This window comes from Pseudoruegeria sp. SK021 (genome assembly GCF_002119405.1).
GTDB lineage: Bacteria > Pseudomonadota > Alphaproteobacteria > Rhodobacterales > Rhodobacteraceae > Meridianimarinicoccus.
Window position 1 is genome coordinate 1 of the sequence record NZ_MTBG01000003.1, and the last position, 113584, is coordinate 113584.

General features: G+C 61.1%; 115 protein-coding genes and 4 tRNA genes (1 of these 119 cut by a window edge). 68 read left to right on the forward strand and 51 right to left on the reverse strand.

Annotated features, from left to right (window positions below; translation table 11 throughout):
* Both BV911_RS19740 and BV911_RS03605 read left to right on the forward strand, forming a co-directional pair.
* Positions 1-184: hypothetical protein (locus tag BV911_RS19740; protein WP_205963790.1), on the forward strand; the 184-nt coding region annotated here is incomplete at its 5' end.
* A 132-nt stretch (positions 185-316) separates the two neighbouring features.
* Positions 317-835 (forward strand): hypothetical protein, encoded by a 519-nt coding sequence (locus BV911_RS03605; RefSeq protein WP_086052229.1) that lies wholly within the window; start codon positions 317-319, stop codon positions 833-835.
* 99 nt (positions 836-934) lie between these two features.
* Here BV911_RS03605 and dnaE read toward each other — a convergent pair whose 3' ends face one another.
* Positions 935-4447, reverse strand: a complete 3513-nt coding sequence (dnaE, locus tag BV911_RS03610; protein WP_086052230.1) for a DNA polymerase III subunit alpha — start codon at positions 4445-4447, stop codon at positions 935-937.
* A 217-nt stretch (positions 4448-4664) separates the two neighbouring features.
* Here dnaE and xdhA point away from each other — a divergent pair, with 217 nt between their 5' ends.
* From xdhA to BV911_RS03650, 8 genes are all read left to right on the forward strand, one after another.
* Positions 4665-6074 carry a xanthine dehydrogenase small subunit gene (gene xdhA, locus BV911_RS03615; RefSeq protein WP_086052231.1) on the forward strand — a complete coding sequence of 470 codons (1410 nt, stop codon included), beginning with the start codon at positions 4665-4667 and terminating at the stop codon, positions 6072-6074.
* A complete protein-coding gene (gene xdhB / locus BV911_RS03620) occupies positions 6071-8482 on the forward strand; it encodes a xanthine dehydrogenase molybdopterin binding subunit (RefSeq protein WP_086052232.1) in 2412 nt (803 codons plus the stop codon). Before xdhA ends, xdhB begins: the two co-directional genes overlap by 4 nt.
* A complete protein-coding gene (xdhC, locus tag BV911_RS03625) occupies positions 8479-9432 on the forward strand; it encodes a xanthine dehydrogenase accessory protein XdhC (protein ID WP_086052233.1) in 954 nt (317 codons plus the stop codon). Before xdhB ends, xdhC begins: the two co-directional genes overlap by 4 nt.
* The gene (locus BV911_RS03630; RefSeq protein WP_086052234.1) at positions 9429-10946 is read left to right on the forward strand and encodes an ABC transporter ATP-binding protein; all 1518 of its coding nucleotides are present in this window, start codon (positions 9429-9431) and stop codon (positions 10944-10946) included. The genes xdhC and BV911_RS03630 overlap by 4 nt, the downstream gene beginning before the upstream one ends.
* Positions 10947-11033: 87 nt before the next feature.
* Entirely contained in the window at positions 11034-12119 is a 1086-nt protein-coding gene (locus tag BV911_RS03635) for an ABC transporter permease (RefSeq protein WP_086052235.1), read from the forward strand.
* Positions 12116-13042: an ABC transporter permease gene (locus tag BV911_RS03640; protein ID WP_086052236.1), complete on the forward strand. Its 927-nt coding sequence runs from the start codon at positions 12116-12118 to the stop codon at positions 13040-13042. The genes BV911_RS03635 and BV911_RS03640 overlap by 4 nt, the downstream gene beginning before the upstream one ends.
* A gap of 33 nt (positions 13043-13075) precedes the next feature.
* On the forward strand, positions 13076-13870 hold the full coding sequence (locus BV911_RS03645; RefSeq protein ID WP_086052237.1) for an ion transporter: 795 nt from the start codon (positions 13076-13078) through the stop codon (positions 13868-13870).
* A gap of 1 nt (position 13871) precedes the next feature.
* Positions 13872-14948: a BMP family ABC transporter substrate-binding protein gene (locus BV911_RS03650; RefSeq protein ID WP_086052238.1), complete on the forward strand. Its 1077-nt coding sequence runs from the start codon at positions 13872-13874 to the stop codon at positions 14946-14948.
* Positions 14949-15267: 319 nt separating this feature from the next.
* Here BV911_RS03650 and BV911_RS03655 read toward each other — a convergent pair whose 3' ends face one another.
* Positions 15268-15564 (reverse strand): hypothetical protein, encoded by a 297-nt coding sequence (locus tag BV911_RS03655; RefSeq protein ID WP_086052239.1) that lies wholly within the window; start codon positions 15562-15564, stop codon positions 15268-15270.
* A 330-nt stretch (positions 15565-15894) separates the two neighbouring features.
* On the opposite strand from BV911_RS03655, the gene BV911_RS03660 reads away from it, so the two are divergent.
* The 4 genes from BV911_RS03660 to BV911_RS03675 all read left to right on the forward strand — a co-directional run bounded on the left by BV911_RS03660 (position 15895) and on the right by BV911_RS03675 (position 18759).
* Positions 15895-16305, forward strand: a complete 411-nt coding sequence (locus BV911_RS03660; RefSeq protein WP_139840023.1) for a hypothetical protein — start codon at positions 15895-15897, stop codon at positions 16303-16305.
* A 92-nt stretch (positions 16306-16397) separates the two neighbouring features.
* Positions 16398-17246: a pantoate--beta-alanine ligase gene (gene panC, locus BV911_RS03665; RefSeq protein ID WP_086052241.1), complete on the forward strand. Its 849-nt coding sequence runs from the start codon at positions 16398-16400 to the stop codon at positions 17244-17246.
* Between the two features lie 52 nt (positions 17247-17298).
* Positions 17299-18132 (forward strand): 3-methyl-2-oxobutanoate hydroxymethyltransferase, encoded by an 834-nt coding sequence (gene panB, locus BV911_RS03670; RefSeq protein ID WP_086052242.1) that lies wholly within the window; start codon positions 17299-17301, stop codon positions 18130-18132.
* A 123-nt stretch (positions 18133-18255) separates the two neighbouring features.
* Positions 18256-18759 carry a hypothetical protein gene (locus BV911_RS03675; RefSeq protein WP_086052243.1) on the forward strand — a complete coding sequence of 168 codons (504 nt, stop codon included), beginning with the start codon at positions 18256-18258 and terminating at the stop codon, positions 18757-18759.
* A 59-nt stretch (positions 18760-18818) separates the two neighbouring features.
* Here BV911_RS03675 and msrB read toward each other — a convergent pair whose 3' ends face one another.
* From msrB to BV911_RS03695, 4 genes are all read right to left on the reverse strand, one after another.
* The gene (msrB, locus tag BV911_RS03680; RefSeq protein WP_086052244.1) at positions 18819-19307 is read right to left on the reverse strand and encodes a peptide-methionine (R)-S-oxide reductase MsrB; all 489 of its coding nucleotides are present in this window, start codon (positions 19305-19307) and stop codon (positions 18819-18821) included.
* Between the two features lie 176 nt (positions 19308-19483).
* Positions 19484-19789, reverse strand: a complete 306-nt coding sequence (locus BV911_RS03685; protein ID WP_086052245.1) for a hypothetical protein — start codon at positions 19787-19789, stop codon at positions 19484-19486.
* Between the two features lie 134 nt (positions 19790-19923).
* On the reverse strand, positions 19924-20232 hold the full coding sequence (locus BV911_RS03690; RefSeq protein WP_086052246.1) for a hypothetical protein: 309 nt from the start codon (positions 20230-20232) through the stop codon (positions 19924-19926).
* A gap of 77 nt (positions 20233-20309) precedes the next feature.
* Positions 20310-21296: a D-glycerate dehydrogenase gene (locus BV911_RS03695; protein ID WP_086052247.1), complete on the reverse strand. Its 987-nt coding sequence runs from the start codon at positions 21294-21296 to the stop codon at positions 20310-20312.
* A 133-nt stretch (positions 21297-21429) separates the two neighbouring features.
* On the opposite strand from BV911_RS03695, the gene BV911_RS03700 reads away from it, so the two are divergent.
* Positions 21430-22095, forward strand: coding sequence for an SH3 domain-containing protein (locus BV911_RS03700; RefSeq protein WP_086052248.1), 666 nt, complete (start codon positions 21430-21432; stop codon positions 22093-22095).
* Between the two features lie 13 nt (positions 22096-22108).
* Positions 22109-23008, forward strand: a complete 900-nt coding sequence (locus BV911_RS03705; protein WP_086052249.1) for a cation diffusion facilitator family transporter — start codon at positions 22109-22111, stop codon at positions 23006-23008.
* A 43-nt stretch (positions 23009-23051) separates the two neighbouring features.
* On the opposite strand, the gene BV911_RS03710 is transcribed toward BV911_RS03705, so the two are convergent.
* The 8 genes from BV911_RS03710 to BV911_RS03745 all read right to left on the reverse strand — a co-directional run bounded on the left by BV911_RS03710 (position 23052) and on the right by BV911_RS03745 (position 31347).
* Complete coding sequence (locus BV911_RS03710) at positions 23052-25079, reverse strand: M3 family metallopeptidase (protein ID WP_086052250.1); 2028 nt, start codon at positions 25077-25079, stop codon at positions 23052-23054.
* Positions 25080-25133: 54 nt separating this feature from the next.
* Positions 25134-25934 carry an amino acid ABC transporter permease gene (locus BV911_RS03715; RefSeq protein WP_086052251.1) on the reverse strand — a complete coding sequence of 267 codons (801 nt, stop codon included), beginning with the start codon at positions 25932-25934 and terminating at the stop codon, positions 25134-25136.
* 6 nt (positions 25935-25940) lie between these two features.
* Entirely contained in the window at positions 25941-26747 is an 807-nt protein-coding gene (locus BV911_RS03720) for a transporter substrate-binding domain-containing protein (protein WP_371587818.1), read from the reverse strand.
* A 64-nt stretch (positions 26748-26811) separates the two neighbouring features.
* A complete protein-coding gene (locus tag BV911_RS03725; RefSeq protein WP_086052252.1) occupies positions 26812-27918 on the reverse strand; it encodes a molybdopterin-synthase adenylyltransferase MoeB in 1107 nt (368 codons plus the stop codon).
* The gene (gene dut, locus BV911_RS03730; RefSeq protein WP_086052253.1) at positions 27915-28388 is read right to left on the reverse strand and encodes a dUTP diphosphatase; all 474 of its coding nucleotides are present in this window, start codon (positions 28386-28388) and stop codon (positions 27915-27917) included. The genes BV911_RS03725 and dut overlap by 4 nt, the downstream gene beginning before the upstream one ends.
* A complete protein-coding gene (gene coaBC / locus BV911_RS03735; RefSeq protein WP_086052254.1) occupies positions 28385-29581 on the reverse strand; it encodes a bifunctional phosphopantothenoylcysteine decarboxylase/phosphopantothenate--cysteine ligase CoaBC in 1197 nt (398 codons plus the stop codon). Before coaBC ends, dut begins: the two co-directional genes overlap by 4 nt.
* 49 nt (positions 29582-29630) lie before the next feature.
* A complete protein-coding gene (locus BV911_RS03740) occupies positions 29631-30440 on the reverse strand; it encodes a ChaN family lipoprotein (RefSeq protein ID WP_240512135.1) in 810 nt (269 codons plus the stop codon).
* A gap of 28 nt (positions 30441-30468) precedes the next feature.
* Positions 30469-31347, reverse strand: a complete 879-nt coding sequence (locus tag BV911_RS03745; RefSeq protein WP_086052255.1) for an RNA polymerase factor sigma-32 — start codon at positions 31345-31347, stop codon at positions 30469-30471.
* Positions 31348-31438: 91 nt separating this feature from the next.
* Here BV911_RS03745 and cobU point away from each other — a divergent pair, with 91 nt between their 5' ends.
* From cobU to BV911_RS03765, 4 genes are read left to right on the forward strand one after another with little or no spacing between them, the layout of a single operon-like run.
* Entirely contained in the window at positions 31439-31993 is a 555-nt protein-coding gene (gene cobU, locus BV911_RS03750) for a bifunctional adenosylcobinamide kinase/adenosylcobinamide-phosphate guanylyltransferase (RefSeq protein ID WP_086052256.1), read from the forward strand.
* Positions 31990-32571, forward strand: coding sequence for a histidine phosphatase family protein (locus BV911_RS03755; protein WP_086052257.1), 582 nt, complete (start codon positions 31990-31992; stop codon positions 32569-32571). Before cobU ends, BV911_RS03755 begins: the two co-directional genes overlap by 4 nt.
* 58 nt (positions 32572-32629) lie before the next feature.
* Positions 32630-33325: a glutathione S-transferase gene (locus tag BV911_RS03760; protein ID WP_086052258.1), complete on the forward strand. Its 696-nt coding sequence runs from the start codon at positions 32630-32632 to the stop codon at positions 33323-33325.
* 55 nt (positions 33326-33380) lie between these two features.
* Positions 33381-34892, forward strand: a complete 1512-nt coding sequence (locus BV911_RS03765) for a YifB family Mg chelatase-like AAA ATPase (protein WP_086052259.1) — start codon at positions 33381-33383, stop codon at positions 34890-34892.
* A 4-nt stretch (positions 34893-34896) separates the two neighbouring features.
* On the opposite strand, the gene gshB is transcribed toward BV911_RS03765, so the two are convergent.
* The 3 genes from gshB to rsmI all read right to left on the reverse strand — a co-directional run bounded on the left by gshB (position 34897) and on the right by rsmI (position 37169).
* The gene (gene gshB, locus BV911_RS03770) at positions 34897-35844 is read right to left on the reverse strand and encodes a glutathione synthase (protein ID WP_086052260.1); all 948 of its coding nucleotides are present in this window, start codon (positions 35842-35844) and stop codon (positions 34897-34899) included.
* A gap of 96 nt (positions 35845-35940) precedes the next feature.
* Positions 35941-36291, reverse strand: a complete 351-nt coding sequence (locus BV911_RS03775; RefSeq protein WP_168183969.1) for a YraN family protein — start codon at positions 36289-36291, stop codon at positions 35941-35943.
* Positions 36288-37169: a 16S rRNA (cytidine(1402)-2'-O)-methyltransferase gene (rsmI, locus tag BV911_RS03780; protein ID WP_086052261.1), complete on the reverse strand. Its 882-nt coding sequence runs from the start codon at positions 37167-37169 to the stop codon at positions 36288-36290. Before rsmI ends, BV911_RS03775 begins: the two co-directional genes overlap by 4 nt.
* A 109-nt stretch (positions 37170-37278) precedes the next feature.
* Here rsmI and BV911_RS03785 point away from each other — a divergent pair, with 109 nt between their 5' ends.
* From BV911_RS03785 to murJ, 3 genes are read left to right on the forward strand one after another with little or no spacing between them, the layout of a single operon-like run.
* Entirely contained in the window at positions 37279-38448 is a 1170-nt protein-coding gene (locus BV911_RS03785; RefSeq protein ID WP_086052262.1) for a penicillin-binding protein activator, read from the forward strand.
* Between the two features lie 52 nt (positions 38449-38500).
* Positions 38501-41269: a [protein-PII] uridylyltransferase gene (locus BV911_RS03790; protein WP_086052263.1), complete on the forward strand. Its 2769-nt coding sequence runs from the start codon at positions 38501-38503 to the stop codon at positions 41267-41269.
* A complete protein-coding gene (gene murJ / locus BV911_RS03795) occupies positions 41269-42825 on the forward strand; it encodes a murein biosynthesis integral membrane protein MurJ (protein ID WP_086052264.1) in 1557 nt (518 codons plus the stop codon). Before BV911_RS03790 ends, murJ begins: the two co-directional genes overlap by 1 nt.
* A gap of 56 nt (positions 42826-42881) precedes the next feature.
* Here murJ and BV911_RS03800 read toward each other — a convergent pair whose 3' ends face one another.
* Positions 42882-43559, reverse strand: a complete 678-nt coding sequence (locus BV911_RS03800) for a rhomboid family intramembrane serine protease (RefSeq protein WP_086052265.1) — start codon at positions 43557-43559, stop codon at positions 42882-42884.
* An 82-nt stretch (positions 43560-43641) separates the two neighbouring features.
* Between BV911_RS03800 and trpS the strand changes: the two genes are divergently transcribed.
* From trpS to BV911_RS03860, 12 genes are all read left to right on the forward strand, one after another.
* A complete protein-coding gene (gene trpS, locus BV911_RS03805) occupies positions 43642-44709 on the forward strand; it encodes a tryptophan--tRNA ligase (protein WP_086052266.1) in 1068 nt (355 codons plus the stop codon).
* A gap of 453 nt (positions 44710-45162) precedes the next feature.
* Complete coding sequence (locus BV911_RS03810) at positions 45163-45618, forward strand: universal stress protein (RefSeq protein ID WP_086052267.1); 456 nt, start codon at positions 45163-45165, stop codon at positions 45616-45618.
* 128 nt (positions 45619-45746) lie between these two features.
* On the forward strand, positions 45747-46307 hold the full coding sequence (locus BV911_RS03815; RefSeq protein ID WP_086052268.1) for a NifU family protein: 561 nt from the start codon (positions 45747-45749) through the stop codon (positions 46305-46307).
* A 158-nt stretch (positions 46308-46465) separates the two neighbouring features.
* Positions 46466-47125, forward strand: a complete 660-nt coding sequence (gene tsaB, locus BV911_RS03820) for a tRNA (adenosine(37)-N6)-threonylcarbamoyltransferase complex dimerization subunit type 1 TsaB (protein ID WP_086052269.1) — start codon at positions 46466-46468, stop codon at positions 47123-47125.
* Entirely contained in the window at positions 47122-47532 is a 411-nt protein-coding gene (locus BV911_RS03825) for an N-acetyltransferase (RefSeq protein WP_240512136.1), read from the forward strand. Before tsaB ends, BV911_RS03825 begins: the two co-directional genes overlap by 4 nt.
* Positions 47533-47714: 182 nt before the next feature.
* Positions 47715-48710 (forward strand): BMP family protein, encoded by a 996-nt coding sequence (locus tag BV911_RS03830; RefSeq protein WP_086052271.1) that lies wholly within the window; start codon positions 47715-47717, stop codon positions 48708-48710.
* Between the two features lie 4 nt (positions 48711-48714).
* Positions 48715-50280, forward strand: coding sequence for an ABC transporter ATP-binding protein (locus tag BV911_RS03835; RefSeq protein WP_086052272.1), 1566 nt, complete (start codon positions 48715-48717; stop codon positions 50278-50280).
* Between the two features lies 1 nt (position 50281).
* Positions 50282-50794 (forward strand): hypothetical protein, encoded by a 513-nt coding sequence (locus BV911_RS19100; RefSeq protein ID WP_139840024.1) that lies wholly within the window; start codon positions 50282-50284, stop codon positions 50792-50794.
* Positions 50794-51885, forward strand: a complete 1092-nt coding sequence (locus BV911_RS03845) for an ABC transporter permease (RefSeq protein ID WP_086052274.1) — start codon at positions 50794-50796, stop codon at positions 51883-51885. Before BV911_RS19100 ends, BV911_RS03845 begins: the two co-directional genes overlap by 1 nt.
* Positions 51885-52850 carry an ABC transporter permease gene (locus BV911_RS03850; RefSeq protein WP_086052275.1) on the forward strand — a complete coding sequence of 322 codons (966 nt, stop codon included), beginning with the start codon at positions 51885-51887 and terminating at the stop codon, positions 52848-52850. Before BV911_RS03845 ends, BV911_RS03850 begins: the two co-directional genes overlap by 1 nt.
* 133 nt (positions 52851-52983) lie before the next feature.
* The gene (locus BV911_RS03855) at positions 52984-53904 is read left to right on the forward strand and encodes a sulfite exporter TauE/SafE family protein (protein WP_086052276.1); all 921 of its coding nucleotides are present in this window, start codon (positions 52984-52986) and stop codon (positions 53902-53904) included.
* Positions 53904-54659 carry a TIGR02186 family protein gene (locus tag BV911_RS03860; RefSeq protein WP_086052277.1) on the forward strand — a complete coding sequence of 252 codons (756 nt, stop codon included), beginning with the start codon at positions 53904-53906 and terminating at the stop codon, positions 54657-54659. Before BV911_RS03855 ends, BV911_RS03860 begins: the two co-directional genes overlap by 1 nt.
* Here the strand turns inward: BV911_RS03860 and BV911_RS03865 are convergent.
* The 5 genes from BV911_RS03865 to ccrA form a co-directional block, all read right to left on the reverse strand.
* Positions 54630-56189 (reverse strand): ATP-dependent RecD-like DNA helicase, encoded by a 1560-nt coding sequence (locus BV911_RS03865; RefSeq protein ID WP_086052278.1) that lies wholly within the window; start codon positions 56187-56189, stop codon positions 54630-54632. The genes BV911_RS03860 and BV911_RS03865 overlap by 30 nt on opposite strands.
* 41 nt (positions 56190-56230) lie before the next feature.
* Complete coding sequence (locus BV911_RS03870; RefSeq protein WP_086052279.1) at positions 56231-56866, reverse strand: acyl-homoserine-lactone synthase; 636 nt, start codon at positions 56864-56866, stop codon at positions 56231-56233.
* Between the two features lie 93 nt (positions 56867-56959).
* Positions 56960-57673: an autoinducer binding domain-containing protein gene (locus BV911_RS03875; RefSeq protein ID WP_086052280.1), complete on the reverse strand. Its 714-nt coding sequence runs from the start codon at positions 57671-57673 to the stop codon at positions 56960-56962.
* Entirely contained in the window at positions 57615-57833 is a 219-nt protein-coding gene (locus BV911_RS19105) for a hypothetical protein (RefSeq protein ID WP_139840025.1), read from the reverse strand. Before BV911_RS19105 ends, BV911_RS03875 begins: the two co-directional genes overlap by 59 nt.
* A 223-nt stretch (positions 57834-58056) precedes the next feature.
* Positions 58057-59349 (reverse strand): crotonyl-CoA carboxylase/reductase, encoded by a 1293-nt coding sequence (gene ccrA / locus BV911_RS03880; protein ID WP_086052281.1) that lies wholly within the window; start codon positions 59347-59349, stop codon positions 58057-58059.
* Positions 59350-59787: 438 nt separating this feature from the next.
* Between ccrA and BV911_RS03885 the strand changes: the two genes are divergently transcribed.
* From BV911_RS03885 to BV911_RS03900, 4 genes are all read left to right on the forward strand, one after another.
* Entirely contained in the window at positions 59788-61773 is a 1986-nt protein-coding gene (locus BV911_RS03885; RefSeq protein WP_086052282.1) for a protein meaA, read from the forward strand.
* 94 nt (positions 61774-61867) lie between these two features.
* Positions 61868-62350, forward strand: coding sequence for a hypothetical protein (locus BV911_RS03890; protein WP_086052283.1), 483 nt, complete (start codon positions 61868-61870; stop codon positions 62348-62350).
* Between the two features lie 60 nt (positions 62351-62410).
* Positions 62411-63115: a purine-nucleoside phosphorylase gene (deoD, locus tag BV911_RS03895; RefSeq protein WP_086052284.1), complete on the forward strand. Its 705-nt coding sequence runs from the start codon at positions 62411-62413 to the stop codon at positions 63113-63115.
* A 14-nt stretch (positions 63116-63129) separates the two neighbouring features.
* Positions 63130-64113, forward strand: coding sequence for an aldo/keto reductase (locus BV911_RS03900; protein ID WP_086052285.1), 984 nt, complete (start codon positions 63130-63132; stop codon positions 64111-64113).
* A gap of 22 nt (positions 64114-64135) precedes the next feature.
* Here the strand turns inward: BV911_RS03900 and BV911_RS03905 are convergent, their stop codons facing one another.
* The 10 genes from BV911_RS03905 to BV911_RS03950 all read right to left on the reverse strand — a co-directional run bounded on the left by BV911_RS03905 (position 64136) and on the right by BV911_RS03950 (position 71147).
* Positions 64136-64360: a hypothetical protein gene (locus BV911_RS03905; protein WP_139840026.1), complete on the reverse strand. Its 225-nt coding sequence runs from the start codon at positions 64358-64360 to the stop codon at positions 64136-64138.
* 212 nt (positions 64361-64572) lie between these two features.
* A complete protein-coding gene (locus BV911_RS03910; RefSeq protein ID WP_086052287.1) occupies positions 64573-65352 on the reverse strand; it encodes a succinate dehydrogenase iron-sulfur subunit in 780 nt (259 codons plus the stop codon).
* Positions 65353-65362: 10 nt separating this feature from the next.
* The gene (locus BV911_RS03915) at positions 65363-65716 is read right to left on the reverse strand and encodes a hypothetical protein (RefSeq protein ID WP_086052288.1); all 354 of its coding nucleotides are present in this window, start codon (positions 65714-65716) and stop codon (positions 65363-65365) included.
* Positions 65716-67521 carry a succinate dehydrogenase flavoprotein subunit gene (sdhA, locus tag BV911_RS03920; protein WP_086052289.1) on the reverse strand — a complete coding sequence of 602 codons (1806 nt, stop codon included), beginning with the start codon at positions 67519-67521 and terminating at the stop codon, positions 65716-65718. The genes BV911_RS03915 and sdhA overlap by 1 nt, the downstream gene beginning before the upstream one ends.
* Before the next feature lie 20 nt (positions 67522-67541).
* The gene (sdhD, locus tag BV911_RS03925; protein ID WP_086052290.1) at positions 67542-67913 is read right to left on the reverse strand and encodes a succinate dehydrogenase, hydrophobic membrane anchor protein; all 372 of its coding nucleotides are present in this window, start codon (positions 67911-67913) and stop codon (positions 67542-67544) included.
* Between the two features lie 7 nt (positions 67914-67920).
* Complete coding sequence (sdhC, locus tag BV911_RS03930; RefSeq protein ID WP_086052291.1) at positions 67921-68304, reverse strand: succinate dehydrogenase, cytochrome b556 subunit; 384 nt, start codon at positions 68302-68304, stop codon at positions 67921-67923.
* Positions 68305-68484: 180 nt separating this feature from the next.
* Complete coding sequence (locus BV911_RS03935; RefSeq protein ID WP_086052292.1) at positions 68485-69519, reverse strand: MaoC family dehydratase; 1035 nt, start codon at positions 69517-69519, stop codon at positions 68485-68487.
* Positions 69519-69722 carry a DUF1737 domain-containing protein gene (locus BV911_RS03940; protein ID WP_086052293.1) on the reverse strand — a complete coding sequence of 68 codons (204 nt, stop codon included), beginning with the start codon at positions 69720-69722 and terminating at the stop codon, positions 69519-69521. The genes BV911_RS03935 and BV911_RS03940 overlap by 1 nt, the downstream gene beginning before the upstream one ends.
* Positions 69723-69732: 10 nt before the next feature.
* Positions 69733-70272, reverse strand: coding sequence for an NnrU family protein (locus tag BV911_RS03945; RefSeq protein WP_086052294.1), 540 nt, complete (start codon positions 70270-70272; stop codon positions 69733-69735).
* On the reverse strand, positions 70272-71147 hold the full coding sequence (locus BV911_RS03950) for a CoA ester lyase (protein ID WP_086052295.1): 876 nt from the start codon (positions 71145-71147) through the stop codon (positions 70272-70274). The genes BV911_RS03945 and BV911_RS03950 overlap by 1 nt, the downstream gene beginning before the upstream one ends.
* Positions 71148-71465: 318 nt before the next feature.
* Between BV911_RS03950 and BV911_RS03955 the strand changes: the two genes are divergently transcribed.
* The 3 genes from BV911_RS03955 to BV911_RS03965 all read left to right on the forward strand — a co-directional run bounded on the left by BV911_RS03955 (position 71466) and on the right by BV911_RS03965 (position 73889).
* Complete coding sequence (locus BV911_RS03955) at positions 71466-71783, forward strand: hypothetical protein (protein ID WP_371587832.1); 318 nt, start codon at positions 71466-71468, stop codon at positions 71781-71783.
* Between the two features lie 314 nt (positions 71784-72097).
* A complete protein-coding gene (mdh, locus tag BV911_RS03960) occupies positions 72098-73060 on the forward strand; it encodes a malate dehydrogenase (RefSeq protein WP_086052296.1) in 963 nt (320 codons plus the stop codon).
* Positions 73044-73889 carry a putative nucleotide-diphospho-sugar transferase gene (locus tag BV911_RS03965; RefSeq protein WP_086052297.1) on the forward strand — a complete coding sequence of 282 codons (846 nt, stop codon included), beginning with the start codon at positions 73044-73046 and terminating at the stop codon, positions 73887-73889. Before mdh ends, BV911_RS03965 begins: the two co-directional genes overlap by 17 nt.
* A 118-nt stretch (positions 73890-74007) precedes the next feature.
* On the opposite strand, the gene BV911_RS03970 is transcribed toward BV911_RS03965, so the two are convergent.
* Positions 74008-74628 (reverse strand): VPLPA-CTERM sorting domain-containing protein, encoded by a 621-nt coding sequence (locus BV911_RS03970; protein WP_086052298.1) that lies wholly within the window; start codon positions 74626-74628, stop codon positions 74008-74010.
* A 510-nt stretch (positions 74629-75138) separates the two neighbouring features.
* Here BV911_RS03970 and sucC point away from each other — a divergent pair.
* The 10 genes from sucC (at position 75139) to BV911_RS19530 (ending at position 85243) form a co-directional block, all read left to right on the forward strand.
* Positions 75139-76332 carry an ADP-forming succinate--CoA ligase subunit beta gene (gene sucC, locus BV911_RS03975; protein WP_086052299.1) on the forward strand — a complete coding sequence of 398 codons (1194 nt, stop codon included), beginning with the start codon at positions 75139-75141 and terminating at the stop codon, positions 76330-76332.
* 82 nt (positions 76333-76414) lie between these two features.
* Entirely contained in the window at positions 76415-76954 is a 540-nt protein-coding gene (locus BV911_RS03980) for a hypothetical protein (RefSeq protein WP_086052300.1), read from the forward strand.
* Between the two features lie 5 nt (positions 76955-76959).
* The gene (locus BV911_RS20205; protein WP_256388238.1) at positions 76960-77094 is read left to right on the forward strand and encodes a hypothetical protein; all 135 of its coding nucleotides are present in this window, start codon (positions 76960-76962) and stop codon (positions 77092-77094) included.
* Between the two features lie 23 nt (positions 77095-77117).
* Positions 77118-77999: a succinate--CoA ligase subunit alpha gene (gene sucD, locus BV911_RS03985; protein ID WP_086052301.1), complete on the forward strand. Its 882-nt coding sequence runs from the start codon at positions 77118-77120 to the stop codon at positions 77997-77999.
* 136 nt (positions 78000-78135) lie between these two features.
* Positions 78136-81099 carry a 2-oxoglutarate dehydrogenase E1 component gene (locus BV911_RS03990; RefSeq protein ID WP_086052302.1) on the forward strand — a complete coding sequence of 988 codons (2964 nt, stop codon included), beginning with the start codon at positions 78136-78138 and terminating at the stop codon, positions 81097-81099.
* A gap of 4 nt (positions 81100-81103) precedes the next feature.
* The gene (gene odhB, locus BV911_RS03995) at positions 81104-82624 is read left to right on the forward strand and encodes a 2-oxoglutarate dehydrogenase complex dihydrolipoyllysine-residue succinyltransferase (protein WP_086052303.1); all 1521 of its coding nucleotides are present in this window, start codon (positions 81104-81106) and stop codon (positions 82622-82624) included.
* 10 nt (positions 82625-82634) lie between these two features.
* Positions 82635-83123 carry a hypothetical protein gene (locus tag BV911_RS04000; RefSeq protein ID WP_086052304.1) on the forward strand — a complete coding sequence of 163 codons (489 nt, stop codon included), beginning with the start codon at positions 82635-82637 and terminating at the stop codon, positions 83121-83123.
* Between the two features lie 7 nt (positions 83124-83130).
* Positions 83131-83532, forward strand: a complete 402-nt coding sequence (locus BV911_RS04005) for an MAPEG family protein (protein ID WP_086052305.1) — start codon at positions 83131-83133, stop codon at positions 83530-83532.
* Positions 83533-83601: 69 nt separating this feature from the next.
* A complete protein-coding gene (gene lpdA, locus BV911_RS04010) occupies positions 83602-84990 on the forward strand; it encodes a dihydrolipoyl dehydrogenase (protein WP_086052306.1) in 1389 nt (462 codons plus the stop codon).
* Positions 84991-85090: 100 nt separating this feature from the next.
* A complete protein-coding gene (locus tag BV911_RS19530) occupies positions 85091-85243 on the forward strand; it encodes a hypothetical protein (RefSeq protein ID WP_168183970.1) in 153 nt (50 codons plus the stop codon).
* A 66-nt stretch (positions 85244-85309) separates the two neighbouring features.
* Here the strand turns inward: BV911_RS19530 and BV911_RS04015 are convergent, their stop codons facing one another.
* Together BV911_RS04015 and BV911_RS04020 are read right to left on the reverse strand one after the other, a co-directional pair.
* The gene (locus BV911_RS04015; protein ID WP_086052307.1) at positions 85310-85993 is read right to left on the reverse strand and encodes a GntR family transcriptional regulator; all 684 of its coding nucleotides are present in this window, start codon (positions 85991-85993) and stop codon (positions 85310-85312) included.
* Positions 85990-86694, reverse strand: a complete 705-nt coding sequence (locus BV911_RS04020; protein WP_086052308.1) for a M48 family metallopeptidase — start codon at positions 86692-86694, stop codon at positions 85990-85992. The genes BV911_RS04015 and BV911_RS04020 overlap by 4 nt, the downstream gene beginning before the upstream one ends.
* Before the next feature lie 173 nt (positions 86695-86867).
* On the opposite strand from BV911_RS04020, the gene BV911_RS04025 reads away from it, so the two are divergent.
* From BV911_RS04025 to rplI, 5 genes are all read left to right on the forward strand, one after another.
* A complete protein-coding gene (locus BV911_RS04025) occupies positions 86868-87182 on the forward strand; it encodes a TIGR02300 family protein (protein ID WP_086052309.1) in 315 nt (104 codons plus the stop codon).
* Between the two features lie 79 nt (positions 87183-87261).
* Positions 87262-87337: transfer RNA gene (locus BV911_RS04030), tRNA-Ala, on the forward strand.
* A gap of 366 nt (positions 87338-87703) precedes the next feature.
* The gene (gene rpsF, locus BV911_RS04035; RefSeq protein WP_086052310.1) at positions 87704-88063 is read left to right on the forward strand and encodes a 30S ribosomal protein S6; all 360 of its coding nucleotides are present in this window, start codon (positions 87704-87706) and stop codon (positions 88061-88063) included.
* 26 nt (positions 88064-88089) lie between these two features.
* A complete protein-coding gene (gene rpsR / locus BV911_RS04040; protein WP_086052311.1) occupies positions 88090-88317 on the forward strand; it encodes a 30S ribosomal protein S18 in 228 nt (75 codons plus the stop codon).
* An 11-nt stretch (positions 88318-88328) separates the two neighbouring features.
* Complete coding sequence (rplI, locus tag BV911_RS04045; RefSeq protein ID WP_086052312.1) at positions 88329-88946, forward strand: 50S ribosomal protein L9; 618 nt, start codon at positions 88329-88331, stop codon at positions 88944-88946.
* Positions 88947-89058: 112 nt separating this feature from the next.
* Here the strand turns inward: rplI and BV911_RS04050 are convergent, their stop codons facing one another.
* Positions 89059-90834: an SLC13 family permease gene (locus tag BV911_RS04050; RefSeq protein ID WP_086052313.1), complete on the reverse strand. Its 1776-nt coding sequence runs from the start codon at positions 90832-90834 to the stop codon at positions 89059-89061.
* A gap of 251 nt (positions 90835-91085) precedes the next feature.
* Here BV911_RS04050 and BV911_RS04055 point away from each other — a divergent pair, with 251 nt between their 5' ends.
* Genes BV911_RS04055 through modC form a run of 4 tightly spaced genes read left to right on the forward strand, consistent with a single transcriptional unit; the run spans position 91086 to position 94180 of the window.
* Positions 91086-91478, forward strand: a complete 393-nt coding sequence (locus BV911_RS04055; protein ID WP_086052314.1) for a winged helix-turn-helix domain-containing protein — start codon at positions 91086-91088, stop codon at positions 91476-91478.
* 3 nt (positions 91479-91481) lie between these two features.
* A complete protein-coding gene (modA, locus tag BV911_RS04060; RefSeq protein ID WP_240512137.1) occupies positions 91482-92375 on the forward strand; it encodes a molybdate ABC transporter substrate-binding protein in 894 nt (297 codons plus the stop codon).
* A gap of 3 nt (positions 92376-92378) precedes the next feature.
* A complete protein-coding gene (gene modB / locus BV911_RS04065; protein WP_086052315.1) occupies positions 92379-93101 on the forward strand; it encodes a molybdate ABC transporter permease subunit in 723 nt (240 codons plus the stop codon).
* Positions 93098-94180, forward strand: coding sequence for a molybdenum ABC transporter ATP-binding protein (gene modC / locus BV911_RS04070; RefSeq protein WP_086052316.1), 1083 nt, complete (start codon positions 93098-93100; stop codon positions 94178-94180). The genes modB and modC overlap by 4 nt, the downstream gene beginning before the upstream one ends.
* A gap of 15 nt (positions 94181-94195) precedes the next feature.
* Here modC and BV911_RS04075 read toward each other — a convergent pair whose 3' ends face one another.
* From BV911_RS04075 to BV911_RS04090, 4 genes are all read right to left on the reverse strand, one after another.
* Entirely contained in the window at positions 94196-94636 is a 441-nt protein-coding gene (locus BV911_RS04075) for a hypothetical protein (protein ID WP_086052317.1), read from the reverse strand.
* Between the two features lie 12 nt (positions 94637-94648).
* Complete coding sequence (locus BV911_RS04080; protein WP_086052318.1) at positions 94649-94987, reverse strand: YqjD family protein; 339 nt, start codon at positions 94985-94987, stop codon at positions 94649-94651.
* 126 nt (positions 94988-95113) lie between these two features.
* Positions 95114-95446, reverse strand: coding sequence for a chaperone modulator CbpM (locus BV911_RS04085; RefSeq protein ID WP_086052319.1), 333 nt, complete (start codon positions 95444-95446; stop codon positions 95114-95116).
* Complete coding sequence (locus BV911_RS04090) at positions 95446-96438, reverse strand: DnaJ C-terminal domain-containing protein (protein WP_086052320.1); 993 nt, start codon at positions 96436-96438, stop codon at positions 95446-95448. Before BV911_RS04090 ends, BV911_RS04085 begins: the two co-directional genes overlap by 1 nt.
* 241 nt (positions 96439-96679) lie before the next feature.
* Between BV911_RS04090 and BV911_RS04095 the strand changes: the two genes are divergently transcribed.
* Entirely contained in the window at positions 96680-98110 is a 1431-nt protein-coding gene (locus BV911_RS04095) for an NAD-dependent succinate-semialdehyde dehydrogenase (RefSeq protein WP_086052321.1), read from the forward strand.
* 111 nt (positions 98111-98221) lie between these two features.
* Here BV911_RS04095 and BV911_RS04100 read toward each other — a convergent pair whose 3' ends face one another.
* Positions 98222-99838, reverse strand: coding sequence for a rhodanese-like domain-containing protein (locus BV911_RS04100; RefSeq protein ID WP_168183971.1), 1617 nt, complete (start codon positions 99836-99838; stop codon positions 98222-98224).
* Between the two features lie 324 nt (positions 99839-100162).
* Between BV911_RS04100 and BV911_RS04105 the strand changes: the two genes are divergently transcribed.
* Entirely contained in the window at positions 100163-100849 is a 687-nt protein-coding gene (locus BV911_RS04105; RefSeq protein WP_086052386.1) for a fumarylacetoacetate hydrolase family protein, read from the forward strand.
* Positions 100850-100872: 23 nt separating this feature from the next.
* On the opposite strand, the gene BV911_RS04110 is transcribed toward BV911_RS04105, so the two are convergent.
* Positions 100873-104013: an efflux RND transporter permease subunit gene (locus BV911_RS04110; protein WP_086052323.1), complete on the reverse strand. Its 3141-nt coding sequence runs from the start codon at positions 104011-104013 to the stop codon at positions 100873-100875.
* Positions 104010-105185, reverse strand: a complete 1176-nt coding sequence (locus BV911_RS04115) for an efflux RND transporter periplasmic adaptor subunit (RefSeq protein WP_086052324.1) — start codon at positions 105183-105185, stop codon at positions 104010-104012. The genes BV911_RS04110 and BV911_RS04115 overlap by 4 nt, the downstream gene beginning before the upstream one ends.
* Positions 105186-105488: 303 nt before the next feature.
* Between BV911_RS04115 and BV911_RS04120 the strand changes: the two genes are divergently transcribed.
* The 5 genes from BV911_RS04120 to minE all read left to right on the forward strand — a co-directional run bounded on the left by BV911_RS04120 (position 105489) and on the right by minE (position 109417).
* Positions 105489-107132 carry an iron ABC transporter permease gene (locus BV911_RS04120; RefSeq protein WP_086052325.1) on the forward strand — a complete coding sequence of 548 codons (1644 nt, stop codon included), beginning with the start codon at positions 105489-105491 and terminating at the stop codon, positions 107130-107132.
* Between the two features lie 100 nt (positions 107133-107232).
* A tRNA-Thr gene (locus BV911_RS04125) sits at positions 107233-107308 on the forward strand.
* 231 nt (positions 107309-107539) lie between these two features.
* Positions 107540-108301, forward strand: a complete 762-nt coding sequence (minC, locus tag BV911_RS04130) for a septum site-determining protein MinC (protein WP_086052326.1) — start codon at positions 107540-107542, stop codon at positions 108299-108301.
* Positions 108302-108326: 25 nt separating this feature from the next.
* Positions 108327-109145: a septum site-determining protein MinD gene (minD, locus tag BV911_RS04135; protein WP_086052327.1), complete on the forward strand. Its 819-nt coding sequence runs from the start codon at positions 108327-108329 to the stop codon at positions 109143-109145.
* Between the two features lie 2 nt (positions 109146-109147).
* Entirely contained in the window at positions 109148-109417 is a 270-nt protein-coding gene (gene minE / locus BV911_RS04140) for a cell division topological specificity factor MinE (RefSeq protein ID WP_086052328.1), read from the forward strand.
* A gap of 89 nt (positions 109418-109506) precedes the next feature.
* Here minE and BV911_RS04145 read toward each other — a convergent pair whose 3' ends face one another.
* The 7 genes from BV911_RS04145 to lon all read right to left on the reverse strand — a co-directional run.
* Positions 109507-110103 carry an SCO family protein gene (locus BV911_RS04145; protein WP_086052329.1) on the reverse strand — a complete coding sequence of 199 codons (597 nt, stop codon included), beginning with the start codon at positions 110101-110103 and terminating at the stop codon, positions 109507-109509.
* Between the two features lie 8 nt (positions 110104-110111).
* Positions 110112-111140 carry a DUF1775 domain-containing protein gene (locus BV911_RS04150; protein WP_086052330.1) on the reverse strand — a complete coding sequence of 343 codons (1029 nt, stop codon included), beginning with the start codon at positions 111138-111140 and terminating at the stop codon, positions 110112-110114.
* A gap of 111 nt (positions 111141-111251) precedes the next feature.
* Positions 111252-111605, reverse strand: a complete 354-nt coding sequence (locus BV911_RS04155; RefSeq protein WP_086052331.1) for a hypothetical protein — start codon at positions 111603-111605, stop codon at positions 111252-111254.
* Positions 111606-112083: 478 nt separating this feature from the next.
* Positions 112084-112159 (reverse strand) — tRNA-Val (locus BV911_RS04160).
* A 71-nt stretch (positions 112160-112230) separates the two neighbouring features.
* On the reverse strand, positions 112231-112836 hold the full coding sequence (locus tag BV911_RS04165; RefSeq protein WP_086052332.1) for a histidine phosphatase family protein: 606 nt from the start codon (positions 112834-112836) through the stop codon (positions 112231-112233).
* Positions 112837-112895: 59 nt separating this feature from the next.
* Positions 112896-112970, reverse strand: a tRNA-Val gene (locus tag BV911_RS04170).
* 322 nt (positions 112971-113292) lie between these two features.
* Positions 113293-113584, reverse strand: partial view of an endopeptidase La gene (lon, locus tag BV911_RS04175; RefSeq protein ID WP_086052333.1) — the end only. 2117 nt of this gene lie beyond the right edge of the window; the window shows 292 of its 2409 coding nt (coding positions 2118-2409); the start codon falls outside the window, past its right edge — the gene reads right to left on this strand; the stop codon is at positions 113293-113295.

The window sequence follows — 113584 nt, forward strand, 5'->3', positions numbered from 1 at the left end:
GCCTTCTCTTGCGCCCTATTCTTTCCACCAATGTCATCTGGGATTGGTCAAGATGGCGACGCGCCCATCAACTCGACGCCGCAAGAGCTCATCGGAAAACCGGGCTCAAAATGCAACTGTAGTATTAAGCGCCCTCTTTGGCGTCACCGTCGCTAGGGCGATCCGCAGCAAGGGCAACGCGTGATCACACAGATGTGTAAAAAGATAGTCGGGACCCAAACCTGCCCAGCGGACGTTCACTGTTCAAGCGGCCCAACGAGGGGTCGCAGCTATTCGCCGGATCGATCTTGGCGGAGACCATTTGAAAGGACCTATGATGAATACGACTGCAAAAGCCCTTCTGATCTCCACTGCGCTGGCCTTGCCGATGGGCATGTCGGCCACGGCTCAAACCACGAACCCGTCGCAGCTGACAGAGGTGCTGTCCTCCAATCTAAGTCAGCTCAATATCTCGACCGACGGTCTTGAGATGCTGAGCACCGAGCAGATGCTGGAACTGGAAGGCATCATCAGTGGCGGCAACCAGTCGGATGCTGACAAAAAGCAGCAAGCCGAAACCTATCTGTCCGAGACCCTGCCGGGATACACCGCTGCTGGCGCAACCACGGCAACCGGCGCGACCGCAATGACCACTGCCGATGCGTCGGCGATGGATAAGTCGCAGCTGGAAGAGAACCTGACCACCGAGCTGTCCAAGCTGGGCGTAGAGACCGATGGTGTCTCCAGCCTGTCGACGGAGCAGATGCTGGAACTTGACGGCATTCTGGGCACGGCCGGGAAATCCGACGCTGATCGCAAGCAAGGGGCAGAAGCCTTCCTTGCGGACGCGATGTAACAGTCGGCATGCGCTGATTTGGAAATTATCAAAGGGGCCTTCGGGCCCCTTTGGCTTGTGCGCGGATGGAACGGGAACTTGGGCTGCGCCCCGTTGGCGTTACAGATCCTCGACCAGCGCCACCCCACCCAGCGATTTGATGGCGGCTTTGACCTGCGGGGTGACCGCGTAATCCTGCGGTAGCAAGATCGGCACTTCGCCTGCGCCGGAGTCCAGCAAGTCGGCAGCGTGGATCAAAATCTCGACCGGGGCTCGGGTGCGGGTTTTGGCCTCGGCGTTGACCTTGGCCAGAAGGTCCGCCACCGTCGCTGCCGCTTCGGCGGCGTCCAGATGAATGCGCAGCCCTGTCGCGCCCGCCGCGGCCACGGCCCCATCAATGGGCTGAACCGAGCGGCACAGCAGCTTGAGCTGGTCGGCCTCGCAAGTGGCTTCGACCGACAGCACGACATTGCTGCCCGGCTCTAGCAGATCGCGCGAGGCTTCCAGCGTGTCCGAGAACATCGTCACCTCATAGAGGCCACTGGGGTCGGACAGTTGCACAAAGGCAAAGCGATTGCCGCGCGCCGATTTCAGCTCGCGCCGCGACGAGACAGACCCGGCCAGCTTGGCAGCAAGCGGGCCGCTGCGCGACGCCTCGGCCACATCGGCCAAGGTGCGTACGCCCGAGCGTTTCAGCGGGGCCATGTAATCATCCAGCGGATGGCCCGACAGGTAGAACCCGATGGCCATATGCTCTTCGCCCAGCCGTTCGGTGGGCAACCAGTCGTCCATCTGCGGCAGACGCGGTTCAGGCAGGTCATCCCCGGCCTCGCCAAAGAGCGATACCTGTTTCGAGGCTCGCTGATCATGGATCGCCGCCGAATAGGACACCAGCGCATCCAAGCCGCTAAACACCCGCCGCCGGTTCGGATCCAACTGGTCAAACGCCCCGGCCCGGGCCAGCATTTCCATCGGCCGCTTGCCGATGCGTTTCAGGTCCACCCGGCGGGCCACGTCGAACAGGGTGGCGAAGGGGGTATCGCCCCGGCCCGCCTCGATCATCTTCATCGCCTCGACGCCCACGTTTTTCAACGCGCCAAGACCATAGACCAATGCGCCATTGGCCACACTGAACCGGGCGCAGCTGCGGTTGACGCAAGGTGGCACGATGGTCAGGCCAAGGCCGCGACGCACCTCTTCGGCATAGATCGCCAGCTTGTCGGTCAGATGGATATCGCAGTTCATCACCCCGGCCATAAATTCGACCGGGTGATTGGCCTTAAGCCAAGCCGTTTGATAGCTGACCACGGCATAGGCTGCCGCGTGGGATTTGTTGAAGCCGTAATTGGCAAACTTATCCAGCAGGTTCCAGACCTCGGTGGCCTTGGCCCCATCCACCCCGTTCTCGGACGCGCCTTTCAGGAACTTGGGCTTCTCGGCGTCCATCGCCTCTTGAATCTTTTTACCCATGGCCCGGCGCAACAGGTCCGCGCCGCCAAGGCTGTAACCGGCCATTTCCTGAGCGATCTGCATCACCTGTTCCTGATAAACGATGATGCCTTGGGTCTCATTCAGGATATGGTCGATGGACGGGTGCAGGGTGTCCCGTTCGCTGAGGCCATTCTTGACCTCACAGAACTTGGGGATATTTTCCATCGGGCCGGGACGATAGAGGGCCACCAGCGCGATGATATCCTCGATGCAGTCGGGCTTCATCCGGCGCAGGGCATCCATCATGCCGCTGCTTTCCACCTGAAACACCGCAACCGTCTTGGCATCGGCATAGAGCTTATAGGATTTGGCATCATCCAGCGGGATCGCGGCGATGTCGTTTTCAGTGCCGGGGGCCGGATCGTACAGCACGGTTCCATCTGCCGCCTGATGCAGGGGCCGACCGGTGGCGTTGATCTGTTCCACCGCGTTCTGAATCACGGTCAGGGTTTTCAGGCCGAGGAAGTCGAACTTCACCAGTCCGGCCTGCTCCACCCATTTCATGTTGAACTGCGTCGCGGGCATATCCGAGCGCGGGTCTTGATAGAGCGGCACCAGCTCATCCAGAGGCCGGTCCCCGATCACCACACCAGCGGCGTGGGTCGACGCATTCCGCAGCAATCCCTCAACCTGCTGGCCGTATTCCAACAGCCGCGCGACGACCTCTTCGTTGCGGGCCTCTTCGCGCAGGCGCGGCTCGTCGATCAGGGCTTGGGCGATGCTGACCGGCTTGACGCCTTCAACCGGGATCATCTTCGACAGGCGATCCACCTGTCCGTAGGGCATTTGCAGCACCCGGCCCACGTCGCGCACCGCCGCCTTGGACAACAGCGCACCGAAGGTGATGATCTGCCCGACGCGGTCGCGACCATATTTGCCCTGAACGTAGGTGATGACCTCTTCGCGGCGGTCCATGCAGAAGTCGATGTCGAAGTCGGGCATGGAGACCCGTTCGGGGTTCAAGAACCGCTCGAACAGCAGCGAATAGCGCAGCGGGTCAAGGTCGGTTATGGTCAGCGCATAGGCGACCAAGCTGCCTGCACCAGACCCCCGGCCCGGCCCCACCGGGATACCTTGGTCCTTGGCCCATTTGATAAAGTCGGCCACGATCAGAAAGTAGCCGGGAAAGCCCATGCCTTCGATGATCTTCAGCTCAAACTCCAGCCGGGCCTCGTAGTCCGCGACCTCGGTGGCGTGCGGGATCACCTCAAGCCGTGCGGCCAGACCTGCGCGGGCTTGGCGGCGCAGCTCGTCCACCTCGTCATCGGCAAAGCGCGGCAGGATCGGGTCGTGCAGGTTGGCCTTGAAGGCGCAGCGCCGGGCAATCTCGACCGTGTTCTCGATTGCCTCGGGCAGATCGGCAAACAGGGTCACCATTTCTTCGGGCGTTTTCAGGTAATGCTGCGGTGTCAGGCGGCGGCGCGGTTCCTGTTGATCGACATAGGCCCCTTCGGCGATGCAGATCAGCGCATCATGAGCCTGATACATGTCGGTCTTGGGGAAATAAACGTCATTGGTGGCGACCAGCGGCAGGTCCATGGCATAGGCCATCTCAATATGGCCGCGTTCGCTTTGGGTTTCGGCCAAGGGCTGGCCGTCTTCGCCGGGATGGCGTTGCAATTCAACATAGAGCCGGTCTGGAAAAGCCCGCGCCAAGGCAGACAGCAGCGCCTCGGCTTTGGCCCGCTGGTTGTTGCGCAACAGACGCCCCACCGGCCCATCCGGCCCACCGCTGAGGCAGATCAAGCCCTCCGCATGCTGGGCCAGTTCGTCCAGCGTCACTTGCGGCAACTGCCCGCCCTTGCCGACATAGAGCGCGGTGTTCAGCTTCAGCAGGTTGAGATAGCCGGTCTGGTTCTGCACCAACAGCACCACCGGGGCGGGATCCGCGGCACGGCCGTTCTGCGCCGCCGCCTCGAAGGCCAAATCCACCTGACAGCCCAATATTGGCTGCACCCCGGCTTTGGCGGCCGAGACGGAAAATTCCAGCGCCGCGAACATGTTGTTGGTATCGGTGACGGCCACGGCCGGCATTCCCATGCCCGCAATCAGTCCGGGCAGGGATTTCAGGCGCACTGCCCCTTCCAGAAGGGAATATTCACTGTGCAGGCGGAGGTGGATGAATCGGGGTTCTTTGCTCATCATCCGATCATAGCGGGGCAAACCGCTGGCTCCCAGAGGCCGCGCGCGACTGCATAAAAATTAATCTCTGCCCGTTGTCTCAGCACAAAACTGCATCCCTGCCCTTGCCAACGTGCGGCAATACACGTCTTGTTCAAGTCACAACTTCGGCATTTGCTTTACGCCGCATCGGGCAATTGTACGACGGGACGGATGGCAGACAGCGGTGGGTAACGACATGGACACTTCGTTTCTTCTCAACGGAGAGACCGTGCGCATCGAGGGCGAACCCCCCACGCGTACACTTCTGGACTGGCTGCGCGAACGGCGCGGGCTGACCGGCACCAAAGAAGGCTGCAATGAGGGCGATTGCGGGGCCTGCACGGTGATGGTCACAGACAGTCACGGCGCGCGGGCCTTGAACGCCTGTATCCTGTTCCTGCCCCAGCTTGACGGCAAGGCCATCCGCACCGTCGAAGGCATGTCCGGTCCCGATGGCGCGTTGCACCCGGTGCAAGCGGCGATGGTCGATCTACACGGCTCGCAATGCGGCTTCTGCACCCCGGGCTTTGTCGTCTCGATGGTCACGGCCCATACCAATGGCGCCACCGACCATGACACTCAACTGGCCGGGAACCTGTGCCGCTGTACCGGCTATGCACCGATCATCCGCGCCGCAAAGGCGGCTGAGGCCGCGACAATCCCGCAGTGGATCGCAGCCGACCGCGCCACATTCCTGACCGACGCGCTGACCGACGGGGCCGAGGCCCCGGCGCAGCCCGTGACCGGCACCGTCGTCGCGCCGCAGACCACCGATGCGCTGGCCGAGTGGTATATGGCCCATCCTGACGCCACCCTGATCGCCGGAGCGACAGATGTGGGGCTGTGGGTCACCAAGCAGTTGCGCGATCTTGATCCGGTCTGTTTTCTGGGCGGGATCAGCGATCTGAAAGGTGTCACCATCGGGGCGGACGCGATCCATGTCGGGGCGATGACCAGTCTGACTGACCTGCGGCTGGCGCTGCAAGACCGGCACCCGTCCTTTGCTGAGATGATCCGGCGCTATGGCTCGACCCAAGTGCGCAACGCGGCGACGGTGGGCGGCAACATCGCCAACGGCTCGCCCATTGGCGACAGCCCTCCGGCCCTGATCGCGCTGGGGGCGACCTTGCATCTGCGCCGGGGGGGCGAGCGGCGCAGCCTGCCGCTGGACGAGTACTTTATTGCCTATGGCAAACAGGATCGCGCCCCCGGCGAATTTGTCGAGGCGGTCAGCATCCCGCTGCAACCGGATCATCTGCGCTGTTATAAAATCTCGAAACGCTTTGATCAGGACATTTCCGCCCTGTGCGGCTGTTTCAACATCGCGGTCGAGGATGGCACGGTGCGCAGCGCCCGGATCGCCTTTGGCGGCATGGCGGCCACCCCCAAACGCGCCGCCCATGTAGAAGCGGCGCTGATCGGCCAACCCTGGACCGAAGCCACGATCGCCGCGGCGGCCGCGCTGTTTGCCACTGATTACGCCCCGATGTCGGATATGCGCGCCTCGGCGGAATATCGGTTGCACAGCGCCGAGAACCTGTTGCACCGGTATTATCTCGACAGTCTGGGCGACACCCCGACCAACGTTCTGGAGGTCACACCATGAGCGTCGGCACCGCCCACCCGCATGACGCCGCCCGCCTGCATGTGACGGGGCAGGCCCGCTATGTCGACGATCAACCCCTGCCCGCCAACTGCCTGCATCTGGCCTTCGGTCTGAGCCCGGTTGCCGCCGGCCGCCTGATCGCGATGGATCTGTCAGCGGTGCGCCGCGCCCCCGGCGTTGTCGCGGTCTATACCCCCGCCGATCTGGGCTGCAATCCCGACTGCTCGCCGTCCAACCATGACGAGCCGTTGCTGTGCGACGGCACCATCCACTATCTGGGGCAACAGTTGTTTCTGGTCGCCGCCACCAGCCATCTGGCGGCGCGGCGCGCGGCGCGGCTGGCACAGGTCGAGGTCGAAGAAACCCCGGCGCTGCTGACCATCGATCAGGCGCTGGCCGCCAACAGCCGGTTCGAAGACGGCCCGCGCATTTACTGCAAGGGCGAGGCTGACCGCGCCCTTGCCGCAGCCGCGCACCGCCTGCAAGACAGCGTCACCATGGGCGGACAGGAACATTTCTATCTTGAGGGTCAGGCCGCCCTCGCGCTGCCGCAAGAAGGCGGCGATATGGTGGTGTCCAGTTCCACCCAGCACCCGACCGAGATTCAGCACAAAGTGGCCGAAGCCCTGTCGGTGCCGATGCATGCGGTGCGGGTCGAGACCCGGCGCATGGGCGGCGGCTTTGGTGGCAAGGAAAGTCAGGGCAACGCGCTGGCGATTGCCTGTGCACTGGTGGCGGCGCGGACCGGACGGCCCGCCAAGATGCGCTATGACCGCGACGATGACATGATGATCACCGGCAAGCGCCATGATTTCCGGATCGGCTATGACGTGGGCTTCGATGCGGATGGCCGGATCAGCGGCATCACCTTCGATCATTACGCCCGATGTGGCTGGAGCATGGACCTGTCGCTGCCAGTGGCGGACCGGGCGATGCTGCATGCCGACAACGCCTATCACCTGACCGACATCACCATCACCTCGCATCGGTTGAAGACCAACACCCAAAGCGCCACCGCCTATCGCGGCTTTGGCGGACCGCAGGGTATGCTGGGCATCGAAGTGGTGATGGACCGGATCGCGCATCATCTGGGGCTTGATCCGCTGGCGGTGCGCCGGGTCAATTACTATGACGAGGCTGCGCCTGGGACCGCGCCACACAGTGCCGAAGACCCCGCCCCCGTAGTCGCGCCGGTTGACGCAAATACTGACCTGACCTCGCGCGGGGCGACCGCAACCGAAGATGGCCGCCCAACCTCGGTGACGGCGGGCGCGGCCCAAACCACGCCCTATCACATGCCGGTCACTGATTTTATCCTCAACAGCCTGACCGACGCGCTGGCCACGCGCTGCGATTACGCCGCCCGGCGCAAAGCAGTGGCGGATTGGAACGCCGCCCATCCGGTGCTGAAAAAGGGCATTGCCCTGACCCCGGTGAAATTCGGCATTTCGTTCACCCTGACCCACCTCAATCAGGCTGGCGCGCTGGTGCATGTCTATCAGGACGGGTCGATCCACATGAACCACGGCGGCACCGAAATGGGGCAAGGCCTGTTCCAGAAGGTGGCGCAAGTGGCGGCGGCGCGGTTCGGTGTGCCGCTGAGCATGATCAAGATCACGGCGACGGATACCGCCAAAGTGCCCAACACCTCGGCCACGGCGGCCTCGTCGGGATCGGACCTGAACGGCATGGCGGTAAAAGCCGCCTGTGACACCATCCGCGACCGGATCGCCACCCTGCTGGCTGACTTGAACCAGATCGCGGCGGCAGAGGTGCGGTTCGAGGATGGCGCGGTCCACGCGGGCGGCAAGACCTACAGCTTCGCCGAAGCCGCAGAATTGGCCTATATGAACCGGATCAGCCTGAGCGCCACCGGCTATTACCGCACCCCCAAGGTCGAATGGGACCGGATCAAGGGACGGGGACGGCCGTTCTTTTACTTCGCCTATGGCGCGGCCTGTACCGAGGTGGTGATCGACACCCTAACCGGTGAGAACCGCATCCTGCGCACCGATATTCTGCACGACGCGGGCGAGTCGTTGAACCCGGCGCTGGATATCGGCCAGATCGAAGGCGGCTATGTCCAAGGCGCGGGCTGGCTCACCACCGAGGAATTGGTCTGGGACGACAAGGGCCGTCTGCGCACCCACGCGCCCTCGACCTATAAAATCCCCGCCTGTTCGGATCGTCCGGCAGTGTTCAACGTCGATCTTTGGGATGGGCGCAACACCGAAGACACGATCTATCGCTCGAAAGCGGTGGGTGAGCCGCCGTTCATGTTGGGAATTTCCGCCCTGTCGGCCCTGACCGACGCGGTGGCCGCCTGCGGCACGGTCTGGCCCAGCCTTGATGCCCCCGCCACGCCAGAAGCGGTGCTGGCAGCGGTCCGCCGTGTGCAAGCCGCATGAGCTTTGATCTGGAAGCGCTGCAGCGCGCGGTCGCGGCGCATGGCCGGGTCGCACGGGTGCTGGTCGCCGAAGTGCGCGGCTCGTCCCCGCGCGAGGTTGGCGCGGCCATGCTGGTCTGGGCGGGCGGACAATCGGGCACCATCGGCGGCGGCGCATTGGAACATCAGGCGGCGCTGGCGGCCCTCGGCACGCAGGCAGACAGGGTCAGCCGCCATCCGTTGGGGCCAAGCCTCGGGCAATGCTGCGGCGGCACAGTCACCCTGATCACCGAAGTTTATGACCCGGCCCGGATCGCGGCACTGACGGACGCCTTGCCCCCAGAGACGCCGATCCTGCGCCGGATCGAAGGCAATGCCGAAACGCCCTTGGCCCTGCGCCGCGCCCTGCGGCAGGCCCGGCAGGAAGGCATCGCGCCGCCGCCGCACTTCAGCCACGGCTGGATGATCGAACCGGTGGCGCATCCCGACCGGCCCCTGTGGATTTGGGGGGCGGGCCATGTGGGCCGCGCCATGATCGACGTGATGGCGCCGCTGCCCGGTTTGGCCCTGACATGGATCGATACCGGCCCAGAGCGGTTTCCGGACACTGTGCCAAACGGGGTAACGGTGCTGCCCGCGGCCGATCCTGTGGCCTTGGTGCGCCATGCGCCGCCCGACGCGGATCACCTGATCCTGACCTATTCGCACGCCTTGGATCTGGATCTGTGCCACGCCTTGCTGGCGCATGGGTTCGGGCGCACCGGCTTGATCGGATCAACCAGCAAATGGGCGCGGTTCCAAAGCCGCCTGCGGTCGCTCGGCCATGTTCAGACCAGCATCGACCGGATCAACTGTCCGATCGGCGACCCCAGCCTTGGCAAGACACCCCATGCCATCGCCATCAGCACCGCCGCCGCCTTGCTGCGCCCTGCTAGCGCCGCCGCCGCGCCCGCGAAGGAGACCCGCGCATGACCGACAGCCTTTTGACCCTCGACAATTTGACCAAGGCGTATCCCGGCGTCGTTGCCAATGATAAGGTCAGCCTGTCCATCGGACCGGGCGAAATCCATTCCCTGCTCGGCGAAAACGGCGCCGGAAAATCTACGCTGGTCAAGATGATCTACGGGCTGGTCAAGCCCGACAGTGGCCGCATGACCCTGCACGGCGCCCCCTATGCCCCCGCCGAACCAAAAGCAGCCCGGGCGTCCGGCGTGGCGATGGTGTTCCAACATTTCTCATTGTTCGAGGCGCTGGACGTGGCCGAGAATATCGCGCTTGGCATGGAAAAGCCGCCGCCGCGCCGCGATTTATCCGAGCAGATCCGCACCGTCAGCCACGCCTACGGACTGCCACTGGATCCGGGCCGCCGGGTTGGCGAATTGTCGGCGGGCGAACGGCAGCGGGTCGAGATCGTGCGCTGCCTGTTGCAGAACCCGCGCTTGTTGATCATGGACGAGCCGACCTCGGTGCTGACGCCGCAGGAGGTGGACATTCTGTTCACCACCCTGCGCAAACTGTCCGCCGAGGGCACCGCGATCTTGTACATCTCACACAAGCTGGATGAAATCCGCAGCCTATGCGACAGCGCCACGGTGCTGCGCCTTGGCAAGGTCGTCGGCAGTTGCATCCCCGCACAATCGACGGCGCGCGAGATGGCTGAAATGATGATCGGCACCAGCCTGAAGACGCCGACACGTCCGGCGGGCGAACCGGGCGAGGTGCTGCTGAACATCACCGCGCTTGACCTGCCATCGACCAGTCAGTTTGGCACCTCGCTTCGGGGGGTCGACTTGCAGGTTCGGGCCGGTCAGGTCGTCGGCATTGGCGGGGTTGCCGGCAACGGGCAGGAAGAATTGCTGTCGGTGATTTCAGGCGAGGCCTGTGTGCCCACCGGCCACATCACCTTCAAAGGCCAAGACATTGGCGGGCTTGGCCCGAACCAGCGCCGCGCGTTGGGGATCCTGTCGGCCCCCGAGGAACGGCTGGGTCACGCCGCCGCCCCGGATATGAGCTTGGTGGAAAATGCTCTGTTGACCGGAACCTTACGCAAAGGGCTCAGCCGGAACGGGTTTCTGGACTGGACCGCCACCCGCGCCTTCGCCGCCGACATCATCGACACCTTTGACGTGCGCACCCCCAATGCCGATGTCGCCGCCCGGGCGCTGTCGGGGGGCAACTTGCAGAAATTTGTGATCGGACGCGAAGTGCTGCAAGCCCCCACCTGTCTGGTGGTGAACCAACCGACATGGGGCGTCGATGCCTCGGCCGCGGCCGCCATCCGACAAGCCCTGCTGGATCTGGCCCAACAGGGCGCGGCAGTGGTGGTGATCAGTCAGGATCTGGACGAACTGTTGGAAATCTCTGACCTGTTCGCAGCCTTGAATGGCGGACGGCTGAGTGCGCCCCGCCCGGCCTATGGCCTGACCTTGGACGAAATTGGCCTGATGATGGGCGGCGCCCATGACATGGAGGTGGCCCATGTGTGAATCGCCGCGTGAATTGCCGCGCGATCTGCTATGCGCGCGGCCCGCGCCCTGTTGTCAGACCCCGATCACCATCAAAGGACCCCGCCAATGATCCGCCTTGAACGACGCCCATCGCCGTCCCGGATGTGGACCGCGCTGACGCCTGTGATGGCGGTTCTGGCCACGATGATTGCAGGCGGCATCATGTTCGCAGCGCTTGGCAAAGACCCGGTCGAGGCCATCCGCACGATCTTTTGGGATCCGCTGTTCAACGAGCAGTTCGCGGCCTATTCGCGCCCCCAGCTGCTGGTCAAAGCCGGGCCGCTGATCTTGATTGCCATTGGCCTCAGTCTGGGTTTTCGGGCCGGGGTCTGGAACATCGGCGCCGAGGGCCAGTACATCATCGGCGCCATTTGCGGCGCGGCAGTGGGGTTGGCGCTGTATCCGCTGGACAGCCCCATTGTGTTTCCGCTGATGGTGCTGGCGGGCGCGCTCGGCGGCTGGGCTTGGGCGATGATTCCCGCCATTCTGAAGACCCGCTTCAACACCAATGAAATTCTGGTTTCGCTGCTGCTGGTCTATGTGGCCGAGCAACTTCTGGCTTCTATGGCGCTGGGGTTGCTCCGCAATCCCGAAGGCGGCGGCTTTCCCGGCAGCCGGAACCTTCAGCAATACGACGCGGCCGCCAACCTAGAACTGTTCGCGGGCACCGGCGTTCACTGGGGCGTTGTCACCGCCTTTATCGCCGTGATCTTCGCCTATGTGCTGCTGTCGCGGCATTTGTTGGGCTTTCAAATCCGGGTGGCCGGATCGGCACCGCGGGCGGCACGGTTCGCAGGCGTGAACCCGGCCGCTTTGGTGGTGATCTGCCTCGGCATTTCCGGGGCACTGGCCGGATTGGCGGGGATGTTCGAAGTGGCGGGGCCAGCCGGGCAAATCACCATTGATTTCAATTCCAACTATGGCTTTACCGCGATCATCGTCGCCTTTTTGGGCCGGCTCAATCCCATTGGCATTCTGCTGGCCGGGATCCTGATGGCCCTGACCTATATCGGCGGCGAGTTGGCACAGTTCATGCTGGGGGTGCCCGCCGCCGCCATTCAGGCGTTTCAAGGCATGCTGTTGTTTTTCCTGCTGGCGGTGGACGTGCTGTCCAACTTCCGCCTGCGTCTTGGCAAGCCGGAGGCTGCATGATGCTGAACATTTCCCTCGAACTGCTGCTGGCCTCGTTGATGGTGGCCGCCACCCCGATCCTGCTGGCCGCCCTTGGCGAATTGGTCACCGAGAAATCCGGCGTCCTCAATCTGGGCGTCGAGGGGATGATGATCATCGGCGCGATCTGTGGCTTTGCCGTGGCGGTCGAGACCGGCAGCACGATTTTGGGCTTTATCGCCGCCGCCCTTGGCGGTGCCGTCCTGTCCCTGATCTTTGCCGTCCTGACCCAAGTTCTGATGTCCAATCAGGTGGCCACCGGCCTTGCGCTGACCCTGTTCGGGCTCGGCTTCTCGGCCCTGATCGGCCAAAGCTATGCCGGATTGAAACCGCCCCCGGTGCCGGAGCTGGATTTTGGCCCGCTGTCGAATTTGCCGTTTGTTGGCCCGGTGCTGTTTCAGCATGATGCCATGGTCTATGTCAGTATCGCGCTGGTGGCTGCGATCTGGGCGGTCCTGCGCTTTTCCCGGGTCGGCCTGATCCTGCGGGCCGTGGGGGAAAACCATGACGCCGCCCACGCGCTTGGCTACAAGGTCGTGCGCATCCGCATCCTTGCCATCCTGTTCGGCGGGGCCTGTGCGGGCCTGGGCGGGGCCTATCTCAGCCTCGTGCGGGTGCCGCAATGGACCGAAGGCATGACGGCTGGGGCCGGTTGGATCGCCCTCGCGCTGGTGGTATTTGGCGCATGGAAGCCGTGGCGCGTGCTGCTTGGGGCCTATCTGTTCGGCGGCATCACTGTGCTACAGCTGAACCTGCAAGCAGCGGGCCTTGCCGTGCCGGTCGAGATCCTCTCCATGTCGCCCTATGTGATCACTATTTTGGTGTTGGTGGTCATGTCGGCGGATCGGCGGGCTTCTCTGAACGCGCCCGCTACGTTAGGCCGGGTGTTCCATGCGTCAAACTGATCGTCGCAAACCAAGGACCGGATCGACGCCCCGATGATGACCCGCGCTGAAATTCTTCACATGCTGGACGGCACCCACCCGACCAGAACCATGGCTGTTAGCTATGCGCTTCAGGCGGTCATCATGCTATCGGCACTGGCGATTTCGCTGCAAACCATGCCGAACTTGCCGCATTCCATTCACGAAGCCCTGTCGATCCTCGAGATCTTCGCCCTGATCGTCTTTACGGTGGAATATATCACGCGGCTGATCTGCGCCCCGAAACCGCTGGGCTATGCGTTCAGTTTCTGGGGCATCATTGATCTGCTGTCCTGTGCGCCGATCTTGCTGTTTTTGAACCCGAATGTTGCCGCGATCCGCGCCTTGCGCCTGATGCGGCTGTTGCGGTTGCTGAAGCTGCTGCACACCAACCGCGCCCTGCACCGACTGGAACGCGCCCTCGAGGCCAGTAAGGGCGAACTGGCGATCTTTGGCGTGCTGGCCTTGATCATTCTTTATATCGCGGCTGTCGGCATCTATATCTTCGAACACGATGCCCAACCCGAACAGTTTTCGTCGATTCCGGTCAGCATCTGGTGGGCCGTGGTCAGCTTTACCACGGTGGGCTACGGCGATATCTACCCGATCACCATGGCGGGCCGAGCCTTCACCTCGATTGTACTGTTCATCGGCCTCGGCGTAATCGCCGTGCCGACAGCCATCATTACCACAGCCCTGATCAACACCGACCTGCACGACAAGATTGTCGAGGACGTCGGTCAGGATGTCCGGCAGGATCTGAAGAAGGATCTCAAGAAAATGACCAACAAACCCAAAAGGAGATTTTAATATGCGTTCACTCACAACTTGGCTGTCCGGTGTTGCCATGGCCACCGTTCTGGCCATTCCGGCCTATGCCGCCGACCCGCTGAAAGTCGGCTTCATCTACGTCGGATCGATCAAGGACGGCGGCTGGAGCCAGCATCACCACGAATCCGCCATGAAGATGAAAGAGCATTTCGGTGACTCGGTCGAACTGATCGAACAGGAAAGTGTGCCCGAAGGCGCCGATGCTGAACGCGTCCTGACCCAGATGTCACTCAGCGGTGCCGACCTGATCTTCACCACATCTTTCGGGTTCATGGACCCGACCCTCAATGTCGCGAAGAAATTCCCGAATGTGAAATTCGAACATGCCACCGGTTATAAAACCGCGGAAAACGTGTCGAACTATTCCGCCCGGTTCTATGAGGGGCGTGCAATCGAAGGTCTGATTGCCGGCAACATGACCTCGTCCAACAAGATCGGTTATATCGCGTCGTTCCCGATCCCCGAAGTGATCCGCGGCATCAACGCCTCATATATCCACGCGGCCAAGGTCAACCCGGAAGTTGAAATGCGCGTTGTCTGGATCTCGACTTGGTTCGACCCGGCGAAAGAAGCCGACGCCGCCACGGCGTTGATTGAGCAAGGCGCGGATGTCATCTTGCAGCACACCGACTCGACCGCGCCTCTGGCCGTGGCCGAAAAGGCTGGCAACGTCATTGGCTTCGGTCAGGCCGCCGACATGATCGAATACGCCCCCTCGCCGCGCGTTACCTCGATCATCGACAACTGGGCACCCTATTACATTGCCCGGGTACAGGACGTGATCGACGGCACGTGGGAAGCCGAATCGACTTGGGATGGTATCGGGGCCGGTATGGTCCAGATGGGCGAAATCACCGACGCCGTGCCTGAGCAGGTGGCCATGGAAGCGCGCGCCATGATCGACAGCATCGCCTCTGGCACCTATCACCCGTTCACCGGCCCGCTGAACAAGCAAGACGGCAGCGTCTGGCTTGCCGAAGGCGAAGTGGCTGATGACGCCACCTTGGGCGGGATGAATTTCTACGTCGAAGGACTGACCGGCGACATCCCGAACTGATCCTCGGACGGCTGCGGGGCCGGTGATCCGGTCCCGCAGTGCGCCATAAGATCGGCACCCACCGGACGTTGGACATATTCCAAAAACCGGTGCAGCATTTGCCCGTAATCGGCAGGTCCGACATCACCAGCCATCACTCGCAGCGCTGCTGTCTTTGGTGGCGGCGCAGCCTCCACCATTGCGACCGGGACCGATCGGAGATCCAATCGTGGGACCAGTGAGGTCCTAAAGGCGGGCTGGGTCATCTCAAATCTCCGTTGATAGCGCAGTCCCGGGCAGACGATGCCGGGACCAAGCCGAAAAATCATGCCGGACCCGCTTAGCGCCATCTGGGATTGGGGGCGCGACCGGCGGGGGTGACAACATCATCCATGACGAAATCAAACAGACTCGCCCCGTCCAGACCGGGCGTGGTCACGATGGGCGCAACCGCCCAGCGCGGACCAACACCTGCGGTGCTGTTAGGGTGCCCCGACGGATCAGAGGCCGGGTCGTCCGTCGACGCGCCGCCCCCTGCGGACAGGTCAGCTTGCCCCAAAATCCATCCAGCCATATCGACAGAGCCTGAGTGCAACGGCCCGGCAACGCCAAGGACGATCAAGGGAACCAAACACATAGACAGTCTCGGCAAAGCGGCCTCCAGAGTTCAACGTGGCAACGACCCTTTCTGGCCTAGCAGCCACCGACCGTTCCCCGAACTGTTATTTGCCCGGGTGCTGAACAGACCGTTAATGGCCAACGACCGCCCCGGCCCGTTAACCTTCTTGAAACTCTGAGATCAGGAAAACGTTGCCAGGCGGGCCGGTTGTTGCGATGGTTGATCTGCGGATCGACGGTCCAGACCATGCAAAAGTCCACCGTTTTGGTCCAATGCACCCGGGTCCACCCCGTTGATTTAGGCCTGCTCTTTTCCTGTAACCATGTTCCCGATTGTCCCGGAGCCACCATGTCCAAATCTCACCTCTCGCCAGTTCCCCACGCACCAGACACGGACGATCAGGACGGCCTGTCACCGGTGGCCATCGTGGGCCTGTGCGCCGTCGCAGATGCCCTTGTCTTGATCGGGGCGCGCGGCGCCGGAATTGGCTGGGGCAGCAGTTTGCTGATGGCTTGGGCCGGGGGGGCCGCGCTGGCCGTAACCGGGTTGCTCACCGCGGCCCAGATCAGCCTGGCCAAAGAAAATCGCGGGTTGCGCCGTGCCGATCCAGCCATCGACGCCGCACAGTCCAGCTTCCGAACCCGGCGCCAGTTGCGCGATACATTGGCCCAATGGGACGCGGATCGCCAACAGGACCGGGCCACCGCCCCCGACACCGAGATCAGCGTCCTGCCGGACCGGGCGGCGCGCCGCAGATAAGCCGCGGATAAGAAGACACATCCAGCCCTTGCCCCCGTGCCCCCAGCGCATTACTCAGGGGCCATCTGACCGCATTGGGGGGCGCGGACGTGATGCAAATCTGTCCTACCAAGACCGAATTTCGCGATGCCGTGGCCAATCTGCGCCGGGATGGCGGCAGTGTCGGGCTGGTGCCCACTATGGGGTACTTGCACGAAGGGCATCTGACCCTGATCCGCACCTCGTCCGAGGCGTGCACCCATACGGTGGTGTCCCTGTTCGTCAATCCGACACAATTTGGCGACCCGGCCGATCTGGAAAATTATCCGCGCGATACGCCCCGCGATCTGGCCCTGCTCGAAGCGGCTGGCGTTGCTGCGGTGTTCCTGCCCAGCCCCGAAGAAATGTACCACCCCGAGGCCCAAACCATCGTCGAAACGGTCGATCTGGCCGATGTCTTGATGGGCGCGCTGCGGCCCGGGCATTTTCGCGGCGTGGCCACCGTGGTTACCAAGCTGTTGAACATCGCCCAACCGGACCGGGCCTTCTTTGGGCGGAAGGATTATCAGCAACTGGCGGTCATCCGCACTTTGGTGCGCGACCTCGACATTCCGGTCGAGGTTATCGGCGTTCCCACCGTGCGCGAACCTGACGGCCTGGCCATGTCCTCGCGCAATGTCCGCCTGACACCGGCGCATCGCGCCAGTGCCCCTGCCCTGAATGCCGCCCTTGACTGGGCCGAACTCGAAGCCAGCCATACCGCAATCAGCGCCGAAGAACTGTCCGCGGCGATCTTGGCCCGCATCGCCGTTGCCGACGGCGCCGAGGTGCAGAGCGTCGATATTCGCGATGCCGACACGCTGGCACCGCTCACCGGCCCCGTGACCCGTCCGTCCGTCATTCTTCTGGCGGTGCGGTTCGGGACGGTTCTGCTGATCGATCAGCGCGTGGTCACGCCCTGACCGTCCACCGCCTGCCTCACCGTTCCTCTCCTCGTTCCAGAAAGGCGCTTTCATGAGCACCCAGCCCCAGCCCGCACCGGCGGCCGCCACGCCCGTTCGCCGCATCACGGCCCCCCAAATCGGCGCGCGCAAGGGTGGCGAGCCCATCGTTTCGCTGACCTCCTACCACAGCCATACCGCTGCGATCGTTGACAAGTTTGCCGATTTCATTCTGGTGGGCGACAGTCTGGGCATGGTGATGCATGGCATGGACAGCACCGTTGGCGTGCCGCTGGACCTGATGATCATGCATGGCAAGGCGGTTGTCCGGGGCACCAAGCGCGCCCTGATCGTGGTCGACATGCCGTTTGGCAGCTACGAAGAAAGCCCCAATGTCGCCTTTCGCAACGCCGCCAAGATCATGAAGGAAACCGGCTGCGGCGCGGTCAAACTGGAAGGGGGATCGCGCATGGCCGAGACCATCCACTTCCTGACCCAACGGGGCATCCCGGTCATGGCCCATACTGGCCTGACGCCGCAATCCAGCCATGTGTTGGGCGGGTTCAAGACCCAAGGCCGCAATGAAGACAGCTGGCCCGCCCATGAAGAGGACGCCCGCGCCGTCGACGAAGCCGGGGCCTTCGCCGTGGTGCTGGAAGGCATGGTTGAGCCGTTGGCCGCCAAGATCACCAAGCAGATCGCCATTCCCACCATTGGCATCGGCGCCAGCGTCGATTGCGACGGCCAGATTCTGGTGCTGGAAGACATGCTGGGTCTGAACCCGTGGACGCCGAAATTCGTCAAGGTCTATGGCCAGCTTGGTCCGATGATCGAACAGGCGGTCAGCGACTATGCCGCCGAGGTGAAATCGCGCACCTTCCCGGGGCCCGAGCAAACCTACCGCTGATCCCCCCGGCAGGACCTTAGCACTTGGGCGCAACGGTCCTGCCATCCGGCCCGCGATTAAGACAACTTTAAGCAAAGTTTTTCAATCTGCTGGAGTAGTCGAATCTTCAAGCGGAGCCCCCTGATGCTGGCCCTCATTCTGGATGATGCAAACGAATTTCGGGCCGAGAAAGCCAAGGCCCTTGTCGATGCCGGGTTCGAAGTCACCTGCACCCTCAGCTTTCAACGGGCCACCGACTGCCTGCGCGGCCAGACGGTCGATCTGTTGATCATTTCCGAACGGGTTGGCGGACAGGTGTCGCATTCGCTGGCGCTGTTGGCCGAGCATCGCAACCCTTCCGTCGCCACGATCCTGTTGACCGAGCGGACGGATGCGGATGTGAATGAATTGTTTCTGCTACTCCCGGCGCTGCACTGCCTGATCGCCCCTGACGCCCCGGCACATCTGTTCAAGAAGATCGCGCTGGCCTCGGTCGTGGGCGCGGCACCCGCGCCATCACCGATGCTGTTATTGCCGGCTCAGCGCATTGGCCCGGCGGGACGCGGCAGCCCGATCTTCGCATCTCGGCGCAAGCGGGAACCTGCACCGCGCCCCCAGCTGTCACCGACAATTTTCGAGCTAGCCTGACACCAGCGCGCGCTAAGACCAAGATCGCGCTTTCGGGCGCGGACAGGTCCGGCGATGGTTCAGGCCGTCGGCACGAAGATCAGGCTGGCACCGTTCAGGCAGTGGCGTTTGCCGGTGGGTTTGGGGCCATCATCGAAAATATGGCCCAAATGACTGCCACAGCGGCGGCAATGGACCTCGGTGCGCACGGAGAACAGCTTGCGGTCCGCCTTGGTTCCCACCGCTTCCGGCAAGGATTGGTAAAAGCTGGGCCAGCCGGTGCCGCTGTCATATTTGGTCTCGGACGGATAAAGCGGCAACTCGCATCCCCGGCAGATGAACACGCCCGCACGAGCCTCATCGTTCAGCGGGCTGGTCCCGGCCCGTTCGGTGGCTTCCTCGCGCATGACCGCATATTGCAGATCGGTCAGCATCGCTTGCCATTCTGCGGTGGTCCGGGTCACCTCGAAGGTGCCCGTCGCGGCGGACCATCCCGGTACAGCCCACATCCCGGCCCCGGCACTCAGTGCGGCGCAGGCCGTTCGGGTCATCATCTGGCGGCGGTTCATGGCACTCTCCTGAGCAATGGGCGGATCGCCCGGCCCGCCCCTGCGCCAAAAGTCAGCAAACAGAGGGGCGGGACCGGCGATCCATCATTGCCTCAAGACTAGCGGAAATCCGCCGTCGGCAGAAGCACACGCCTAGTCACATGACCGGCACCGGCTCCTGTCGCAACGCGCAGGCCTTACCGCCCGGTGCCGGATGGCGGCGACAGAACCTCTTGCACGGTGCCGTCCGACCCGGTGATGCAGGTCCACAGGCCCGAACTGCCCACGTCGATATTGTAGACTTGCGTCCCACTCGCCGACATCGACGAATTGGTCACGGTCAGACCGCTGGTGCCGGTGCGGGCTTCGACCTGTGCCAAGCAGGACGCTTGCGCCGATCCATCACCCGCAGGAGCGGGTGGCGGCGTCATGTCGGATGCGCAGGCCGCCAATATAGGCAAAACGCCCAGAACAACGACCGGAAAGGGAATGCGAAGCGCCATGGATGTATCCTTAAGTCTGAAATGGGATCAAAGGGTCAGCGGGTCCATGCCGCCACCCCGGGGATCGTCGCACAGCTTGCCCCCTCCGGCAATCACTTCAACGCCCAACACCCAACGCCCCACACCGCGCGGACCTAGCGGTGGCCCGCCGAATTGCGCGACAGGAACGACACTGACCCATCGGCATGGGCGATACAGGTCCACATGCTGTTGCCCACCCCTTTCAGCGAAATGGTTGCCAGCCCCTCATCCGAGACACTGTGGGTTATGGCGCGCACACCGACGCCGCCGCCGCGCTGCTGCACCCGTGCGATGCAGCCAGCTTCGGCTTGGCTGATGTCGGCCTCCACCGCCCGCACCGGCGACCAGACGGCGCCAAGACTAAGCGCCCCCCCGATGACCGTGATCGCGGCAAGCAGCCGAAGAAGTCGGCCTGTGGTCATGATGCACCCTCCTGTGGTTGGCGACGGACGCCTGTGATCGGTCCGGTTGACACGGCGTCGAGACGGACGCCGCCAGATTACAAAACCCCGGGCACCACCTGATCCGGCGGCCGATGCCCATCGGCAAAGGTCTTGATGTTGATGAGGACTTTCTCACCCATTTCCAGCCGGCCCTCTTCCGTGGCCGAGGACATATGCGGCAGCAGCACCACATTGGGCAGGTCGCGCAGCGCCGGTGTGACCTCAATCCCGTGTTCAAACACATCCAGACCGGCCCCGGACAGCGCGCCCGCCCGCAAGGCCCGAGCCAGCGCCTTTTCATCCACCACTTCGCCGCGCGAGGTGTTGATCAGGATCGCGCTGGGTTTCAGCAGCGACAAGCGCCGTGCGTTCATCAAATGGAACGTGGACGGAGATGACGGGCAGTTGATCGACAAGATGTCGATCCGCTTGACCATCTCATCCAGGTCTTCCCAATAGGTCGCGCCCAGCTCGGTCTCCAGATCGGCCCGGATGCGGCGGCGATTGTGGTAATGAATTTGCATCCCGAACGCTTTGGCCCGCCGTGCCACCGCCTGCCCGATCCGGCCCATGCCCAAAATGCCCAAGCGCCGCCCGCCGACCCGGCCGCCCAGCAAGGCCGTGGGGGCCCAGCCGGTCCATTTGCCCGCCTGCATCAGGGCCAGCCCTTCGGGAATGCGCCGGGTCACCGACAGCATCAATGCCATGGTCATGTCGGCAGTGTCTTCGGTGACGACGCCGGGAGTGTTCGACACCAGAATGCCGCGCTGCCGGGCCGAGGCCACGTCGATATGATCCACACCTGCCCCGTAATTGGCGATCAGCCGCATGTCGGGTCCGGCATGGGCCAACAGCCCGGCATCGATCTGATCGGTTACGGTCGGCACCAGCACATTGCACCCTGCTACCGCCGCCCGCAGTTCGGCCCGGGTCATCGGCGTGTCATCGTCCCGCAGGGTGACGTCAAACAAATCCTTCAGGCGGGTCTCGACGGGCTCTGGCAACCGTCGCGTAACCACCACACTCAGGGTTTTTGCGGTCATCCCGAAGGGCCTCCTCTTCTAAAGCGTTCCACTAAGTGGCAAACTGACCGATACACAAACGAGTCACAAGCGCTGCAACGCGCCAGCGGAAAATAACCGCGCTGGCCGGGCATAAATCGGGACCAGGCAGATCATGACGGCAAAGCAATGGGGTCTTTCGGGCCTGTTGGCCTTGACACTGGGCACAAGCATATCCTTCGCCACCGGTCTGACCGCACAATCGGCAGGTCCGGTCATCCCAACAGTCCCCGCCGCTGAACCACCTTCTGCCGCCAACAGCCCTACGCCGGGCGCCGCGCCGGAACAGACCTTTGGCCCCGAAACCAACCAACCGATGCCGCGTTTTGTGTCCCTGAAGGCGAACGAGGCCAACATCCGGCGCGGGCCATCCATGACCCACCGGGTCGATTGGGTCTTCAATCACCCCGGACAGCCGCTGATCGTCACCGCCGAATACGGGCACTGGCGCCGGGTGATGGATCGTGACGGCTTTGGCGGCTGGGTGCATTACGCGCTGTTGTCGGGAACCCGAACTGTCACCGTCGATGTCGACATGATCGACCTGCGGGCCCAGCCCAGCCTGACGGCAACGGTCAAGGCCAAGGCCCAACGGGGCGTCATTGCCAAGCTCGGGGACTGCGCCGATGGCTGGTGCCAGATTCGGGCGGGCGGCCAACGTGGCTGGGTCGAAGCCAAGGATCTTTGGGGGTTGGAATTGCCGATACACGCCGCCGGGTCATCGGTTGACCCCGGTACAACTTCCGTGGCAAACGCGCAGGCCGCCCCGCGCCCTCAATAATCTTGGATTTCCCATGACCGAGCAGACCCACGCCCGACTGAACCTGTCGGCGACCCTGGCCTCGGTCGGTGTGGCTATTGTCCTCAGTTTGGCCAAGCTATGGGCACTTGGGGAAACCGGGTCGCTTGCGGTGGCGGCCTCGCTGGCCGATAGCGGCCTTGATCTGATGATGTCGCTGGCCGGTTTGGCCGCCGTGATCTATGCAGCCCGCCCCCCGGATGAAGACCACGCCTTCGGCCATACCTCGGCCGAAGATCTTGCGGCACTGGGACAAAGTCTGTTCATCCTGATCTCGGCCACAGTAATCGCCGTCGCTGCCGTGCTGCGCCTGCTGTCGGGCAACACGACACACATCGCCGCCGAAGGCCGCGGCATCGCCGTCATGGTCTTGTCCATCGTGCTGACCCTTGGGCTGGTGATCTGGCAACGGCGGGTCATGATCCGCACCGGTTCCCGCGTCGTCGAAGCCGACCGGCTGCATTACTTGGGCGATCTGGTGCCGGCCATCGGGGCGATTTTCTCGCTCTGGGCTGCCGCAAAGTTCGGACTGACCCAGATCGACGCCATCGTGGCGCTGGCCGCAGCCGGGATGCTGGCCTTCGGGGCGTTGCGGATTGGCAGTGCGGCATGGGATGCGCTGATGGACCGTGCCGCCGACCCTGCTTTGATCGCAGAGATCTCGGACATGGTCCGGACATGGCCCGGCGTCGATGGCTTTCACGATCTGAAAACCCGCCGCGCCGGATCGCGGGTGTTCGTCACCCTGCATGTGGAATTGAACGGCGATCTGCCGCTCTATGATGCCCATGCCATCGGTGCCGCCCTGCGTCAGCGCATCATGGACACCTATCCCAGCACCGATGTGATGATTCACAAAGACCCCACCGGCGACCCCGGGCCCGACATTCGTTAGGCCAGATCCGCGCAGCCCTAAGCCGCGCGGACCGGCTGGCGCGTCAAGCGGCAGTGTCCAGCCCCCGGCCCTTCAACAGCGCCTCGACGTCCGGCATCTGACCCCGGAACGCGATATACAGATCCTTGGCATCGCCAGACCCACCCTTCGACAGGATGAACTCTTCCAGCTTCCTCGCCACCTCCGGATCAAAGGCGCTGCCTGTGTCCAGAAACGCCGCGAACGCGTCCGCATCCATGACTTCCGACCACATGTAGCTGTAATAGCCGCTGGAATAGCCGTCGCCCGAGAACACATGCGCGAATTGCGGGCTGGCATGGCGCATCCCGATGGCATGGGGCATCCCCAACCCTGCCAGAATTTCGGCCTGCCGCGCCATCAGATCGCTGGGCGGCGGCCCGTCGTGAAACTCCAGATCGACCAGCGCCGAGGCGACATATTCCACCGAGGCAAAGCCCTGATCATAGGTCGAGGCCGCCAGCAACCGCTCCAGCATCGCTTCCGGCATCGGTGCGCCGGTCTCCACATGGGTGGCGAATTCCTGCAACACTTCCGGCACTTCCAGCCAATGCTCATACAACTGGCTCGGCAGTTCGACAAAGTCCCGCGCCACCGAGGTGCCCGAGATCGACTCGTAAGTCACATCCGACAGCATCTGGTGCAGTGCATGGCCAAACTCGTGGAACAGCGTCCGCGCATCGTCATAAGACAGCAGCGCCGGTTTGCCCTTCGACGGTTTGGCGAAGTTGCACACGTTGACCACGATCGGGCGGGTTTCGCCGCCCAGCTTGCGCTGACTGCGGATCGCCGAGCACCACGCCCCCGACCGCTTGCTGCCGCGTGCGAAATAATCGCCCAAGAACACCGCCAAATGTTCGCCGTTGCGCCGCACCTCCCAGGCCCGCACATCCGGATGGTAGAGCGGCACGTCAACCGGCACAAATTCCAATCCGAACAGCCGGGTCGAACAGGCAAACGCCGCTTCGATCATCCGGTCCAGTTGCAGATAGGGCTTCAACGCCGCCTCATCCAGATCATGTTCGGCCAGACGCCGCTGCTCGGAATAATAGCGCCAGTCCCACGGCTCCAGATCGCCATTGATCCCGTCATCATGCATTCGCGCGGCCAAAATATCGGCGTCTTCCAACGCCTTGGCCTTGGCCGGGGTCCAGACCGCCATCAACAGATCGCGCACCGCGGCCGGGGTCTCGGCCATTTCGGTTTCCAGCTTGAAGGCTGCAAAACTGTCATAGCCCAGCAATTTGGCCCGCTCATCCCGCAGCGCCAAAATCTCGGTCGCCACCACGCGGTTGTCGGTCTCGCCACCGCCCGCGCCCCGCGCCACCCACGCCGCATAGGCCGCCTGCCGCAGGTCCCGGCGCGGTGAAAATTGCAAGAACGGCACGATCAAGGACCGCGACAAGGTCAGCACCGGCCCCTCGGCGCCGCGTTCTTCGCCCGCGGCCCGCGCATTGGCGATCACGAAATCCGGCAGCCCGTCCAGATCGGCCTCGGCCAGCGGCATTTGCCAGCTGCGTTCATCCGCCAGCAGATTTTGCCCGAATTGCGTGCCCAGCACCGCCAGCCGCTGGCTGATCTCGCCCAGCCGGTCGCGGTCCGCGCCATCCAACTCCGCCCCTGAGCGCACAAACCCGCGCCGGGTCAACATCAGCACCCGGGCCTGCTCGGCGCTCAGACCAAGGCTGTCCTTGGCCTGCCACAGCGCATCGATCCGGGCAAACAAGGCCCGGTTCATTGAAACTTCCGTGCCAAACGCGGCCAAGCGCGGCGAAAATTCCCGCATTAGCGCCTCGCGCGCCGGGGTCGCATCGGCCCCCGACAGCGCATAGAACGTCGACAGCACCTTGTCCAAAGCGCCATAGGCCTGCTCCAGCGTGTCGATGGTGTTGGCGAAACTCGGTGCCGCACTCTGAGCGGTGATCTCAGCGATATTGGCCCGCGCCGCGCTCAGAGCGACCGTAAAGGCCGGCTCGAAATCGCTATCTTGTACCGCACCAAACGGCGGCACCTGATACGGCGTGGTCCAATCGGACAGAAGCGGGTTGGTCATGCATATCTCCTTCATCGGATCTCACCTAAGGCCGCGCATCGTCAAGTTCCAGCCTCACTGCGCCCGATCACGCAAGGATCGCTCAAGCCGGCGCAGGATCAGGGACAAGCTGATGGTCAGGGTCAGGTAAATCAGCGCCACAATATTATAGGTTTCAAAATAGCGGAAATTGGCCGCGGCCGTGACCTTGCCCAATTGCGTCACATCCCCAACGCCCAGTACCGACACCAACGAGCTGTCTTTGACGATGGCAACGAAATCATTGCCCAAGGGCGGCAGGATGGTCCGAAAGGCTTGCGGAAAGATCACCAGCCGCATCCGTTGCCAGCCCGACAGCCCCAGTGCCTTGGCCGCCTCAATCTGCCCTGCATCGACGGCCTGAAGCCCGGCCCGAAACACCTCGGCCAGAAACGCGGAATAGCCCAAGGTCAGGGCAAAAATGGCGCGCCAGACCAGCGGAAAGTCCCGAACGCCCATCTCAGGCAGGCCCAGACCACCCCGCACCCAATTCATCGCCCCCACCAGGCCCGGCGCGGCGACAAAGGCCACGTAAAGCAGTAGAACCAGCACCGGAACCCCGCGCAGGATCTCGACATAGAACCGCGCCAGCTGCCGCAGCACCCGCCAGCGCGACACCAGCGCCAGCGCCAGCAGAAAGCCCAGCACAGCCGCCATGGCAAAGCCCAGCACCGAGACCATCAAGGTCACCTGAATGCCCCGGCTGACGGTCACCAATACCTGCGCCGCAAGATCGTCGGTTACGATCCGATATAGAAAATAAGCGCCCAATCCCGCCGCAGCCACCAGCCACCACGGGAATTCGGCCTCGGACCCGGACCGTTTTTTCACAGGCATCGCCGCTCAGTTGCCAAGCTTGTAATCCACGAACCATTTCTGGGTCAGCGCATCCAAGGTGCCATCCGCCTTCAGGGCCGCAATCGCAGCATTGAACGGCAGCACCAGGTCGGACCGGTCCGGAAAGATAAAGCCGAAATCTTCGGTGCCCATGGGCCCGCCGACGATTTTGACGGCGCCGCCAGATGCCTCGACATAACCGTAAGCGGCGGTGCCATCGCTGAGAACCAGATCGACATCACCGGTGCGCAGGGCCTGCACCCCAGCGCCAAAGGTTTCGACCTTGATGATCCGGGGATTGGCTTCGTCGCCATCCAACAGATCATAAACCCCGACATAAAACGGCGTCGTCCCCGGTTGCGCCGCCAACAGCAGCGCCGGGTTATCCGCAAAGCCCTCGGCATCTTTGAACCGGCTTTCATCCGATCGCACCAACATGCGCATTTCCGAACGCATATAGGGGTCCGAGAAATCCACCACATCGTCCCGATCTTCGCGGATGGTGATCCCGTTCATCGCCATATCATATTGCCCCGCAATCACTGCGGGGATCATCGCGTCCCAACTGGTGGTTTCATAGACCGGGGTAAAATTCAGCCGCTGACCAATTTCGGTCATCACGTCATATTCCCAGCCCACCGGTTTGCCGCTGGCCGGGTCAATAAATTGCAGCGGCGGATAGGCATTTTCGGTCACCACCACCACCTCGCGCCCGCCCAGATCCGGCAACTCAGCATCCTGCGCCATCGCGGCACCAGACGTCGTCAGCGCCCCGGCTAAAGCCATAGACACACTCAAATACCAGTTCCGCATAACGCCTCTCCTTCAATCACTTGGCGGCAGAGTATCGGCGCGGTGGCGGAAGGCAAGGCCGGGCTCAGACCTTGGGTGAGGTCCGACGAAAGTCCGATGAAAGTCCGACGGTGGTCCGATCCACCAGATCGCCGCAAATCGGGCAGTCGGCGCGCCGCGCCACGTCGATCTTACGGGACTCGCCATAAAGGCCGTCATAGACGATCATCGCGCCCTTCAGCGGGGTACCCGCACCGGTGATCACCTTCAGCGCCTCCAGCGCCATCATTGACCCGATCACCCCCGGCAAAGGTCCGACGACCCCGGCCTCGGCACAGCTTGGCGCCAGACCAGCGGCAGGTTCATGAGGAAAAATGCAGTGATAACAAGGTGTTTCACCGCGACCTTCAAACACACTCACTTGGCCTTCCCATTGGCTAATCGCCCCAGACACCAACGGCACCCCGGCCGCGACGCAGGCTTGGTTGACCAATTGCCGGGTCTCGAAGTTGTCGCAGCCATCCAGCACCAGATCGTATTCCGCCACCAGTGATGCCGCGATCTCTGCGGTGAACCGTCGATGATAAGGCCGCACCACCAGATGCGGATTGATCGCCGTCATCGCCTGCTCCGCTGAAAACACCTTTGCCATCCCAACGGTTTTTTCTTGATGAATAACCTGACGTTGCAGGTTTGTCGCCTCGACGGAATCGTCGTCAATCAGCCCGATTGTCCCGACACCCGCCGCCGCCAGATACTGCAAAACCGGCGATCCAAGGCCGCCCGCGCCGATCACCAAGACCCGGGCCTGCTTTAATCGCCGTTGCCCGGTGCCGCCCACCTCGCGCAGCATGATATGCCGCGCGTAGCGGTCCAGTTCGCTATCGCTCAGCGTCGCGCCGTCGACCGGCGTCACCGCATCGGCGCGGTTTTCTGGCCGCACCCGCGTTCGCAGATACCGAAGCCCACGCCCATAGGCGGCCGCCAGCAGCCCAAGCCCGCCCAACGCCAGCCATTCGGATGCCGTACCGCCCAAAGAGGCACGCAATCCAGCCTCTTCAGGAAAAACAAACAACGACACAACAACAATGACATACAGCGCGAAGATCATCCACCACCGGGCCCGGGCCGGGACTTTCAACGCCCAACCCAGCCCCCAAATGCCTGCCGCCAGCGTCAGAAACAAACTCATCCGTGACCGCCGGTCGAGCCGAAGCCACCGGTTCCGCGTGCGGTGTCATCCAGCGTCTCAACCACGACGAAGCGGGCCATTACTACCGGGGCGACCACCATCTGCGCGATCCGGTCGCCATGTGAAATCTGCACCGCAGCATCCCCGGAGTTCAACAAAATAACCCCCAAAGCGCCGCGATAGTCGCTGTCGATCGTCCCCGGCGCATTGGCCAGAGTCACGCCGTGTTTTAGGGCAAGACCGGATCGGGGCCGGATTTGAACCTCATAGCCCGCCGGAATAGCCAGACGCAGACCAGTCGGCACCAAAACGCGCGCGCCGGGAAATAAAGAAAGGCCTGCATCCCGCTGATCTTTCGGGAAATTCGCCCGTATATCTGCCCCAGCCGCACCAGCCGTCTCATAGGACGGAAGCGGCACTGTGCGGTCGGCATCCACAGTATAGGCGATGTTGATGATGGGGCCGGTCATGACAGGGCCTCGGAAATTCGTTGGGCAAGACGCGCCGCCACCGCCGTTTTTGCCATGCGCGGCCAATCCTCGGTGCCATCCGCGGTAATCAGCGTCACAGCGTTGTCCACACCGCCCATGATCCCCGTCGCCGCCGAAACATCATTGGCCACAATCCAGTCGCAGCCCTTACGCAGCCGTTTTGCCGTAGCGTTCTCAAGCACATTCTGCGTCTCTGCCGCGAATCCGATCACCAGTTTTGGCCGCCCCGATGTCCGTTGCGACACGGTTGCCAGAATGTCGGGGTTTTCGACAAACCGCAGCTCAGGCAGCGCCCCGTCCGGCGTCTTCTTGATCTTCTGATCTGGTTCCGTCGCGACCCGCCAATCGGCCACCGCCGCCGCAAACACCGCCGCATCAACCGTGCCTGCGGCGATCACCGCCTCGAGCATCGCGCGGGCCGTTTCGACCCGGACCAGACGCACGCCTTCAGGGGGGGCAACGCTGGCGGGTCCGGTGACAAAGGTCACATCCGCGCCCAGATCAACCAACGCCCGGGCAATGGCAGTGCCCTGCGCCCCCGACGACCGGTTGGCAATGTACCGCACCGGATCAATCGGTTCATGGGTCGGGCCTGATGTGACCAGCACGCGCTTTCCCGTTAACGGCTTCGGGCCAAATGCGGCAACCGTCGCCGTCACGATCTCGACAGGCTCGGCCATGCGGCCGGGGCCGAACTCGCCACACGCCATGGCGCCGTCATTTGGCCCCACAACCTGCACCCCATCGCTGCGCAGAGTCGCCAGATTGCGCTGGGTCGCCGGATGCTGCCACATGCGCACATTCATGGCTGGCGCGATCAGCACTGCCTTGTCCGTTGCCATCAACAGGGTCGACGCCAGATCATTGGCCAGACCGGCCGCCATCTTGGCCATCAAATCCGCCGTCGCCGGTGCAACAACCACCAGATCGGCAGCGCGCGACAGTTGGATATGGCCCATCTCGGCCTCGTCGGTCAGATCGAACAGATCCCGATAAGCCTTTTGTCCGGCCAGCGCGGCCACTGACAGCGGCGTCACGAATTGCTCGGCCGCACCAGTCAGGACCGGCGTGACTGTGGCCCCGGCATCCTGATAGCGGCGGATCAACTCCAGCGCCTTATAGGCCGCGATCCCGCCCCCGATAATCAGAAGAATACGTTTGCCTGCCAGCATCAATTCCGCCTCCGGTTCCAGATCGGTCTAGTGATTGGCGAGCGGGAACTCAACCGTCCTTCGCGGGCCGGTCAAACACGGCACAGGGATCGTCGCGCGGGGCTGGCGGCGTGACCAGCCACAAATCATAGGGTGGATCGCCCTCTGGCAGGGATTCCAGGTGCCCAACCGACAGAACCCGCAACCCCGGCTCGGCCTGCCGCAATGCCCGCGCCATGCCATGATCCGTGCGGGCATGGCCGTTGCCGGTGATCACCGCCACCGGGCCGCCCGTCTCTTGCAGAGCCACAAGCGTTATTTGCGCAAAAGCCGCATCACGCAGCCGTTGGGCTTCGACCATGCCCGGCAGCATCTCGTCAGGCAGTGCATTACAATGGGCGGCCTGTTGATCGGCTTGTCGCTGGGCGGCCTCGCTAGCGTCCAGAGACTGGTCCAAGCCGAACCGGCCCGCATCGCCGGGAAACACCGCCGCCGCCCCCTCGGTGATGGCCGCACGCACCGTCGCACGCGGCAGTGCCATACCATAGACGTCCGCATCGCCCAGCGCCCCAAAGACCGGCGCATATAAGGGCCAGTCTGGCCAACCCGAGTTCGCCCAGCCCAACGCATCGGGCAGCCCCTCAGCCCCCGCCCCCAACCGGTTGACGATTTCGGCCTGCGCCGAGGTTAACATCTCGAACACCACGGCAGAGGGGCGCAATGCCGCCAGCGACAGCGCCTGATTGGCGTGATGCCCCGCGTTGTCGTGTATCTCGCCAAGTAAGACGATGTCGGCCTGCGGAAGGCGGCTTAGATGGGGAGCTGTGATTTGCTCGGCTGAAACCGGCGGGCCTGACAGGCCCAATGCGGTCAGCGCCACCAGAGCCGCCCCCGCCAAGAGGCGCAATTCAGGACATATATCCGCGCACTTCGCTGCTCTGTTCGTCAAGACTTTTCCGCAGTTTCCCAAAGGCCACAACTTCCAATTGCCGGATGCGTTCTTTTGACAGGCCCATTTCCGCACCAAGGCTCTCCAAGGTTCGCGGCGCCTCGCGCAGCTTACGCTCGCTGATGATAAACCGTTCCCGTTCGGTGAGGCAATGCATCGCCGCTGCCAGCCATTGCCGCAACTGCGCCGTATCATGGGCATCGCTGACGATTTCATCCGCCTGACTGGACGGGTCTTCCAGTGAGTCGATCCAGCTGCGGCCCTCGTCTTCGGCTGATTGAGTGGCATCCAGCGAATAATCCGACCCCGACAGCCGCCCTTCCATCATTTCCACATCTTGCAGCGGCACGCCAACCTCTGCGGCGATCATCTGGCGCAACTGATAGCCCTGCAAGGCATCGCCGCGCGCCAACGCGTCCCGCTCTAGCTTGGATTGAACCCGCTTCAAGTTAAAAAACAGCGACTTCTGCGAGGACGTGGACCCGGTTCTGACCATCGACCAGTTGCGCATCACGTATTCTTGGATCGAGGCTTTGATCCACCAGACCGCATAGGTTGAAAAGCGCACACCGCGATCCGGGTCAAACTTATCCGCCGCTTTCATCAGGCCCAGACTGGCCTCTTGGATCAGGTCATTCATCGGCGCGCCATAGCGCCGGAACTTGGCGGCCATCGAAATGGCAAGGCGCATATACGCCGTAATCAGCCGGTGCAGCGCGGCCTCGTCGCGCTGGTCGCGCCACGCATAGGCCAAGCGCAGTTCCGTGTCCGCGTCGAGCATCTCAGCCCGCATCGCCCGCCGTGAATAGGTCTGGTCGCCATATCCGTCGAAAGCCATCTGAATGCGCTCCGTCTGTTAGCTGTTGAAACCCGCCGCTTGGGTTGTCATGCAAGGGATACGCAGCAGCCTCGGGGGCGGATTAAAAAAAATGAAATTTTTTGACCTGCCGCGCACAACATTGGTGCTTGGGGGGGCCGCTTCGGGAAAATCTCTGTTCGCCGAACAGCTGATCCAAGGCACCGGCAGGCCGCGCCGGTACATCGCCACTGCCGAGGCTTGGGACGCAGAAATGCGGGCCAAGATCGTCCACCACAGGGCGCAGCGCGGCCCGGATTGGGACACGGTCGAAGCCCCGCTTGATCTGAGCACTGCCCTGCGCCGCACGCCAACAGGCCACGCGGTTCTGGTTGATTGCCTAACCCTGTGGCTGACCAACCATCTGCTGGCCGAGGCGGATCTCGATCTCTGCCGCACAGACCTATGCGCGACCCTCGCCGACCTTACCGGGCCGATCGTTCTGGTCAGCAATGAGGTCGGTCAGGGCATCGTGCCGGACACCGCCCTGTCGCGGCGGTTCCGCGACGCCCAAGGCCAGTTGAACCGGGTTATCGCGGCACAGGCCGACCTTGTCGTCGCCGTCATCGCCGGATTGCCCCTCGCCCTGAAGGGCCGCTTACCTGAACAGACAGGAGACCACCAATGAGCCCGCTCAAGACCTTTTGGTGGGTGCGTCACGGCCCCACCCACGCCAAAACCATGACTGGCTGGACTGACCGGTCGGCTGATCTGTCCGACCACGCCCGGCTCGACCGTCTGCACCAAAGCTTGCCCGCCACTGCGCCGGTCGTGTCCTCCGACCTGATCCGGGCGCAACGCACCGCCGACGCGCTTGGCGATGGACGCCAGCGCCTGCCGGACCTACCGGATCTGCGCGAGATGCATTTCGGTGACTGGGAAGACAAAAGCTTCGCCGACATCAATGCCGCCGACCCGGATCGTTGCTTTGCCTTCTTTGACAGCCCCGGCGCATTGCGCGCACCGGGTGGGGAAAGCTGGGATGACCTGTCAAATCGGGTGGATCGCGCCGTTGCGGGGTTGCTTGCCCTGCCCGGCCCTGATGTGATCATCGTCGCCCATATGGGCGTGATCCTGACCCGCATCGCGCAGGCGCTGTCCGTGCCGGCCACCACCGCCATCGGCCACCAGATCGCACCGCTTTCAGTGACGCGGACCGAATGGTCAACGGCGTGGACGGTTCCGCTGATCAATCACAGCCCGTGATGTCTCGGATCAAAACCTGTCGTTTTGCAGGTCCCATGCCCCATGCTAATGGTATGAAATGAGCCAGCCAATCCAATCCTATGACCTCGCCCTTGGCGACCGTTCCTACTCCAGCTGGTCGATGCGGATCGGCCTTTTGGTGGATCGGTTCGATCTGCCCGTCCCCTGCCAGTTCGCCCGGCTTTACACCGACGCGTTCCCGGCCATGTTGGCGCAGTTTCAACCGGCCCGCACCGTGCCAGCCCTGCGCATGCCCGAGGGTGGTGTGATCTCAGAAAGTCTGGCGATTGCCGAAGAATTGGCCAGCCGCTTTCCCGATCGCGGTCTGTGGCCCGACGCGCCGGGGGCACGGGCGACGGCGCGGGCATTGGCATCCGAAATGCACGCGGGTTTCTTTGATTTGCGCGGCGAATGCCCAATGAATTTGCGCGTGGCCTATGCCGCAGCGCCGGTCTCGGACAAGGTCGGCACCGATCTGCGCCGCCTAGAGCGGATCTGGGCCGCTGCCCGCACAGCGACCGCATCGCCCGGGCCTTGGCTCTGCGGCGACTATTGCATCGCTGATGCGTTTTTCGCACCCGTGGCCGCCCGGATCGCGGGTTATGGCCTGTCGGTCTCACCGGACGCGGCCCGCTACGTCCAAGCCCATCTGGCCGATCCGGCGTTTCAACGCTGGCGGGAACAGGGACTGACCGAAGGACCGGATCAGCCCTTTTATCGCCGCGACTACGCCACCACCGACTGGCCCGGTTAACCTTTCTGAAACCATCGCTGTCCAATCCTGACCCGACCTGACGGGAGCAGCGGGGATGGTGACGCGAACCTACACGGTGGCGTTTGAAGGAATTGAGGCGCGGTTGGTGGAAGTGCAATGCGCCGTCACCCCCGGATTGCCGGCATTTTCCATTGTCGGCCTGCCGGATAAGGCAGTGACCGAAGCCCGTGACCGGGTGCGGGCCTCGCTCACCGCGATGTCGATCGCGCTTCCGTCCAAGCGGGTCACCATCAACCTGTCGCCCGCCGATCTGCCCAAAGAAGGCGCGCATTTCGACTTGCCGATTGCGCTGGCGCTTCTTGCCGCCCTCGACATTCTGCCGCGCGACGACATTTCAGAAGTTGTGTCGCTGGGGGAGATGTCGCTGGATGGGGCATTGCACAAAGTGTCCGGCGCGCTTCCCGCCGCCCTGACCGCCGCCGCAGAAGCCAAGAGCCTGCTCTGCCCTCTGGCCTGCGGTGCCGAAGCGGCTTGGGTGGGCGACGCCCGCGTCTTGGCTGCGGCCACCCTTGCGGATGTGGTGCGCCATTTCACCGGTCAATCGCCCCTTCCCGACGCCAAGCCCGGCGAGATCACCGCCGAGGGCAGCTTCGGCGATCTGCACGATGTCAAAGGACAGGAACGGGCCAAGCGCGCGCTGGAAATCGCCGCTGCCGGACGGCACCACCTGCTGATGACCGGCCCGCCGGGGTCGGGTAAATCCATGCTAGCGGCCCGCCTGCCCGGCCTACTGCCGCCGCTCAGTGCCGCCGAGGCGTTGGAAACCTCTATGGTGCATTCGCTTTACGGGCTTCTGGATGCGGGCGGCATATCGCGGACCCGGCCTTTTCGGCGTCCGCATCACACTGCCTCGGTGGCCGCGATCACCGGCGGCGGCAAAGGCGCCAAACCCGGCGAGATCAGTTTGGCCCATAACGGGGTGCTGTTTCTGGATGAGTTGCCCGAATTTCCCCGGCAGGTTCTGGAAACCCTGCGCCAGCCGATTGAGACCGGCGATATCGTCGTCAGCCGGGCCAACGCCCATGTCCGTTATCCCAGCCGCTTTTTGCTGATCGCTGCCGCAAACCCTTGCAAATGCGGCTATATGGCCGATCCGACCCGGGCCTGCGCCCGGGTTCCCGGCTGCGGGGCGGATTACCTTGGCCGCATCTCAGGGCCGCTGATGGATCGGTTCGACCTGCGCATCGACGTGCCACCGGTGGCGTTTCAGGATCTTGATTTGCCGGCCTCGGGCGACAGTTCCGCCATCGTAGCCGGGCGCGTGGCCAAAGCCCGCGCCCGGCAATCCGACCGGTTCAAAGGCATCGACGGGGTCCGGGTTAATGCTGATGCCGAGGGCGAATTACTCGAACGGGTGGCCTGCCCCAGCCCTGACGGTCGCGCGCTGCTCAGCCGCGCCGCAGACAGGTTCGGCCTGACAGCGCGGGGCTATCACCGGGTGCTGCGGGTGGCGCGTACATTGGCCGATCTGGCCGGGGACGACGCGATCAGCCGCGATCACGTCGCCGAGGCGTTGGGTTACCGCCTGCCCGGCACAGCGCAATAGCGCCTTAAATGGCCAGCGCCGCGTGCTTGTCCTCAATCACCTTCCAGATGCCAGCAGTGACGTTGGTTCCGTCGAACCGCTCCAATTCCTGCAAGCCGGTTGGTGAGGTCACGTTGATTTCCGTCAGGTAATCACCGATCACGTCGATGCCGACAAATATCTGGCCGCGATCGCGCAACGTCGGGCCAATGGCGGCACAAATTTCAAGATCGCGCGCCGTCAGCCCAACTTTTTCGGCCCGCCCGCCAACATGCATATTCGACCGGGTCTCGCCGCTGGCGGGCACCCGATTGATCGCGCCGACCGGTTCGCCATTGACCAGAATGATCCGCTTGTCACCCTTGGTCACGTCGGGCAGGTATTTCTGCGCGATCAGCGGCTCACGGTTGATTGACGCAAACGTTTCAAACAGAGAGTTCAGGTTGCGATCGTCCGGCCCAAGCCGAAACACACCCGCCCCACCATTGCCGTACAACGGCTTGACGATGATATCGCCATGGGTGTCCTTAAAACGGCGCAGCGCCGCCAGATCCCGCGAGATCGTGGTGGGCGGGATCAAATCGGGAAAGTTCAGCACCAGCAGCTTTTCTGGATAGTTCCGCACCCAGAACGGGTCATTCACCACCAAGGTTCGCGGACCGGCCCGGTCCAGCAGATGTGTGTTGGTGATATAGCCCATATCAAACGGCGGATCCTGACGCAGCCAGACCACATCAAAGCTGTCCAGATCGACGGTTTCCGGCGCTTGCAGGGTGACATGATCGCCATGGACCCGCTGCACCGTGAAGGCCTGACCGGTGACTTGCATCCGGCGGTCGGCATAGGCCAGTTGATCTGGACTATAGTAGAACAGCGTATGACCGCGCGCCTGCGCCTCTTCGGCCAGCCGAAACGTGCTGTCCGCATCGATATTAACCGCCGTAATCGGATCCATCTGGAATGCAACGCGCATGGCATCCTGCCCCTTTTATCGTCATCTCCTGCGTCAATGCCGGAATGCGCGTGGGGGTTCAATGGCCCTCAGACCAATGCACAGCGGAGGACCGGGTCACAAAAAAGCATTCTCACGGATTTCGATCCGTCCCATGCTATCGACCAGCGCCACATCGACGCGACATGGCGTGTCCAGACCAGAGGGCATGCAAGCCAGATATTCCTGCGCCGCAGCCATGATCCGTTGCTGCTGTGCCGGGCTGATCCGCGCTGCCGCCGCAGCGAAACTCCGGCTTTTCTTGACTTCGACAAACACCAGCTCATCGGCCTGTTGCAGGATCAGGTCGATCTCGCCCGCGGCGCCCCGCCAACGTTCCGCCCGCAACTCGTAGCCACGCGCGGCAAAGTCGGCGGCAACCTGGGCCTCCGCGCTTTGTCCGGCACAATAGGACATCAGCCCGCTCACGCTGCGCCTTCACCGTCTTTCAACGCGGCCTGCATCTTCAACGCCAGTTGATAGGCCTGCTTGCGGGGAACGTCGAACTGGGCCGCAACCGCAGCCGCCGCATCCCGAACCGTCCCGGTCGCCAGTTCTTGTTGCAACGCCATCATCATGTCCTCTTCCGTCACTTCCACCGGAAGCGGCGGTCCAATCACCAGTACACATTCGCCCTTCAAGGTTCGCTCGGCCAGTTGATCGCGTAAATCGCCTAAACTGCCGCGCACTACTTCCTCGAAGCGTTTCGTCAACTCCCGACACAGCGCCGCGGGCCGCGCCTCGCCCAACTCTGCGCACAGATCTCCTAACAGAGCCTGAATCCGCTTTGGCGATTCATACAGCACCAACGTCGCAGGCACCCGGCCCACCTCTTGCACGGCGCTGCGCCGGGCTTGGGATTTGGGTGAAAGAAAGCCTAGAAACAGAAACCGGTCGGTGGGTTGCCCCGCCAGCGTCAACGCCGCAATCGCCGCCGACGGCCCCGGCGCCGTCGTCACCAAGCCCTCGGCCGCCGTCACCGCCCGCGCCAGATCGAAACCGGGGTCGGACACCATTGGCGTCCCCGCCTCCGACGCATAGGCAACGCTGCGCCCGGCAGCGATTTCCGCAAGGATTCCCGCCCGGGAGGCCTCGCCGCTATGGTCGTGATAACTCCAGACTTGCCGCTCACCCAACGGCACCCCATGAATGGCCATAAGATGTTTCAGGCTGCGGGTATCTTCGGCCACCAACAAATCGGCAGAGGCCAGAATATCCAGCGCGCGCAGGGTGATGTCCCGCGCGGTTCCGATGGGTGTGGCAACGAGGTAGAGACCCGCCGCAAGTGCAACTTTCTGATGATTCACGGTTGGCCCCGGCACAAGACACGCGTAGATATTGCCTAAAGCAGCCTGAACCGCGCGGCAACCCCATCACCGGGGGTCCGGCGGCAACCGATACCGGAGGATGACGACCATGGCAAACCCCGCAGCGTTCGGACGGCGTGGAGCATTAAAATCGCTTGTAGCCGGACTAGGCCTTCTTGCCTTGGCGGCCTGTGATCCCGTCAGCACGGGCACGACCCGCGGCACGTCCGGTACGGTCCAGGTGGCCCTTCTGGTGCCGTCCAGCGATCCTGACGCCAATGTTGGGCGCACCGCGCAAAGCATCGTGAACGCGGCCCGCCTCGCCGCCTCGGAATTGCAAGGTGCCACGGTCGAGATCAAAGTCTATGATACGGCGGGCTCTCCGGCGACAGCGGCGCAGGTCGCCACACAAGCGGTCAATGACGGCGCCGATGTCATCCTCGGCCCGCTTTATGCCGCCGAAGCGAATGCTGTCGGCAATGCCGTGGCCAGCCGCGGCGTCAACGTGCTGGCATTTTCCAACAATCCGGCCATTGCTGGCGGCAATGTCTTTGTGATGGGCGCGACATTTGACAACACGGCGCGGCGTATGGTCGGCTATGCCAAGGATCAGGGCGTTCAAAGTATTCTGGTCGTGAACGGGCGCAGCGAAGCCGAAATCGTAGGACGCGATGCCATCGTTCGGGCCATTCAAGCCTATGGTGTTCGTCTGGCCGGGACGCAGGATTTTGAATTGTCCCAGCAGGGCGTGACCGCCGCCATGCCCCGGATCGCAGCCAGCGCCGAAGCCAATGGTGCGCAGGCGATCTTCCTGACCTCGGACACCGCTACGGCCCTGCCCTTTGTCGTGGAAGCTTTGGGCGACAACAATCTGTCCCCAGCCGAATACCGCTATATGGGTCTGACCCGTTGGGACATTCCAACCTCTGCCATGGCCTTGCCGGGTCTACAGGGCGGTTGGTTTGCACTGCCGGACACCACCGCCGTCAACCAGTTCGTCAGCCGCTATTCCGCGACTTACGGAACCCAGCCGTTCAACACTGCCATCGCTGGGTTGGGCTATGACGGGATCGCCGCAATCGGGGCCTTGGCCAAGGCCGGAAAAGGCGTCTCGCATGCCAGCCTGACCCAGAGCAGCGGCTTCGCCGGGTCCTCTGGGGCGTTCCGGTTCCTGTCCGATGGCACCAACCAACGCGCCCTCGCGGTCGCCACCCTTCAGAACCAGTCCGTCCGAATCCTCGAAGCGGCGCCAACGCGCTTTGGCAGTGCCGGTTTCTGATCGCCGCAGGGCGAAGCGAACGGTCGCACCGGGGGATCCGGGCCCCGTTCCGATGACGCTGCGCCTAGAGCCGCGGCCCACAGAACTGATCTGCGATCCATCCGCGATCTGCGACGAGGCGGCACTGCTGGCCGCGCTCGCGCAGATCGCGGCGGACGAGCCGGATACCACCAAGCAGCGGCCCGCCGTGATCCAGACGCTGCAACAGGCGCGGACCCAAGGGGCGGCCCGCATCGCCGATGGCATCCAGCAGCGTCCACTTGATGCGCGCGCCGCGGTTCGCTCCTATGCGTACCTTACGGATTGTCTGGTTAAATCAACCTACTGGATGGCGACGACCCACATCCACCCGACGCCCTCTGCCAAGACGTCGGAAGGATTGGCCGTGGTCGCGGTGGGCGGCTATGGCCGGGCCGAGATGTCGCCCTATTCCGATGTCGACCTGCTGTTTCTGACCCCCTACAAGATCACCGGCTGGGCGGAAAGCGTGATCGAAACCATGCTGTACATCCTGTGGGATCTACATCTGAAGGTGGGTCATGCCAGTCGCACCGTGTCCGATTGCCTGCGTCTGGGTCGCGACGATTACACCATTCGGACCGCCCTGCTGGAATGCCGCTTTATCGAAGGCAATGCACCGCTGGCTTCAGACCTTCGGGATCGGTTGCGCCGGGAATTGTTCCGCGACACCGCCCCCGATTTCATCGAGGCGAAGTTGGAAGAGCGGTCCCAGCGCCACCAAAAGAACGGCGGGCGTCGCTATGTAGTGGAGCCGAACGTCAAAGAGGGCAAAGGCGGGCTGCGGGATCTGCAAACCCTGTTTTGGATCGCAAAATATGTTCACGGCGTCGATGACCCCCAAGATCTGGTCGACCTCGGCGTGTTCACCCCAGAGGAATTTGGCTATTTTGACAAGGCCGAGAACTTTCTCTGGGCGATCCGCAACCAACTGCATCTGATCTCGTCCCGGGCGATGGACCTGCTCAGCTTCGACCTGCAGGTCGAGGTCGCGGATCATTTGGGCTATATAGACCGCGCGGGCCGGCGCGGGGTCGAACATTTCATGCAGGATTATTTCCGCCACGCCACCCGCGTCGGTGATCTGACCCGCATCTTCCTGACCGCGATGGAAGCGCAGCACATCAAGCGCTTGCCGACCATGGCCAGCCTGTTCAAGCGGCGGATCAAGCTGAAACCCGGCTTCAAGCTGGTGCAGAACCGCTTGACCGTTGCCGATGAGGCCGAGTTCCTTGAGGATCGCCGCAACCTGCTGCGCGCCTTTGATGAAACCATCCGCACCGGCCTGCCAGCCCACCCGGATCTGGCCCGCTTGATTGTGGCCAATCTGGATCTGATCGACGATCAGATGCGCCGGGATCCCGAAGCCGCCCGCATCTTCCTCAATCTGCTGCTCAAACGGGGCGACCCGGCCCGCGCCCTGCACAGGATGAACGAAACCGGGGTGTTGGGGGCGTTCCTGCCGGAATTTCAGCCCGTCGTCGCGATGATGCAGTTCAACATGTATCACCATTACACGGTGGACGAGCACACCATCCAATGTATCGGCACCCTCGCCAAGATCGAACGCGGCGAGATGACCGAAGACCTGCCCATCTCGACCTCGATCATGCACGGCGACGTCAACCGCCGGGTGCTGTATCTTGCCCTTCTGCTGCACGACATCGGCAAAGGCCGCCCCGAGGACCATGCGGTTCTGGGCGCGCGCATCGCCCGGCGCGTGGCCCCGCGCCTCGGCCTTAAGCCGCAGGAATCCGCCACCGTTGAATGGCTGGTGCGCTATCATCTGCTGATGTCCGACATGGCGCAAAAGCGCGACGTGTCCGATCCCCGAACCGTGCGCGATTTCGCCAAAGCGGTGAAAACCCAAAAACGGCTCGATATGCTGATGGTCCTGACCACCTGCGACATCATCGGGGTCGGTCCGGGGGTCTGGAACAACTGGAAGGCGATGCTGCTGCGGAATCTTTATCGTTTGACCAGCGAAGCGCTGGCCACCGGTCTGGAAGACGTCAATCGCGAATCCCGCGAGAGCGAGGCCAAGTCGGCCCTGCGCGCGGCCCTGCCCGACTGGGACAAAGCCGCGCTGCGCCGGGAAACCAGCCGCCATTACGGCCCCTACTGGCAAGGATTGCAGACCGAAACCCAAGTGGTCTTTGCCAAATTGCTGGACGGGATCGGCAATGGCGAGATCCGCATCGACCTAAAACAAGACGAAGACCGCGATGCCACCCGGGTCAGCTTTGCCATGGCCGACCATCCCGGGATTTTCGCGCGGTTGGCAGGGTCGCTGGCCCTGTCCGGTGCCAACGTGGTCGATGCCCGCACCTATACTTCGAAGGATGGCTATGCGACACCGGTTTTCTGGATTCAGGATGCCGATGGCGCGCCCTATTCCCCCGACCGCCAAGACCGGCTGCGGGCGATGATCCACAAGATTCTGAACGGCGAAGTGGTCACATCGGAAGCGATGGTCGCCCGCGACCGGATCAAAAAGCGCGAACGGGCCTTCCGGCATCCGACCTCCATCGCCTTCGACAACGAAGGCTCGGACATCTACACCATCATCGAAGTCGACACCCGCGACCGGGCGGGCCTGCTGTATGATCTGGCGCGCACGCTGGCGGGGGCCAATATCTATATTGCCTCGGCTCAGATCGCGACATATGGGGCGCAAGCGGTGGATACCTTTTATGTCAAGGACATGTTCGGCTTGAAAATCATGAGTAACAGCAAGATCGCCGGACTAGAGAAGAAACTTCTCGCCGCAATCGAACAGGGCGCGAACAAGGCTGCCCGTTGATGAAACCCGTTCGGATGCTGAGCGGGATGCTCACTGTAGGCGGCTGGACCATGGGCAGCCGCCTTCTAGGCTTCGTTCGCGATGCCATGATCGTCGCCCTGCTGGGCACTGGGCCCGCCTATCAGGCGTTCATCATCGCCTTTTCACTGCCCAATATGTTCCGCCGGTTCTTTGCCGAGGGCGCGTTCAATATGGCCTTTGTGCCGATGTTCGCCCGCCGGGTCGAGACCGGCGATGACCCGCACGGCTTCGCGCAAGAGGCCTTCTCGGCCCTGACCTCGATCCTGATCCTGCTGTTGATCGTGGCGCAGATCGCCATGCCGGGGTTGGTCTATGCCATGGCCAGCGGCTTTGCCGGCGACGAAACCTTCGATATTGCCGTGGCCTTCGGGCGCATCAGCTTTCCCTATATCGTGTTCATTTCACTGGCGGCCCTGTTGTCCGGCGTCCTGAACGCAACCGGCCGCTTTGCCGCCGCTGCGGCCGCCCCGATCCTGTTGAACCTGATCTTTATCGGCTTCATGACCACGGCGCTATGGATGGGCGGCGACGTTGCCAAAGCCTTGATCTGGGCCGTGCCGGTGGCCGGGGTCGCCCAGTTTGCATTGGTCTGGTGGGCGGCACGGCGAGCCGGTTTCACCCTGCTGCCCCGGATGCCGCGCCTGACGCCCGGGGTGCGGAAGCTGGCCATCGTGGCCGCGCCCGCGGCGCTGGCATCGGGGGTGGTTCAGCTGAACCTGTTGATCGGACGGCAGGTGGCCAGTTATTTCGACCGGGCCATCGACTGGATGTACACCGCCGACCGCCTGTACCAGCTGCCCTTGGGCGTGGTCGGCATCGCCGTTGGCATCGTGCTGATGCCGGAACTATCCCGCCGCATCGCCGCCACCGATGACAAAGGCGCGCGCGACGCCCTAAGCCGCGGCGCCGAGATTTCGCTGGCCTTGACCATCCCCGCCGCCGTAGCCCTTGCCGTCATTCCCGAGACCCTAGTGTCGGTCCTGTTCGAGCGCGGCCGGTTTACCGCCACCGACGTGGCCGGCACCGCCATCGCCGTGGCAATTTACGGCCTCGGCCTGCCCGCCTTCGTGCTGCAAAAGGTCCAGCAACCGCTGTTCTTTGCCCGCTCCGACACCAAGACCCCGTTCCGCTATGCGGTCTATTCGATGCTGATCAACGCCGCTCTTGCATTGGGGCTGGCCCCGGTCATCGGCTGGCCCGCCGCCGCATGGGGCACGACGCTGGCTGCGTGGGCCATGGTTGGCTTCTTGTGGTGGGGCGCACGCAGCCTTGGCGAAAGCGCCCAAGTCGATGCCCGGTTCTGCCGCCGCGTGCCCCGGCAGGTTCTGGCCGCAGCCCTGATGGGGGCGGTCCTGTGGCTGGGTGAGCATGTGATGGCCGATGCCCTGACCACCGCGGGCATCCGCTACGCCGCCCTCGCCCTGCTGATCGTGCTGGGGGCAGTCACCTACTTTACCAGCGCCCATCTGCTGGGCGGGCTGTTATTGTCCGACCTAAAGGGATCGCTGCGGCGCAAAGGCAAGACCGGCAACTGACCGCTCGGTGCTGGCCCGTCTCCCTTAGTGGACACGGGCCAGCACCTCTTGCAGGCTTACCGCCCGCGCAGCGCTGCGCGCAAGCGACCCCAGCCGCCCGGAACCAACAGAAACGACAACCCGAACCCGCAGACGAACCCGGCCATATCCGCGACCCAATCCCGGCCCGAGCCAAATACCAGCCCGAACAGCAATTGCACCGCCAGCAGTAGCCCGATCAGACGGAACGCCATCAGCTGGTTCTGCTGTAAGGCCCGCGCCCGCACCCACATCAGGAAAGTGTAGCCACCGATCAGGCCATAGACGCCGGGGAACGCGCCAATCAGCGGATAAGGATCATTCAGCGCCAAACCATAGGCAAATGCCCCGCCAATCGCCCCACCAAAGAACAGCACCAGCACCGCCAGATTTCCCAAGGCCTCGCCCACCATCTTGCCCATGGCCAGCACGAAGACGGCGCCGAACAGGGCGTGGCTAAAGCTCAGGTGCAGCAGCGGATACGTCACGAACCGGACCAACAGGTCAGGCGGGAAGCGACCATTGACCAGCATCCAGTCCAACCCCTGCCCGTAGAACGCGTAGTCTTGGATGGCTTGATTGCGCCAACCGATCCCGGCCGCGCCGCCCAGCAGGCCCCGCTCGGCCAGATTGAACATCACTTCGATGCCGAAGATAACAACGGCCAGCCCAAGGGCGGCAGGTGGCAGCGGATTGACCGCTTTCGGTGTGGACATCGGCCAAAACCCTTCCATTGACGACAGGCGCAGGCCCGCAGATAAGCGACCCGGCAGAAAACTTCCAGACGGAGATACTCTCATGACGGATGCGGTCCACACGCAATCCAATCCGGCCACCGCCGACCTTACCGCCGATGCGCCCAGCTTTCCCAAGCGGGTTTTTTCCGGGGTGCAACCGACCAATCGCTTGCAGCTTGGCAATTACCTTGGCGCGGTGAAGCGCTTTGTCGACATGCAAAACAGCGGCGCCGAGACGCTGTATTGCATCGTAGATTTGCATGCGCTGTCCGTCTGGCAAGACCCCGCCGACCTGACCCGGGCCACGCGTGAGTTGACCGCGGGCTACATCGCGTCGGGCCTCGATCCGGAAAAGTCGATCCTGTTCAATCAGGCCCGCGTGCCCGAGCACACCCAGTTGGCGTGGATTTTCAACTGCGTCGCGCGGATGGGCTGGATGAGCCGGATGACCCAGTTCAAGGATAAAGCTGGCAAGAACCGCGAAAACGCCAGCGTCGGGCTGTTCACCTACCCGGCCCTGATGGCCGCCGACATTCTGGTCTATCACGCCACCCATGTTCCGGTGGGCGACGACCAGAAACAGCATATCGAACTGACCCGCGATGTCGCCGCCAAGTTCAACAATGACTTCAAGACACCGTTCTTTCCAATGACCGAACCGGTTATCGAAGGCGCGGCCACCCGGGTGATGAGCCTACGGGACGGCACCAAGAAAATGTCAAAGTCCGACCCGTCGGACATGAGCCGGATCAACCTGACCGACGATGCCGACACCATCGCCCAGAAGTTTCGCAAAGCCCGGACCGATCCCGATCCGTTGCCCGAAACCTTCGCGGAATTGGCCGAACGGCCCGAGGCGCGGAACCTAATCAACATCTACGCCGGGCTGGCCGATATCAGCGTCGATGCGGTGATGGCCGAGGTCAGCGGACAGGCGTTCTCGGAATTCAAACCCCGGCTGGCCGATCTGGCCGTTGCAAAACTGTCCCCAATCTCGACCGAGATGGAACGGCTGATGCGCGATCCGGCCGAGATTGACCGGATCCTTGCCAACGGGGCCGAACGGGCCCGGGCCATCGCGGCCCCGATCCTAAAGCGGACCTATGAAATCACCGGGCTCGTCGTCTAAACAATCAAACCAATGCGCCTGACCCAGACGGGTGTACCCGTGGTCAGGCGCACCCCCACCACTGGCCATGGTTTGGCGCCGGTGGACAAGCTGCTGTGGCTGCGACCTCCCCAAGCGCCCGCGTCTTACCAGCGTCATAATTCTGTCATCGATACGTTACGACATGACCTTAGGTTAGGGGCTGAGACGCGCGTCGGACAGACAGTTCCTAGTTTTACCATTCCTCACTATGTCCGCTGCACCGGTTGCGTATCTCCCGCGCTGCAAACGGGTTCCCCCCACCCCTGCGCGAACGGCTTGGCCTCCGCGTATCCCCTCCGCGGAGGCCGTCCTGTCCGCCCACCGCATCGGTGCTGCTAGCCACATCATATTCAAGCACAATCTGGCCGACTTCGCTCTTGCAAGCCACGCCCGCAAGAGGGCATGATCACCCGTCTATAGACGGAGAGCGACATGCGGAAATTTCTGGTGATCTTGGACGACAGCAGCGAATGCCTAAATGCGATCCGGTTTGCCGCAATGCGCGCGGCGAAATCCGGTGGCGGCGTTGAGATCTTGTCGGTCATTCCCCCCGAGGAATTCAATCACTGGATCGGCGTCGGCGATATCATGCGCGAAGAAGCGCGCGATCGCATCAAAGCCCATTTCGAAGTCTTCGCGAAATGGATGCGTGACAAACAGGGGGTCGAGCCGACCCTAACCATCCGGGAGGGCGAGTTGTTCAACGAAGTTCTCGGTCAGATCGCGGATGACCGGGAAATCGGATTGCTGGTCTTGGGCGCAGGCACCGACAAAAAAGGCCCCGGCCCATTGGTGTCGCAGATGATCAAATCCGCAGCATCTGTGCCGATCCCGTTCACTGTCGTGCCCGGAAACCTGTCAAAAGAACAGCTTGAGGCCGTTTGTTAAAGTAAACAATGCGGTACATGTGACCGCCGCACCCCCAACGGCCTACCGGCCCCGCCAGTTTAGAATAGTTCCAAATCTTGACAGTTCGGCTTCGGAGTCGCATATCTTCTGCAAAAGGAAAGCCCGCCATGTTCATTCAGACAGAATCCACTCCGAACCCCGCGACCCTGAAATTCCTGCCCGGCCAAACCGTGCTGGAAACTGGGACCGCCGATTTCCCCAGCGTTGAAACCGCCGGCACGTCGCCATTGGCGACACGGATTTTTCGCGTCGAGGGGGTTTCGGCCGTCTTTTTCGGCACCGACTTTGTAACCGTCACTAAATCTGAAGATGCGCTTTGGGATCATGTGAAACCCGCCGTTCTGGGTGCGGTGATGGAACATTTCCAATCCGGCGACTCGGTGGTGACCGATCAAGCCACCGGCGATGGCCACGCCGCCCATGACGGACCCGATTCCGACATTGTCGGCCAGATCAAGGAACTGCTCGACACCCGCGTGCGTCCGGCTGTGGCTCAAGACGGCGGCGACATCACCTTTCACGGTTTTGATCGCGGCATCGTCTATCTGCACATGCAAGGGGCCTGTGCGGGCTGCCCGTCCTCGACCCTGACCTTGAAAATGGGCATCGAGAACCTGCTGCGCCATTACATTCCCGAAGTCACCGAAGTGCGCCCGGTCGCGGTCTAAGCCGCGCTGGGGTCTTCCGATTTTGACCGCATAATCCTGCCCGCGCCGCACACCTGTTGCGGCGCCGGTGGCGTGTCCGCTATGGTCGACGACACAATGTCCGATGCGGGTCCGACAAAAGTCCGACGAAAGTCCGACACCATTCCGATCGAAAAATCATGACCCAATCCCCCCCTCTTGTGCTGGGCTTCGACACCTCTGGCCCCCATTGCATCGCCGCGCTGATCCAAGGCGACCGCGTTCTTGGCGAACGCAGCGAAGCTATGGTCAAAGGTCAGGCCGAGCGCCTGATCCCCCTGCTTGAGGACCTGTTGGCCGAGGCGGGTCTGATCTGGCGGGAACTGGACGGCCTCGGCGTCGGCATCGGCCCGGGCAACTTTACCGGCATCCGCATTTCGGTCGCAGCGGCCCGTGGGCTGGCGCTGTCATTGCGTCGCCCAGCCATCGGCGTAAGCACCCTCGAGGCCGCAGCCCATGGCCTGACCCGGCCGGTTCTGTCCTGCGCGGATGCCCGTAAGGATATGATGTATCTGCAACTATTTGACGGCAGCGCGGATAATCCGGCCATACTTGTGGCGCAGGACGATCCGATCTTTCAGTCCTATCCGGCCCATCTGGCCTGTGTCGGCGATGCGGCTAGCCGGGCAGCAGAGCGCACTGGTGGCCCCGTTCTGACCGCGGCCTTGCCGCTTGCCCAGACCATCGCCCGGATCGCGTCCAGCCGTCTTGGGGATCCAGCCACCCGGCCAAGCCCGCTTTATATCCGCAATGCCGATGCCGCACCCGCACGGGATCTGCCGCCGGTGGTCTTGCCGTGACGCCACAGCGGATGGCCGACCTGCATGGCCTGTGTTTTACCACCCCAAGGCCATGGTCAACCGTTGAATTCACGGACATTCTGAACCAGAGGGGCGTGTTTTCCGTCAGCGCGGCCTCGGGTTTCGCGCTGGGTCGCGCCCTTGCCGGCGAGGTCGAACTCTTGACCCTCGCCGTCGATCCCGCCCACCGACGCTGTGGCACCGGCGCGCGCTTGCTCGCGCAGTTTGAACAGGCGGCGCGCGCGCGCCAGTCAACCGAGGCCTTCCTTGAAGTCGCCGACGATAACGCGGCGGCCCGGGCCCTTTATGCGCGTGCAGGATATGTGCAGGTCGGGCAACGGCCTGGGTATTACCAGCCCAAGACCGGCCCTGCGATCCCGGCCCTCATTCTGCGCAAAGCGTTATAATAGCGGTCATTCCTGCAATTCCATCGAAAATCAGCACTTGCACCACCCGCCACGCCTGCATGGTGAGAGAAAGCTATTGACCCCCTTCATGACCTGCGGGCTTAATTCACCGGTGAATCGACGCGGCGCTTTGGCGTCGTCGCGCCATCTTGGCGTTTACGTCCAACAATCGGGAGACCTCCATGAGCCTCATGAAAACTTTGCTGGGCGCCAGCGCAGCGCTGGCCCTGTCGAGCGCCGCAAGCGTGGCAGAACCGGGCCTGATCATCGATCTGGGCGGGAAGTTTGACAAATCCTTTAACGAAAGCGCCTATACCGGGGCGCAGCAGTGGATCAAGGATACCGGCGGCAGCTATAAAGAGACCGAATTGCAGTCCGAGGCGCAGCGCGAGCAATCCATGCGCCGGATGGCGGAAAGCGGCGCGAACCCGGTGGTCGTGCTTGGCTTTGCCAATGGGTCCACCCTCGAAGCTGTCGCGCCCGATTATCCCGAAACCATGTTTACCATCGTCGATATGGTCGTCGATCAACCCAATGTGCAGTCTATCGTATTCCGCGAAGAACAAGGCAGCTTTCTGGTCGGCGTGCTGGCCGCAATGGCATCCAAGACCAACACGGTCAGCTTCGTCGGCGGGATGGACGTGCCTTTGATTTCGAAATTCGCCTGCGGCTACGCCCAAGGTGTCAAGGCCGTCACCCCGGACGCGAAGGTCATCGTCAATATGACCGGCACGACGCCGTCGGCGTGGAATGACCCGGTGAAGGGCGCGGAACTGACCCGCAGCCAGATCAGCCAAGGCTCGGACGTGGTCTATGCCGCAGCGGGCGGCACTGGCATCGGCGTGCTTCAGGCCGCAGCGGACGAAGGCGTTCTGTCCATTGGCGTCGACAGCAACCAGAACCACCTGCATCCCGGTTCGGTCCTGACTTCGATGACCAAACGGGTCGACAATGCCGTCTACGAGGCGTTCACGTCGTTCAATGACGGCACTTTTGCGCCGGGTTTGAAAGTGATGGGCCTGAACAATGACGGTGTTGGCTATGCGCTGGATAGCAACAACGCCGAACTGATCACCCCGTCGATGAAAGCCACGGTCGATGAGGCCGCCCAGAAAATCATCTCGGGCGAAATCTCGGTCCATGACTATGCCTCCGATGGCAAGTGCCCGGCGTACTGACCGAATGACATCGGCACCCCAGACGCAGGAGCGGCCTACAGGCGCCGCTCCTGCCATTGAGCTTCGCGGCATTTCCAAGGCGTTTGGCGCCGTGCAGGCCAACAAGAATATCTCGATCCGGGTCGAACGCGGCACCATACACGGGATTATCGGTGAAAACGGCGCCGGGAAATCGACCCTGATGTCGATCCTCTACGGTTTCTACAAGGCCGATTCCGGTGAGATCCTGATCGGCGGACAGCCGACTGAGATTCCCGACAGCCAGGCGGCCATTCGCGCGGGCATCGGCATGGTGTTCCAGCATTTCAAACTGGTGGAAAATTTCTCGGTTTTGGAGAACGTGATCCTTGGGGTCGAAGATGGCGCATTTCTGCGCCCGTCGCTGGCCAAGGCCCGCAAAAGTCTGACCGAACTGGCCAAAGAATATGAACTGAATGTCGATCCCGATGCGCTGATCGAAAATCTCAGCGTCGGGCATCAACAACGGGTGGAAATCCTGAAAGCCCTGTATCGGCAAGCGGATATCCTGATTTTGGACGAGCCGACTGGCGTTCTGACTCCGTCCGAGGCCGATCACCTGTTCCGGATCTTGCGCAACCTGCGGGCCGAGGGGAAGACCATTGTCCTCATCACCCACAAACTGCGCGAAATCATGGATGTAACCGACAATGTCAGCGTCATGCGGCGCGGCGAAATGACTGCAACCGTCAAAACTGCCGAGACCTCTCCGACGCATCTTGCCGAGATGATGGTGGGTCGAAAGGTGCTGCTGGAGGTCGATAAAGCACCCGCAAAGCCGGGGGGGGTCGTCCTAAGCGTTGAGAACCTACGCGTCACCGACGACAGGGGCGTCATGCGCTTGAAAGGCGTTTCGCTTGAGGTCCGTGCCGGTGAAATCCTTGGCGTGGCCGGGGTGGCCGGAAATGGCCAATCAGAACTTCTTGAGGTTCTTGGCGGCATCACCTCTGCCACCGGATCGGTGCATTTGAACGGCAAGCCGCTCGCACTGCATGGCCCCGGCTCGGACGGCCGCGCCCGCCGCGCGGCAGGCGTCACCCATGTGCCGGAAGACCGTCATCGGCTGGGCCTGATCCTAGACTTCACCGCGTGGGAAAACACCGGCTTCGGCTATCAGGATCTGCCCGATTACTGTGATGGGTTGTTGATGAACAACGAAGCCTTGCGCAAAGACACTCAAGGCAAGATGCAACGCTTTGACGTGCGCCCCGACGATTGCTGGCTTCCGGCCAAAAGCTTTTCTGGCGGCAATCAGCAGAAGATCGTTCTGGCCCGGGAAATGGAACGCAATCCTGACCTGTTGCTGATCGGTCAGCCGACCCGAGGTGTCGATATCGGCGCGATCGAATTCATCCATAAGCGGATCGTGGCCCTGCGCGACGAAGGCAAAGCGATCCTTCTGGTGAGTGTCGAGTTGGACGAGATCATGAGTCTGTCCGACCGGATCGCCGTCATGTTCGACGGCAAGATCATGGGTGAGCGCCTGCCACAGGACACCACAGAAACCGAATTAGGCATGCTGATGGCAGGCATGGACGGAAAGGCAGCGTAGAGTGAAATCGGGCGACACCAATAGCGAGATGAACCCTACCGAGGCGCTCAGGGCGGCGGTTGCGCTACGCAATGGACTTCTCGCATGGGAGGCTTCAGATGAATTTGTTGGAACTTCTCAACTTGCAAAAGCCTTTCGTGACGACTGGGACCGACGAATTGGCACGTTGAAGTTTGGCGGTGTTTGGTCGATAGGAAAGGCACGCCAAAATCTTCGTCATCCCTACAGCAAACAGGCCAGCTTGGTGCTAAGGAGTTCATGGAACTCAAGTAATGTAACTGTTGAACACGCTGTTCCGGTTACAAGAATGTTCTGGGAATTCCGTTCGGCCGACACTGATGCAAAGATGACAACATTAATTGAAGCCTATCAAGTCGCGGTCGTTACAAGGGAAGAAGACAATCTGCTGCGGGCCGCGGGGTTCTCCCGGTCAATGCCAGAGGGTTGGCAAATTGGACGGGATGACCCGCAGGAACGCTGGAAACGCGTCGGGATCGAAGTGGAGACCGCCTGATGGACACCATGCCGAAATGGGCCGATGTTGCCCTAATACCCTTCATCAATCTGGCGCTGGCGCTGATTGTGTCGGGCATTGTGATTGCTTTGATTGGTGAAAACCCGTTTCAGGCCATGAGCATCATGATCAAAGGGGCGGTTGGGTCTGCCTATGGCTGGGGCTACACCCTGTACTACGCCACCAACTTTATCTTCACCGGCCTTGCCGTTGCGGTCGCGTTTCATGCCCGCCTCTTCAACATCGGCGGCGAAGGCCAAGCCGCCCTTGGCGGATTGGGTGTCGCCTTGGTGTGTATGTCGGTGCCGTGGCCGCATTGGACCTTGGCCCTGCCCGCGACGATCATCGGAAGTGCGCTGTTTGGGGCGGCATGGGCAGCAATTCCGGCGTGGCTTCAGGCCAAACGCGGCAGTCACATCGTCATCACCACGATCATGTTCAACTTCATCGCCTCTGCGCTGATGGTCTATCTGCTGGTTAACGTTCTGAAGGTGCCCGGCTCCATGGCACCAGAAACAGCACGCTTTGCCGAAGGCACCCGCCTGCCTGCCGCCGCCTCTTTTGCTGGATGGCTGGGCTTTGGCAAATCGGCCCCGCTGAACGTCGCATTCTTTCTGGCCCTTGCGTGCTGTGTCGGGGTCTGGGTGCTGATCTGGCGCACCCGCCTCGGCTATGAGATCCGCGCCTTCGGCCAATCCGAGGCCGCCGCGGTCTATGCCGGGATTTCACCGGTGCGCATCATCATGATTACCATGCTGATCTCTGGCGGCCTGTCGGGAATGATGGCGGTGAACGCCGTTCAGGGCGAGGCCGAGCGCCTGATCATCGACGCCGTCCAAGGGGCCGGATTTGTCGGCATCGCCGTCGCATTGATGGGCCGGTCCCATCCGCTGGGGGTCTTTCTGGCCGCGATCCTGTTTGGCATTCTCTATCAAGGCGGTGCCGAACTGGAATTTGAAATTCCGGCCATCAGCCGTGAGATGATCGTTGTCATTCAGGCGCTGGTGATCCTGTTCACCGGGGCGCTGGACAACATGGTGCGCACGCCCGTTGAGCGCCTGTTCCTCCGCCTTCGCCGAAAGGCCGCCTGATGGATTTCAACACCGTTATTCAGCTTCTGGACAGCACCCTTCGTCTGGCAACCCCGCTGCTATTCGCCTGTCTTGCAGGTCTGTTTTCAGAGCGGGCCGGGATTTTCGACATTGGCCTCGAGGGCAAGATGCTGGCCGCCGCGTTCTTTTCCGCCGCCGTCGCCGCAATGACCGGTTCGGCATGGATCGGGTTGCTGGCGGGCTGCGCCGCTTCGATGGTTCTGGCCGCCATTCACGGGCTAGCGTCGATCACCTTTCGCGGCAATCAACTGATCTCGGGGGTGGCGATCAACTTTCTCGCCGCCGGCTTAACCGTCTTGATCGGCGACAGTTGGTTCGAATTGGGAGGGCGCACCCCGTCACTTGAGGGGGCCGCACGGTTTCAGAACCTGACCCTTCCCTTTGCCGACAGCCTGTCGGGCATCCCGGTATTCGGACCGCTTTATTCTCAGGTCCTCTCAGGCCACACGATCCTCGTGTACTTGGGCCTTCTGGCCGTTCCCGCCACTTGGTACATCCTGTTTCGCACCCGGTTCGGCCTGCGCCTGCGGGCGGTCGGCGAAAACCCCGCTGCGGTGGACACTGCGGGCATTTCAGTGGTCGGATTGCGCTTTGCCGCGGTGATCATCTGTGGGCTGCTCTGTGGGTTGGCAGGTGCCTATCTGGCAACGGGGTTATCGGCGGGCTTTGTGAAGGATATGAGCGCCGGACGCGGATTTATCGCCCTTGCGGCGCTGATCTTTGCAAAATGGCGGCCGTGGTATGCGCTGTCAGCGTGCCTGCTGTTTGGGCTGTTGGATGCCTTGGGCAATCGGTTTCAAAGCATCGAAGTGTTCGGCGCCACCCTGCCCACGCAATTCATGCAGGCCCTGCCCTATATCCTAACTGTGGTGATTCTGGCCGGGTTCGTTGGCAAGGCGATCCCACCCCGTGCTGGCGGCGAGCCCTATGTTAAGGAACGGTGATCCCTGACGCGCGCTGTCCCGGCGCCTTAGAACGGCACCATTTCTTAGACTTCCCCTGCGGCAAACCGGAGCAGTTGCCAAACACTGGCACTCCGGGGTTTCCGTCTTGAAAATGCCACGCTAGGAGACGGTCATGCAGATATATCTCCCGATCGCCGAAGTCTCAGTCAACGCCTTCCTTCTATTGGGTATTGGCGGCATGGTCGGGATATTGTCTGGCATGTTCGGCGTCGGCGGCGGTTTCTTGATGACGCCCATGTTGTTCTTTATTGGCATTCCGCCCGCCGTTGCCGTGGCAACCGGTGCCAACCAGATTGTCGCCTCTTCCTTCTCCGGCCTACTGGCGCATTTGCGACGCAAAACCGTTGATCTGCGAATGGGAACCGTTCTGCTGGTCGGCGGGATGGTTGGGGCTGCGATCGGGGTGCGGATTTTCACCGCGCTCAAGGCCGTGGGTCAAGTCGATCTCTTGGTGACGCTGTTCTACGTGGTTTTTCTAGGAATCATCGGCACGTTGATGTTCTTTGAGGCGCTGAGCGCGATTCGCCGCGCCCGGATGACCAACCCGCCTCGGACGAAACGGAAACGGATCAACTGGATCCACGCCATGCCATTCAAGATGAAGTTCCGTGCGTCGGGGCTTTATATTTCTGTGATTCCGCCAGTGGTGATCGGCATGTGCGTCGGCGTGTTGTCGGCAATCATGGGGGTTGGCGGCGGCTTCATCATGGTTCCGGCGATGATTTATCTGCTCAGCATGCCCACGAAGGTCGTCATCGGCACTTCACTGTTCCAGATCATTTTTGTGGCCGGGTTTACAACCCTGCTGCATGCCACCAGTTCGTATACCGTCGACGTGGTTTTGGCCGTGCTGTTGTTGGTTGGCGGTGTCATCGGCGCACAGGTCGGCACCCGGATTGGCAGCCGGATGAAAGCCGAGCAATTGCGGATTCTATTGGCGCTTCTGGTGCTTCTGGTCTGCGGAAAGCTTGCCCTCGATCTACTTCTCAGACCGAACGAATTGTTCAGCCTGCAGATTCTGGGGGGATTGTGATGCTTCGGGCGCTTGTTCTTTGGCTCATGCTCTCCGTGCCGGCCGTTTCCGAAGAGATCGTGCTGGGCCTCAGCCACGATCAGGTTGGGATCACGGCAACCTTCGACGGTACCAACGTGTTGATTTTCGGCGCCGTGAAACGCACCGCCCCCATCCCCTCGGGCGCGCCCCTTGACGTGATCATCACGCTTGCCGGGCCTCCCGTCGATGTCGACATTCGCCGAAAGTCGCGCCGGGCGGGTATCTGGGTCAACACCGACAGTGTCCGGGCGACCGGAGTTCCCAGTTTTTACGCCGTCGCCAGCACGGCGCCGCTGCCGCTTATCCTCAGCGATTCCACCGACAGCCAGTACCGAATTTCCGTCCGCCGCGCGTTGCTGTCGCCAGGAACAACCGGCAAAGGTGCTGATATCCCCGTTTTCCTTGAGGCGCTGGTGCGCATTCAGGCCCGCGACGACTTGTTTCAAGACGGCCAAAGCCCCCTCGCGCTAGAGGAAGAAACCCTGTTTCAGACCTCGGTCGATCTGCCGTCCAATCTGGTTGAAGGGCAATATACGACGCGGATCTTTCTGCTGCGCGATGGCGTGATCGTCGACACCTTCCAGACCTCGATTGACGTGGCAAAGGTCGGGCTTGAGCGCTGGCTCTATACTCTCGCCCATGCCCAACCGCTGGTTTACGGGATCATGTCCTTGTTGATTGCCATTGTCGCCGGCTGGCTGGCCTCAGCTGTATTCCGGGCCTTCCAGCGATAGCGACGGGTCCATTTCGCGGATCAATGCCGGTGCAGGCGGCACCAACAGATCGTCCGTCGATAGCGGCTCTTTGGGGCGCGACAACCGGTTTCGCACCACCCAATGCAGCCGGGTTTCGGCCCGGGTGATCGCGACATAGGTCAGGCGTTTCCACAGCGGCAGCCCGGCCTCGTTCCGGCCCGACCGTGCGGCGGCATAGATGTCGGGCGAAAACACCTGAACTTCAGGCCATTGCGACCCTTGCGCCTTGTGGATCGTCACAGCAGCACCATGCAGAAAGGTCGCGCCCATACGCGCGGCGAAGGGAATAAACGGTTCTTCCTCATCGGGGTGTTCGATCTTGACGATCGAGGCCGCCGAGACCTGCGGCTCAGGCGCGCCTAGAACATGCAAACGCGAAAAACCGGGTCGCCGCCCCTCGCCCAGATAGATCACCTGCGCGCCCTTGATCAGCCCGCGCGCCTCAAGATCGAGGCGTTTTTTCCGATGCTTCAGCGGAAGCTCAAGCCCATCACAGATCAGCGGCTCCCCCGGTAGAAGCTGGTCGATCGGGGCGCCATGCGCGGTACGGAACGCTTGGATCAACCGAATGCGGGTGGCATTGCGCCAAACCAGAACCGGCGATCGGGCCATCAGATCGGCCTCGACCCGCTCGGCCACCACGACCCGGTCGTCGCGTTTCGCAGCGGCTTCGATCATCCGCTCAAAGGCCTCAAAGGTCAGGTCCGGATCGGCAAGCGCATGCGCCAGATCAAGAATGGGGTTGTCCTGCGACTGCCGATGCACGCGAGACAGCGTTAATTTGCTGTCCTCGGGCAATGCGTCAAACACCATTTCCCCCGATTGTCCGACCGGTGCCAGTTGGGCCGGATCGCCAAAGAGCAGTAGTGTCGGAAAAATTTCCTTCAGGTCGTCAAGTTGCCGTTTGTCGAGCATAGAGCTTTCATCGACAAATCCGATATCCAACGGTTCTTCCCGCCGTTTCCAGCCGGTGATGAAATCAGACCCGCGCAATCCCGCTGACGCAAGTGCCCCCGGGACGGATTGGTGCCGACTGTAAAAGGCCACGGCTCGGTCCAGCGCCGCATCGGTCAGAATTTCGGTCTGGGGCCGCTCGCCCTTGCCAGACAACCACTCGGCCAGCTTTTCGTATTCGGGATCATAGACCGGCGTGTACAGGATGCGGTGAATGGTTGTCGCCGGCACGCCCCGATTGCGAAGAACGCTCGCGGCCTTATTGGTCGGGGCCAGAATGGCCAAGCTGCGGGTCTCTCGGCGCTTGCGGCCTTCAAACTCGCCGGAAATAAACTCGACCCCCATCTCGCTTAACGCCCGATAGAGCCGCGCCAACAGCATCGTTTTCCCGGAACCGGCTTTTCCTAGCACGGCCAGAACCGCATCGGGAACCTGGCCCGCGCCGCCCTGCGTTCCCGCCACCAGATCAATGCCAGCCTGTTTCATCAAGGCCCCGATCCGGTCATAGGCCACGCTTTGGTCCGGAGAGAGGGCAAGGTCAGTTTTTTCTGTCATGCGCCCAGCTTACCCGCCGGCGACTGCCACGACCAGCGACGTCACGCAGTCAAAGCCAGCGGCATTTCCGCAGGTCCGCGACTTTGATGGAACCAAAGCCGTGACACAGCCCGCGGGATGTCCGCTTTGCGGCAAAGACCCTCGACGATCGCCTCCGAGAAGGTCCAAATTCCGGCGGTTATCTGATCCCGTCCCGCACCGTTAGATCCCAGAACGGTGGGCGACCAGCCAAGACGGCGATAAATCCGGACCATGCGATGATCGAACACGCCGACAGAATGGCGTAAGTTGAAGCCCAATCCCATTTCTGCGCCGCCCAACATTAAGGCCGCCGATACCTTGGGCGCCGCCCGCCGCGACAAGCAGAACCGGGTGCATTCCCAAATGCGTGGATTGCACACCTGCCCACCGCGCAAAATGTGACGAAAATGATCATTGAGCATGGTTCGCCCAGTGGTAGGCAGAAACCGCATGGAGCCTCCATGGCTGCCGTCGTCATGCTGCCAGATCACATAAAGCGGGTTCATCGCGTCGTACGCATCGCGTTCCTCGCCATGGTCATTCACGCTGACATCCCAGCCCAATCTGGTTTGGAATTGATCGGCACGGTCGCGAAACATGCTGTCGTGTAGGCGTGGCATTGCGGCCAATTCATTCGAAAATAAATACCGGATCATTCGGAACTCCCCTCCCGTGGTGACACGGAACGGAAATTGACGTGGTCCTATGAACAAGGATTGATGGCTGCGTTCGCTGCGTAAATGAATTCTTCAGACCACGATCAGACCAAAGGTAATCGCCTTGGCAACGGCGTGAGTCGTGTTCTGCGCCCCTAATTTAAAACGTGCCGCTTCAATATAGGCCCGCAAGGTATGCTCTGAGATCGACAGGCTGTCCGCAGCTTGCGCCCGCGAATACCCCACCGCCAAAAGGCTTAAAGTATCAACCTCGCGCGGCGACAGTTTGGCCTTGCTGTGGACATCCGATCCGTTGTCAATCTCCAAGGCTTTCTGATTGATAAAATGTGCGATTAGAATGAGATCGGCAACGTGACTGGCAGAATAATGGGCCCATGTCTGATCCGTTGCTCTGCTGCTGGCAGTGAACAAGGCGAATTGTCCGTTCGGCCCCCGGATGGGCACGGACAGGCCTTGATTGCCAACTCCGGCGTCGGTTGCCTCACCTAGAAATGCACGGGATTGTTTGCTGGACCAATCAAGGCGCTTCCAATCGACCGGGTGAAAACGCTGGTAACAGCCTTGCACAACGGGATCGATCCGCGCGTAATCTTTGTCCACATAGCGATCGACCCAATCCGGACGATAGGTCAAGGCCGCGTATTGCTCTCCAGAACGATTAACCGAGTGGTACACGACGTGGTCAACCTCGTAGAGGTCTCTCAGTGCAACGATGACGGCTTGCAGATCATTGTGGGAGGTCGCTTGCTGCAATCCTGTCAGTAAGGTTTCGAGCTTTTCTTTCATGGCCGGGTTTCATCCCTGAAGGGGCGAATTGGGATCCGCTGATATCAGCCGCCGCCACCATGATGGTATCATCAAGCTGTTCTGCAAGCGAGGGAAGATCGTTTTGATGCGCGAATGTCCGTAAATCGGCCAACACATCCAACACCCAGTCTTTAGTCATGGTAATTTGCCCCCCTGAGTGAAAAACCGTCTCAACTCAACCCTAGCGCAAACCAGCAAAGCCGAGACGCGCAAAGTTTTCTAGTCCCCGAATTTGACGGGGGCGCACGTCTATAAGCTATTGAAAAATAATATAGGGGCGGATCAGAGATATGTTTCCTGAAAAGAAACTATCCGACATCCGCCCCATTTTGGCTGTGTGCCCAATTAGAACTCACATATTATCAGCCCGTCTGGGACGTCTCTAGACTATCATGAAACGTGCGTAATCCGGTTTTAGGTGCCTGCACCAGAACCGCCATATTTCCCGGCTTGTGCTGATTTCTAAGCATTTTCATATGGGCCGCAGGGATATCCGCCCATGGAAAGACCTCTGACATGCAAGGCTCAAGCCGGCGTTCAACCATAAGCTTATTGGCGGCCGACGCCTGCTTGAGATTGGCGAAATGGCTGCCCTGCACCCGCTTTTGATGCATCCACAGATACCGCGCATCCATGGTGAGATTGAACCCGGTCGTTCCGGCACAAATGACCACCATACCGCCGCGTTTACACACGAACACCGAAACCGGAAATGTCGCCTCGCCCGGGTGTTCAAAGACCATATCGACGTTGTTTCCCTTGCCGGTGATGTCCCAGATTGCTTTGCCAAACTTGCGTACTTCTGTGAACCACTCTTTGTATTCGGGCGTGTTCACCGTCGGGATCTGCCCCCAGCAATTAAAGTCCTTGCGGTTGATCACCCCCTTGGCGCCAAGGCTGAGCACAAACTCGCGCTTGTCCTCGTCCGAGATGACCGCGATGGCGTTGGCCCCTGCCGTATTGATCAACTGAATTGCATAAGAGCCAAGGCCGCCCGACGCGCCCCAAACCAACACGTTATCGCCGGGTTTCAGCACATGGGGCCGATGGCCAAACAGCATCCGATACGCTGTCGCCAAAGTCAGCGTGTAACACGCGCTTTCTTCCCAGGTCAGATGGGCCGGGCGACGCATCAATTGCTGCGACTGAACATTGGTGAATTGGGCAAAGGACCCGTCCGGAGTTTCATAGCCCCAGATCCGCTGACTGTCCGAAAACATCGGATCGCCACCGTTGCATTCTTCGTCGTCGCCGTCATCCTGATTGCAGTGGATCACCACTTCATCGCCGACTTTCCAGCGCTTCACCCGGTCACCCACCGCCCAAATGATGCCTGCGGCATCAGACCCGGCAATGTGGTATTCAGCCTTGTGCACATCAAACGGAGAGATCGGAACACCCAGTCCCGCCCAGACGCCGTTATAATTCACGCCCGCGGCCATCACCAAGACCAGCACCTCATGACTGTCCAGTTTAGGGGTATCGACAATTTCAACCTGAAACGATTTGTCCGGTTCGCCATGACGTTCGCGCCGAATGGTCCATGCGTACATTTTCGTCGGAACATAGCCCAAAGGAGGCATCTCTCCGATCTCGTATAGATCCTTTTCGGGGGCATCATAGTCGGCAATCGACTGTTTCGTATCCAAAGCCATGGGCGCCTCCAAGTTATGCAGAAGGTCCGAATATGCCGCGTTGCAGAATCGGGCCGGTGTTCCAACGAGGATTACGTATCTTCGCGCAACTTAGCAACCTCATACGGCACAAAATTGTAATTTTATGTCTCAAGGCTGCATCCCCGCGCTTGTTTCCTGTGCTCTGAGCCAACGCCCTCTGCCTGATCGTCTACGGCCATCTATATGTTCGAAAGCGGTTTATTTGGAGCCAAGTTCAAGAACCACGAAAGGAGGAGGTATTGTGTCGTTGAACAGTCGCGGCGCGCCAGCCAAGACGGGACTTCAGGATCAAATTCCCCTAAGAATGCCCTGATTAACCGGGCGCAACGCCGCAACGCAGCGAATTGACTTCGACAGATTATTCCACGAAAGTCCCTCCATACGTTCAAATATTGCTTTTCGACAAAGAGGCCAATCATGACCGATGTTCAAAAAGACAAGCCGTGGCTGTTCCGCACCTACGCTGGACACTCCACCGCGACGGCCTCGAACGCCCTTTATCGTAGCAATCTTGCCCGCGGTCAGACGGGGCTGTCGGTTGCCTTCGACCTGCCTACGCAGACCGGATATGACAGTGATCATACGCTGGCCCGTGGTGAGGTCGGCAAGGTCGGCGTTCCGGTCGCGCATCTGGGCGATATGCGCGCTCTGTTTCAGGATATTCCTCTTGAGAAGATGAATACATCCATGACGATCAACGCCACCGCGCCTTGGTTGCTATCGCTTTATATCGCCGTCGCCGAAGAACAGGGTGCCGACATTGCGCAACTGCAAGGCACGGTGCAGAACGACATCATCAAGGAATACCTCAGCCGCGGCACTTATATCTGCCCGCCCAAGCCGTCCTTGCGCCTGATCACCGACGTCGCGGCCTATTGCTATACCAATGTTCCCAAATGGAACCCGATGAACGTGTGTTCCTACCATCTGCAAGAGGCGGGCGCGACGCCGGAACAAGAGCTGGCCTTCGCGTTAGCAACCGCCGTTGCAGTGCTGGACGATCTAAAAACCAAGGTGCCAGCGGCTGATTTTCCAACCCTCGTCGGCCGTATCTCGTTCTTCGTGAATGCTGGCATCCGTTTCGTCACCGAATTGTGCAAGATGCGGGCTTTTACCGAACTCTGGGATGAAATCTGCCAGTCCCGCTATGGCATCACTGACCCGAAATTCCGGCGGTTTCGCTATGGGGTTCAGGTCAATTCACTTGGTCTGACCGAACAGCAGCCCGAAAATAATGTCTACCGCATCCTGATTGAAATGCTGGCCGTCACCCTTAGCAAAAACGCCCGCGCCCGCGCCGTGCAACTGCCTGCGTGGAACGAAGCGCTTGGCCTGCCCCGGCCATGGGACCAGCAATGGTCGCTGAGAATGCAACAGATCATGGCCTATGAGACGGATCTGCTGGAATATGGCGATCTGTTTGATGGCAATCCGGTGATCTTGGCCAAGGTCGAAGCCCTTAAAACCGGGACCCGTGCCGAGTTGGCCAATCTCGACAGCATGGGCGGTGCCATCGCCGCGATCGATTACATGAAAGGACGGCTGGTCGACAGCAATGCGACGCGGCTGAGCGGAATTGAATCCGGCGCAGTCACGGTTGTCGGGGTCAACCGCTGGATAGAGGCAGAACCGTCACCTCTGATGGGCGAAGACGGCGGCATCATGACCGTCGATCCCGCCACCGAAGCCGAACAGATCGACCGGCTGAATGACTGGCGCAACGCCCGCGACCCTGCCGCCGTTTCGGTGGCCCTCAATGCCCTGCGCGCGGCCGCCACCTCTGACAGCAACATCATGGTGCCCTCTATCGCCGCGGCCAAAGCCGGGGTTACCACCGGCGAATGGGCCGGCGTGATGCGCGAGGTCTTTGGCCAATATCGCGGCCCCACCGGCGTCAGCACTGCCGTATCCAATCAAACCGACGGCCTTGATGATATCCGCGCCGCGGTTGATCAAGTGTCCGACCGTTTGGGACGACGCCTGAAATTCATGATCGGAAAGCCCGGCTTGGATGGCCATTCCAACGGCGCCGAGCAAATCGCCTTTCGTGCCCGGGATTGCGGCATGGATATCGACTATGCTGGGATCCGCCTGACCCCAGAGGACCTCATCGCGAGCGTCAAACGAGAAGACCCGCATGTCATCGGCTTGTCAATTCTGTCCGGAAGTCACCTGCCCTTGGTCGAGGGCCTGATGCAAATGATCCGAGCAGAGGGTCTGACCCATATTCCCGTGCTTGTGGGTGGCATTATCCCCGACGAGGATGCGCGCCGATTGAAGGCAATGGGGGTGGCGCGGGTCTATACGCCAAAGGATTTCAAGTTGAACCGGATCATGTTCGACATCGTGCAGCTTGCCGACCCCGGCATCGACGCCGCAAAACCAGCGCAAGGCCCCAGATAACAGGCCAGCAGATCGCCCGCTGTTCTCGCACACCCGGCGCGGCCTTGATAGTCTGCGGATATCCGAATCCCCTACCCGTCGTGGAGTGTGCTTGATGATCCGAGTTTCCGTTGCCGTTGTGGCTGCCCTGACAGCTTTTCAACCGGCCACTGCTTTTGCCCAGGCCGATGCCTATCCTCTCGCAGTGCAGCAAGGCCTTGACCAACGCGCCGCTGACTGTTCCGGGCTGGACGGCGGCACATTGACGGTCAACGATGGCGCTGTGGGCCAAATCGATCTGACCGGCAATGGCGAGCCTGATTGGTTTATCGACGACCTTCACTTGGACTGCTCATCCGCCCACAGCCTGTTTTGCGGCGGCACTGGTGGCTGCGGCCTGACCCTCGTCGTCGGCGACACCGCCACCGATTACCTGACCAAGGGCTGGGACGTGACCAATCTGGGACCGATCCGCACCGTCCTGATGCAGGTCCACGGCGCAAATTGCGGCGGCACCAACTTGGTTTATTGCGTCGATGCGCTGGTCTGGGACCCCGAGGCCGCAACCTTCCGGTCGGTCGCCCCGACCCCTGAATGATCCGTTTCGACTTTCGCCATCAGGCGCACCAACTATAGTGTCCAAAAACCGGAGCAAGCCATGACCATTCATATCGGTGCCAAACCCGGCGACATCGCCGAGACCGTCCTGTTGCCGGGCGATCCTTATCGCGCCCGCTGGGCCGCAGAGACCTTTCTGGACAACCCTGTCTGCGTCAACGAAGTGCGCGGCATGCTGGGCTATACCGGCACTTGGCGCGGCAACAAGGTCACCATCCACGGCACCGGCATGGGCATGCCGTCCCTGTCGATCTACGTCAACGAATTGATCAAGGATTTCGGCGCAAAGACCTTGATCCGGATCGGATCAGCGGGCGCGATGCAGGCTAAGATCAATCTGCGCGATGTGGTTCTGGGGATGACCTGCACCACCCTGTCGACCCCGTCGCGCGGCATTTTCCGGGACATGAATTTCGCCCCCTGTGCCGACTGGTCATTGCTACGGGCCGCCGCCGCTTCGGCGGAATTGCGCGGCATTCCAACCCATATCGGCGGCATCTATTCCTCGGATGTCTTCTACGACGAACGACCTGACCTGAACGAGCAGATGATCCGCCACGGCATTTTGGCCGTCGAAATGGAAGCAGCCGAGTTGTACGCGCTTGCGGCCCGGCACGGCTGCCGGGCGCTGGCGGTACTGACCATCAGCGACCACCTGATCAATGGCGGCGATCTGACATCGGACGAACGTCAAAGCAGTTTCGGCGACATGGTTGAAATCGCCCTAGAAGCAGCCTTCGCCTGAAAGGATATGACTCTATGAAAACCCGTCAACTCGGAACCGGTGGCCCCACTGTCGGTGCCATCGGTCTCGGCTGCATGAGCTTTGCAGGCTTCTTTGGTGGCACCGACGAAGACACCAGTCTGGCTTGTCTTGATGCGGCGCTGGCTGCGGGCATCACCTTTTGGGACACGTCCAATATCTATGGCATGGGCGTCTCCGAGCGGGTCATCGGCACCTATCTGGCAGCGAAGGCCCCCGACATCGTGCTGGCCACCAAAGTCGGCATTGTTGCCGGCCCTCCGCGGCGCTTTGACAATTCCGAAGACCACATCCGCGCCGAACTGGACAAATCGCTTAAGAACCTCAACCGCGATTTTGTCGATCTGTATTACATTCACCGGCGCGAGGCGGACCGCCCGGTTGAAGCTGTTGCCGAAACCATGGCCAAGTTGATCGACGAAGGATTGATCGGCGGATACGGCTTGTCCGAGGTCGCCCCCGCGACCCTGCGCCGGGCTCATGCGGTGCATCCGTGCCGGGCGGTTCAGAACGAATATTCGCTGTGGTCCCGCCAACCTGAACTGGGCATGATTCAGGCCTGCGCCGAGTTGGGGGTCGCTTTTGTGCCGTTCTCGCCCTTGGCACGGGGTATGCTGGCAGATGTGCCCGTCGATCCGTCCCGAATGGATGACGCCGACTGGCGGCGTCATGGGCCGCGCTTTACCGAACCCAATTTCGGCTATAACCGCGCGGCCATTGACGGATTTCGTGATTTTGCCCAGCAGCGCGGCTGGACCACCTCGGCTGCGGCTCTTGCTTGGGTTCTGGATCGCGGCCCGCACTTGATCCCAATTCCCGGCACCCGCACAGCGACGCATTTGTCAGATTGGGCGCAGGCAGACGCGATCGTCTTGACCGATGAGGACCGCCGCATCATCGCCCGCCTACTGCCCCCGGGTTTCGCGCATGGCGACCGCTACAGCGACGCACAGATGGTCGGGGTTGAACGCTACTGTTAACCTAATCCGCCCGGAGACCCGGTTATCGGCCGCTGGTCTTCGGGGCATCCCGATAGCAGATGGGCGGCGGCATTCCGTCTGCCGCGAACTGCTCTGCACCGCAATTCATGCAGATAAAATATCGGCCCTCTGGGGTGTCCTTGCTATGGTTTTCACGCCAGCGACAATCGCGTGTGCGCTGTCTGGCTTTGAAGGTCAGAAACATCCAGATCAGGACGACAATCAGGACGATGATCAATAAGGGCATTTTGCTTTGATCCTTCGGCGCCATCCCGTTGCAGCGACACTAGGACCAGGGTCGACCTGTGCCCATTCATTCAGCAAAGGTATCGCCCCATCTTAACCGCAGTCTTGACCGAGGTCTGCAAGTGAAATTGGCCGCGGCTCGGCAGGTTCGTCATTCCGCTAACGGTTCAGGACCCGGAGAAACTTTCACCGGGTCCTGAATATTTCGTGAAATCAGACGTGGCGCTCGACCATCAACTGTTTGATCTCAGAGATGGCCTTGGCCGGGTTCAGCCCCTTCGGGCAGGTCTTGGCGCAATTCATGATCGTGTGACAGCGGTACAGTTTGAAGGGATCCTCAAGCTCGTCCAACCGCTCGCCCGTTGCCTCGTCCCGGCTATCGATGATCCAGCGATAGGCATGCAATAAGGCGGCGGGCCCTAGGTAGCGATCGCCGTTCCACCAGTAGCTGGGGCAGGATGTAGAACAACAGGCGCACATCACGCATTCATACAGACCGTCCAACTTGCCGCGGTCTTCGATCGACTGCTTCCATTCTTTAGCCGGACGATTGGTCTTGGTTTCCAGCCACGGCATGATCGACGCGTGCTGCGCGTAGAAATGTGTCAAATCCGGGATCAAATCCTTGACCACCGGCATGTGCGGCAGCGGATAGATTTTCACGTCGGCTTTGATCTCGTCCATGCCATAAATGCAGGCCAAGGTGTTGATGCCGTCGATGTTCATCGCGCAGGATCCGCAGATCCCTTCCCGGCAGGACCGGCGGAAGGTCAAAGTCGGATCGATCTCGTTCTTGATCTTGATCAGCGCGTCCAGAACCATCGGCCCGCAGGTGTCCATGTCGACAAAATAGGTGTCGACCCGCGGGTTTTGGCCATCATCAGGGTTCCAGCGATAAATCTGAAACTTCCGGACATTTGTTGCCCCTTCGGGCTTTGGCCACGTTTTTCCGGTGGTGATCTTAGAGTTTTTCGGAAGGGTAAACTGAACCATCAAGCAACTCCTAGTTCGTCAATGCGGAAAGACCCGCATCGCTGATGCATGTCGTTGTCTCTGGCCGGTTGACAATTTCCATGGCAGCGGCTGCTGAGCCACCGTCATTGCCCAGAACCGACGACCCAAGCGATGTCAGATCGTCAGACGTGGTATTATCGACCACGCATCCCACATAGGGCGTCACATCTACACCGGGATAGGCGCTACTTAAGGCCGAGCCGACCATATCGTTGGGATTTCCCATCGCTGTCGCCGCAGAGTTGATCTGAGAAGTCATTGTGCTCAACTCGTCTGCCAGCCCGAAATTTCCGGACATGGCGAACACCGCAGTCGCAACGATTGCCAATTTTGTGCCGCGCATCAGTACACCCTCGCTTTCGGAGCAATTTTCTTCATGTCGATGCCGCCCTCGGCCTGCGTGGTCAGCGGCTCCAGATGCACCGGACGATAATCGAGCGACACCTCGGCGCCGTCCACGACCGCCAATGTGTGCTTGCGCCAGTTGACGTCATCGCGATCCGGATAGTCCTCATGCGCATGGGCGCCGCGGCTTTCCTTGCGCGCTTCGGCGCCAGCCACGGTGGCAAGGGCGTTCGGCATCAGATTGGTCAATTCGAGCGTTTCCATCAGATCGCTGTTCCAGACCAGCGATGTGTCGGTCACTTTCAAATCCGCGATTTTGCCCGCGATGACCTTCATTTTCTCCAGCCCTTCGGCCAGCGATTTATCGGTCCGGAACACGGCGGCATCGGCCTGCATGGTCTTTTGCATCTCAAGGCGCAACTCGGCTGTGGGCAGACCACCCTTGGCATAACGCAGGCCATCAAACCGTTCGAAGGCTTTGTCCACCGAGGCGGTGTTCACTTCCGGGTTCGGCGTCTTCGGATCGACGATTTCACCGGCCCGAATGGCCGCAGCACGGCCAAACACCACCAGATCGATCAGGGAGTTGGACCCAAGACGATTGGCACCGTGCACCGACGCACAGCCCGCCTCGCCCACCGCCATCAACCCGGGCTGAATACGTTCGGGGTTGTCAGCGTTCGCGTTCAGCACCTCACCGAAATAGTTGGTCGGGATACCGCCCATGTTGTAGTGCACGGTCGGCAGAACCGGGATCGGCTCTTTCGTCAAATCGACGCCGGCGAAAATCCGGGCACTTTCCGAAATGCCGGGCAACCGAAGATGCAGGGTTTCGGGCGGCAGGTGGTTCAGGTGCAGGTGGATGTGGTCTTTGTCAGGCCCGACGCCGCGGCCCTCGCGGATTTCCATCGTCATGCAGCGGGACACCACGTCGCGCGATGCCAGATCTTTATAGGTCGGCGCATAGCGTTCCATGAACCGCTCGCCTTCCGAGTTGGTCAGATAACCACCCTCGCCGCGTGCCCCTTCGGTGATCAGACAACCCGAGCCGTAGATGCCGGTCGGGTGGAACTGCACGAACTCCATGTCCTGCAGCGGCAAGCCTTGGCGCGCCACCATGCCGCCGCCGTCGCCGGTGCAGGTATGAGCAGAGGTTGCCGAGAAGAACGCACGGCCATAGCCGCCGGTCGCCAGCACGGTCATCTTGGCGTTGAAGACATGCATCGTGCCGTCATCAAGCTTCCAGCACAGCACACCTTGGCACGCCCCGTCTTCTGACATGATCAGGTCGATGGCGAAGTATTCGATGTAGAACTCGGCGTTGTTCTTCAGCGATTGGCCATACAGCGTGTGCAAGATGGCGTGACCGGTCCGGTCGGCGGCGGCACAGGTGCGTTGCACCGGCGGGCCTTCACCGAATTCTGTGGTGTGGCCACCAAACGGACGCTGGTAAATCTTGCCTTCTTCGGTGCGCGAGAACGGCACGCCGTAATGTTCCAACTCGTAGACAGCCTTGGGGGCTTCACGCGCGAGATATTCCATGGCGTCGGTATCGCCCAGCCAGTCCGACCCTTTGACAGTGTCATACATGTGCCACTGCCAATGGTCCGGACCCATGTTCTTCAGCGACGCGGCAATGCCGCCCTGTGCCGCCACGGTATGGGACCGGGTCGGGAAGACTTTGGTCACGCAGGCGGTTTTAAGCCCCTGCTCGGCCATGCCCAACGTCGCCCGAAGCCCCGCGCCACCGGCGCCAACCACCACGACATCGTATTCGTGGGTCTCATATTCATATGCAGCCATAGTCTTGGTGCTCCGTCAGATCAAAGGGCGAGGCGGACAAGGGCGAACAGCCCCGTCGCGATCGCAGCATAGCTCAGGCACACAACGCCGATGATGGACGCCTTCAGCGCGAAGCCATGGACGTAATCTTCAAGCATCATTTGCGCACCGTTCTTAAAGTGCAGGAAGCCAACCACGATGGTCAGTCCGGCCACGATCGACGGGAATGGTCGCGCGAAATACGCCACCACCACATCATGCGGCTGACCCAACATCGGGCCAAAGGTAAACACGAAGAACGGGATCAAAATCAGCAGCGCGACAGAGGACACCATCATCTGCCAATGATGCTCTGTCCCGGTTTTGGCGGAACCCAGCCCTACGGCGCGTTTGCGGTCAGTCAAAAAGCTCATGGCGCCCTCACACAAAAATGATGGTGATCAGGGTCAGCACGAACGCGCCGCCGATCATGACGTAGCCAAATTTCTCGGCTTGCTCGACTTCCAGAAAATGCCCGGTATCGAAGGCGAGGTGCCGGATACCCGCCAGCGCGTGGTACCACAGCGCCCACACCGACAGCAGCATGATCAGATCGCCCAGATACGATGTGATAAACCAATCCGCCGTGGCGAAAGAGTCAGGCCCGAAAGCCGCCGCGACGAACCACCAGACGATCATCAAGGCTGCCAAAAGCATGGCATTGCCGGTGATCCGTGTGAAGATCGACGTCGCGGAGGTCAGTTGCGGGCGATAAATTTGCAAATGGGGGGACAGGGGCCGGTTTCCCCGGTTCACGTCAGCCATTGGTTGTCCTCTCGAAAGCATCCAGTGCGGGCTATCGGTCAGTGATAGCCGCGATTGATCCGCGTGTCAGGGGGCTAGCCCCACCTTTGGCGCGGTGTTTTGGCGCAATTAGCGGTAACAAATGACTTATGTGATCACAGCTATATTTTTCGTGATCACATAAATCGGCACTCACAACGATCACACAGGCATTAGCGCCCAATAGTCCAGATCAAGAAGGACACCAGGAAGATACTTCCCCTCTGAGTCCCGCAAGACAAACGGCTCGGTCCCATCTTCGACCGCCACAAGCCGCAGCCGGATCGCCCCGACCCCGGGCGCGTCCGTGGGTGCCTTATCCAATACTTCAGACCAAGCCCGCACAGTGGTTCCGGCAAAGGCCGGATTCACATGGACACCAGCGTTTAATCCGGCGATCATCTGCGCATTCGCCAGCCCATTGAAACTGAGCGTCCGGGCGAGGCTGATAATATGGCCGCCATAAATAAGGCGCTGTCCGTCCGGACGATGGGTGACATCAAAATGCACCTTGGCTGTATTTTGCCACAGCCGGGTCGCCAGCATGTGTTCCGCCTCTTCAAGGGTAATCCCATCCACATGATCGATCAACTCGCCGATGGTATAATCGCCCCACCGGTGCGGTTCACCCGCCAATTCGAAATCATAGGCGGTGAAATCCAGCCCCTCGGGCACCACCAATGTCCCGGCTTCAACGGACGGGGATAGCTGCGGGATGACCGGGTCCGGCGCCAGTGAGGACACGTCCCGCTTCCGCACCATCACCCAGCGGATATATTCCAACACCGGTTCATCATCTTGGTTCAACCCGGTAGTGCGCACATACACCACACCGGTCTTACCGTTGGAGTTTTGTTTCACGCCGATGACTTCGGACACAGCTCTAAGCGTGTCTCCGGGAAAGACCGGCTTGAGGAAGCGGCCATCGGAATAGCCTAAATTGGCCACTGCGTTCAGCGAAATATCCGGCACCGACTTGCCGAACACGACATGAAACCCGATCAGGTCATCCATCGGAGAAGCCGCTAGCCCGCAGTCCTGCGCAAAGACATCGGATGAGTAGACAGCGTGCCGTGCCGGATAAAGCGCGTGGTAGAGGGCACGCTCGCCTTCCGCCACAGTGCGCGGCACCGCATGGGCTATTACTTGACCGACCGCGTAATCTTCAAAAAACCGACCCGCGTTGGTCTTCGCCATTACTGCGCGCCCAATTTTAAGTCCGGGCTGTACGTCCCCGGAACGTCTTTGGTCACCGCCTGTCCGCAGCGCATGACCCCACGATCGGCGTCAAACGCATAAACCGGGTCCCCCTGCAGGACCCAGCCTTGAGATAACGCGGCGCTGACTTTGTGACAAAAGGCAGATGTGTCGTCTTCGCTGAGAAATCGATAAAGTTTCATAAGATAATCCTTATCCGAACGGCGCCAGACCGGCGAGGACGTGAATGCCCGCAACCACGGTGAACAGCACGGCTGCAATCGCAAACCCTTTCAGGTCTCCGTTCGGCCGCACAACAGTGGGCTTGGTCCAGACAGGTTCAGCCCGATTGATGACGATCATTTCGACGACGGACCAGACCAACATCGATCCAAACAACAGCATTGAGGCTAGATCGCCATTGGCCAACAGATGCGCCACCGCCCAGATCGCCACGCCAGTTAGCATCGGATGCCGAATTTTCTGCGCGTGACGCCCCTTGGCCATCCCAATCCCGAAAACGTAAAACGCAATCAACATCAACAGATTGTTGATGTGAATCAGCACCGACCCCGGAAACCAGACCGGAATCATGGGCGACATGGCGAAGCCGATAATCACCAGAACCAAACCCAGCCCGATGATTGCACTGACCCCTGGACGTCCGCCAACGGAGGACCGCATGCCGGGGGCCGCCCGCTTCAGAAAATGACCGACCCACCAAAGGGCAATACCAACGACAAGCAAGAACATTACGACGCCTCCAAAATTTCAATCGCCCGAGCTTTTGCCAAGGTCTGACGGGCCGTCGCCACATGCAGGTTCTCGACAATCCGCCCATCCAGCACGGCAATCCCTTTTCCTTCCACCTCAGCCGCTTCAAAAGCGGTAATTTGGCGCTGCGCCAACTCTATGTCCTCGGGCGACGGGGCGAAAGCGGCGTTTGCAATTGAGATTTGCGTCGGATGAATCAAGGATTTGCCATCAAAGCCCATATCGCGGCCCTGACCGCACTCCAGAGCAAGCCCGTCTTCGTCCTTAAAGGCGTTGTAGACGCCATCAACGATGGTGATTCCCGCCGCCCGGGCCGCCAGCAGACAGAACTGCAACGACATCAAAAGCGGTTCGCGATCTGGGCGAGTCGTCGCCATCAGTTCTTTGTTCAGATCATTCGTTCCCATGACAAACCCGCCCATTCGCGGCGCCGTAGCGATTGATGCCGCGTTGAGGATGCCCTGTGGCGTCTCCATCATCGCCCAAATTTGCGTGGCGGCGCAGGCCGGGATCGCATCAAGTTTCGCCGCCAGATCGGCAATCTCTTGGGCCGAGCCGACCTTTGGGACAAGAATGGCCTGCGGGCCCAATGCGGCCACGGCATCGAAATCCGCCGCGCCCCACGCGCTGTCCATGCCATTTATCCGAATAATCAAAGACCGCTGGCCATATCCGCCCGTCTGTAAGGCCGACACCAAAAGCGCACGGGCCGCGACCTTTGCATCGACGGAAACCGCGTCTTCAAGATCAAAGATAATGGCATCTGCGGGTAAGGATTTTGCCTTTTCCAACGCCCGTTCATTGGCCGCTGGAATGTATAAGACCGAACGGTAGGGCCGATTGGCATGATCCATCACTATCCCCTCACATTGCCCGCAGATGCACCATCGACCGGCGATTGGCATCATATGCAACCTCAATGCTGCATTGCAAAATCTGGTCTAATTCCTCGGGACTTGATGACATGAGGTCAAGTCCGAACGCTGCATTAAGTACTTTTTTCCGCCTTCGGGCTCAGGCTGCATCATCATCGGGATGTAAAAGGGCCGCGGGACGGCCAGCTAAAACCGGAAAATTCCGGCTAGGCTGAATAGTGGCATCCGTTTTGCCGTCGGGGACATCCCCAATGAGCCCGGCAGTTCAACCGCCCAAATAAGAAAGGGACACGTCTAATGACTAAGCTTGGTGTACTTCTCTTGGCCGCAACCATGGCAACGGCGAGCGCTCCAGCAGCCTCGGCCGAAGCGGCCTCTGCCTGCGCTGATCGGATCAAAGTTCTCGCCCGACTTGCATCGGATTATGGCGAAACCCGCCAGAGTATCGGCCTTGGCGCTAATAATGCGGTCATCGAAGTTTTTGCCTCTGAGGCGACCGGCTCTTGGACGATCACGGTCACGCAGGCGAATGGCCAAACGTGCTTGATCGCCTCGGGGCAAGCCTTTGAGGCAGTGACTGAAGACTTGGCATCATTGCTGGAAAGTGACGTTTAAGCAGGCCGTCAACCGCCGCTTTGCACGAGCCGTCACGTGATCATGCAGCACCATTATGCTGCATCCACGATCTGCCTGCGCTTCACGCAAGGCGCACGTGCGCCTCGCCGCAAAACTTTGCGCAATAGCCTGTCCCTTATTCGCCCAATCTTGGATAGAAAATTAGTCAAAGTGATGCAAAAGATAACGAAAATTACGAACATGCAACGCGCCCGCACCATCGACGACCTATGCTAGATCAAAGTTGCCTTGCACCAAAGCCGCAATCGGACTACCCACCGATCCGTCACCCAACGGATCGGAGATCAGGACAAATGGCCAGACCCAAAATCGCGCTCATTGGTGCGGGACAAATCGGCGGCACCCTTGCCCATCTCGCCGCTCTGAAAGAGCTTGGCGACGTGGTTCTCTTTGATATTTCTGAAGGCACGCCACAAGGCAAGGCCCTCGACCTTGCAGAATCAGGCCCATCTGAGGGCTTCGACGCCTCCATCATCGGCACCAACGATTATGCCGATATTGCCGGCGCCGATGTGTGCATCGTCACCGCAGGAGTACCGCGCAAACCAGGCATGAGCCGCGATGACCTGCTTGGCATCAACCTGAAGGTCATGAAGTCGGTTGGTGAAGGCATCGCGAAACATGCGCCCGACGCGTTCGTGATCTGCATCACCAACCCACTGGACGCCATGGTTTGGGCCTTGCAGAAGTTTTCCGGCCTGCCCGCCGAAAAAGTCTGCGGCATGGCCGGGGTTCTGGACAGCGCCCGCTTCCGCCACTTCCTCAGCGTTGAGTTCAATGTGTCGATGAAAGACGTTACGGCCTTTGTGCTGGGCGGTCATGGCGACACCATGGTTCCGCTGTCGCGCTATTCCACGGTTGCGGGCATCCCCCTGCCCGATCTGGTCACCATGGGCTGGACCACACAAGACAAACTTGACGCGATCATTCAGCGGACCCGCGATGGTGGGGCCGAGATCGTTGGCTTGCTGAAGACCGGGTCGGCCTTCTATGCCCCCGCCACCGCAGCGATTGAGATGGCTGAAGCCTATCTCAAAGATCAAAAGCGGGTTCTGCCCTGCGCCGCCAACTGCACCGGTGAATTCGGCCTGAACGGCATGTATGTCGGCGTTCCCGCTGTCATCGGCGCCGGTGGCATCGAACGCATCGCTGACATCAAGCTAAGCAAGGACGAACAGGCAATGTTCGACAAATCCGTCGACGCCGTCAAAGGTCTGATCGAAGCTTGCAAGAGCATTGATGACTCCCTGGCTTGATCCAAGCACTCTGCCAGCTGACAGCTGCGGCTTCGTCTTCAATGCGACGGGCCGCCGCTATCAGCAAGCGGCGGAACGAGCCGCGCGATCATTGCGCGCGGCTTCTCCCGGGTTTCCAATCGATTTTTATACCGACGATCCGTCGACCGTTGCCGACGGCGTCTTTGATCAAGTCCACACGCTGGACCACGTCTGGTTTCGCCCGAAATTCGAAGCCCTGATCCGCAGCCGCTTTCAGCGGACCATCTGCATGGATGCCGATATCTTCGTTCTTGCAGATATCAGCGACATCTTTGTCCTGCTCGACACCCACGATATTGCAGCGTCCCATGTGGATCAACGCAATCAGGGCTATGCCACCACCTTTTGGCGCAAGCCAATTCCCAACAGCTTTCCGCAGGTCAACGGCGGCCTGATCGGGATCCGAAAATCCGACGAGATACTTGCGTTTCTGAACGCGTGCCAAGACGCGCTGGTCACCTACGATCTGCCCCAAGACCAACCGGTGATCCGGGAACTGCTGTTCGACAGCACGTTGCGACTGGCGGTTCTGCCGTTCGAGTACAATATGCGGGATCGCACCATGGCGCGCTTCAGCGGATCAAAGATCGCCGCGCCCCGCGTTCTTCACCGCAACGGTTTTCAAGGACGCCCACGCAAGAACGGCCAGCTTCCGACGCCCGAGGACCTGTATGGGGTCCGAACGATGCAGCACTTCCGCCAACTGGTGCGCGCCGACAAGCAATTGTCAAAAGGCCCCTACCCCACGATCAAAGCCCCGCTCAGCCGTGGCCTGTTCGCAAAGCTGATGTTTTTTCTGCGGCGCTAGGCCGTGGGCCGCCCTTTTTTGGTTTGGACCGCACCCATGACATAACTGGACCGCCCGGCAACGTGCCGGGCGGTCCATGTCGTACGGGTCAACGTTCAGCGGCACCTTCGGCGTAGGCTTAAGCGGCTGCTTTACGCCGCCGCATCAGCCCAAGTCCGCCCAACCCCGCCGCAAGCAGCAGACCAGCCGCCGGCAATGGCACCGGCGTAGCCGAGAGATTGGCAAACTCAAACGCGTTGCTCCCGGACCGGAAACTGACGCTTTGGAACGGTCCGACCCCAGAAAGGGTTACAAACTTTCCGTTCACGCCCAGTGGCGGCTGAATTCCGGCACCGTTCACCGTCACGGTCCCGGCAGCCCCAGTCAAATAAATATCAAGATCGTTAAAAGTATCAGGCGACCCCCACAGGAAACTGACGGATTTCACGGCCGAGTTGAACATGTAGGTGGCGCTGGAACGGGCGCTGACCGAAGTGTAGGTCCCGGTCTGGGCAAGCGGAGTGTTTTCCCATGGCGTCCGGCGCACATTGGGGATCGATCCGACGACATTTTCAAAAACGATGCCAGTCACCACATCCGCCAGTGGATTAAGGACAGAGGTCGTGGGAGTCGCGCCGGGCGTGATTGTCACGGCATGGGCGGATACCGTGGTCGCCAGTACTGCTGCGGCAAAGAAAGTTGCCAGCCGCTTCAGACCGGAGAATGGGGCAAGACCAAGAGCTGTCGATGCTGTGTTCATAATAATGCTCACATTGATTACACGCCAACGGGCCGCAGGACGCGAGTGTCGGCATTGGGTTACTATGGAAGGGCTTGGAAACCGGGTGAGTGTCGTGACACTCCGCAGGACGGTGCGTTTTGCACCCTCGGCCTCATGAACCTAATCTGCATCAATCGAAAATTTTAGACAACGTTTGCCTGTGCCAGTGGTTAATCCCGGCACCGCGCTGTCCACGGATGAAGATCTGAGATAGTGTCTGCCGAGCTGGTTTCATGCACCTAAGTCGCGAATCGGCGCACCGGCACCGACAGTGTCGATCAACCTAGACCGTGCAACTTGGCAGCCGTCGACACAGCCACGAGCCGCTGCACGGTTGGACGTCAAATTTGTGATCACACAAAAACTGGGTGTGATCACAAGATCAGAATTTATGCGCCGTTTCCGCTAACTGCGACCAAATGGGCTTTCACCCGACGCCATTCCCGTGTTTATTCGGTTCGACAACTAGCAAAATGACGGGACAGTTTCATGAATATTCATGAATACCAAGCGAAAGCTCTTCTTCGCGATTGCGGCGCTCCGGTGTCTGACGGCCGCGTGGTTCTCAAAGCTGAGGATGCAAAAACCGCCGCAGGGGCGCTGGACGGCCCGCTTTGGGTCGTCAAGGCGCAAATTCACGCTGGCGGACGCGGCAAGGGCCACTTCAAAGAAGCTTCGGCTGGCGAAAAAGGCGGCGTGCGCCTGACCAAATCCGTTGGCGAGGCCGCAGAAGAAGCCCTGAAGATGCTGGGCCGCACCTTGGTCACGCACCAGTCTGGTGAGGCCGGCAAGGTCGTCAACCGCGTCTACATCGAAGACGGCTCGGGCATTGAGACCGAACTCTATCTCGCGCTTCTGGTTGATCGCCAGACCTCGCGCATTTCCTTTGTCTGCTCCACCGAGGGCGGCATGGACATTGAGGAAGTCGCGGCCAGCACGCCCGAGAAGATTTTGTCGTTCTCGGTCGATCCTGCCACCGGCTATCAGGGCTATCACGGACGCCGGGTTGCGTTCAGCCTTGGCCTTAAGGGCGGTCAGATCAAGCAATGCGTCAAGCTGATGGGTCAACTTTATGATCTGTTCGTGTCCAAGGACATGGAGATGCTTGAGATCAACCCACTGATCGTCACCGACAGCGGCGACTTGAAGTGTCTCGACGCCAAAATGGGCTTCGACGGCAATGCCCTGTATCGCCATGCCGACATTCTGGCTTTGCGGGACGAGACCGAGGAAGACCCCAAAGAACTGGCCGCGTCCAAGTACGACCTCAACTACATCGCACTGGACGGCGAAATCGGCTGCATGGTCAATGGTGCAGGTCTGGCCATGGCGACGATGGACATCATCAAGCTGTACGGTGCGGAGCCGGCTAACTTCTTGGACGTTGGCGGCGGTGCGACCAAAGAAAAAGTGACCGAAGCCTTCAAGATCATCACCTCGGATCCGAACGTCAAAGGCATCTTGGTGAACATCTTCGGCGGCATCATGCGCTGCGATGTGATTGCCGAGGGCGTCATTGCTGCCGTGAAGGAAGTCGGACTTCAGGTTCCGTTGGTTGTCCGCCTTGAAGGCACCAATGTCGAAAAAGGCAAAGAGATCATCAACAATTCCGGCCTGGCCGTAATTGCTGCTGACGACCTTAAGGACGGTGCCCAGAAGATCGTGAAAGCGGTCAAAGGCTGATCTACACACCCGGATTCGGCGGCATGGTCTTGAATGATCGTCCCGCCGGAACCACCTCTTTCCTCGAGGATGACCACGCGCCATGACCCTGCCCTTTGCCCCCATCACCAAGTTCGCCTTGGTCGGCCTGCTTTTGGCGGTTCCGAGTTTGGCAGTTGCGCAATCAGCCCGGGAGAAATCCCAAGAGGCCGGCGGCATTTTTGCCGAATTGTGCGCAAAGTCTTTGCCCGGAATGACCGGCTTGGAAGACAAGGTTCGCGCCATTTCAGCGAAAGCCTTTGCCAATTCCGGCGGCGTCGCGCAGCCCGGCGTCTATGTTCAGGGCGGGTCGATCACAACGGGCATCAGCTTCGGCGCAGGCACCCCGAAATGGAAAGATTCCAACGGCGGCTATTTCTGCCAGACCACCATCTACAATGTGAACCGGACGCAGGCGGTTGCGGACATGATCGCGGCGGTTTCGGCCGTCCATCCGGCGTCGGTTCAATTGACCCAGATCACGCCTACACCAAAAGGCGCACTCGACGCATGGACCGTCAGCGGCGCCAAGCCGGGCATGACCTTGGTTGCATCGCGCGCCCCGCAAAACGGCACGCGGTTCCGTTTGGCATGGAAGGAATGAGCGCGATGCCCATCCTTCCCTGCGCGGATTTCCCGGCGTCAATTTTAATTCTCACCCCGCGCCTGCGGCTCCGCACCGGACCACAGGCGCAAGTCGAAGCCCTGTCCCACCCCGGACAGGCCACCTTCGGCGCACGATAAGACAGTAACGAAAAGGGACAGTCATGGCGGTTCTCGTCGACGAAAATACCAAGGTGATCTGCCAGGGCTTTACCGGCTCTCAGGGCACTTTCCACTCGGAACAGGCCATCGCTTATGGCACCAAGATGGTCGGCGGCGTGACCCCCGGCAAAGGCGGATCGGTTCACCTGAACCTGCCGGTGTTCAATTCGGTTCACGAAGCGCGTCACGTCACCGAAGCCAACGCCTCGGTGATCTACGTGCCGCCGCCGTTTGCAGCCGACTCGATCCTCGAAGCGATCGATGCCGAAATGGAACTGATCATCTGCATCACCGAAGGCATCCCTGTGCTCGACATGATGAAGGTCAAGCGCGCCCTTGAAGGGTCGAAGTCGCGGCTGATCGGGCCAAACTGCCCCGGCGTCATCACCCCAGACGCCTGCAAGATCGGCATCATGCCGGGCCACATCCACAAGCGCGGCTCGGTCGGCGTTGTCTCGCGCTCGGGCACCCTGACCTATGAAGCGGTCAAGCAGACTTCTGACAGCGGCCTCGGCCAATCCACGGCTGTCGGCATCGGCGGCGACCCGATCAAGGGCACCGAGCACATCGACGTGCTGGAAATGTTCTTGGCCGATCCCGAGACCCATTCGATCATCATGATCGGCGAAATCGGCGGCTCGGCCGAAGAAGACGCGGCCCAGTTCTTGGCCGACGAACGCAAAAAAGGCCGCTGGAAGCCAACAGCTGGCTTCATTGCTGGTCGTACCGCCCCTCCCGGTCGCCGCATGGGCCATGCCGGTGCCATCGTCGCTGGCGGCAAGGGCGACGCGGAAAGCAAGATCGAAGCGATGAAAGCCGCTGGGATCGTGGTTGCCGAAAGCCCCGCCGGTCTTGGCGAAGCGGTTTTGAAAGCGATCGGCTAACGCCTCGTTTGACTATATCGATGATCGTCCGGGGCAGTCTGACTGTGTCGGGCGATCAGGGCGATGTCCCACCTGTTTTGATCTGTTCGCCCGCACCAGCGCCAAGTCTCCGGTCCAACCCGCATGAGGTACCCCAATGACCGACCAAAGCCCCAACGATCTTTTTCATGCTTCTTCATTCATGCAGGGGCACAACGCCGAGTACCTTGAACAACTCTATGCGCGCTATGCGAACGACCCTAGCAGCGTGGATGAGGCTTGGCAGGGGTTCTTCCAATCGCTCGGCGATCCGGATCAGGATGTCACCGCTGAGGCCACAGGCCCGTCTTGGCTTCGGCTGGACTGGCCGCCGCAGCCCGACGACGAACTGACCGCTGCGCTGGACGGACAATGGCCGGTATCCAAAGCCGAAACGCAGGCTGCAGGCGATAAGATCAAAGCCAAGGCCAGCGAGACCGGCGTCGCCGTGTCCAACGATCAGATCAAACGGGCGGTTCTGGACAGCATCCGCGCCCTAATGATCATCCGCGCCTATCGGATCCGGGGCCACTTGGTTGCCGATCTTGACCCGCTGGGCATGCGCGAGCAAAGCCCCCACCCCGAGCTTGATCCGCGCTCGTATGGCTTCACCGATGCCGATATGGATCGTCCGATCTTTATCGACAATGTGTTGGGCCTTCAGATCGCGTCGATGCGCCAGATCCTCGACATCGTGAAGCGGACCTATTGTGGCACGTTCGCGCTGCAATACATGCACATCTCCGACCCGGAACAAGCCTCGTGGCTGAAGGAACGGATCGAAGGCTACGGCAAGGAAATTCAGTTTACCCGCGAAGGCCGCAAAGCGATCCTGAACAAACTGGTCGAAGCCGAGGGATTTGAGAAATTCCTGCACGTCAAGTATATGGGCACCAAGCGGTTCGGCCTTGATGGCGGCGAAAGCCTGATCCCAGCAATGGAGCAGATCATCAAGCGCGGCGGCAATTTGGGCGTGCGCGAGATCGTCATCGGCATGCCGCACCGGGGCCGTTTGTCGGTGCTCGCCAACGTGATGCAAAAGCCCTATCGCGCGATCTTTAACGAATTCCAAGGCGGCAGTTTTAAGCCGGAAGACGTCGACGGTTCGGGCGACGTGAAGTATCATCTGGGTGCATCTTCGGACCGCGAATTCGACGGCAACAAGGTCCACTTGTCGCTCACCGCGAACCCCTCGCACCTTGAAGCCGTGAACCCGGTGGTTCTGGGCAAGGCGCGCGCCAAGCAAGATCAGTTTCAGGATCCCGAACGCGGATCGGTGATGCCGGTATTGCTGCACGGCGATGCCGCCTTTGCGGGTCAAGGCGTCGTGGCCGAATGCTTCGCGCTGTCGGGTCTGGTTGGCCACAAAGCCGGTGGCACCATGCATATCGTGGTCAACAACCAGATCGGCTTTACCACCGCACCGCATTTCTCGCGGTCCTCGCCCTATCCTACCGACAACGCGTTGGTGGTCGAAGCACCGATCTTCCACGTTAACGGCGACGATCCGGAAGCTGTGGTTCACGCGGCCAAAGTCGCGACCGAGTTCCGCCAGAAGTTCCACAAAGACGTTGTTCTCGACATTTTCTGCTACCGACGCTTTGGGCATAACGAAGGCGATGAGCCGATGTTCACGCAGCCCGAAATGTACACCAAGATCAAGAAGCAGAAGACCACGCTGCAACTTTATACCGAACGTCTGGTGCGCGACGGGTTGATCCCCGAGGGCGAAATCGATGACATGAAGACTGCGTTCCAAGCCTTCCTGAACGAAGAGTTCGAGGCCGGGAAAGACTATAAGCCCAACAAGGCCGATTGGCTGGATGGGCGTTGGTCGCATCTCAACAAAAAGGGCGAGAAGTACCAGCGCGGCAAAACCTGGATCAACGCCGACACGATGTCCGAGGTCGGAACAGCACTGACCACCGCCCCTGACGGCTTTAACCTGCACAAGACCGTGGGCCGCCTTCTGGAGGCGAAGTCTGCCATGTTCGAATCCGGAACCGGGTTTGACTGGGCGACGGCTGAGGCGCTGGCGTTCGGATCGCTGGCCACCGAAGGCTATCCGGTCCGCTTGGCCGGACAAGACGTGACCCGCGGCACCTTCAGCCAGCGGCACTCGGCCTTTATCGATCAGAAAACCGAAGAACGGTATTATCCGCTTAACCATATCCGCAACGGACAGGCCCGCTACGACGTCATCGACAGCGCTCTGTCGGAATATGCGGTGCTTGGCTTCGAATATGGCTACTCGCTGGCCGAGCCCAACGCGTTGGTGATGTGGGAAGCACAGTTCGGCGATTTCGCCAACGGTGCACAGATCATGTTCGACCAGTTCATCTCGTCCGGCGAACGCAAATGGCTGCGGATGTCCGGCCTTGTGATGCTGCTGCCGCACGGCTTTGAAGGTCAGGGTCCGGAACACTCGTCCGCCCGTCTGGAACGGTTCTTGCAGATGTGCGCCGAGGACAACTGGATCGTGGCGAACTGCACCACACCGGCGAACTATTTCCACATCCTGCGCCGCCAGATTCATCGCAGCTTCCGCAAGCCTTTGGTGTTGATGACACCGAAATCCTTGCTGCGTCACAAGCTAGCGGTATCGACTGCCGAAGACTTCACCAAAGGCTCATCCTTCCACCGCGTCTTGTGGGACGATGCCGAGAAGGGTCATTCGGACACGGTTCTGGCCGCCGACGATCAGATCAAGCGCGTGGTCATGTGTTCCGGTAAGGTCTACTTTGACCTGCTGGAAGAGCGCGACGCGCGGGGCATCACCGATGTCTATCTGCTGCGGATCGAACAGTTCTATCCGTTCCCGGCCCTTAGCTTGGTCAAGGAACTGGAACGGTTCGCCGGGGCGGAAATGGTCTGGTGCCAAGAAGAACCGAAGAACCAGGGTGGCTGGTCCTTCATCGAACCGAACCTTGAATGGGTCCTGCGCCGCATCAAGGCCAAGCACGCGCGTCCGGTCTATACCGGTCGCCCGGCCTCGGCCTCGCCGGCTACGGGTCTCGCAAGTCAACATAAAGCTCAGCAAGCAGCCCTCGTGAACGAAGCGCTGACGATCGAAGGGAAATAACCCGATGTCTACCGAAGTCCGTGTCCCCACCCTTGGCGAAAGCGTCACAGAAGCCACCGTTGCCACCTGGTTCAAAAAACCGGGTGACACCGTCGCAGTGGACGAAATGCTGTGCGAGTTGGAAACCGACAAAGTCACAGTAGAGGTCCCCTCACCTGTGGCCGGGAAACTGGCCGAGATCGTTGCCGCCGAAGGCGATACGGTTGGGGTCGACGCCCTGCTGGCCAGCATTGCGGAAGCAGGTGCCGCCGGACCAGAAGAGACCAAGGCCAAGGCCTCGGTCGCGAAATCGGAAGCCACCGCATCGTCGGACGACGCAGATGCACCCTCGGGCGACGCGGTTGATGTGATGGTGCCAACCCTTGGCGAAAGCGTCACCGAGGCCACCGTGTCCACATGGTTCAAGAAAGTCGGCGACACCGTCGCACAGGACGAAATGCTGTGCGAACTGGAAACCGATAAGGTTTCGGTCGAGGTTCCGGCCCCTGCTGCCGGCGTTCTGACCGAGATTCTGGCCCCTGAAGGCAGCACGGTAGAAGCCTCGGCCAAGCTGGCCATTCTGTCGCCATCGGGCACGGCCACGGCATCCGCTGCGGCCCCCGCCGCCGCTGCGTCTGAACCGAAATCGTCGGGCAAGGACGTAGAGAACGCCCCGTCGGCCAATAAGATCATGGCTGAAAAAGGTCTCAGCGCCGATCAAGTTGCGGGCACGGGTCGCGATGGCCGGATCATGAAGGCTGACGTGCTGAAAGCTGTCACCTCTGCCGCCGCTCCGGCGCCAGCCCCCGCTGCCGCCCCGCGCGCACCGGTTGCCGCGGAAGATGCGTCGCGCGAAGAACGGGTGAAGATGACCCGCCTGCGCCAAACCATCGCCCGCCGGTTGAAAGAAGCGCAGAACACTGCGGCCATGCTGACCACCTATAACGAGGTCGACATGACCGAGGTGATGGCACTGCGCAATCAGTACAAGGACATGTTCGAGAAGAAGCACGGCGTGCGTCTTGGCTTTATGTCCTTCTTCACCAAAGCCTGCTGCCACGCGCTGAAAGAAGTGCCCGAGGTCAACGCCGAAATCGACGGCACTGACATCGTCTATAAGAACTTCGTTCACATGGGCGTTGCGGCTGGAACGCCGACAGGTCTGGTTGTTCCGGTGATCCGCGATGCCGATCAGATGAGCTTTGCTGAAATCGAAAAAGCGATCTCAGAAAAGGGCAAGCGCGCCCGTGACGGCAAGCTGAGCATGGCCGAAATGCAAGGCGGCACCTTCACGATCTCGAACGGTGGCGTTTATGGCTCTTTGATGTCGTCGCCGATCCTGAACCCTCCGCAGTCGGGGATTCTGGGGATGCACAAGATTCAAGACCGGCCCATGGTCATCAACGGCGAAATCAAGATCCGTCCGATGATGTATCTGGCCCTCAGCTATGACCACCGCGTTGTCGACGGCAAGGGCGCTGTGACCTTCCTCGTTCGGGTCAAAGAGGCCTTGGAAGATCCCCGCCGCCTGTTGATGGATCTCTGACGGAGCGATCATGCAGCTTCGGTGGCTCAAGTCTTGGGTGTTCTGGATCATCTTGATCATCTTGATCATTGAGAATGTTCTTGCCTGGAAAGTGACCCTGCCATTTTGGCAGGGTCTGTTCACCGATCCGGCGCATACGGTCACACAGTTACGCGCCATCCCTCTGGCGCATTCGGCGTTTGCCGTGCTCAAAGCGTGCAGCGGTTTGACTTGTCTGGCCGCCCTCGCCGCGCTGATGGCGCTGCGCCCAGCCGCGCGGCACATCTACAAAGTCCATATGATCCTGGCCATCACCGCGTCGGTCCTGCTGGCCGGGAATCGCCTCTATGCCGAGGACACACCAGCGGCGTCGATGCCGCTGACCGTCCTCGGTCTGGTCGTCGTGATTGTGACGGTCTCGGGCGTCTATCTTGGCTTGATCAGACTGGCGCGAAAGCGCATCACCCAATCGCGCGGGGCCCAAACCGGCGCCGACCCCGCGACAGGGACGCCATCATGAGGATACCATGTCACCAGAACTGACGGTTCTTGCCTTGGCTGGCCTGTTGCAGGTCGCACAGTTTGGTCTGGTCTCGGTGTCAACGAACCTTGAGCTTGGGTCGAAGATTACCCTTGGGCCAAGAGATGGCGGGCCGCTGATCGACCGATTGTCGCAGCGAAACGCCCGACTTGCCCGGGCCATGAACAATCATTTCGAAGCCCTGATCCTGTTGACCCTTGCCGTGGTGGTCGTCACCCTTGGCCCCGGCAGCACCCCGTTTACGGCCACTTGCGCTTGGCTTTATCTGGCGGCGCGCATCGCGTATGTCCCGGCCTATTGGCTGGGATTGGCGCCGTGGCGGTCGGTGATCTGGGCGGTGGGATTTGGCGCGACTGTTGCGATGATCCTATCGGCGCTTTGGCACTAACAACGACGGGACGCACCCCACGTTGCGCCCATACAATTCAGACGGCCCGACACGGGCAAGGAGTTTCCAATGGCAGACTATGACGTAATCGTAATTGGCAGCGGCCCCGGTGGCTATGTCTGCGCCATCCGTTGTGCGCAACTGGGCCTAAAAACCGCCTGCGTCGAAGGCCGCGACACCTTGGGTGGCACTTGCCTGAACATCGGCTGCATCCCGTCCAAGGCCCTGCTGCACGCCACCGAAATGCTGCACGAAAGCCAAGTGAATTTCGAAAAGATGGGCCTGATGGGCGGAAAGCCGAAGGTCGATTGGTCTAAGATGCTGGCCTATAAATCCGACGTGGTCGGTCAAAACACCAAAGGCATCGAGTTCCTGTTCAAGAAGAACAAAATCGATTGGCTGAAAGGCTGGGGCGCGATCCCAGAGGCAGGCAAGGTCACCGTGGGCGATACCACGCACACCGCCAAGCACATCATCATCGCCACCGGGTCCGAGCCGTCATCGTTGCCGGGTGTTGAAGTCGACGAAAAGACCGTCGTGACCTCAACCGGTGCACTGGAACTGGGCAAGATCCCCAAATCGATGGTGGTGATCGGCGCTGGCGTGATCGGGCTTGAAATGGGTTCGGTCTATGCCCGCCTCGGCGCGGATGTCACCGTAGTTGAATTCCTTGATGGCATCACGCCCGGCATGGATCTGGAAGTGGCAAAGACCTTCCAGAAAATCCTGACCAAGCAAGGCATCAAGTTCATCCTCGGCGCCGCCGTGCAATCTGTGACGACTGCGAAAGGCAAGGCGACCGTCGCCTACAAACTGCGCAAGGACGACAGCGAAGCCACGATCGAGGCCGACACGGTTCTGGTGGCCACCGGCCGCAAGCCCTATGTCGACGGTCTGGGACTGGACGCCCTCGGCGTGAGCATGACCAAGCGCGGCCAGATCGAAACTGACGGCCATTACGCCACCAATGTCGCAGGGATCTACGCCATCGGTGACGCGATTGTCGGTCCGATGCTCGCCCATAAGGCCGAAGACGAAGGCATGGCATTGGCCGAAATTCTGGCGGGCCAAGCCGGTCACGTGAATTACGGCGTCATCCCCGGCGTGATCTACACCCACCCCGAGGTCGGCTCGGTCGGCAAAACCGAAGAGCAGCTTAAGGACGAAGGCGTCAGCTATAAAGTGGGCAAGTTTCCATTCCTCGGCAATGGCCGCGCCAAGGCCAATTTCGCGGGCGAAGGCTTTGTGAAAATCTTGGCCGATGCGGCCACCGACCGGATTCTTGGTGCGCATATCATTGGCCCAATGGCCGGCGACCTGCTGCACGAGATTTGCGTCGCGATGGAGTTTGGTGCGGCCGCCGAAGACCTTGCCCGCACCTGTCATGCGCACCCGACCTATTCCGAAGCGGTGCGTGAGGCGGCATTGGCCTGTGGCGATGGGGCGATCCACGCATAGCGGGCATGCTTTCTCTGTGGTTGTTCCAGCCAAGATTCGGGCCTATTTGCACGGAGCGCCTAAATGATGGGCGCTCTGAATACCTGAAATGAGCCTTGATATGCACCCGAATCTGATGAACCTGGACCGCGCGTCGACCGATCGTCGCCAAGCTGCCACCGTGAAGCCCGCCGCTGCCAAGCCGCAGTCGCGCCGTGGCTGGGCCCTTCTGACCAGCCTGACAATGGCTGCTGCAAACCAGTCGCGCACCTAATCAGTGCGCGTCTGTGGGCCTTTGGGCCCATCGCTGACGAATGGACACCTGAGGCTGAAACCGGCCTCAGCTAAGCAGCATCCGCAACCCGTGGGTGACATCTGCTCGAACCGAAATGCGCAGCCCCGGCTCATCGCCCGCGTGCAGCGCAGCCAGAATTAACCTGTGTCCACGGGGCGGTTCCGTTCGGTTCAAACGCCCGTACAGCTTTCCCATCGTCGGACCGAGTTGCAGCCAAACGGTTTCAACCATTGCCAGAATCGCCGGGGCCTGTGCCCGCAAATACAGCGTGCGGTGAAATTCCAGATTGGACCGAATGTAGCTTTGCGCATCATGTGCAGCCACGCTTCGCGCCACTGCCTGATTGATGATCTCAAGCCGCTCGATCAGCGCTTGATGCGCCCGCGGCAATGCGCGCGATGACAATTCCGGCTCAAGCAGCGCCCGGATCGACGCCAGTTCTTCGATCCGTTCATTGGACAGTTCCGGGGTACTGACCCGGCCCGACGACGACAGTGTCAGCCCGCCTTCGGCCACCAATCGCCGGATTGCCTCGCGTGCCGGGGTCATCGACACGCCAAACTCAGCCCCAAGACCGCGAAGGGTCAGCGGCTCGCCCGGGCCAATCTCGCCATGCAGGATTCGGGTGCGCAGGGTCCGGTACAGGCGATCGTGGGCCGATGTCTGGCTGTCCCCGGCGAGCGGCCGTGGTCTTGGCGTCCCGCCCCCCGCATTGTCCCGCTCTGTCACGATGGAAACCGGATCATATGCAGATCAGTGCCGGCACTATGAAGCCAGCGCCTTTGGGCACGGTAATCGGGGCACAAGCCTTCGACGACCTGCCAGAATGCCTCGGAATGATTCATTTCCTGCAAATGTGCTACCTCATGCGCAGCGACGTAATCCAGCACCTCTGGGGGGGCCATGGCCAGTCGCCATGAAAACATTAGATTGCCGCTGCTGGTGCAAGAACCCCAGCGCGAGCGCGTATCCCGCAGGGTCAGCCGCCCGTAAGGCCGGCCAAGGCGGTGGGCGTAGCGGTCACAGGCCTCGGCCAGACGTTCCCGGGCCAGCGCCTTCAGAAACCCCGCCACCTGCGGCGCCACGGGCCGGTTCGGGGCCACCTGAAGCCCCCCATCAGGCGTCAGTGCCACCAAGCGTCCCGGCCCCGGCACGATCAGCCGATCGCGACCTTCCACCGGAACCATGCTGCCAAGACAAGGGTCCAATTCCCGGGGGCGCGCAGACAGATGCCCACGCACCCAATCGGCCTTTTCAGCCAGAAACTCTTCTGCCGCCTGCAGCTTCAGTTTCTTCGGCATCGACAAGGTCACCCGGCCATCCAACTGCGACACCCGCAACGACAATCGACGTGTTTGCGCGGACCGGCGCAAGCAGACTTCAATCACAGGATCGCCCGCAAGCACAAGACGCTCTCCGCCTTTGGCCATTCTCTGCTCCATTTTTTGCAAATCCTAGCAACTCGGCGCGGGCTTGTCTGCCCCTGTCGCGGGCTCATCTTCCAGCCCGGAATCGGTCCGCGAAAGCCTTTGACACCAGACTTTTCATGTGGCACGAGGCCTTTTTGCATCTTGACGCAAGTGAATGAAAGGACCCTGAACCGATGTCCAACGAAGAATGGGGAAAGAAACGGCTTTGCCCGACGACCGGCAAACGGTTCTATGACATGAACCGCGTTCCGATCGTCAGCCCTTATACCGGCGAAGTGGTCACCCTCGACACCGGCAAATCCCGCGGTATGGCCGCCGAGAAGGCCAAGCCGAAAGCGGTTGTCGAAGAAGAAGATGTCGTCCTCGAAGATGATGATGATTCGACCGATGTCGATCTGGGCGATGATGTTCTCGACGATGATGACGACGACGAGGATGTATCGCTGGACGATATTGCTGACGTTGCCGGAGACGATGACGATCATTGAAGATCAGGGTGATTTTTCGCTTGAAGTCACCCCGGACCTTCCTTAAAGACGCGCTGTGGCCGGAAACGACCACAGAATTGGGGCCTTAGCTCAGCTGGGAGAGCGCTTGCATGGCATGCAAGAGGTCAGGGGTTCGATCCCCCTAGGCTCCACCATTCCACCACAGTGGAATGAATTTTACCCAATCACAGTCGGTTAACTATCGCGTCCAAATGGATGCGTCTGGCGTCCGCCATGGCGCGGTGCTTCCCTGCCCTGCCCCATGTTTTGAGCGGCACGCGCGGATGCGAATATGATCACCCAAAACGCCACCGAATGATTGGCCGGTCCTGCGATCCGTTGACGAAGCGCCGGGGATCGAGATTGACCGTGGTGCCGACACCGGGTTTCGCTTGCATATGCGGCACCAACCGGTATAACGCCGCAACTTCCGCACAATGCAACTTGGCGCAGGCTCTCGTGAACGGGCGCGGAAGGGTCGTCCCGTTCTATGAAATGCGCCCGTAAATAAGGAATCGCACATGCCGCTGTACGAGCATGTCTTCATCTCGCGCCAAGACCTGTCGAATACGCAGGCCGAGGGTCTCGTCGAGCATTTCTCCACGGTTCTTTCGGACAACGGCGGTAGCGTCGTTGAAAGTGAGTACTGGGGCGTCAAGACGATGGCCTACAAGATCAACAAGAACCGCAAGGGCCACTACGCCTTTCTGAAGTCCGACGCACCGGCGCCGGCTGTTCAGGAAATGGAACGCCTGATGCGCCTGCATGACGACGTGATGCGCGTCTTGACCATCAAGGTTGACGCACATCCCGAAGGACCGTCGGTCCAAATGCAGAAACGTGACGAACGGGATCGCGGCGACCGCGATCGTCGTCGTTGATCCGCGCGCAGGAAGGATATTAAATCATGGCTACCAAACCATTTTTCCGTCGCCGCAAGGTCTGCCCGTTCTCCGGTCAGGATGCCCCCGCGATCGACTACAAGGACACGCGCCTGCTGCAACGCTACATCTCTGAGCGCGGCAAGATCGTTCCGTCCCGTATCACCGCCGTTTCGGCGAAAAAGCAGCGTGAGCTGGCCCGTGCGATCAAACGCGCTCGCTTCCTCGCCCTGCTGCCCTATGCCGTGAAGTAAGGAGCGCACCGATGGATGTCATTCTACTGGAACGCGTCGCCAAGCTCGGCCAAATGGGCGAAGTGGTGTCGGTCAAACAGGGCTATGCCCGCAACTTCCTTCTGCCTCAAGGCAAGGCCCTGCGCGCAAGTGCGGCCAACATTGCCCGTTTCGAGGACCAGAAAGTTCAGCTTGAAGCGGACAATCTGGAGACCAAGAAAGAAGCAGAACAGGTCGGCGCAAAGCTCGACGGCAAGCAGTTCGTCGTGATTCGTTCGGCGTCGGATTCTGGCGCGCTTTACGGCTCGGTCAGCACCCGCGACGCCGCCGATGCAGCCAACGACAACGGCTTCACCCTCGACCGGAAGCAGGTTCAACTGAGCCGTCCGATCAAGGATCTGGGTCTGCATGACGTGCACGTCACGCTGCACCCAGAAGTCGAAATCACGATCACGCTGAACGTTGCTCGTTCCGCCGAAGAAGCCGAATTGCAGGCTTCGGGAAAAACCATCCGCGAACTGGCTGCCGAAGAAGAAGCAGCAGCCGATTTCGAGATCGCCGAACTGTTCGACGATATTGGTGGTGCGGCAATGGACGACGACGAAAGCGGCGACCGGACCCCTCAGCCTCGTCTCGACGACGACGCTTGATTTATGGCCGGGCGACACCTGCCCGGCACATGATGACCAAAACCACATGGGGTGGCCGCATCAGCGGCCACCCCATTTCGTTTGGATGTCAGGCGCGATCACGCGCCGCCGGTCAGAACGGATAAAACAGCGGTAGGATGAGGATCGCCACGGCGGCAAAAAGCAGGTTTAACGGCAGGCCCACCACCACGAAATCCCGAAACCGATAGCCCCCGGCCCCGTAGACAAAGGTGTTTGTCTGATAGCCGATTGGTGTGGCGAAGCTGGCGCTGGCAGCAAACATCACCGCCATGATGAATGGGCGTGGATCAAAACCCAGATGCACCGCCAATCCGATGGCAATCGGCCCGATCAACACCGCCACCGCGTTGTTGCTGATCATTTCGGTCAGCGTAGAGGTCAGCAGATAGACCGCAGCCAACACCGCCAGCGGCCCAAATCCCTGCAGCGCGCCGACCACAGAGGTCACGATCAGGGTCGCCGTGCCGGTCTGTTCGATTCCAAGGCTCAGCCCCAACATCCCGAAAATCAGAAACAGGATGCGCCAGTCGATGGCGTCAAACGCTTCCTCCGGGTCGACGCAGCCGGTCATCATCACCACAACCGCACCAATCAGCGACAAGCCGGCAATCGGCAGCACATCAAAGGCGGACAGGCCGACAACCGCTACGATGGTTGCAATGGCGATGGGCGCTTTGTTGCGGCGCACGGCCTTGCCTGACGGTGCCGACAGGTTCACGACGCCGCCATCTTCGACCAATCTGCGGATGCCATCCGCCGGCCCTTCCAGCAACAGGGTATCGGCAAATTGCAGGCGGGTCCGGTCAGGATCGGCACTGATGTTTTGGTCGTTGCGATGGATTGCCATGACATAGACGCCATAATTCCGGCGCAGGCGCAAATCGCCAACGGCCCGCCCCAGCAACGGCGACATCGGACCGATGCTGGCCTCCATACGAATGCTTTGCTCTGCCGCCACCGGTTCGAATCCCTGATCCGAGATATCGCGAAACTCGACCTGTCCATTCTCTTTCAGACCCAGAATGGCGCCGGTGTCAGTCTTGACAACCAAGCGGTCCCCGGCGTTCAGGACCAAGGTCGCCAACTCACGGCGCAACGATGTCTCACCGCGGATCACGTCCAACACGCGCGCCTCTCCGGACGCAAACGGTAAGGCCGACAACGGTTTCCCAAGATAGCGCGACCCGGCCGGGATCAGCAGACGGGCAATGAACTGCCGCTTGCCGCTTTGCCCCAGCAGGCTGGACAATGATTGCCGTTCTGGCAACAAATAGCGCCCTGCAAAGATCATGTAGCCCATGCCAACTGCCGAAAAGACCAAGCCCGGCCCCAGCATCTCGAACATGGTCAGCGGCGGCTGCCCGGCCTTGATCGCGACGCCGCTCATCAAAATGTTGGTCGAGGTGCCGATCAATGTCAGTGTTCCGCCGAAAATCGCCGAATAAGACAGGGGGATCAGAAACTTGGATGGCGACGCGCCACAACTGGCCGCGACCGAAATCATGATCGGGGTTAGCAGAACCACAACGGGCGTGTTGTTCATGAATGCCGACGCGGCCATGGTGCCGACCATCATCAACAGCAACGCCCGCAGCACCGACCCGCGCGCCCGTTTCCGCATCATGTCGCCCAGCGTTTCCAGAACCCCCGTCCGTTCTAACGCGGCGCTGATGATGAACATCATGGCGATGGTGATCGGCGCACTGTTGCTGAAGACGAATAGAAAATCGTTCGTTGAGATCATCCCGGTTGCGATCAAGACCGCAGACGCCGCTAAGGCGATCACTTCGGGAGGATAAATTTCCACGATAAAGCCAATAAAAACCACAGCTACCAGAGCCAGCATCACCATTTGATCCCAGGTCATCGGCGCATTCCTTCTTGTGCCCCCCACGACAGCCGAGTCGGGGATGAGGCTGCTTTAACACGACCAATCCTATCGTGTATCAGATATTTCGGTCGCGGACCCATCAGCGACCTCACCAGCTTTTGTTATGGCGCCGCCTGGCCTCCCGAACTGTCCCTACCGGTGCATGATACCGGAGTATCGGCCACACAGGGTCTTATTTCTACGACACGGATGCTTGCAAACGCCGTCCGGACGGGAAACGTTGTGGCATGTCCGATGTCCTGCCCTCTGTGCCGCCCCACCCTGACACGCCGCGTCTGCGCCTACGGCTTGTTTTTCCCGATGGCGGCATGTTGGGTCCGGGGAAGATCGACTTGCTCGGGCTGATCTTGGCCCATGGGTCCATCTCGGCGGCAGGGCGAGAAATGCGGATGAGTTATAAACGCGCTTGGCAATTGGTGGATGACATGAACGCCGCCTTTCGCGAACCGCTGGTCGAAAGCACGCGGGGCGGCCCTAAAGGTGGCGGCGCTCGGCTGACCCAAACCGGCCAGCGCGTTCTGACCATCTATCGCGATCTTGAACGTCAAACCCAACAGGCGGGCGCGCCGCAGATAACGGCGCTGACCGCAATGCGTAGCGATATAGCCGGACAGAAATAACGCTTGCATCGAGCATGTGTCGATTGCGATAATCTGGCCAGAATAGACCCCAAGGCCGCGCGATCCCTACGCCACGTTCCCCCGCCAGATGCCATAAGGAGCCACGCCATTTCGTTTCGGTCCTTTGCCCTCTTCCGGCCCATTGTCGCGCTCGCGCTGATCGCGACGCTGACCGGCGCACCGGGTCAGGCCAGCGCCAAGGACGTGGTGGTGTTTGCCGCCGCAAGCCTGACAACTGCCTTGGAACGCACCGCGACCGCTTGGCAGGCCGAAACCGGCCATACCGCCGTGATCGCCCCCGGTAGCAGCGCCAGTTTAGCCCGACAAATTCAGCAAGGCGCCCCGGCGGATGTCTTTCTCTCGGCAAATGTGGATTGGACGGATGTCCTTGCGGAAGATGGTTTTATCCTGCCGGACACCCGGAGGGACCTGTGGCGAAATTCACTGGTACTGATTGCGCATGGGGGGGACCAGTTGCCCGTTGTCCTTTCGCCGGAGCTAAATTTGTCCGGGCTACTGGGTGATGGATATCTGGCCACCGCCTTGGTTGAAAGCGTGCCTGCGGGCATCTATGCCCGAACTGCCCTGACCCATCTTGGCCTTTGGGATCAGGTCGTGAGCCGTTTGGCCCAATCGGACACGGTGCGCGGTGCCCTTGCCATGGTCGCCACCGGCGAGGCGCCCTTCGGCATCGTTTACGCCACCGATGCCCGCATCCAACCAAATGTCAGCGTGATCGCCACCTTCCCGGAAGACAGCCATGCGCCGATTGTTTATCCCGGCGCTGTCATTACCGAGAGCCAGATGCCGGATGCGGCCCGGGCCTTTCTGGATTACCTTCAGAGCCCCACAGCCACTGCTATTTTTTTAGACCACGGCTTTGGGCAGGCGGGCTGATTCATGTCAGGCGGGATCGCAGCGTGGCTCGGCCCTCAGGAATGGCAAGCAGTCGCGCTGTCGTTGAAAGTCTCGTTCTGGGCCACACTCTGTAGCCTTCCCGTTGGGGTCGTTGTGGCCCTCGCGCTGGCGCGCGGCAATTTTCCCGGTCGCCAGATCCTGAATGGGCTGGTCCATCTGCCGTTGATCCTGCCGCCCGTTGTCACCGGCTACTTGCTGTTGCTCACCTTCGGACGCCGGGCCCCCTTGGGTGGTTTTCTGGAATCGACCTTCGGGCTGGTCTTTGCGTTTCGCTGGACTGGGGCCGCGCTGGCCGCCGCGATCATGGCCTTTCCCCTGATGGTGCGCGCCATTCGGCTGGGGATCGAAGCTGTCGACCCGGGCCTTGAAGCCGCCGCCGCCACGTTGGGGGCCTCACGGCTATGGATTTTTCTGACCATCACCCTGCCATTGATCCTGCCCGCGATTCTGGCCGGTGTGATTCTGGCCTTTGCCAAGGCGATGGGCGAATTTGGGGCCACGATCACCTTCGTCGCGAACATTCCCGGGCAAACCCGCACCTTGCCAACCGCAATCTACGCTTTCTTGCAAGTGCCCGGCGGCGAAGGCCCGGCGCTGCGGTTGGTGGCGGTCTCGGTGGCCATCTCTCTGATCGCAGTTCTGCTGTCAGAGGTGTTGGCCCGGCGAATGACCCGCAAGCTGTCAGGAAGGACGTCCCGCAGATGACCCTATCTGTCCAGCTAACCCATCACTTCGACGACTTTACCCTTGATGTCGCCTTCGACACTGCGTCGGGAGTGACTGCTTTATTTGGTCCGTCCGGTTCAGGAAAAACCACCATCGTTAACGCCGTTGCCGGATTGCTGCGCCCGGACCGGGGTCGGGTTGCCCTGAATGGTGTACCTCTGTTTGACACCGACACCGGCCACTGGACCCCGCCCCATCGCCGCCGGATTGGATACGTTTTTCAGGACGGGCGTTTATTTCCGCATCTCACCGTCCGGCAAAATCTGCGGTATGGCATGTGGTTTGCAGGATCGACCCGCAATCGAGCTGGAGAGAAAGCAACTCTGCCAGCAATCGCGGATCTGCTGGGCCTGACGACGCTGATGGACCGTCATCCTGCCGACTTGTCGGGCGGCGAAAAACAGCGCGTCGCGGTCGGCCGCGCATTATTGTCCCGACCGCAATTACTGTTAATGGACGAACCATTGGCGGCGTTGGATCAGGCGCGCAAGGATGACATCCTGCCCTATCTGGAACGGCTGCGGGATACGACACGCATTCCAATTCTCTATGTAAGCCACGCACCATCCGAGGTCGCCCGTTTGGCGACCACCGTTGTCTCACTCGATCAAGGAAAACTTACGGGGGTCGGCACGGCGGCAGACCTGTTACCGGCGCAGCGCCCCATAACCATTCTTCGCGGCCGCATTTGCCAGCAGGATGCCGATGGCATGGCGAAAATCGAAACACCCATCGGCACGTTATGGGTGTCGAACCTTGGATTAAGTGTCGGGGATGCCGTCCGCGTCGCCATCAAAGCTGACAGCATCGTGATCGCCCACAAGCGTCCCGACACCACCGCGTCTCTCAACACCTTGGCTGTCGTGATCACCGATCTAGACGTGGCGTCAGGGCCGCTTGCCACCATCACCTTGGCAGCCGGCGCGGGCACCGTGGTGGCGCGGATGCCACAGCGCGCGGTCAAGTTGCTTGAATTGTCCCGTCAGACCGCCTGCTATGCGATTTTGGCCGACATCCGCGTCGCCCCGGCACCGCCGCAGCACGATGCCGATGCGTAGATCGCGGGATCACGATCATGCGTCATCGTCATCGCCACCCATTGTCGCGACCACGGCCACTGTCGCGACCAAGGCAAGAGCGCCAAGAACGAGGGGCGTCTTGCCGCGCGGCATCCGCAATGAGGGAAGCATCTTCAGTGCCGCTAAGGCACCGACCGCACCCAGACCACTGCCGGATTGGCGATCATCTTGGCGATCGCGCGCTGCGAGATAGCGCACGACACCATAAGCTATTCCGGCACAGACCAGCATCAGGCCAGCCATCGCAAAGATCGCCCCCGCCCATCCCCAGTAAGGGGCCAGAACCACAATCAATCCTGTCACAATCAGGCAGAATGCAATTGCGGCGCAAAAGCCCGCCACGGCGTAAAGCTCGGTGTTCCGAGCTTTACGTTTGATGCTGCGTGTCACCTTGGCGGCGGCAAGCCCAGCCAGTCCTGTCAGAAGAGTTGACATACTGCGCGCCCGTTAGCGGCGAAGAATGGCAGCAAGCACCACGCCGACACCAACCGCACCAAGCAGCCATGCGAGCGGCTTTTCACGGACGCGGTTCTCAAGGTCACGCTCCAGCACAGTGATTTGCTTGCGCAGATCGGCAATCGCCTCGCGCGACCGTTCCATCAACTCGTCCGGCAGATCGTCCGTCATACCTTTCAGCGCGTCCATTTTTTCCTTCCCCAAGTCTCCGATAGTCTTCTTCAATGCGGTCAGATCATTGCGGGCCTTGTTCACTTCGTTCTCAAGGTCGCGGGATTTGTTGGCGCTGGAGGAAGGAAGCGATTTGTCCATGTTGGTTGCCGTGTTCATGTCAGTCATCCTGAATTATAAATTGTGATGGTGGACATCTCTAGCAGGGTGCATCCCGCTCGTGTCTGGGTAATCAACGTCGCGTCCGGGGTTCGGTTCCACCCAAGCAAACGACAAACTTTCGTGCTACGGAAAAGAAAATAGGCGGGTGCCAATTCGGTGCCGCACCGCTTCGGGTTCTTGGGCAACCGCCTGCGCCACCGAATGCAGGTCCTGCCGCGCCTGATGCAATTGATCAATCAGGGACAGCACGATGCCCAGCCCATCCTCGTCCAGATCAAAGCCCTCTGCCAGTTCGCACATCAAGGTCAGCCGTGCCAGATCGGCCCGTTGAAACACTGGCCCCTGTGGCGTGTGCAACGGCATGACGATTTCGGCCTCGACATATGTCACCAGACGGGACCGGGTCAGCCGGGTCACCGCGGCCAGAACCTCATCTTCGGAATAGCGGTCGGTCATTACCCCTCTCCTTCGAACAAATCCTTGCGTGGATCATAGGCGTGATCGGTCCGCCAGCGCTCCATAAACTCAGCCAGTTCAGGATCGATCTCTGCCGGCGTCACAATCCGCAATTCAATCTTCTGAGCGCCGCGCGTTCCGCCTTTGCCCGCAACGCCCCGGTCGCGCAGCCGCAACTGCTGGCCGGAATTGGCACCTTTTGGAATCGTCACATTGACCCGTCCGTCAATGGTCGGCACCGCCACTTTGCCGCCCAGAACCGCTTCATCCAGGGTAATCGGCAGAGTCATCAGGATATCGTCGCCATCGCGTCGAAAGACCGGGTGCGGCCGCAGCGTCAAGCTGACCAGCGCATCGCCATTTGGCCCACCCCCCATGCCCGCACCACCCTTGCCGCGCAGCCGCAGCGTTTGGCCGTCCTGTGTTCCCGCCGGGATCGTGACTTCCAGCGCATTGCCGTCCGGCAGCGTAATCGGAACCTTGGTCCCGCGCACGGCATCCAGAAACCCGACCGTCAGCGAATATCGGGCATCGGTGCCCGCGCTGCGAAAACTGCCGCCGCCGCCGCCAAAGCCCGATCCAAAGCCACCAAACCCGGATTGGCCGCCGCCGCCGGCCCCTGCCCGCTGACGCAACATTTCAGCAAATATATCGCCCGGATCGCCGTCGAAGCCAGCAAAGCCCCCCCCGGCACCGGCTCGGGCCCCGCCTTGGCCGCGCCCGGCATAGTCGCGATAATACCCCGCACCGGCGCGATCATGACGTTCTGCCCCGCTGGCGTCGATTTCTCCGGCGTCAAATTTTGCGCGGGTTTCAGGGTCTTTCAAAAGGTCATAGGCCGAGGACACCGCCTTGAATCGTGCTTCGGCATTGGGATCATCCGGATGCAGGTCGGGATGACTGCTGCGCACCAGTTTGCGATGCGCCTTCTTGATATCCTCGGCACTGGCAGATTTGGTTAGGCCAAGAGCCGCATAGGGGTCGTCACTCATAAGGTCGTCCTGAATTCTGGGGCCCAGCCCCGGTTGCCCCGATCATGGCACAGGCTGCTGCCCATCGGAAGTCCGTGTGCGCCAATCGCTTCAAGAAGTCAGCGCAATCCGAGGCGGGCGCGTTCTGTTGCACGGTGCGGGGCCGCAATGCGGCATAAGCCCGTCTTCACGCAGGGCTACAAATCCGCACCCGTCCGGCCTATGTGTCGATGGGACCCCGCCTCAGATCATGGAGCAAGCGATGGACAATACCGACCTTTATATCAATGGTGCGTGGTGCAAAAGCACCGGGGACGAGCGGTTCAATGTGATCAACCCGGCGACGGAAGAGATCATCGCCTCGGTGGCCTCGGCCGATGTTGCCGAGGCCGATCTGGCCTTGGATGCTGCCGAATCTGCGTTTGCTGACTGGGCCTCGCGCACCCCCCGCGCCCGGTCCGAGATCCTGCGCAAAGCGTTCGAGTTGATGACCGCACGCCTGCCCGACTTCGCGCGCCTGATCACGCTGGAGAACGGCAAGGCCTATCCGGACGCCTTGGGAGAAGCCACCTATGCGGCCGAGTTTTTCCGCTGGTTCGCAGAAGAAGCGGTGCGCTCGGACGGGATGATCACCCATGCCCCCGCTTCGGGTGCGCGCATCATCGTTCAGAACAAGCCCGCCGGGATCGCCGTTCTGGTCACGCCCTGGAATTTTCCAGCGGCCATGGGCACCCGCAAAATCGCACCGGCCTTGGCTGCCGGTTGTCCGGTGATCATCAAGCCTGCCTCGGCAACGCCGCTGACCATGCTGGCGCTGATGCCCCTGCTGGAAGAAGCGGGCGTTCCCAAAGGGGTGGTCAACGTCCTGCCGTCGCGCAACACCGGCGCGCTGGTCGATCATTTGATGCAAGACCCCAGGGTGCGGGTCATCAGCTTTACCGGATCCACCGAAGTCGGGGTTAAGCTGTTGAAATCGGCGGCAGATCAGGTCTTGAAACCGGCGATGGAACTGGGCGGGAACGCGCCGCTGATCGTGTTTGAAGACGCCGATCTGGACAAGGCCGTGACCGGTGCGATGCTGGCCAAGATGCGCAACGGCGGCGAAGCCTGCACGGCTGCAAACCGGATTTACGTTCATGAGGACGTGGCGGAAGCCTTTACCGACAAATTCATCGCCGCCATGGCGGACCTGAAGATGGGCAATGGTCTGGACGAAGGCGTCACCCTTGGTCCGTTGGTCAACGCCGACACCCGCGACAAGGTTGCCGCCTTCGTTGCCGATGCGGTCAAGCGCGGCGCGACGGTTCGGTTGGGCGGCACGCAGCCAGACGGAAAAGGGTTCTTTTATCCGGCGACCGTCCTGACCAATGTGGACCCGAACTCTGACTGTGTTCGGGATGAGATTTTCGGCCCCGTTGCTGCAATCCAGACCTTCTCGGACCAAGACGACGTCATCACCCGGGCCAATGCCACCAATTACGGATTGGTTGCCTATGTCTTTACCGAAAACATGACGCGCGGAATGCAGGTCTGCGAGCGTTTGGAATACGGCATGGTCGGCCTGAACCGGGGCCTTGTTTCCGATCCGGCGGCACCATTCGGCGGCGTCAAGCACTCCGGCCTTGGCCGCGAAGGTGGGCATGAGGGGATGCTGGAATTCATGGAATCCCAATACATTTCGGCGGAGTGGTGAGACCATGCTGCCTAAGTGCGATCACCGCCGTTAGGCAGTTTGGCCGTCGAAGGGCTTTGGCTGTGACGGGATCCGGCCCAAGACAGTGATCGCCCGGCACACGCCGGGCGATCACGTCCCGAATTCAGCCTGCTCGGGGTGGTCCAACTGGCCGAGAAGGGCCTTTTCCCATGCCAAAAACTGCCGCATGGCGTCGTCACCGCCCTTCAAGATCGACTGATAGTTCGGCGCATCATTGATCGCACTGTCGATCGCAGCGCGCCGCGATGGCACGCCAGGGCTGGATTCTACCGGCGCACCGATGGCCTTGAGTTCTTCAAAGCCGCCGACGATCACATGGCTGATGCCATGGCCGAAATTCAGCAAGTCCAGCGTCGCAAGTCCAGCCCCGGGACCGCCGTCTGCAATGATATAAAAGGGCCGCCGGGGATCGGCGGCCAAGGCCGCAAGGCGCGGGCGCACCGACCACGTCGACCCCGGAACATGACCGGCGCGGAACGCCGTGGACGGGCGCAGGTCCAAGAACCGTCCTTTGCCCGACCAGACCGCATGAAGCGCGTCCCGGGCGCTGCATTCGGGGGCTTCGATCCGAAACGCCGCCCCCGGAACCGCCCGCATGGACCGCAGATCATCGTCAACCAACGCGACATGGACATCATGGCCCAACTGCCGCAGCCAGATTGCAGCCAAAGCCCCGCGCAGCCCCAGATCATCGGCCAGCACCACCTGCGCGCGCCGAACCCCAATCCACTGCGCGGTCGCTGCAATCAGATTGCTTCCTGGTACGCACGTAAACGCGCGCAACGGGTCGGCCTTTGCTTCTGCGGGGCTGCGGATATCGAACAGAAAGGTGGTTCGGTGCGGATCACACCGCAGGGCATCAATGCCGCGGTGTCCGATTAGCGGCACGTGGTGCGACGACAATACGTCTGTTGCTGCCGCCCGCACGTTCACCTGAGCCGGGCGGTCAAGCTCAGGCAAGGCAACAGACCGGTTGCCGCGTGCCAAATCCCGACCCGACAGCGCCCAGCCACAACTGCCGTCTTCCAGAAGGGCGACCGGGCCCTTGAATCCGCTCAGCGCCAACAAGGACGCGCCGGTCAGGGCATCGTTATTGCCGACCGAACTAAGCACCACGCAGGTCTCCGCATCCGTCAACGCCGGCAATCGACACGCCAATTCCAGCGTCGGCAGCCAACGCGCCCCCGGCACCGTCGCCTGACTGAAATCTTCCTCGGCGCTGCAATCCACAAGGCAGACAGTCTGGCCCGACGCCTGCCAGCACACCAAGGTGTCGGCATCAATGCTGTCCACAGCGGCGCCCGCGACGGGCATCTCGGCCCGGGCTTGCGCCGACAGTTGCGCACCGCCCCCCCAGCTCAACCCGGCACGGCACCAGCCCGGAAAGCCACCTGCGACCACAGAGACCTGCGTGTAATTCATATCGATCAAGGCCGCTGCTGCGCGGTCGGCAATGCCATCCCCGCCATCCAGCAGCAGGACCGGAACCGTCGTCCTTGGCACCAGCGCAGCAACCTCGGTCTCTAGACGACTGTAGGGACAGGCGACGGTAAAAAACGGATGGCCCGCTGCGATTTCGCCATCTTCGCGCACATCGAGGAAGGCAAGCTCTTGCCCGGCAAGGATCTGCTGTAAAGCGCGGACCGGATCGATACGGGCAATCGCGGTGTTCGCTTGGGCTATTTTAAGGTCGGGTTCTGTCGGCATCGTCATCATTGGTGACATATACAGCCTTTCGAGGCAGGCACCAGCAGACCACCCCTCCGGTCGCGTGTAAAAACCGACAGCGGCACTCTAACGAAGAACGCTCGTGATACGGCGCGCAAAACAAGGCTGACCGCGTACAGATGGGCCAACCGGACGTCGATGGTGTAGGGGCAATGCGGGGTCAAAACCTTTGGCGGGCCCAACCCGTGCGCAGCCATGCTTCCGCCCGGCACACCTTAATGCGTGCGTGCTCAGGTGGGTGCCCTTGACCCGGGCGGCAACATTCGATTTCCATGGCCGCGCCAGACCATCAAGGATGCCTTCATGCCGACCTACGCCATCCCACCACACCCTCAGGCTGTCAGCCCAATCACCGGCACGGAGGATCTATTTCCGGTTCGCCGGGTGTACTGTATTGGCCGCAACTATGCCGATCATGCCATTGAAATGGGGCATGACCCGGACAAGGAACCGCCGTTCTTTTTCCAGAAGAATCCGGATAACATCGACACCAGCGGCGTATTTCCCTATCCGGAAAAATCCTCAGATGTGCATTTTGAGGTTGAATTGGTCGTAGCCCTGCAAAGTGGCGGGCGCGATATCCCGGTGCAGCAGGCTATGGACCATGTCTACGGCTACGCCATCGCGCTGGATATGACGCGACGCGATCTTCAATCCGAAATGAAAAAGATGGGCCGCCCGTGGGAAATCGGCAAAGCGTTTGAACGCTCGGCCCCGATGTCGCCGCTAATCCCGGCTGAGCGGATCGGACATCCGACCGCAGGCGCGATTACCCTGCACCAAAACGGGGAATTGCGTCAAAGCGGCGATCTGAACCAGATGATCTGGAAAGTGCCGGAAATGATCGCCTACCTGTCCCAGTACTATGACATTGCCGCTGGCGATCTGATCTTGTCCGGCACCCCCGCCGGGGTCGGCCCGGTGGCAAAGGGCGACGTGCTGGTCGGCGCAATCGACGGTGTCGGTCAGTTCGAAGTCACGGTGATCTGAGGTCGCCCATCGTCTCGGCCCGGTCAGACCCGGGCCGAATGGGCGGCACGCAATTCCCGTTGCAGGCGCTGCTCTTCTTCGGCTTTCGGCTTGGAAAACCGCGCCAGCAGCAAATAGGCCACCGGGGTCAGGTACAGCGTCGACACGGTCGCCAAGCCCAAACCGCCAACGATCACCCATCCCAGCGCCTCACGCGCTTCGGCACCGGCACCGGTGGACAGGATCAACGGCACGCCGCCCAGAACCGTTGAGGTCATGGTCATCATCACCGGGCGCAGCCGGATGGTGGTGGCGTTAAAGATCGCGTCAAACAGGCTTTCGCCCTCATCGCGCAACTGGTTGGCGAATTCCACGATCAGAATGCCGTTCTTGGCCATGATCCCGACCAGCATCACAAAGCCGATCTGACTGTAAACGTTCATGCTGAGACCGGTAAAGGCCAGCGCAAAGACCGCGCAGGCCAGCCCTAACGGCACCGTCGACATCACCACAATCGCCGCAATAAAGCTTTCAAACTGCGCCGCCAGAACCAAAAAGACGATCAGAATTGCAAAGCCGAACGTCATCAGCATTCCGGACGAGGTTTCACTCAGCGTCGCCGCTTCTGCCAGAGGAACGATCCGGTTTTCATCGGACAGGATATCGTCGCTCAAGGCCTGCACCGCCGTCATTGCCGCCCCTAAGGACATCGCCGGTGTCAGACTTGCCGAGATCGTGACTGCGCGGTTCTGGCCCTCTCGTTCCAGTTCAGGGGCGACAGCGCGTTCTTCCAAGCCGACAAAGCTGGACAGCGGGATCATCTTGCCGTCCCCGGCCTGCACAAAGACGTTCTCCAGATCGCCGGGATCATTCACCGGGGTCGTGGTTGTCAGCATCTGGATGTCGAAGCTTTTGTCGTCGATGAAAACCTCACCAACGCTGCGCCCTTCCAACACCGCCTGAAGCGCCTCACCCAAGCCCGCAATATCGACGCCCAGATCAGAGGCCCGGGCCCGGTCGATCTCAATGAACAACTGCGGCTGCGTCGTCTCAAACTCCAGACGCGTGTCGCCGAAATCAGGGTTGTCCTGCATCCGCTCGACCAGACGTTGCGCCACGATGGCCAACTGGTCGTAATTGCTGCCGGTGACGGCAAAGCTCAGACCATTCCCAGCCCCCCGAATGCCCAATGAATTCGGCTGAATTGCAAAAGCACGAACCCCAATCACACCGCGCAACTTGCCATTGATCTCGGCCACGATGTCTTGCTGACTGCGGGCGCGCTGATCCCATTCCGCCAGTGACATCACCATGAAGCCGCCGTTGTCAGTTCCACCAAACCCGGTGATCGAAAAGATGTTGGCGATCTCGCCCGACGCACGCAGCGGCGCGAGCAAGTCTTCGATTTCGCGCATTTTCGACGTGGTATAGGCCAAGGACACGCCCTGCGGCGCCGAGACCCGCAACAGCGCCACGGAACGGTCCTCTGGCGGGGTCAGTTCCTGACGAATGTTTCCCGCCATGATTGTGGCGGTGGCCGCGAACAAAATCGCAATCAGGATGACGATGAACGGCGCCGCCAAAGCCCAGCGCAATGTGCGGGCGTAAAAGCCGCCCAGAACCCGCCCAAGCCACGCCAGTGGTCCGCGCGCCGCGCCGGCCTCCATGTCCTTCGTCAAGAACCTGCTGGCCAGAACCGGGCACAGGGTCAGCGCCACCAACGAAGACAGGCACACCGCGATGGCCAGCGTAAAGCCGAACTCACGAAACAGACCGCCGGCCTGTCCGGGCAAGAAAGACAGCGGCACAAAGACGGCAGCCAGCGTGGCCGTAGTGGCAATCACCGCAAAAAACACTTCTTGCGTGCCCAGAACCGCCGCAGCCCGGGGTCCGATCCCCTGCGCCCGGCGGCGAACGATGTTTTCTAGAACGACAATCGCGTCGTCCACCACCATGCCCGTCGCCAAAACCAGCGCCAGCAAGGTCAGGATATTGATGGAGAACCCCGCCAGATAGATCGCAGCAACGGTGCCAATCAGCGCCACGGGAATGGCCACTGCCGGGATCAACGTCGCCCGAACATCGCGCAGAAAGACAAAAATGATCGCGATCACGATTAGAATCGCCAGACCCAACGATTTGATAACCTCCTCAATCGATCCGTTGATGAACACGGCATCGTCGCTGGTGACAAAGATGCTAACATCGTCGGGAAGCGTGGTCATAAGGTCCGCCACCACCGCACGAACCCCTGCCGAGATTTCCAGCGTGTTGCTGGTGGCTTGCCGGATCACACCGATGCCGATCCCGGTCTGCCCATTCGCGCGCAGTACGGTTTCATTCGGGGACGGACCAAGTGTGACCGTCGCCACGTCCCGGACAAAGACATTATCCCGGATTTCCAACGCTTCAAACGCGTCCGGACTGACGATGGAGGCCGTGGTCCGCACGTTGATCGACTGGCGATCGCCGCTCAGGTCCCCTGATGGCGCATCATACGAGGCATCCGACAACACCGCCCGCAGGTCTGCAAGGGTCAGACCGCGACTGGCCAGTTCCAACTGGTTGATGTCGACCCGAAAAATCGGGCTGCGATCTCCATAGACCTGTAAATCCGCCACACCATCGATTGAAATCAACCGGTCCTCGATGCGGTCTTGTACGATCTGGGTTAGATCCTGCGGCGAGCGCGTGGCCGAGGTCACTGCGATCCGCAGAATGGGCTGGGAATCGGCATCCGCCTTGACGATGCGCGGATCGTCCGCATCTTCGGGAAATCCGTTTTGGATCCGGGCAATCGCATCCCGGGTATCCGCGGCGGCAATGTCGATATCGACGTTGTCATTGAATTCCAGCGTCACCCGGCTGCGCCCGAACCGGGAATTGGACGAGATGGCCTTAATCCCGGCAATCCGCCCGGCCGCCCCTTCGATCCGGCTGGTCAGCTCGCGGTCGATGGTTTCCGGTGATGCACCGGTAAAATCGGTGGTGATTGACACCACGGGGCGGTCAACATCGGGAAGTTCGCGAATTTCCGCCCCGACCAAGCCTGCGACCCCGGCGATCACGATCAACGCATTCAGCACAAACGCCAGAATTGGCCGGCGCACGAACAGGGCGGTGCCGGAACTGCCAGAGGCCGGAAGACTATCTTGTTCAGAGGGTGGCGGGCTGACCGGCGTCATGTATCGTTCTCCGACTTGGCCTTAGCCACACCATCCGCTTGCGCCGTGGGCGCATTGGCAATCCTGACCTCACTGCCGGGCCGCAGGGTTTGCACCCCTTCGGTGACCACCAGATCGCCCTCGTGCAGGTCGGCCTCGATCAACAGGGAATCGCTGTTGCGTTGCCGGATCACCACCGGGACGCGCACGGCCTTGTCGTCGCGCACAGCCCAGACAAATGATCCTTCGCTCGACCATTGCAGCGCCAATGGGTCAATGGCCGGATACCGGTCGCCCTCAAACTCCATCGCAATTGAGAAGGCCATCCCGGCCCGCAGGCTGTCGCCCTCATTATCGATCCGCGCCTCAACACTCAGGGTCCGGCTGGCCCGGTCGATCTGATTGTCGACCGCACGAACCTCGCCATCCAAGGTCAGAGACGGATCAAACAGCGGGGTCGCCTGTATCGGGGTGCCGGGGCGAATGGAGCGAACGAAGCGATCAGGAACCCGAAAATCGATCAGAATCTGCGACCGATCATCGATGACGGCAATTTCGGTGGCACTGCTCAGGCGATCCCCTTCGCCCACCGTCAACAGACCGATCCAGCCTGAAATCGGGGCGCGAACCGTTCGTTCATCCAGATCATACTGGGCCTCGCGCACTGCCAGTTCAGCGGTCTCAAGCGCCAATTGCGCGGCCCGGAACTGAACACCAGACACGGTGCCTGCCCCCTGTAGCCGGGTAAACCGATCCAGTTCGTCCTTGGCATCGGCCAACACCAGACGGGCGCGCTCAAAGGCGATGACCTGCGCTTCGTCCGCAAGCCGCAGGATGACATCGCCCTCTTCGACCCGCGCACCTGAGGCAAAATACAGCCCCGTGATCAGACCATCGGCTTCCGAGCGGACCGCCACCGAACGCAGTGCACGGCCATCCCCGATGGCCGTTACCCGATCATTCAGCACCGCCCCCTGAACCGCCGCCGTGATCACCGAAACGGCCCCACCGCCACGCCGAGGACCGCCCCCTTGCCCAGCGCCGTCCTCAGCCACGTCTTCCAACCCCAACAGATCGGCGACGCCATATTTGTGAAGGACGGGCATCGCGCCCGGCACGAAGGCAACCCAAATCGCCAAAGTCGCTGCGACGATCCCGACCGCGATCAGTAATTGTCCGAAAAACTTAAACATTGACCAGAACTCCACCGGGTCTTGCTAACGACCGGCAAGCAGATCGTACGGGCAAACATTATTTTGAAATAGCAAAAAACGACGGTACGGCACCTTCACTTTCCTGTCATTGCCGGAATTGACATCAGGCGCCGTTTTCCGCTGCAAATCATCACGCCCCTGCCCGGATTTTGCACCCCCAAGACCCAACGGCGGCTAGCCCATCCCCGCCCCGAGACGACGAGAGACATTGAACTTCACCGCCACCGAAGGTACCGCAGCGCCGACGGGGACCGGATGCCGCCCGCCAGAAGGAAGCCATTTATGCACATCCAAAACTTGACCGCGCCACGTCTTCGGTTCAGCCCATGGTCCGCAGGCGCGCTGGTGATTGCGGTTCTGGTGGTGACGCCGCTGGCCTCTGTTCTCTGGATCGCCCTGACACCGCGTGACAATATCTGGCCCCATCTTTTGGCCACAACCCTGCCCCGCTATCTTGGCAACAGCCTGATCCTGATGGCCAGTGTTGCTGTCATGGTCGCAGTGACGGGAACGGTGACGGCGTGGCTGGTGACGATGTATCGGTTCCCCGGACGGCGCTGGCTGGAATGGCTGTTGCTGCTGCCGCTCGCCATTCCCGCCTATATCGGCGCTTACGCCATTACCGATCTGCTGGAATATGCCGGGCCGGTTCAATCCGGGCTGCGGACCCTGTTCGGCTGGGCGGATGCACGGGCCTATTGGTTTCCCGAGGTTCGGTCCCGGGAAACCGCGTCGGTGGTTCTGGCGGCTGCCCTTTATCCTTACGTCTATCTTCTGGCCCGGGCCGCATTTCTGGAACAATCCGTATCGGCCTTTGACGTCGCCCGGACCTTGGGTGCCGGACCTTGGCGGCGGTTTCTGCGGGTCGGGTTGCCATTGGCGCGCCCGGCAATTGCCGTTGGTACTGCGATTGCGATGATGGAAACCGTCAGCGATTTCGGTGTGGTGCAGTATTTCGCAGTGCAAACCCTGACCACAGGCATCTTCACCACATGGCTGGAGGCCGGAAATGCCGGTGGTGCCGCGCAAATTGCGCTGGTGGTCATGGCCATCGTGCTGGGGCTGGTCGCCTTAGAGAAAAACAGCCGTCGGCGCAGCCGCTTTTACCAGATGTCGCGCCAACAACGCCCGACCGAACGGATCACCCTGACCGGTTGGCGGGCCTGGATGGCCAGCTTCCTCTGCGCGCTGCCAGTGGCAATTGGGTTCGTCCTGCCCGCTGGCGTGATTACGGTTCTGGCGGTGCGCAACACCGCCGAATGGTCCGATCCGCGCTTGCTTCAGACGTTGTGGAACACCCTCTTCGTTAGCGGCGTGGCAGCGGCTGTCACTGTTACAGCCGCCCTGTTTCTTGTGTACGGGGTGCGCCTGTCCGGACGGCTGTTGCCGCGCGCCCTGCTTCCGGTCACAACCCTTGGCTATGCCGCACCCGGCGCTGTTCTGGGCCTTGGCCTGCTGCTGCCGATGGCATGGGCCGATCACCGGATCGCCGACGCAATCGAGGCCGTGTTCGGAGTGGATCCCGGCTTGCTGATGACTGGCACCACCTTCGCCATCATCGTGGCCTATGTCGTGCGGTTTTTCGCCATTGCCCAAGGGGCGGCTGATTCGGCGTTTGGCCGGGTCTCGCCAAATCTGCCCCTTGCGGCCCGGTCGCTTGGACGATCGGCGGGTGGAACCTTGCGCCGAATTCACCTGCCCCTGATCAGTGGGTCCATCGGGACTGCATTGTTGCTGGTCTTCGTGGACGCGGTCAAGGAATTGCCGGCAACCTTGCTGTTACGCCCCTTCAACTTCGACACGCTGGCAACCCGGGTCTACGATCAGGCCTCACTGGAACGGATTAGCGCCGCAGCCCCGCCTGCGCTGATGGTCATTCTTGTCGGGCTGACGGCGGTTCTGATCTTGGCGCGATCGCTGAAATAGCCATGATTGACGCACTTACGACAAAAACCCGGAAACGATCTTTAATCTGGGTCTTTACCCGCCCGTTTTCGACGCTATAAGCGGCGGGCAACATGCAAGGGCCGGTCTAGCTCAGCTGGTAGAGCGCCTGATTTGTAATCAGGATGTCGGGGGTTCGAGTCCCTCGACCGGCACCACCCCCCCCAACCTCGGACAGAACCAGCACAGGGGTGCAGACGGCATGGCCAAACCGGCGCAGCGCCGCAGTTTCGGGCCTTCCACGCCATTGCAGACGGGCTCAATCTCGCCTTGGTGCCAAATCCCCCCATTTACGGTAGACGCGCAGGCCGGTCAGCGATAGAAAGTCCGGAAAATCGTGGCGTGAACCACCATAAAACACGACCCAGAGCAAAGGCATTGTTTCGAGCGTGCAATCACTACAATCAAAAGAGACCACCGGAGTGACACCCGTGTCGGTCAAGCCCTTTCAAATTCGCGGTCGGTTCTTCACGGCTGTTGCTCTGCGCCCCGAAGGCGACGCGGATCAAGCCTTCTATGATGCGCTGGATGTGCAGTTGCGGCATACGCCCAACTTCTTCGCCAATGCGCCCTTCGTGATCGATCTGGAACAAACCGACAGCCTGACAGAGGCCCGGGATCTGGTTCGTCTGATCGAAGAGATGCGCCACCGCAAGCTGTCGGTCTTCGGGGTGCAGAACGGCACTGCCACGCAGACCGCAACGGCGGTCAAGGCCGGGCTGATTTCATTGCCCAGCGGCCGCGACGTGCCGGTGGACCGTGTCGAGCGCAGCGTCCGGCAAGCACCGGAAATGCCCGATGAAGCGCCCGAAGCGCCGCAGCCTGCGTCGCTTTTGATCACCGAGCCGGTGCGCTCGGGCCAGAAGATCTTTGCCGACCGTGGCGATCTGGTGGTGGTCTCGTCCGTTGGGGCGGGTGCTGAACTGATCGCAGTCGGCAACATCCACGTCTACGGGCATCTGCGTGGTCGCGCTTTGGCTGGCGTCAATGGTGACACGACGGCCCGCATCTTCTGTCAGGGCCTCGACGCCGAACTTCTGGCCATCGCGGGTCTGTACCGGACCAGTGAAGACCTGGGCCCGGCTATTCGGAAACAACGCGTGCAGGCGTTCCTCATGGACGACAAGCTGTGCGTAGAACCCCTTAAGTAACCTCACTTCCAAAGGAGAGACTCTCGTGGCCAAGATCATCGTTGTCACTTCCGGCAAAGGCGGTGTCGGCAAGACGACCTCCTCTGCCGCTATCAGTGCCGGCCTCGCAATGCGCGGCTTCAAGACCGTCGTCATCGATTTTGACGTTGGCTTGCGCAATCTCGACATGATCATGGGCTGCGAACGCCGGGTCGTGTTTGACTTCATCAACGTCATTCAGGGCGATGCCAAGCTGAAGCAGGCGTTGATCAAGGATCGTCGGTTGGAGAACCTGTTCATCCTGCCGACCTCGCAGACCCGCGACAAGGATGCCTTGACCCGGGACGGCGTTGAGAAAATCCTGAACGAGCTGCGCGAAGAGTTCGACTATATCATCTGCGACAGCCCTGCCGGGATCGAGCGCGGTGCGCATCTGGCGATGTATTACGCCGATGAAGCCATCGTGGTGACCAACCCCGAAGTGTCGTCAGTGCGCGACAGCGACCGGGTGCTTGGCCTGCTGAACAGCAAAACCTATCTGGCGGAAAAAGGCGGCGACAACACGGTGCGCTCGCACTTGCTGTTGACCCGCTACGACACCCAGCGGGTCGCTCGCGGCGAGATGATGACCGTCGAGGACGTGCTGGAAATTCTGGCGATCCCCCTGCTCGGCATTATTCCGGAAAGCTCCACGGTTCTGCGGGCCTCCAACGTTGGCATGCCGGTGGTTCTGGATGAAAAATCCGGCGCCGGAAAAGCCTATGAGGATGCCGTGTCGCGGCTGATGGGCGATCAGATCGAAATGCGCCTCGACAGTGGCGAGCGGCCCGGCTTCTTTCAGCGGCTTCTCGGACGGACGGCGTAATCATGTTTGGATTTATGCTCCGCCCCCGCAAGGCCAACACCGCGCAGACTGCTAAAGAACGGTTGCAGATTCTGCTTGCCCATGAACGCAGCGACACGTCGAATGCTGATTTCCTGCCGCTGTTGCAGCGGGACATCATGGAAGTGATCCGGCGCCATATGAAGATCGACAAGGATTCCGTCGACATCAAGCTTGAGCGGGGCGATGAATTCTCAAGCCTTGAAATCAATATAGAGCTTCCCAGCTCACAAAAGACGCCGGTCCAGAACTAATCGGCGCTTTTGGGTTTCGGCAGGCATCACCGCCGACGCCCCGCACTACAGCATGAGGGGCGGCCTGTCTGGGCGGCCCCTCAGCCGTTTCAGCCCTTGATCATCCGGCGTATCTTGGCGACTGCCCGATCATAGCCTTCTTGATAACCGATGGGTTCAAAGAACGTCCCGGACTTGTCGAACAACAAGACCGAAGCGGAATGGTCCATAGTATAGTGGCCATTCTCCAGCGGCACTTTCTGCGCATAGACCCGGAACGCCTTGGTGGCTTTGGTCATTTCTTCGGTGGTGCCAGTCACGCCGACAACCCCCGGAACCCAAGACACATAGTCGCTCAGAACCTCGGCCGTGTCGCGTTCAGGGTCGACGGTAAAGAACAGCACGCGCAATGCCTCGCCGTCTTCGGCCAGCGCCTCTTGCCAATCCGCCACATCGCCAAGCGTGGTCGGACAGACCTCTGGGCAATGGGTGAACCCAAAGAACACCGCCGTCGGCGTGCCCTTCAGCGTGTCTTCCGTAACAACCGAGCCATCGGTTCCGGTAAGCACATAATCGCCGCGGCCAAGAGTATCGGCCACTGTCTCGGTCATGCGCGGCTCGACCACGCGAACCCAGACCACTGCGGCGATGGCCAGAATGGCTAACGCCCACAGGACGATCAGAAAAAACTTTTTACTCGTCTTCATCTCAGGTCTCACTTTTCTGCCGGAGCGTGATTGTGGCCGCCAGCGTGACCGCTGTCATGCGTGCCGTGATGGGCGTGATCGTCACCGGCGTCGCGGGCATTCGGGGCGCCGACCGGGAGGGTAACAATCACTTCACCCGCTGTTTCAAACGTCAGGGTGACGGCGACGGTTTCGCCCTCGACCAAAGGCTGGGTCAGGTCCATCATCATCAGGTGAAGGCCACCCGGCTTGAGAACAACCGTTCCACCGGCGGGAACCAGCAGCCCGTCATCCAGTTTGCGCATCTTCATGACATCGCCGTCCATCGCCATCTCATGGATCTCTGCACGCCCGGCCACATCCGCAGCCACACCGATCAAACGGTCATCCTGTGCGCCCGCGTTGGCAATGCTCAGAAACCCGCCCGCGACCGGGGCGTTTGGCAGGGTCGCTCGCGAAAACGGGGCGGTAATGGTCAAGTCCCCTACGCTAAATTCGCCGGCACCCGAAGCAGGGTCCGCCGTCATCCCATGGCGACCATGTCCCATGTGACCGTCGCCCCCTGCCAGAAACAGCAGGCTTGGCGCAGGATTGGGAACGCTATGCGACCCGCTTGTATCGGTCCAATCCGCAACACTGTCAGCGCAGGTCTGCACTGTCGGAAAATACAGGATCGTGCCCGGGGTCAGTTCAGGACCAACGCTGGCGCGGAAAATGAACTCATCGTACCACGCGTCTTCAAGATGCCCCCCGCTCCAGCGGATTTGCTGGACGCCTTCGGTCATTTCGGTGCCGTGGTTGTCGAACGGCGTAGCATAGGCGCCGGTTGTCACCTCTAGGGTCCAGCCCGCTTTGGGCATCGGCTTGGCCGCGTAGATGCCCTCGGGAAGATCAATGGTCACCGCGTTGGTGGCCGCGCCATCACAGCCATGTGGCACACGCAGGGTCAGTTTGGTCGTGGTGCCGATCTTGGCGTCTTGCTGTTCCAAGGTGGAATGCGCCCCTGCGGACGTGGCGCACAAGGCAAGAGTGAGGGCTGAAAAAAGGATCGTTTGCATTCTGTCTCTCCGAAAAGTTGCGCGCGCGGACAGGCCGCTGCCGACGCAGAGGTCGATGGCGATGCTGCGCACCGCCGCTGATCAGGGAAGCGCCCGGTGGGACGCCACGGATCAGGCCCGCGCCGGAGGCGCGCGGGCAGAAACACCGGGATTGTCCTGTTGCGACCCATGGGTCAGATCCCGCAGCCGTTGCCAAGCCACATAGGGGATCACCCGGTCAACGCGCGGCGCGAAGGCCACTGCTGGCGGATCGTTCAGCGACCGGCAGAAGGGACAGGGATGATCGTGATCCGAGGGCAGATCGCCACAGAGATCCGCCAAAGTTCCACCTGCCGCCAGAAAGGCCGCAACTTCCGCCGAGTCAGACGCGTTCGGGGCCATCCGCGCTGCGGACACAATGCTGATCACGGCCAAAAGACAGACCGCAGCAAACAGACCAATCCGATGGAACAAGGGGCGCCGCATGTCCCCCATCTAGACCAAGCCCCCAAAGACGAAAAGGCCGCATTTTCACCGCAGGCAGCGGCGTCATCGCGACCGAAGGAATTCTGCCTAAGGCCGCCAAGGCCCTTGCGCAGGGCAGCACGCAAATCGAGGCTTTGCGTGCCTCAAATAGCTCGACCGGGTATCGCCGACGACGCCGTGCTGACCGTCAGGCGGTGCCAGAACGAGGCTGCTACGCGTCCTGTCGCCTTCGCGCTGCACCAAGATTGGCAAAGCGGTCGCTTCGGACGGCACGCTGAAATTGATGTCGAGCCGTTGCGCCATTGCCAACGCGAAGGTCCGCCCTTTGATCGGGCGGACGGCCATCGCCTTCACCGCAACAGGCGTACCAGTGATTGCACCGAGATCGATCTAGAAATTCACCGATGTCGCCACATTGATGATCCGCAGACGGACTGGCGCTCCGGGATCACTTAAGGTGCGCAAAGTTTTGGAACTATGGTGGGTGATGAGGGACTCGAACCCCCGACATCTTCGGTGTAAACGAAGCGCTCTACCAACTGAGCTAATCACCCGCTCAACGGGGTCATAGCCGACCTCGGGGTTGGGCTGCAAGGGCAAACCAGCAGCGAACACCCGCAAAAATCTAGCTTTTCGAATTTGCCATCACGGTATCATGTGAACCGTTGCGAACCCGGTGAATCACGCCCTGCCCGTCTGGCAGTGCCGCGAGGTCATCCAAGCCCAAGCCCATTGCCCGCGTCCGCAACACGCGAGAGGTGATGCCGTGGGTGAACACCACGCAGGGGCCCTCTAGACGGTCCAGAAAGCCCCCCACCCGGTCCCAGAGCGCGGGAAACGTCTCGCCCCCCGGTGCGCGCGCATAGAAGTCCAGAAGCGGCTCATCCGCGACGGGTGCCGGCCAGCGCCCGGCGATCTCGGCCCGGTCCAAGCCGGTCCAATCACCGACGTCGATCTCGCGCAGCGACGGATCCGGCACCGCGACAAGGCCGACGGCGGACAGGGCGATCTCGGCGGTGAGACGCGCCCGGGGCTGAGGGCTGGAAAACGCGCGGTGCGAGGTTTGGGAGACCTCAAGCGCGCGCAGAAGATCGCCAAGGATCGCCGCCTGCGTCCGGCCGGCTTGGGTCAAAGGCGAATCAAGAGTGCCTTGCATACGGCCCCGGCGGTTCCACTCGGTCTCACCGTGACGGATGACCAGAAGTTCGGGAAAGATGGCAGCCACAATCATGTCTCCATCACGGCCAACCTCGGCATCTGGGTCGGAAGGGCCGTGCATGAGGGGGGAAATGGTGGGTGATAAGGGATTTGAACCCCTGACATCTTCGATGTGAACGAAGCGCTCTACCACTGAGCTAATCACCCTTGGCCGCGGGTTCTAACTTTGCCCTTGCCGGTCTGCAACCCCCGAATGTGGCGATGCGCGGTCAAAGTGGTGCTGACCGGCCTTCGCATCACCGGCCATTGTGTGGGCCTACGACGACGGCGGCTAGATTTGCGGCCTGCCCGTCGCCGGAATGGTCGAATGGCCGTGCGGCTGGGGTGCACGATCACTGCGGGCGCTGTCCGCAGCATTACGGGACTTGTCCGAATAGGCGGTGCTTGCGGGATTTTGCCCAATCAGACCTAAACGAAAAGGCCCGCGCAAATGGCGGGCCTTTCCAAAGTTGTGAAGATCGCGCGGCGATCAGTGCGCGCGCACGCCTTCGCTGCCGCTGCGGGCCTCAATAGCGGCCTGTGCCGCGGCGTCTTCGGCTTCCTGATCCCATTCGATGGGTTCCGGCATCCGCACCAGCGCGTGGGCCAGAACGTCCCGGACGTGATGCACCGGAATGATGGTCAGGCCGGATTTCACGTTGTCCGGAATCTCAGGCAGGTCTTTTTCGTTCTCCTGCGGGATCAACACCGTGGTGATACCACCACGCAGGGCTGCCAGCAGTTTCTCTTTCAACCCGCCGATCCCCAGAACGTTGCCGCGC

Coding starts and splice junctions, on each gene's coding strand:
- BV911_RS03605 (WP_086052229.1), top strand. CDS start 317: ATGAATACGACTGCAAAAGCCCTTCTGATCTCCACTGCGCTGGCCTTG.
- dnaE (WP_086052230.1), bottom strand. CDS start 4,447: ATGAGCAAAGAACCCCGATTCATCCACCTCCGCCTGCACAGTGAATAT.
- xdhA (WP_086052231.1), top strand. CDS start 4,665: ATGGACACTTCGTTTCTTCTCAACGGAGAGACCGTGCGCATCGAGGGC.
- xdhB (WP_086052232.1), top strand. CDS start 6,071: ATGAGCGTCGGCACCGCCCACCCGCATGACGCCGCCCGCCTGCATGTG.
- xdhC (WP_086052233.1), top strand. CDS start 8,479: ATGAGCTTTGATCTGGAAGCGCTGCAGCGCGCGGTCGCGGCGCATGGC.
- BV911_RS03630 (WP_086052234.1), top strand. CDS start 9,429: ATGACCGACAGCCTTTTGACCCTCGACAATTTGACCAAGGCGTATCCC.
- BV911_RS03635 (WP_086052235.1), top strand. CDS start 11,034: ATGATCCGCCTTGAACGACGCCCATCGCCGTCCCGGATGTGGACCGCG.
- BV911_RS03640 (WP_086052236.1), top strand. CDS start 12,116: ATGATGCTGAACATTTCCCTCGAACTGCTGCTGGCCTCGTTGATGGTG.
- BV911_RS03645 (WP_086052237.1), top strand. CDS start 13,076: ATGATGACCCGCGCTGAAATTCTTCACATGCTGGACGGCACCCACCCG.
- BV911_RS03650 (WP_086052238.1), top strand. CDS start 13,872: ATGCGTTCACTCACAACTTGGCTGTCCGGTGTTGCCATGGCCACCGTT.
- BV911_RS03655 (WP_086052239.1), bottom strand. CDS start 15,564: ATGTGTTTGGTTCCCTTGATCGTCCTTGGCGTTGCCGGGCCGTTGCAC.
- BV911_RS03660 (WP_139840023.1), top strand. CDS start 15,895: ATGTCCAAATCTCACCTCTCGCCAGTTCCCCACGCACCAGACACGGAC.
- panC (WP_086052241.1), top strand. CDS start 16,398: ATGCAAATCTGTCCTACCAAGACCGAATTTCGCGATGCCGTGGCCAAT.
- panB (WP_086052242.1), top strand. CDS start 17,299: ATGAGCACCCAGCCCCAGCCCGCACCGGCGGCCGCCACGCCCGTTCGC.
- BV911_RS03675 (WP_086052243.1), top strand. CDS start 18,256: ATGCTGGCCCTCATTCTGGATGATGCAAACGAATTTCGGGCCGAGAAA.
- msrB (WP_086052244.1), bottom strand. CDS start 19,307: ATGAACCGCCGCCAGATGATGACCCGAACGGCCTGCGCCGCACTGAGT.
- BV911_RS03685 (WP_086052245.1), bottom strand. CDS start 19,789: ATGGCGCTTCGCATTCCCTTTCCGGTCGTTGTTCTGGGCGTTTTGCCT.
- BV911_RS03690 (WP_086052246.1), bottom strand. CDS start 20,232: ATGACCACAGGCCGACTTCTTCGGCTGCTTGCCGCGATCACGGTCATC.
- BV911_RS03695 (WP_086052247.1), bottom strand. CDS start 21,296: ATGACCGCAAAAACCCTGAGTGTGGTGGTTACGCGACGGTTGCCAGAG.
- BV911_RS03700 (WP_086052248.1), top strand. CDS start 21,430: ATGACGGCAAAGCAATGGGGTCTTTCGGGCCTGTTGGCCTTGACACTG.
- BV911_RS03705 (WP_086052249.1), top strand. CDS start 22,109: ATGACCGAGCAGACCCACGCCCGACTGAACCTGTCGGCGACCCTGGCC.
- BV911_RS03710 (WP_086052250.1), bottom strand. CDS start 25,079: ATGACCAACCCGCTTCTGTCCGATTGGACCACGCCGTATCAGGTGCCG.
- BV911_RS03715 (WP_086052251.1), bottom strand. CDS start 25,934: ATGCCTGTGAAAAAACGGTCCGGGTCCGAGGCCGAATTCCCGTGGTGG.
- BV911_RS03720 (WP_371587818.1), bottom strand. CDS start 26,747: ATGCGGAACTGGTATTTGAGTGTGTCTATGGCTTTAGCCGGGGCGCTG.
- BV911_RS03725 (WP_086052252.1), bottom strand. CDS start 27,918: ATGAGTTTGTTTCTGACGCTGGCGGCAGGCATTTGGGGGCTGGGTTGG.
- dut (WP_086052253.1), bottom strand. CDS start 28,388: ATGACCGGCCCCATCATCAACATCGCCTATACTGTGGATGCCGACCGC.
- coaBC (WP_086052254.1), bottom strand. CDS start 29,581: ATGCTGGCAGGCAAACGTATTCTTCTGATTATCGGGGGCGGGATCGCG.
- BV911_RS03745 (WP_086052255.1), bottom strand. CDS start 31,347: ATGGCTTTCGACGGATATGGCGACCAGACCTATTCACGGCGGGCGATG.
- cobU (WP_086052256.1), top strand. CDS start 31,439: ATGAAATTTTTTGACCTGCCGCGCACAACATTGGTGCTTGGGGGGGCC.
- BV911_RS03755 (WP_086052257.1), top strand. CDS start 31,990: ATGAGCCCGCTCAAGACCTTTTGGTGGGTGCGTCACGGCCCCACCCAC.
- BV911_RS03760 (WP_086052258.1), top strand. CDS start 32,630: ATGAGCCAGCCAATCCAATCCTATGACCTCGCCCTTGGCGACCGTTCC.
- BV911_RS03765 (WP_086052259.1), top strand. CDS start 33,381: ATGGTGACGCGAACCTACACGGTGGCGTTTGAAGGAATTGAGGCGCGG.
- gshB (WP_086052260.1), bottom strand. CDS start 35,844: ATGCGCGTTGCATTCCAGATGGATCCGATTACGGCGGTTAATATCGAT.
- BV911_RS03785 (WP_086052262.1), top strand. CDS start 37,279: ATGGCAAACCCCGCAGCGTTCGGACGGCGTGGAGCATTAAAATCGCTT.
- BV911_RS03790 (WP_086052263.1), top strand. CDS start 38,501: ATGACGCTGCGCCTAGAGCCGCGGCCCACAGAACTGATCTGCGATCCA.
- murJ (WP_086052264.1), top strand. CDS start 41,269: ATGAAACCCGTTCGGATGCTGAGCGGGATGCTCACTGTAGGCGGCTGG.
- BV911_RS03800 (WP_086052265.1), bottom strand. CDS start 43,559: ATGTCCACACCGAAAGCGGTCAATCCGCTGCCACCTGCCGCCCTTGGG.
- trpS (WP_086052266.1), top strand. CDS start 43,642: ATGACGGATGCGGTCCACACGCAATCCAATCCGGCCACCGCCGACCTT.
- BV911_RS03810 (WP_086052267.1), top strand. CDS start 45,163: ATGCGGAAATTTCTGGTGATCTTGGACGACAGCAGCGAATGCCTAAAT.
- BV911_RS03815 (WP_086052268.1), top strand. CDS start 45,747: ATGTTCATTCAGACAGAATCCACTCCGAACCCCGCGACCCTGAAATTC.
- tsaB (WP_086052269.1), top strand. CDS start 46,466: ATGACCCAATCCCCCCCTCTTGTGCTGGGCTTCGACACCTCTGGCCCC.
- BV911_RS03830 (WP_086052271.1), top strand. CDS start 47,715: ATGAGCCTCATGAAAACTTTGCTGGGCGCCAGCGCAGCGCTGGCCCTG.
- BV911_RS03835 (WP_086052272.1), top strand. CDS start 48,715: ATGACATCGGCACCCCAGACGCAGGAGCGGCCTACAGGCGCCGCTCCT.
- BV911_RS03845 (WP_086052274.1), top strand. CDS start 50,794: ATGGACACCATGCCGAAATGGGCCGATGTTGCCCTAATACCCTTCATC.
- BV911_RS03850 (WP_086052275.1), top strand. CDS start 51,885: ATGGATTTCAACACCGTTATTCAGCTTCTGGACAGCACCCTTCGTCTG.
- BV911_RS03855 (WP_086052276.1), top strand. CDS start 52,984: ATGCAGATATATCTCCCGATCGCCGAAGTCTCAGTCAACGCCTTCCTT.
- BV911_RS03860 (WP_086052277.1), top strand. CDS start 53,904: ATGCTTCGGGCGCTTGTTCTTTGGCTCATGCTCTCCGTGCCGGCCGTT.
- BV911_RS03865 (WP_086052278.1), bottom strand. CDS start 56,189: ATGACAGAAAAAACTGACCTTGCCCTCTCTCCGGACCAAAGCGTGGCC.
- BV911_RS03870 (WP_086052279.1), bottom strand. CDS start 56,866: ATGATCCGGTATTTATTTTCGAATGAATTGGCCGCAATGCCACGCCTA.
- BV911_RS03875 (WP_086052280.1), bottom strand. CDS start 57,673: ATGAAAGAAAAGCTCGAAACCTTACTGACAGGATTGCAGCAAGCGACC.
- BV911_RS19105 (WP_139840025.1), bottom strand. CDS start 57,833: ATGACTAAAGACTGGGTGTTGGATGTGTTGGCCGATTTACGGACATTC.
- ccrA (WP_086052281.1), bottom strand. CDS start 59,349: ATGGCTTTGGATACGAAACAGTCGATTGCCGACTATGATGCCCCCGAA.
- BV911_RS03885 (WP_086052282.1), top strand. CDS start 59,788: ATGACCGATGTTCAAAAAGACAAGCCGTGGCTGTTCCGCACCTACGCT.
- BV911_RS03890 (WP_086052283.1), top strand. CDS start 61,868: ATGATCCGAGTTTCCGTTGCCGTTGTGGCTGCCCTGACAGCTTTTCAA.
- deoD (WP_086052284.1), top strand. CDS start 62,411: ATGACCATTCATATCGGTGCCAAACCCGGCGACATCGCCGAGACCGTC.
- BV911_RS03900 (WP_086052285.1), top strand. CDS start 63,130: ATGAAAACCCGTCAACTCGGAACCGGTGGCCCCACTGTCGGTGCCATC.
- BV911_RS03905 (WP_139840026.1), bottom strand. CDS start 64,360: ATGCCCTTATTGATCATCGTCCTGATTGTCGTCCTGATCTGGATGTTT.
- BV911_RS03910 (WP_086052287.1), bottom strand. CDS start 65,352: ATGGTTCAGTTTACCCTTCCGAAAAACTCTAAGATCACCACCGGAAAA.
- BV911_RS03915 (WP_086052288.1), bottom strand. CDS start 65,716: ATGCGCGGCACAAAATTGGCAATCGTTGCGACTGCGGTGTTCGCCATG.
- sdhA (WP_086052289.1), bottom strand. CDS start 67,521: ATGGCTGCATATGAATATGAGACCCACGAATACGATGTCGTGGTGGTT.
- sdhD (WP_086052290.1), bottom strand. CDS start 67,913: ATGAGCTTTTTGACTGACCGCAAACGCGCCGTAGGGCTGGGTTCCGCC.
- sdhC (WP_086052291.1), bottom strand. CDS start 68,304: ATGGCTGACGTGAACCGGGGAAACCGGCCCCTGTCCCCCCATTTGCAA.
- BV911_RS03935 (WP_086052292.1), bottom strand. CDS start 69,519: ATGGCGAAGACCAACGCGGGTCGGTTTTTTGAAGATTACGCGGTCGGT.
- BV911_RS03940 (WP_086052293.1), bottom strand. CDS start 69,722: ATGAAACTTTATCGATTTCTCAGCGAAGACGACACATCTGCCTTTTGT.
- BV911_RS03945 (WP_086052294.1), bottom strand. CDS start 70,272: ATGTTCTTGCTTGTCGTTGGTATTGCCCTTTGGTGGGTCGGTCATTTT.
- BV911_RS03950 (WP_086052295.1), bottom strand. CDS start 71,147: ATGGATCATGCCAATCGGCCCTACCGTTCGGTCTTATACATTCCAGCG.
- BV911_RS03955 (WP_371587832.1), top strand. CDS start 71,466: ATGACTAAGCTTGGTGTACTTCTCTTGGCCGCAACCATGGCAACGGCG.
- mdh (WP_086052296.1), top strand. CDS start 72,098: ATGGCCAGACCCAAAATCGCGCTCATTGGTGCGGGACAAATCGGCGGC.
- BV911_RS03965 (WP_086052297.1), top strand. CDS start 73,044: ATGACTCCCTGGCTTGATCCAAGCACTCTGCCAGCTGACAGCTGCGGC.
- BV911_RS03970 (WP_086052298.1), bottom strand. CDS start 74,628: ATGAACACAGCATCGACAGCTCTTGGTCTTGCCCCATTCTCCGGTCTG.
- sucC (WP_086052299.1), top strand. CDS start 75,139: ATGAATATTCATGAATACCAAGCGAAAGCTCTTCTTCGCGATTGCGGC.
- BV911_RS03980 (WP_086052300.1), top strand. CDS start 76,415: ATGACCCTGCCCTTTGCCCCCATCACCAAGTTCGCCTTGGTCGGCCTG.
- BV911_RS20205 (WP_256388238.1), top strand. CDS start 76,960: ATGCCCATCCTTCCCTGCGCGGATTTCCCGGCGTCAATTTTAATTCTC.
- sucD (WP_086052301.1), top strand. CDS start 77,118: ATGGCGGTTCTCGTCGACGAAAATACCAAGGTGATCTGCCAGGGCTTT.
- BV911_RS03990 (WP_086052302.1), top strand. CDS start 78,136: ATGACCGACCAAAGCCCCAACGATCTTTTTCATGCTTCTTCATTCATG.
- odhB (WP_086052303.1), top strand. CDS start 81,104: ATGTCTACCGAAGTCCGTGTCCCCACCCTTGGCGAAAGCGTCACAGAA.
- BV911_RS04000 (WP_086052304.1), top strand. CDS start 82,635: ATGCAGCTTCGGTGGCTCAAGTCTTGGGTGTTCTGGATCATCTTGATC.
- BV911_RS04005 (WP_086052305.1), top strand. CDS start 83,131: ATGTCACCAGAACTGACGGTTCTTGCCTTGGCTGGCCTGTTGCAGGTC.
- lpdA (WP_086052306.1), top strand. CDS start 83,602: ATGGCAGACTATGACGTAATCGTAATTGGCAGCGGCCCCGGTGGCTAT.
- BV911_RS19530 (WP_168183970.1), top strand. CDS start 85,091: ATGCACCCGAATCTGATGAACCTGGACCGCGCGTCGACCGATCGTCGC.
- BV911_RS04020 (WP_086052308.1), bottom strand. CDS start 86,694: ATGGCCAAAGGCGGAGAGCGTCTTGTGCTTGCGGGCGATCCTGTGATT.
- BV911_RS04025 (WP_086052309.1), top strand. CDS start 86,868: ATGTCCAACGAAGAATGGGGAAAGAAACGGCTTTGCCCGACGACCGGC.
- rpsF (WP_086052310.1), top strand. CDS start 87,704: ATGCCGCTGTACGAGCATGTCTTCATCTCGCGCCAAGACCTGTCGAAT.
- rpsR (WP_086052311.1), top strand. CDS start 88,090: ATGGCTACCAAACCATTTTTCCGTCGCCGCAAGGTCTGCCCGTTCTCC.
- rplI (WP_086052312.1), top strand. CDS start 88,329: ATGGATGTCATTCTACTGGAACGCGTCGCCAAGCTCGGCCAAATGGGC.
- BV911_RS04050 (WP_086052313.1), bottom strand. CDS start 90,834: ATGACCTGGGATCAAATGGTGATGCTGGCTCTGGTAGCTGTGGTTTTT.
- BV911_RS04055 (WP_086052314.1), top strand. CDS start 91,086: ATGTCCGATGTCCTGCCCTCTGTGCCGCCCCACCCTGACACGCCGCGT.
- modB (WP_086052315.1), top strand. CDS start 92,379: ATGTCAGGCGGGATCGCAGCGTGGCTCGGCCCTCAGGAATGGCAAGCA.
- modC (WP_086052316.1), top strand. CDS start 93,098: ATGACCCTATCTGTCCAGCTAACCCATCACTTCGACGACTTTACCCTT.
- BV911_RS04075 (WP_086052317.1), bottom strand. CDS start 94,636: ATGTCAACTCTTCTGACAGGACTGGCTGGGCTTGCCGCCGCCAAGGTG.
- BV911_RS04080 (WP_086052318.1), bottom strand. CDS start 94,987: ATGAACACGGCAACCAACATGGACAAATCGCTTCCTTCCTCCAGCGCC.
- BV911_RS04085 (WP_086052319.1), bottom strand. CDS start 95,446: ATGACCGACCGCTATTCCGAAGATGAGGTTCTGGCCGCGGTGACCCGG.
- BV911_RS04090 (WP_086052320.1), bottom strand. CDS start 96,438: ATGAGTGACGACCCCTATGCGGCTCTTGGCCTAACCAAATCTGCCAGT.
- BV911_RS04095 (WP_086052321.1), top strand. CDS start 96,680: ATGGACAATACCGACCTTTATATCAATGGTGCGTGGTGCAAAAGCACC.
- BV911_RS04100 (WP_168183971.1), bottom strand. CDS start 99,838: ATGCCGACAGAACCCGACCTTAAAATAGCCCAAGCGAACACCGCGATT.
- BV911_RS04105 (WP_086052386.1), top strand. CDS start 100,163: ATGCCGACCTACGCCATCCCACCACACCCTCAGGCTGTCAGCCCAATC.
- BV911_RS04110 (WP_086052323.1), bottom strand. CDS start 104,013: ATGACGCCGGTCAGCCCGCCACCCTCTGAACAAGATAGTCTTCCGGCC.
- BV911_RS04115 (WP_086052324.1), bottom strand. CDS start 105,185: ATGTTTAAGTTTTTCGGACAATTACTGATCGCGGTCGGGATCGTCGCA.
- BV911_RS04120 (WP_086052325.1), top strand. CDS start 105,489: ATGCACATCCAAAACTTGACCGCGCCACGTCTTCGGTTCAGCCCATGG.
- minE (WP_086052328.1), top strand. CDS start 109,148: ATGTTTGGATTTATGCTCCGCCCCCGCAAGGCCAACACCGCGCAGACT.
- BV911_RS04145 (WP_086052329.1), bottom strand. CDS start 110,103: ATGAAGACGAGTAAAAAGTTTTTTCTGATCGTCCTGTGGGCGTTAGCC.
- BV911_RS04150 (WP_086052330.1), bottom strand. CDS start 111,140: ATGCAAACGATCCTTTTTTCAGCCCTCACTCTTGCCTTGTGCGCCACG.
- BV911_RS04155 (WP_086052331.1), bottom strand. CDS start 111,605: ATGCGGCGCCCCTTGTTCCATCGGATTGGTCTGTTTGCTGCGGTCTGT.
- BV911_RS04165 (WP_086052332.1), bottom strand. CDS start 112,836: ATGATTGTGGCTGCCATCTTTCCCGAACTTCTGGTCATCCGTCACGGT.